Genomic DNA, 115343 nt, shown 5'->3' with positions numbered 1-115343 from the left:
GTCCATTATGCCTTCTATGCCCTGATGCTCGCCGTGCCCCTGTTCGGCTGGCTGGTCGTCTCGGTTTCGAGCGCGGAGATCCCGACCCATCTCTTCATGATCGACGCCCTGCCCTGGCCGAACCTTCCGATTCGCGAGTCCGTGAGCGAGGCGACACGCAAGACCCTGTCGGACATAGCGCAGTTCGGTCACAAATGGCTGGCGCTCGCCTTTCTGGGCCTTTTGGTCCTGCATGTCGGCGGCGCCCTGAAACACACTCTCATCGACCGCGTTCCGTCCTTTTCCCGGATGGGTGTCGGCGACGGGCTGACGCCGCAGAAGAGCCGGTCCGGCGCCGGGCTCTTCGCGCTCGCAGGCTTTGCCGCAGTGCTCGCCATCGGGCTTCTCATCGGCCGGGCCGAGACGATGCAGGCCAGTCAGCCCACCACGAACGAGGCGTCCGGCTCGCCGGAGACCTCCGCACCGGATGAATCAGGCGCAAACGGCTCCGCCGCAGCCGGCGACTGGGCGATCGATCAAGCTGAGAGCACACTCGGCTTTGCGGCGGAATTCTCAGGTTCGCCGCTGACCGGAACGATCGGGGACTGGTCGGCCGACATCACCTTCTCGCCCGACGCCCTCGACAAGGCCCGCGCCGTTATCACCATCCGCACCGCCTCGATCAGTGTCGAGAATTCCTTCGTCTCGCCCCAGCTTCAAAAGTCCGACGGCTTTGCCTCGGACGAATACCCGGAAGCCAGCATCGTCCTTACGGATTTCCAGAAATCTGGCGATGGCGAGAACGCCTATACCGCGACCGGAGACCTCACGCTCAAGGGAACGACCGAGCCCGTGACGGTCCCCTTCACCTTCGAGCCGCAGGGGAACGGGCGCGCGCACGTCACCGGATCGGCCAGCATCGACCGCCTCGCCTACGGGATCGGCGTCAAGAACGATCCGTCTGGCTCTGAGCTGTCGAAAGAGATAACCGTGCGCTTCGACCTCGTCGCCAGCCGCGTTGGAAGCAGCTCTTGAGGCCCAACGCCTAGACCATTCAGAGAAACAGGCTCCCATGACCGATCTGCCCCGCCAGGAAGACTTCCCGCACATGACGAGCGACAAGCTGCGCTTTGCCGACATGGATCGTCAGGGCCACATCAACAATGTCGCGTTCATGGAGTTCTTCGAGCAGGCGCGAACCGAGGTGATCTACGATCCCGAGGACCCTCTGGTGCCGGACGGATGCGCCTTCGTCATCGCCCATATCGCGATCGACTTCATCGGGGAAATGCTCTGGCCCGGCACGGTGCAAACCGGAACGCGGGTTCAGTCGATCGGCACGAGCTCGATCAAGATCGAGCAGGCTCTGTTCCAGAATGGCAAACCCTGTGCCAAGGCGTTTTCGGTCGTCGTTCTCACCGACACCACCACCCGGCGCTCGACACCATTGCCTGAAAACGCGGTGGAACGGATGAAGGCCCTCGTCTGAACAGGGGGAAGCCTTTCAAGCGTTAGCCGGACGGGCTATGTAGCGATTGGATGAAAAACAATCGGACATCATGGCCAAGCGAGACACAACTTCATCGCGCCCGCGCAACCCCGAAGTTCCCAAACCGCCCCGCAAGCCCATCCCGGATAGCGGGCCCAACGCTCCGGTGCGGAACGCGCCGAAGGCACCCCAGCTTCAACCGCGACGGGAGGTTCCGGCCGCACCGGCCGGGTCGTCCCACGATTTCTGGGAATCGAAACGCGGCGTTAAGTCCATGGAGGATGCCCGCGATTGGCTGATGGCGCGGGGCATCGACGATGTCGAGTGCATCACGCCCGATCTTGCCGGCGTTGCCCGCGGCAAGATGATGCCGGCCAAGAAATTCGTCGGCAACACGTCCCTCGCGCTTCCCTCGGCGCTGTTCATGCACACGATCTCGGGAGAGTATCCCGAGGAGACCGGCGACTTCCGCTATTCACCCAATGACGGCGACCTGAAGCTCGTACCGGATCTCTCGACGCTCTGCGCGGTGCCCTGGGAGACGGATCCGACCGCCCAGGTGATCTGCGATCTCGTCGACCAGACCGGCGGCCGTGTGGGCTATACGCCGCGCAACGTCCTCAAGCATGTGATGGGCCTCTACGAAGCGCGCGGCTGGAAACCCGTGATCGCGCCGGAGATCGAGTTCTATCTCGTCTCCAAGAACGCCGACCCCGATTATCCGCTGACGCCGCCGATCGGGCGCTCCGGGCGGCAGATCCAGTCCGGCCAGTCCTATTCCATCGGCGGCGTCAACGAGTTCGACGAGCTGATCGACGACATCTACGACTATTCCGATGCGCAAGGGTTGGAGATCGACACGCTGATCCACGAGGAGGGCGCGGCGCAGCTGGAGATCAACCTGCGCCACGGCGATCCGGTTGAGCTCGCCGATCAGGTATTCCTGTTCAAGCGCACGATCCGGGAAGCGGCGATGGCGCACGACATCTATGCGACCTTCATGGCCAAACCCATCCAGGGTCAGCCGGGATCGGCGATGCACATCCACCAGTCGATCACCGATATCGAAACCGGCCGCAACATCTTCTCGAACCCCGATGGTGGGCCGTCCGATCTCTTCCATCACTTTATCGGCGGCATGCAAAAATACGTGCCGTCCGCGCTGATCATGATGGCGCCCTACGTCAATTCCTATCGTCGTCTCACCTATGGCATGGCGGCACCGACCAATTGCGAATGGGGCTTCGACAACCGCACGACGGCGTTCCGAGTGCCGACCTCAGACCCGGAAGGCCGGCGCGTGGAGAACCGCCTCCCCTCTTCCGACACCAATCCCTATCTCTCGATCGCGGCGTCCTTGGCCTGCGGCTATCTCGGCATGGTCGAGGCGATCGCGCCAAGCGAGCCGACGGAGCGCACCGCCAACGAAGACGGCGAAATCTCGCTGCCGCGCGGCCTTCTGGAAGCGGTCGCGATCTTCGAGAGCGAAAAAGCGCTGCACGATGTTCTGGGGAAGGATTTCGTCGTCACCTATTCCGGCATCAAGCGCGGCGAGCATGAAACCTTCATGCAGGTGATCAGCCCGTGGGAACGCGAATTCCTGCTGCTGCAGGTGTAGATCTTGGATTACGCGGCCACCTCTCCCATCGCGCCCGGCCGTTCCTATTACGAGGACACGGTCGAACGCCCGAGCTATCCGGCCCTTGAAGAAAGCCTTGACGTCGACGTCCTAGTCGTCGGCGGCGGCTTCACGGGGCTTTCGGCCGCCCTCAATCTGGCCAAGGCCGGCGTCTCGGTCGCCCTTCTGGAAGCCCACCGGTTCGGCGACGGGGCATCGGGGCGCAATGGCGGCCAGATCGGAACGGGTCAGCGGCTCTGGCCGGACGAACTGGAGCCGGAGATCGGCGTCGAGAAATCCCGCGCCCTCTTCAAGCTCGCGGAAGAAGCCAAAGCGAGCCTGCTTGAATTTCTGGAGGTCAACGGGCTCGACGTCGACCTTCGATATGGCCAGCTGGCGGTGGCCCACAAGGCCCGCCATGTCGAGGATTTCCGCGCCCAGGTTGAAGCGCTGACCGAGCGCTACGACTACCCCCATGCAAGCTTCATGGACCGCGAGGAAACCGCGGACAGACTGGGCACGAAGCGCTTCTTCGGCGGAATGCGCGATACCGGCACGGGGCATCTCAACCCGCTGAAGCTCGTGGTCGGAACCGCGTCAGCCGCGGCGCGCGCCGGCGCTCGGCTGTTCGAGGCAAGCCCGGTCGAGACGTTGTCCCATCGCGGCGAGCGTCATGTCGCCAGGACCGCGAAGGGCGAGATCACCGCCCCGAACGTGCTGCTCGCCACGAACGCCTATGGGCACGACCTCTCGCCGGCCCTCGACGCCCATGTCATGCCGATCGGCTCCTTCATCGGCGCGACGGAGCCCCTCCACGACGAGACGATCCTGCCCGGCGGCGAGTCCTGTCACGACTCCCGCTTTGTGGTGCGCTATTTTCGCAAGAGCCGCGACAATCGCCTGCTCTTCGGTGGGCGCGAAGCCTACACCTCGGCGACCGGAAACATCGCAAAGCATATCGAAAAGCAGATTGCGGAAGTCTATCCGCAATTGAAGGGCGTCCGGCTCTCCCATGCCTGGGGCGGCCATGTGGCGATCACGATGAAGCGCATGCCCTTCGTGGAGAGCAGCCGGAACGGCCTGACGGCGATCGGCGGCTTTTCAGGCCATGGGGTGATGCTCGCCAATTTCGCAGGGCGCCTCTACGCCGAGCGCTTAGCGGGCAATCGCGACAGGCTGAAGCTTCTGGAAGAGCTTGAGATACCGCCCTTTCCCGGCGGAACCCGCCTGCGCGGCCCGATGACCGCTCTTGCAATGACGTGGTTCGCGTTTCGGGACCGGTTCTAGATCTTCGCCCTCCCAAAATAAAGTGATGCACGCTGTGCGAGCTGTAACATTCGTTATTGCGCAACGATGGAAAAAGATGCCGCATGAAACCTGCGCGGCAGCAGATCGTTGACACCTAAACAATAATCGCGGTGTCGATGTTTTTGGCCTATGTCAATTTCACCGCCTGTATCCAGATAGGGATGCTTGACGACAGAGGCGGGGGCGTTTTTTGGATTTCGACAGGATCATCAGGTCGAAAGACGACCGTGACATCGCATGCGATGTCGCGCCGGACCGTGTGCATGCTGGCGAAAACGCCCATGACATTCCGGATCGAGCCCTGCGGCAAAGACGAGATGTGCAGCGCGACGAAAGCGTCGCTTCTTCCCGTCGCGCTTCAAAGGGCTCAGCTCCGACCGGTCGCAAATCCGCTGGAAGAACGCGGCCGAAAGCGACGGATATTCGCTCGGCGCTGCGCGGTCGGACCGACCTGGATCACCGGGCGCTCGATGCCCAGGTCGGCGAAATCTGGCTTGCGCCAAGTTCCTACGCGTCATACATCCGCATGAATCATCGGGCCCATCATGCCCTGGAACCTTTGGTCGAAGCAGCACTTCAGCGTCATGATGTCGCCATTCGATATCAGGCGATGCGCCATGCGCTCGACCGCGATCTCGAAGCGCTCGCAGTGCAACCGCTTCCGGTCGAGGTGTCTTCAGGCCCTGACCTGGGAGGGATACCGGGGCTTGCCGGCGCGCTCTATGTGCTTGAAGGATCACGGTTAGGTGCGCGCCTGTTGCATCGAAGGGTGGCCGCGTCCACATGGGTTCACGGGTTTCAAACGCCTCCCCTCGCATTTTTCGAGGCCGCCCAGGCGTCGGGGAATTTCTCGGAGCGCATGGGGCTTTTCGACGATCTGTTGAAAGACGGAGATGATCTCGAGACGGCGGCTCATGCTGCAACAAGCGTCTTCGCACTGTTCGCAAGAAGTGCGAAACTGGCGAGAAGAGAACAATAAGAATTGCGCCAGCAGGAAAGGCGATCAATGAGCCGCGAAGTCGACCCGACGAAATTTGCCGTTGATCTGACGAATTGTGACCGGGAGCCCATACACCTTCTCGGTGGCATTCAGGATTTCGGATTTCTTCTGGCCGTCTCCTTCGACTGGCTGATTCAGCGTGTCTCAGCCAATGTCGAAGCATTCGCGGGCAAGAGCTTCGATGATCTGCTTGGCACCAATCTCGATACGCTTCTCAGCGACGATGTCATCCATCTTCTGCGATCCCGGCTCCAGATGCTGTCCTCGGAAGACGGGAGCGAGCGGGTGTTCGGCATCGACTTTCTGTCCGATGGACGCAAGTTCGATATCTCGCTGCACGTCTCTGGCGCATCAATCATTATCGAAGCCGAGCCCTCCGACGAGAGGCAGACGATCAATCCGGGCGCGTTGGTGCGCTCCATGTCGGGCCGCCTGCAGCGCACGCAGTCGACCGCCGAGCTTTTTGAAGAAAGCGTTCGCCAGCTGAGAAGCGTGACCGGCTTCGACCGGGTCATGCTCTACCGCTTCAACACCGACGGCGCGGGCACGGTGGCCGCGGAAGCGCTTCGCGCGGGGCTCGAATCCTTCCGTGGCCTCAACTATCCGGCAACGGACATCCCGGTACAGGCGCGCGCGCTCTATGTGCGCAATCGCGTCCGCACCATCGCCAATGTTCATGCCGAGCCGGTGCCGGTCGAGCCCCAGCTCGATCCCTCGGGAGACCCGCTCGACCTGTCGATGTCGACGCTCAGATCGGTCTCGCCGATTCATATCGAGTACCTGAAAAATATGGAGGTCGACGCCTCGTATTCGATCTCGATCGTCATCGAGGGACGGTTGTGGGGCCTTTTCGCGCTGCATCACTACAAGCCGCGTCGCCTCTCCATGGAGATGCGCAACGCGACCGAACTCTTCGGCCTGATGATCTCGCTGATGATCGAGGGCAAGCTTGCCCGCGAACGGCGGGAAGCGGAGGAGAAGGGCCGCGAATTGCACGACCGCTTCGTCGGCAAGCTGATGAGCCTGACGCCCTCCGTGGCCGAACTGTCCGACTTTGCAGGTGATCTTCGCGAGATCATCTCCTCGGACGGCGTTGCCGTCTGGGCCGACGGCGTGATGAAAAGCTATGGCAAGACGCCGCCGGACAGCGCGATGCCGGCGCTCGCCCGCTTTTTGAACCGCGCCGCCGCGAGCCGGGTCTATGCGAGCGACGAACTTGGCGCCGTCTATCCGCCGGCGAAGGAATTCGAGAAGGAGGCGGCTGGTCTCCTCGCCATTCCGATCTCGCGATCGCCGCGCGATTACATCATGTTCTTCCGCCGGGAACTGGTCCAGACCGTGAGCTGGGCTGGTAATCCGCAGGACAAGAAGATGGCTTACGGGCCGAATGGCCCGCGTCTGACGCCGCGCAAGAGCTTCGAGGCCTGGCAGGAAACCGTCCGCGGCAAATCGAAATCCTGGACCGATGCGGAGAAGAAGGCGTCGGAGGCGTTACGCGTCTCGATTCTGGAGGTTCTGGTCAAGTTTACCGAGGAAACTTCGCGCCAGCAGGCTCAGGCCCAGCAGGCGCAGGAACTCCTGATCGCCGAGCTGAACCATCGCGTCCGCAACATTCTCGCCTTGATCCGCGCGCTCGTCACCCAGAGCAAGGGGACCGCGAGCGACGTCGATGATTTCTCTAACATCGTCAGCGGTCGCATTCAGGCTCTTGCGCGGGCTCACAATCAGATCACCGACGAGAAATACGCTCCCCAAAAGCTCTCGGATATCATTCAGACCGAAGTCGACGCCTATATCGGCGGCAAGGCGGACAGGGTGATGCTCACCGGGCCGGATATTCTCGTCTCGCCGAAAGCGTTCTCGATCCTCGCTCTCGTCTTCCACGAGATGGTGACCAATTCGGCCAAATACGGCAGCTTGTCCGATTCACGCGGCAGGGTGTTCGTCGATTGGCATATCGATGCGGACAATGGCTGCGTCATCAAATGGCGCGAAGAAGGTGGTCCGGCCGTTCAACGGCCAAGCCGTCGGGGCTTTGGCTCGACGATTATCGAACGATCGATCCCGCACGATCTCGGCGGGGACGCCGAACTCACCTTCAAGCTTGCAGGCCTTCAGGCTCGTTTCCTCATCCCGGAACGCTATATCGAATTCGACGACAGTGCCTTCAACGGGGTGCCAGCGGTCGGCGAACATTCGAAAGGCTGGGAGTCGAAACAGACTTACGCGACGGACTCCCAAGGACACGACGATATGAATTCGGGCAACCGCCTGCTACTGGAAGGGATGAACGCTCTCCTCGTCGAGGACAACGTCATCATTTCGCTCGATGCCGAACAGCTGCTCGAAACCCATGGAGCGAGCGCGGTCTTCATCGGCGCGAACGTTTCCGAAGCGCGGCGTATCCTTGACACGGAAAGCGTCGACATCGCCATGCTCGATGTCAATCTCGGCTCGGAGACGAGTTTCCCGCTGGTCGAGCCGCTGGTCGAGCGCGGCATCCCCTTCGTCTTCGTCACCGGCTACGGCGAAAAGATCGAATTTCCGGAAGCTGCCGGAGCAAATGTCGAAGCCGTAAAGAAGCCCTTCTCGGAGGACGAGCTCCTCGCCGCCCTTGACCGCGCCATCAAACGCTCGAAGGCCGGCTAACGAAGCTGGCCAGGAGAGATCCGGGAGCGATGGCAGGTAGACGTCCGACAGACGTGGATCGATGCTATCGATCTTGGCATCCGTGCGGTGGGATAAACGCCGCAGCGTCTCCTTTTTGTGGCGCGCGGTTTCCCAGATCTGACGCTTTTTCGCGGGTTCCGTTTTTCTTCCGCGCTCATTTATCATAAAGCTCGCTGAGACGTTCAGACCCGCCAGCACAGAAGCCATTGATGTCCAGTCAGATCATCCCCGTCGATCCTTTCGATTACGTCGTTTTCGGCGGCAACGGCGATCTCGCCGCCCGCAAGCTTCTGCCTGCCCTCTACCATCGCGATCGCGACGGACAGATCCCCGACGAGGCGCGCATCATCGGCGCCTCACGGACCGACTTTTCCCGCGACGACTATCGCAACTTCGCCCGCGAGGCGCTGACCAGTCACGTGAAATCGGAGGACCTCCAGGAAGACACGATCGCTCGCTTCCTCGATCGCCTCTCCTATTGCCATGTGGACGCCCGCTCCGACGAGGGCTGGTCGGAACTGAAGGCTCTTCTCGACGAGAAAGGGTCTTCGCGCATCCGGGCGTTCTACATGGCCGTTTCGCCGAACCTCTTCGGTGATTTCGCGGCCAAGGTCTCGCAGTATGCCCTTGCGGACGAGAACGCCCGCGTCGTCGTCGAAAAGCCGGTCGGGCGCGATCTCGCCTCCGCCAAGGCTCTGAATGCCGAGATCGCGAAGTATTTTCGCGAGGATCAGGTCTTCCGCATCGACCACTATCTCGGCAAGGAGACGGTGCAGAACCTCATGGCGTTGCGCTTTGCCAACGCGCTCTACGAGCCGATCTGGAACGCCACCCATATCGACCACGTGCAGATCACGGTCGCCGAACAGGTCGGGCTCGAAGGCCGCGCCGGCTATTACAACACGGCTGGCGCCCTGCGCGATATGGTGCAAAATCACATCGTCCAGCTCATGTGCCTCGTCGCGCTCGAGCCGCCATCGGCCTTCAAGGACGATGCGCTGCGGGACGAAAAGCTGAAGATCCTCAGATCGCTCCGCCCGATCGACGAGAGCAATGTCGAGACCCTGACCGTCCGCGGCCAGTACAGGTCCGGCGCTTCGGGCGGCAACGCGGTTAAGAGTTATCTGGACGATCTCGGCGAAGCCGAAAGCATGACCGAGACCTTCGTCGCCATCAAGGCCGAGATCAACAACTGGCGCTGGGCGGGCGTCCCGTTCTATCTGCGCACCGGCAAGCGGCTCGCCGAGCGCATGTCGGAAATCGTCATCACGTTCCGCAAGCCGCCACACAACATCTTCGCGGACGTCACCGGCGAGGTCTCGCAGAACCAGCTCGTGCTGCGCCTTCAGCCCGACGAGGGCATGAAGCAATATATCATGATCAAGGACCCGGGCCCCGGTGGCATGCGCCTGCGTCAGATCCCGCTGGACATGACCTTCGCCCAGTCCTTCAAGGTGCGCAATCCGGACGCCTACGAGCGGCTGCTCCTCGACGTCATACGCGGCAACCAGACCCTGTTCATGCGCCGCGACGAGGTGGAAGCGGCCTGGGACTGGATCGATCCGATCCTGAAGGGCTGGGACGAGAAGCAGCAGAAGCCGCAGGGCTATACGTCGGGGACCTGGGGACCTTCCTCCTCAATCGCCCTCATCGAGCGCGACGGTCGCACCTGGCACGAACCGGATTGATCCGGCCGGGCCCTGTAAGGCAACACTTGAACGAGAGGGCGAACCCGATGGCAGAACCGGTCTTCCACGAATACAAGACCCCGGAAGCACTCGCCGAGGCGCTGGCAGCGGGTGTCGCCGCCGTGCTTGCCGGCGCGATCGCCACCCGTGGATCGGCGACGCTAGCGGTGTCCGGCGGTTCGACCCCCAAACTCTTTTTCGAGCATCTAGGCCAGGCCGAAATCGAGTGGAAAAACGTCGAGATCACTCTCGTCGACGAGCGATGGGTGCCCGAAACCTCCGATCGTTCCAACCACGCCCTCGTCAAGCGCCATCTAATGACGGGACCCGCGAGCGCGGCCAATCTTCTGCCGTTCTACACCGGCCACGAGACGCCGGAAGAGGCGCTCGACGAGCTGAAGCATCGCTATTGCCGCCTCTCCCGGCCGTTCGACGCGGTCATTCTGGGTATGGGCACGGACGGCCATACGGCCTCCTTCTTTCCCGGCGCGGAAAATCTCGATGCCTTGCTTCATCCGAAAGGCCATGACGAGGTCGCGGCCGTGAGGGCCCCCGGCGCGGGCGAGCCGCGCATCACATTGACCCTCCCCATGCTGGTGGACGCCCGCCTTCTCGCTCTCCATATCGAGGGAGAGGAGAAACGCGCCGTGTTCCGCAAGGCGATGGAAGGCGACGATGTGGCCGAGCTGCCTGTCCGCTCCGTTCTTGCGGCGGATCGAGGCGAACCGCTCGCCGTGTTCTGGGCGCCTTGAGGAGGCCACGTCGCCGAAACCGGTAGCGGACCGGCATCACGCGCGGCTGCCTTCGTGATAGACGTCCGCCCGAAACCTTTCGCGCAAGCGCCAAGAGGAAAAGATCATGACCGCCGACCGTCGCATCGAAGAAATCACCGACCGCATCCGCGAACGATCGAAGGCAACGCGCGAGCCCTATGTGGCACGGATCCAGGCCAAGGGCGCGGAAGGCCCGAAACGCTCGACCCTGACCTGCGGCAACCTTGCCCACGGCTTCGCCGCCTGCGGCCCGGTCGACAAGGAACGGCTGATGGGCGATGTGACGGCCAATCTCGGCATCATCACCGCCTATAACGACATGCTCTCGGCCCATCAGCCCTTCGAGCGCTTTCCGGACATCATCCGCGAGGCAGCCCGCGAGGTTGGTGCGACGGCGCAGGTCGCCTCCGGCGTTCCCGCCATGTGCGACGGCGTCACACAAGGGCAGGCGGGCATGGAGCTCTCGCTCTTCTCGCGCGACGTGATTGCCATGGCCGCGGCAGTCGGCCTGTCGCACGACATGTTCGATGCGGCCGTCTATCTCGGGGTCTGCGACAAGATCGTCCCGGGCCTTGCCATCGCCGCCCTCACCTTCGGCCACCTCCCGGCGATCTTCGTGCCGGCCGGGCCGATGACCTCCGGCCTGCCGAACGACGAAAAGAGCCGCATCCGCCAGCTCTATGCCGAAGGCAAGGTCGGCCGCGACGAGCTGCTGAAGGCGGAATCGGCCTCCTATCACGGCCCCGGCACCTGCACCTTCTACGGCACGGCGAACTCCAACCAGATGCTGATGGAGATCATGGGCCTGCACACGCCCGGCTCCTCCTTCATCAATCCGAACACGCCCCTGCGCGATGCCCTGACAAAGGAAGCGACCAAGCGGGCGCTGGCGATCACCGCACTCGGCAACGAGTACACCCCGGCGGGCCTGGTGGTGGACGAACGCGCGGTGGTGAACGGGGTTGTGGGCCTCCATGCCACGGGCGGCTCCACCAACCACACCCTGCATCTCGTCGCGATCGCGCGGGCGGCCGGCATCAAGCTCACCTGGTCGGACATTTCCGACCTCTCCGACATCACGCCGCTGCTTGCCCGCGTCTATCCGAACGGCCTTGCGGACGTGAACCACTTCCATGCCGCCGGCGGCATGGGTTTCCTGATCCGCGAACTCCTCTCGCGCGGCCTGCTTCACGACGACGTGAAGACCGCCTGGGGCACGGGCCTCAATGCCTATGCCGTGGAGGCCAAACTCTCGGAAGACGGCCAAAGCGTCGTGCGCGACCCGGCCCCGAAGGAAAGCGGCAATTCGAAGGTTCTGACCACGGCGGACAATCCGTTCTCCTCCAATGGCGGCCTGAAGATGCTCACCGGCAATCTCGGCAAGGGCGTCATCAAGATTTCCGCCGTCAAACCGGAGCATCGCACCGTCGAGGCCGAGGTTCGCATCTTCAACGACCAGAACGAGGTGAAAGCGGCCTTCGATTCGGGCGAACTCGATCGCGACGTCATCTGTGTCGTGCGCTTCCAGGGACCGAAGTCGAACGGCATGCCGGAACTGCACAAGCTGACGCCGCTCCTCGGCATCCTTCAGGATCGCGGCCACAAGGTCGCCCTCGTCACCGACGGGCGCATGTCGGGCGCATCGGGCAAAGTGCCGGCGGCCATCCACGTAACGCCGGAAGCCAAGGCAGGCGGCCCCATCGCAAAGCTGAAAGAGGGCGATGTGGTGAAGCTCGATGCCGAAGCCGGCACGCTCGAGGTTCAGGTCGATGCGGCGGAGTTCGACGCACGCGAGCCCTTCACCATGGATCTGTCCGCCTACGAACATGGCATCGGCCGCGAGCTTTTTGCGCCGTTCCGTGCCCTTGTCGGATCGGCCGACGAGGGAGCCGGCGTCTTCGCGGCCTAACTTGCTGGTCTGGAGCGGAATGCCGTAAACAGGAATCGATCGTCTGCTCCGAGCCAATGTTGTCCCGCAGGATGTATGCCGAAACGCCATGTGAATTTTCGGCATCATGCTGCAGGTCTGCGGCGGCGACCACGACTGAAACGAGAACATGTTGAATAGAGTGTCTTGATGGCCAGATCGTTTGCCAAAAAGCTTCTTGGCAAACTCAAGATGCCACGGCTGCCGCGCACCTCGTTGCGGCGGCTCGGCTTTGTTCACGATGCACTCGTGAGCTTCATCGCCATCACCGCCGCGATGGCCCTGTCATGGGGGCTGGCACCGCTCCTGGCGCTCTGGCAGATCTGGGCGCTGATCGGGATATTTACCGTTCTGTGCCTGATCATCTTCCCGATCTTCCGTCTGAACAGCGGGGCCTGGCGCTATGCCTCTCTCCTCGACGTCGTTTCGATCGTCAAGGCCGCGACAGCGGCGGTCCTGATCTTCCTCTTCATCAGCTTCTTCGTCTTTCGCGGCGATTACGTTCCGCGCTCGGCGATCGTGAATACCTGGTTCATTCTGATCGTCGGGCTTGGCGGGCCGCGTCTCGCCTACCGATTGATGAAGGAAGGCGGGCGGGGTTTCGACACCCCGAACCCAAGCGTCAACACCGGAAACGCAATCCTCGTCGTCGGCTATACGGACGATGCCGATCTCTATGTCCGCAACGCGCGCCGGAGCGGTGACGGACTGAGGGTCGTCGGCATCCTCGACGAGCGGCCGAAGAACCGTCGGCGACAGCTTCACGGCGTTCCCGTCGTCGGCGGATGGTCCGATCTGTCTGCGGTGATCGCGAAGCGGAGGGCCCAGGGGCTGAGATCGATCAGCGAGATCGTCGTCGCCGATCAGGAGATCCCGGCCCAGGTCCTGTCCGATCTCGTCATCCAGGCCTCGCCGCACAAGATCACCGTCAAGCGCCTGCCGGATATGGCCCGTGCCGGTATCGTCGACGAAAACGCGCCGATCGAGCCGCAGCCGATTCAGCTGGAAGACCTTCTGAGCCGCAAGGTTGTGGATCTCGATCTTCAGGAAACCGGCGACCTTCTGCGCGGATCACGGATCGCGGTCACCGGAGCCGGCGGATCGATCGGGTCCGAACTCGTCAGGCAGATCGGGAGCTTCAAGCCGTCCGTTCTGATCCTCATCGAAAACAGCGAATTCAATCTCTGGTCCATCGAACGCCAGCTCGCCGCGACCTATCCCGATCTCGAGGTCGAGGCGCACATCCTCGATGTCCGCCGCAAGGATCGCATCGACCGCCTGTTCGCCAAACTGAAGCCCGAAGTGGTTTTTCACGCAGCGGCCATGAAACATGTCCCGATCGTCGAGGACAATCCGATCGAGGGCATCGAGACGAACCTCATCGGCACCCGCAATGTCGCGGATGCGGCGCTCGCCTACGGGTCGCGGGCCTTCGTGATGATTTCCACCGACAAGGCGGTGAACCCGACCAATGTCATGGGGGCCTCCAAGCGCTCGGCCGAAGCCTATTGCCAGTCTCTCGATCTCAGCCAGGACCGCACGCGCTTCATGACCGTGCGCTTCGGCAATGTGCTGGGCTCGGCCGGATCGGTTGTTCCGCTCTTCCAGAGCCAGATTGCGCGCGGCGGCCCGCTCACCGTCACCGACCCCAATATCGTTCGCTTCTTCATGACGATTCCCGAGGCGACGAGGCTGATTCTCCACGCGGCCGGACACGGCATGAACAATGCCGGCTCGAAGGGGCTCATCTACGTTCTCGACATGGGCAAGCCGGTGCGCATCGCAGAGCTTGCCGAGCGCCTGATCCAGCTCGCGGGTCTCAGGCCGCATATCGACATCGCCATTGAGTTCACCGGCCTGCGCAAGGGCGAAAAGCTCTACGAGGAGCTGTTTTCCACCGAGGAGCAACGGGAAGAAACCGGCCGCGAGGGCCTTTTCTTCGCCCGCTCGCGGGTTCTCGACGTCCAGCTTCTGTCACGTAATCTAAAAACCGTGGAAGCGGCGATCGAAGCAGGCGAAGCCGGCCGCGTCGTCGAATGCCTTCGGCGGATCGTGCCGGAATTCGAAACGATCAGCTTTCCGATGGCGCCGACGCTGGGCTCCCCTCAGGGCGGTGAGCCAGTGGTGAGCAAGCCGGCAAGGCCTGTCGGCGAATAGCCGTTTCGGCGTCTTTGGAATGATTCTGCCGTTTTGAACCTTCAGCCGGGGAATAATGTTTCCCTCATGGCCGTCTGCTTGCAATCGCTGACGGCGCAAGTGGGCGGCTAACGCCCTACTTTCCGATCATGACAACCCGGCGGCCGCGCTTTGCGCTGGTGGCCTTACGAAGATGGGAGCAGATCCATGGCGAAGGACCACCGCGCCGGATCGAAGGTTAAGGGCGACAAGCTGCCCGCCATTGTGATGGCGAGCGACCTTCTGGAGGGTGACACCGTCTTTCTGGTCAAGGGCGGCTGGACGCGCGACTCGCGAGAGGCGCGCATCGCCTACGATCAGGAAACGGCCGACGCCATGGAAGCCGAGGGCCGGGGCGCGGCTGCGGCCAACGCCGTGGTCGATCCCTATCTGGTTCCGGTCGAAATTACCGAGAACGGGCATCCCGTCGCACGACATTTTCGGGACGTGATGCGCCAGAAGGGTCCATCCATTCACCCCGACATGGGCAAGCAGGCCGATTTCGGCCCGATCGCCTGACCGTTTCGAACGCGAATAGGTTTCGACATGTACCGCTACGACGAATTCGATGAGCGCTTCGTGCGCGAACGGGTGGACCAGTTCCGCACGCAGGTCGCGCGACGGCTCGACGGCTCGCTGACCGAGGACGAGTTCAAGCCGCTGCGCCTCAAGAACGGGCTGTATCTCCAGCTGCACGCCTACATGCTGCGCATCGCCGTGCCCTATGGCACGATGAGCGGACGGCAGCTGCGGCAACTCGCGAAGATCGCGCGCGAATACGACAAGGGCTATGCTCACTTCACGACGCGCCAGAACCTTCAGTTCAACTGGCCGAAGCTGAAGGATATTCCGGCGATCCTCGATCTCCTCGCCGATGTGGAGATGCACGCGATCCAGACCTCCGGCAACTGCATCCGCAACACCACTGCCGACCAGTTCTCCGGCGTTGCCGCAGACGAGGCGGAAGATCCGCGCCCGACAGCGGAGCTTTTACGCCAGTGGTCGAGCCAGCATCCGGAATTCGTCTGGCTGCCGCGCAAGTTCAAGATCGCCGTCACCGGTGCAGAGCATGACCGCGCCGCGATCAGGGTCCACGATATCGGGCTGAAGTTGAAGCGCAACGAAGCGGGCGAGCCTGGCTACGAGATCTCGGTCGGCGGCGGTCTCGGCCGCACACCCATGATCGGCAAGGTGATCCGCGACTTCCTGCCAAAGGAAGAGCTTCTCGCCTATGTCGAGGCGATCATGCGCGTCTACAACGCGGAAGGCCGGCGCGACAACAAGTTCAAGGCGCGGGTTAAGATCCTCGTCCACGAGACCGGCGCGGAAGAATTCACCCGCCGCGTCGAGGCCGAATACGCCAAGCTCGACGGCCCGACCATCAACGCGCCCAAGGAAGAGATCGAGCGGATCGCGGCCTATTTCGCAGCGCCCGACTACGAGGATCTTCCGGCCGAGTCCGTGACGCTGGAAAACGCAAGGCGCGAGGATGCCGGCCTCGATCGCTTCGTCGAGCAGAATGGCTTTGCCCATAAACAGTCGGGCTACATCGCCTTCACGGTTTCGCTGAAGCCGATCGGCGGTGTGCCGGGCGATATGAGCGCCGATCAGATGGATGCCTTCGCGGATATCGCGGAGAGATTCTCGCTCGGCGAACTTCGCGTGACGCACAGCCAGAACCTCGTCCTGCCCTACGTCAAGAAAGACGATGTGCCGGCGCTCTACGCCGAACTGAAAAAGCACGGGCTCGCCACCGCCAATGCCGGCCTCGTGACCGATATCATCGCCTGTCCGGGCCTCGATTATTGCGGCCTCGCGACAGCGAAATCGATCCCGATCGCGCAGGAAATCGCCAAGACCTTCGCGGACGACGACCGCCAGCGGGAGATCGGCGAACTGCCGATCAAGATTTCCGGCTGCATCAATGCCTGCGGTCATCACCATGTGGGTGCGATCGGCATTCTCGGGCTCGAAAAGGGCGGACGCGAGAACTACCAGATCACCGTCGGCGGCGATGCGACCGAACATGCAAGCCTCGGCGAGCGGCTCGGCCCCGGCATCGACGGCGAGGATGTGCCGGGCGCGATCGAGGCGATCGTCGAGACCTATCTCGGCGAAAAGCAAGGTTCGGAAAGCTTCATCGAAACCGTGCGCCGCGTTGGCGCGGACCCGTTCAAGACGCGTTTCGCAAGCTTTATCGAGGAGCGCGCGAAGGCTCTGGAGGCCGCAGAATAATGACGATCATCTCCAGCGAGGGCGAACGCCCGAACGCCTATACCCTTGCCGAAACGGTGGACGAGGTGAAATCCGCGTCGAAGCCGCTCGTCCCGCTTGCGCTCGCCGGTGAGGTCGATGTGCCGGCGACCCCTTATGGTCTCCTGGTGCCGAACGATGCGGACGTGGCGGACATCGCCAGATATTTCGGTTCGGTCGATCTCATTGCCGTCATCTTCCCGGCCTTTGCCGACGGGCGCGGGTTCTCGCTTGCTAAGCGCCTCCGCCGCGAAGGTTTCGAGGGCACGCTGCGCGCCAGCGGTCCGCTGATCGCCGATCAGTTCGCCGATGCGCTGGCCTGCGGCTTCGACGAGGTCGACCTGCCGGACACGATGGCGAACCGCCAGCCGGTGCAGCAATGGCTGGAAATGAAGGACTCCATGACGGTCCATTATCAGACCGGTTTCGGCGAGGGGCAGAGCATCCTCCAGCAGCGGCTGGCCGCTCGAAAGGAAGCCGCGGGATGAGAGACGACGCACAGCCCGACCTGAAAGAGCTTGCCCGCGAGCTCAACGGGGAATTTCCGACGCTGACGCCCCTCGCCCGTCTCGAACGGTTGCGGGAGGTCACACCCGGCCGGATCGTTTTCACGACCAGCCTCGGCATCGAGGATCAGATGATCACCCATCTGATCTTCAAGCATAACATCAAGATCGACGTGGTGACGCTCGACACCGGCCGCCTCTTTCCGGAGACCTACGATCTCTGGCGCAAGACGGAAGAAACCTACGGCAAGCGCATCCACGCGAAATATCCGAAGGGCGAGAAGCTGGAAGAGCTGATCGACGAGCAGGGCATAGACGGCTTCTACTACGCCAAGGAGTTTCGCCTGAACTGCTGCGGCGTGCGCAAGATCGAACCCCTCGGCCGCGCCCTCGAAGGCGCAAATGGCTGGGTGACGGGCTTGCGCGCCGATCAGTCTGCGAACCGGCAGGACATGGATTTCGTCGGCTTTGATGGGTCACGTGGACTGATCAAGGCGAATCCCGTCTTCGATCTGTCGCGCGCCGAAATCGCCGCCTTCACGGCGGACAACGGCGTGCCGGTCAACAGCCTGCACGACAAGGGCTTCCTTTCGATCGGCTGCGCGCCCTGCACACGGGCGCTCCAGCCCGGCGAGCCGGAGCGCGCCGGCCGCTGGTGGTGGGAAGACGACACCAAGCGCGAATGCGGCCTCCACGTTCCGGACGGAAACGAGGTTTCGGAGGGCGCGAGAGCCTAGGCTTCTTTCTGCCCCTCCCTCCACCGTCATTCTCGGGCTCCGTCCCGAGAATCCAGGGCGGTGAGGCGCAAAGATAGAAACGCGTCTGGGGCCAAGACCACTGTATCCTCGGGACGGAGCCCGAGGATGACGATCCGAGAATTTGAGAGCCGCCCCCGCAGTGATCGGGGACGACGGCGGAGCGAAAGCAAAGGCCACCGGCCATGAAACATATGACACACCTCCAGCGCCTGGAGGCCGAATCGATCTTCATCATCCGCGAGGTTGCGGCGAGCGCCGACAATCCGGTGATGCTCTATTCGATCGGCAAGGACTCGGCGGTGATGCTGCATCTCGCCATGAAGGCCTTCGCGCCGGGCAAGCCGCCGTTCCCGCTCATGCATATCGACACGACCTGGAAATTCCGGGAAATGATCGAATTCCGCGACCGTCGGGCGAAGGAGCTGGGCATCGAGTTGATCGTCTACACCAATCAGGACGGGGTGAAGGCGGGCATCAATCCGTTCGATTCCGGCTCGGCGGTCCACACCGACGTGATGAAGACGCAGGCACTCAAACAGGCGCTCGACAAGTACAAGTTCGACGCGGCCTTCGGCGGCGCGCGGCGCGACGAGGAAAAGTCCCGCGCCAAGGAGCGCGTCTTCTCCCTCAGGTCCGCCGAACATCGCTGGGACGCCAAGAACCAGCGGCCGGAGCCCTGGAAGCTGTTCAACACCCGCAAGAAGAACGGCGAGAGCTTTCGCGTCTTCCCCCTGTCGAACTGGACCGAGCAGGACATCTGGGACTACATCGCGCTCGAGCAGATCCCGGTCGTGCCGCTTTATTACGCGGCCAAGCGGCCGGTGGTGCGCCGTGACGGCGCACTCATCATGCGCGACGACGACCGGATGCAGCTGAGACCCGGCGAAAGCGTGGAAGAGATGATGGTCCGCTTCCGGACCCTCGGCTGCTACCCGCTGACGGGCGCTGTGGAATCACAGGCTGAAACACTCGACGACATCATCGCCGAAATGCGCGGCTCGCGCGTATCGGAGCGGCAGGGGCGCGTCATCGATCGCGACTCCGGCGCTTCGATGGAAGAAAAGAAGCAGGAAGGCTATTTCTGACCATGGCCAACGCTCTTGACGAACGTCTCCCCGACGAAGCCGATAAGGCGCAGGGCTCGACGCCGGCTGCCCTTGAAGACGAAACCTTCGCCGGCCCCGCGCCCGATGAAGGCGGCGCTGCGGTCGTGGACCCGCAAGAGGGCATGACGCCGCTCGTTTCGCCGGCCGAATCCCTCCTGCGCTTCATCACCTGCGGCTCCGTCGACGACGGCAAGTCGACCCTGATCGGCCGTCTTCTCTACGAGACGAATGCCGTTTTCGACGACCAGATGGAAGCGCTCGAAAAGGATTCGAAGAAGTTCGGCACGACCGGCGGCGACCTCGATTTCGCGCTTCTGGTCGATGGCCTGTCCGCCGAGCGCGAACAGGGCATCACGATCGACGTCGCCTATCGCTATTTCTCGACGGCGAACCGCGCCTTCATCATCGCCGATACGCCTGGCCACGAGCAGTATACGCGCAACATGGCGACCGGCGCCTCCCAGGCCGAACTCGCGGTGATTCTGGTCGATGCGCGCAAGGGCATCCTGCCCCAGACGCGGCGGCACTCCTTTATTACTTCGCTCGTCGGCATCAAGTCGGTGGTCATCGCCATCAACAAGATGGATCTCGTCGATTTCTCCGAGGATCGCTTCGAGGAAATCAAGCGCGACTACGAAGCGATCCTGCCGCAACTCGGCTTCACGGATGTCTCCTATATCCCGGTTTCGGCCAAGAACGGCGACAACATCGTCGAGCGCTCGCCAAATTCGCCCTGGTACACTGGCGAAACACTGCTTCAGCGCCTTGAGACCGCAAATCCGGAGACCTTCGAGGCCGACGGACTGCCGTTCCGCCTGCCCGTTCAGTGGGTAAACCGCCCGAATCTCGACTTCCGGGGCTTCTGCGGCACGGTAGCCAGCGGAACGGTGAAGGCGGGCGACAGGATCGTCTCCCTGCCTTCGGGCCAGAAGTCCACGGTGAAAGCGGTCTGGAACGCTGATGCCATAGCCGACGAGGCGCGGACGGGCGATGCCATCACGCTGACGCTCAACGACGAGATCGACGCCTCGCGCGGCGACGTCATCGTGCGTGACGGCGACACGATCCAGCCGGTCAAGACCATCGAGGCGGACATCCTGTGGATGGTCGACCGTCCGATGGTGGCAGGCGGCCGCCTGATCGCGAAGCTCGGCTCCCACCAGAGCCCCGCGACCCTGCGCGCGCTGAACGGCTCGGTGGACATCCATTCCTATCAGGTGAAGAACGCAAACGCACTTCTGATGAACGAGATCGGAAAGGTGACGCTCTCGTTCGATCGCCCGCCGGTCGCGACCACCTATGCGGAGAACCGTGAGCTCGGAGCCTTCATCCTGATCGACCAGCTGACCAATGAAACGGTCGCACTGGGCATCGTCACCAAGCTTTCGAAACCTGCGGTCTCCCAGCCTCTTCCGGGCGCGGAAGATGCTGCACCCAGGTCGGGCTTCGAAAAGCTCAAATCGAAGTGGCTCGGTCAAGAGGCCAGCGGCGATCCCGATCTGGCCGCGTCCCTCACCCGCAACCGCTTCGTTGCGAGCGGTTTCCTGATCGTTCTCGCTGTGCTGTTCGGTCTGAACGTCTTCGCCGCGGCGATCCTCGGCGCGCTGGACTTCCTGTTGCGTCCGATCCTCTACGATCTCTTCGGAGACGGGCGCGAGAAGGTGGCCGAAAAGTCGAAGGGCGAGAGCGGCCCCGGCTATTATGGCGACGGCATCTGATCGCCGGCAGCCCGAGCGGCATATGAGCCGAAGTGCCGGGCAATAGGCTCAATCAAACCCGAGGCGCGCGATCAGTCTTCCAGTTCGCGCGCCTCGGAAGCCAGCATGATCGGAATCCCGTCGCGGATCGGATAGGCGAGCTTCGCCTTTTCGCTGATCAATTCCTGCCTCTCGCGATCATAGCGCAGCACCGCCTTGGTCAGCGGGCAGACGAGGAGTTCGAGAAGCTTGGGATCGGGCCGGGCAATCGTCTTTGCGCTGTTCATGTCTTGCCTCCTTCGCAGGCTCCGCTGGCTCGCTTCACGGGATACCGTCCTCTTCTAGCATGAATTCCGCCCGCTCGGTGACGCTCGCTTTCGGAAGAACGATCGGCCGATAGCCGAGGGCCGGATAATCGGCCATAAGCCGCTCATATTCCTCACAGGCAGCGTCGAACCCATGGCGACGCTCGGTATCGCCCTCCCAGATGTCCGCCCAGGGCGGCGCGAAGAAAGCGTATTCCTCGTATCGATAGCGGTCGATCATATCACGGTCGATTGGACGATCGCTCGCGGCGCGAAGCGCCGAAAGCGCATCGACGAGACCGCGATCGAAAAAGACCGGCCCGCTCGCACCTCTCACGGCGTCGTAATCGGTTCTTGCGAGCGCTGCTGCCGCTTTCGCGAAGGCTTCGAGATCGTTCCAGGGAAGTTTGGGATCGCCTGGGTCGGTAATCGAGTGCACGATCCGCCGGCCCGGTTCTTCCACGACTAAATGACCGCGCCGGGCAAGCTCCGCAAGCAGCGTTGATTTTCCCCCGCCGGAACAGCCGGTGACGACGATGAGGCGCGGCATGCTCCCGGCACCATTCGCTGCGAGGCCGACGCTCAATTCAGTGTCCGCGGCCCGTCCTCGTCCTCGCCGTCCTCGGCGAGCGCCATCTCGGTGATCGCGATCAGCGTCTCGGTCCGGGTCTTGAGATCTTCCGCCTCCAGCAGCGCCTGGCGTTCGGCCGCGCCCTGAGGCGCCATCATCATGCAAAGAGCCGAGACGAGAAGGTCGTCGGGGGCGGACTTCACGCTGTCCCAGTCGGCTTCCAGCTGATTGGCTTCGAGATAGCGCCGGAAGATATCGAGAAGACCGTCGCGATTGACCTTGGCCGCGCCGTCGTCTTCGACGAGATCACCCGCGAAAGCCTTGATGCGGCAGATGCGATAATGCCGCCGGCTGTCCACTTCCTCCAGGACGCGGAACCGCGCGACACCGTGAAGGGCAATGAGATAGCGCCCGTCACCGCTCTCGGAGTAGGAGGTGATGCGACCGAGACAGCCAACCCGGCAGAGCTCGGGTTCGCCATCGGCCTTTCGCGCACCGTCGAGCCGGGGCTGGATCATGCCGATCAGGCGCTCGCCGCCGAGCGCGTCGTCGATCATCTCCAGATAGCGCGGCTCGAAGATGTTGAGCGGCAACTGGCCGCCCGGAAGAAGCAGCGCGCCGCTCAGGGGAAAGACAGGCACGCGTTCGGGAAGTTCGGTCTCGTTTCGATAGACCCGGTTTCCAGCCTGTGCCACAGGTGTTCTCCCTCATTGGTTCAGGGATGGAAACTGGGCTTTTCTCCGGCGGGCTCAAGGCCTTGGGGCGCGGCTCCCTGTCTCACGCTCAGCGGAACAGGAGAGAAGACAGCTTGCGACGCGCGTCCTTCGTCGCCGGGTCGGTCGGTCCCCAGGCCTCGAACAGCTCCAGAAGCTTCTTGCGGGCGCCGTCATCGGCAAATTCCCGATCGCGACGCATGACGTCCAGAAGCAGGTCGGCGGCCTTTTGCCGCTCGTTGCGCGCCTGGGCGATGAGAGCGAGGTCGAAACGCGCCTGATGGTCGTCGGGATTGGCATCGAGCCGGGCCTGAAGCTCGGCCGGATCGCCGAGACCGGCGACTTCCTCGTCAAGCTTCAGCTTGGCCTTCACCGCCGCAACCCTCTGATCGCTATCGGCTTGCGGCGGCAGGGAGGCTACCAGCTGGGAGGCGCGCTCGCTGTCGCCGGTCTTCATGTAGCATTCCGCAAGCCCGCCGGTCGCACCCACATGGCCTTCTTCATGCTGCAGGATCGCGCCGTAGATCTGCGCCGCATTGCCAACATCGCCGGCCTCGAGAAGCTCGTCCGCCTGCGCCATGGCATCGGCGATCGGATCATTGCCGCCGCGCGAGGGGCCAGCCTGCTGGATGACCTTGTCGATGAACTTCTTGAGTTCGCTTTCCGGCAGCGCGCCCATGAAACCATCGATCGGCTGACCGTCGAGAAAGGCGAACACGGCCGGGATGGACTGGACGCCGAGCTGGCCCGCGATCGAGGGATGCTCGTCGATATTCATCTTGACGAGCTTCACCTTGCCGCCGGCAGCCTGGACCACGCGTTCCAGAACAGGCGTCAGCTGCTTGCAGGGCCCGCACCACGGCGCCCAGAAATCGACCAGCACCGGCTGATTGCGCGATTCCTTGATGACGTCGTCGGAGAAGGCCTGGGTCGTCGTATCCTTGATGAGATCAGCGGCCGAGGGTCCGCCGGCACCCGCAAGATCGCCGAACCCCTGCAGGGTCGGCTTCGGCTCGGCGGCAGCCGGTCCCGGCGCGCCACCCAGACCTGCCGCGTAGGAGCCCGAGGTGGAGTTGGCGTAAGGATTGTCGCTCATGGGGCGCTCGTCTCGTTCGCATGGTCTTCGTCGTCGTCACCGAGCTTGGTGACGAGAATTGCGTGCCCCGTCAACCGGAAGAACCGCAACAAATCTTCGTAGCGAAGGGATGTGGTGGCCGTGTTCGTCAACGGGTGTCCGTTGACGATATCGTATTCACCGAGCCGCTCATCAAGAACGACATTCACCAGATGGGCCGTGTCGTTGACGACGCCGAAGGCGGTCACCGATCCGGGCTCCACCCCGAGCAGGTCCCGCATCTGGTCGGCGCTCGCAAATGACAGCCGACCCGAGCCGCCGATCTTCTTGTGCAGGCTCTTCAGCGCGACCTCGCTATCCTCCTCGGCGACGACCAGAAAGATCCTGCCCTTCTTGTCCTTCAGAAAGAGGTTCTTGGTGTGGGCGCCCGGAATGTCACCGCGAACGGAACGGGACTCATCCACCGTGAAGAGAGCCGGATGATCGACCGTCGTCACCTCGATGTCATGTTCGGCGAAGAATTCCATGAGATCGTCGCGTGTCATCGCCATCTTCGTTTCCCCTGGCGCCGTGGAATCGCTTGGTTTGCGCGCCCCATACCGCGCTTTTTGCGAATGCAAAAATTTCGCTGCTTTCCTTGTTGCATTCGCCGTCTCTTTGAGCGATATAGCGCCCGTCGCCGACACGCAAAAGCGTCTCGGTCGGAGCGGGCGGGCGTAGCTCAGTGGTAGAGCACAACCTTGCCAAGGTTGGGGTCGTGGGTTCGAATCCCATCGCCCGCTCCAATGCATTCCTTTACAGCGCCGGGATGTGTCTCGAAGACAAACTTCGAGACGTCTTTCTTTGAGGCCATCCGCGCGTTGCGCTGAGCGCCATCCCTCTCCCCGTTCCGTCTTGTCTGCCGGTCATGTCTGCTCCATCCTGACCTGATGCAGAGCAGCCATCCCTCCACCTCACCGAAAAGCATGCGTGTCCTCCTGCTCGGTGGCACGGGCACGATCGGCCGCGCCACCGCCCGTGCACTCGTCGAGGCAGGTCACGAGGTCGTCTGTCTCGTGCGGCGGCAGGCCGGCGTCGGCGGACGCCACGACGCGGAGGAGACCGCGAAACGCCTTCCCGGTACGGAGCTGCGCTTCGGCGATGTGACCGATCCGGCCTCAATCGAACGGGACGCCCTTCGCGGCGAGGCATTCGACGCTATGGTGACCTGCCTTGCATCGCGAACGGGCGCCCCGGCGGATGCCTGGGCGATCGACTACCAGGCAAATTCGAACGCCCTGAAGGCGGCGCGGAAGGCCGGCATCGGGCACGTCGTGCTCCTGTCCGCGATCTGCGTCCAGAAGCCGCTTCTCGCGTTCCAGAAGGCCAAGCTCGCCTTCGAGGCTGAGCTCACCGCCTCCGGCCTTAGATATTCGATCGTTCGCCCGACAGCCTTCTTCAAATCGCTTTCAGGCCAGCTGGAGCGGGTGCGCGCGGGCAAACCCTATCTGATGTTCGGCGATGGACAGCTCACGTCCTGCAAGCCGATCAGCGACGACGATCTGGCGCGTTTCATCGCGCGCTGCCTCGCCGATGAAAGCCTTCAGAACCGCATCCTTCCCATCGGCGGCCCCGGACCTGCTATCACGCCGAAGGAGCAAGGCGACGCTCTCTTCCGTATTCTGGGCCGCAAACCCGCCTTCAAACGGGTCCCGCCCCGTTTTCTGTCGACGATCGCCGCAGGTCTCGGGTTTGTGGGTCGCGTCAGTCCGCGCCTCGCGGCAAAGGCGGAGCTTGCCCGCATCGGCCATTACTACGCCACCCAGTCCATGCTGGTGCGCGATCCGGCGAGCGGCGCTTATGTCGCAGACCTGACGCCGGAGACCGGCACGGACACGCTGTTCGACTTCTACCGGGCACTCGCCGCTGGAAAAGCCAGTATCGAGCGCGGCGACCATGCGATTTTTTAGGAAAGATGCAGCGTTATGGTAGCCAGTTAACAAATTGAAATCACTGCCGTAATCCAACCCGTCCTTGCGTTCTCTCGATAATGTGATAAGTATGTGATATCACCCTCGTCCTCGCGCCGTTTTCGGCGATATGGCCCTTGCCATCGAAGTAAGAGGGATGGAGGCAGTTGATGATCGAGACCGCAAATCGCATTCGCGCCCGCCAGACCGCGCTTGAGACGCCGCTGACAGAAGCGGCGACCGAAGCTGTGGAACACCTCATCCGGGAAGCCGCCAGCATGATAGAGGCGGCAGGGGCCGAAACGCTGCGCGACGATGCGAGCGTCGGCATTCTGGCGGCAAAGCTGGCCGATGCCCGGAACGCTATCGAGAATGCCGCGACCAGACTTCTCGACGAAGCCAGGGAGACATTGCCGATCAAGGATATCAGGGTCTACGGCCTCGCTTCAGCTGCGGAAGACGGCGATGATTATGCCTGCGGCGTCATCGCCATGGGCGAACCCGTGCACCGGCGGGGTGGATACCTGATCTGAGCGAGGTCGCTGCTGGCGCAAAGGCGTTCGCGGGATCGGCTCGCCCATGTCGGGCAAGACAACAACCGGCGGCTTGCAATCGGCCACTCCCCTATCGATCTTCGGCGGGAGTATAATCCATGCCCCGTGAGCCTTATGACCGTGAACACATCTCCATCCGATCTGACACCGGAGGAAGCCGAGCTTTGGGCGCGGGCGCCGAGCCCCTGCATCGATGTGTGCAAATACAAGCGCAAAGGCCGCTGCATCGGCTGCTCGATGACCAAACTTGAAAAACAGATGTTTCCTCAATCCGGGAGCGCCGAGCAGAAAAAGGCCTTCATCGAAAGCCTGATGGCCAATCTGGAAGACATCGGCCGCAATCCCGCCTTCTGGGCCTATACCTATCGGCACAAATGCGAGCGCGAGGGCGTTCCCTGCCCGATCGAGATCGAGGAATAGGCCTCGCTTCGAGGGCACTGCCTCTCATCACCATTGCAGCAAAGCGACATGCCAAAGCCGCCGACGCCTCTGGGGGCACCGGCGGCTTTTTCATGTGCAGTCTTGCGTCCGGCGGGAGGCGAGACGCACCGCGATTGCTCAGGCGCTCGTCTTGAGGTGAGCGCGCAGCATCCAGGCGAACTTGTCGTGAACTTCGATGCGGTTGGTCGCCATATCGTTGGTCGCCCAGTCGCCATGCTGCTCCGCGACTTCCGCAAGCGCGGACAGCGTCGAGGACAGTGTCTCCTGGTCCTTCATCAGAACCTCGATCATGGTCTTGGCATCGGTCTTGCCGTCATGCTCTTCGATCGCGGAGCGCTCGAGGAAGACCGAATAGCGGCCCTCCGCATGGGCGTCGAACGCCTTGATGCGCTCGGCGAGAAAGTCCTGTCCCTCGAAGTGATCTTCATAGATCTTCTGGAAAAGCTCATGCAGCGGGCCGAAGGCCATGCCGGTGACGTTCCAGTGGAAGTTCTGCGCCTTCAGGGTCGTGACGGCGGTTTCGGCGAGCGCCTGGGTCAGCCCCTCGACGATCTCTTCCTTGGCGTTGGGTTCCATCTTGGCTGCGACGAGGCCCATGATATCGTTTCCTTCTAGTTTGGAACGGTTCTAAACTGTTGCATCGGACGTAATACAGAAGCGCCGAGAATTCAACGCTTCATTCGATGAAATTCGTCTCCTCCAAAGTGTTCCTGGCTCATGACGCCAAGGACGCATCACGACCGGAGACGAGTTCGGACAGCGACGCGGCGAGAAAACGCATCCAGCGGCGCCCGCCCTGCCGCACCCGCCAGGTGACGAGCGCAGCGGCCTCCCTCTCCCGGCCCTCCTCGAAGGCGGACAGCAGGCGCAACATCCAAATTTCGTCGCTGGAGGGGTGCCGGGTGCCGGGGCGATAAAGCTCGATGGACGTCGAGCCATGGCTCGCAAGACCGCGAAAGAACGCGTTGGCGACCGGTTCGATCGCGCGAACCCGTTCGGCGGCGAGGAGATAGCAGGCCCGCTCGATGTCCGGCCGCGGCTGGAGCCGGCTCTTGAGGGCAAGCCACCGGAGTCGGTTGAGGCGGTCGAAATCCGCCTCTGTCAGCTCCGAGCGGCGGATCGCCGTCGTCGGGCATCCCCTACGCGAAAAGGGCACGACCACGCTGTCTGCCTCAGGTGCAGGCAAGGGCGTGGGATCGAGGCAAATGGCGTTGGCGGTCATGGACGGCGCGGCCCCCTTGGCATGATCGACCATCGCAGTTTTGAACGGCTCTAAACTTGATGATCCTTATCAAGATATATAACAGACCCAGCGTCGCGACAAATGATCTTTTCCGTCCGGCAGCGCCCGCAGGCGTTTGCCTGGATCAAGAAGGACACGTCCCGAAGCGCTTGTCGTCTTCTCACAGGAAGTCGGTTCGATCGCTTCGCGATAATGGATTTGAAAACGTGTCTGCGCCGCTTGGGGCTTCGCTACCGTCCCCGGCTTGATCAACCCGAATCCGGTATCAGATCGACCGGGATCGGCGGCAGGGCTGGCGTGCCCGCGCGCCGGCACCTGCGCCGGCCGGAACCAGCACGGGCTTCGACACGCGCTTGCGCGCCATTTCGCGCGTCGCCACCGGCACGCCACGATAGAGCTGCTTGACGGCATCCACCACCAGCACCCCGGCAAAAACCGGCCAGGCCCTGCGTCCGAAGCGCTCGAGCGGCAGGCCGGCCGACAACAGGGAGCGCTTGCGGAACGGGGGAAAGAACAGCGCTTCGGACAATGTCGCGGGCGTGAACATCGATGCGCGCAGGAGCCGCTGGAGCTGGCCGCGAGACCACGGCCGGCCCGAGCCGAAGGGCGTGTGCTCGAACCGCGCCCAGACGCCGCGCCGGTTCGGCACGACGATGACGACGCGCCCGCCGGGCGCCAGAACCCGCCAGATCTCTTCCATGAAGGCCTCGGGACTTTCGGCAAATTCCAGGGCATGGGTGACGAGAATACGATCGATCGATGCGTCACCGAGCGGCAGGTCTTCAAGGCCGACGAGCGCCGTGCGGGACGGTCCTCCATGGGGCCAGCATGCAGCGCCCTGCGGTGCGGGCATAAAGGCCAGCGCCCGTTCCGCCTCGCCCGCAAAGCGTTCGAGAAACGGCGTGCCGTAGCCGATCGATACGAGACGCTCCTCCGAGATCGGCTTCCACAGCGGCGTCATGGCAAGGCCGATCGCACGGCTCGCCTGAATCCCTAACGGGCTGTGATAGAAATCGCGCAGGTCGATGATGTCGGCGTTCGTCGTCAGACCTCGATGCCCTCCGCGCGTATCTGCTCGCGTCGAAGGATATAGGCCCGAGGCAGGGCCGGCTGCAACGCGCCATCGCGATTTCGTTTCGCAAAAGACGCCAAGCCTTGGCGCATCAGGTCTTTCTCTTATGTGGCCGTTGACCAGACAATCAGGCCGGGAGACGGACCAGATGGCAGAGATCGAGATCCGCCAATTCGGATGCCGGAGCGATAATTTCGGCGTGCTCGTCCATCGTGGCGAGACCACGATCGCGATCGACGCACCGGAGGAAAAACCGATCCTCGAAGCCCTTCAGGCCGAAGGGTGGCGCCTCACGCATATCCTCACGACGCATCATCATACGGACCATCTCGCCGCGAACGAAGCCCTGAAGGACCGGTTCGGCGTCACCATCACCGGCCCGAAGGACGAGGCCTCGAAAATCCCCGGCATCGATCAAACCGCCGAGGGCGGCGACGTGCTCGATATCGGCGGGATCGAGGTTCGGGTCATCTCGACCCCCGGCCATACGCTGGGGGAGATTTCCTACTATCTACCCGAGGCAAAGGCCGTGTTCGCCGCCGACGCTCTGTTTTCGCTCGGCTGCGGCCGCCTGTTCGAAGGCGATCCGGCGATGATGTGGACATCGCTCCAGCGCCTGCGCGAGCTGCCGGACGACACGATGCTCTATTGCGGACACGAATACACGGCGACCAATGCACGCTGCGCGCGGGCGCTCGATCCGGACAATCTGCTTCTCCAGGAGCGTGTGAACGAAGTCGAACATCTGCGCACAGCCGGCAAGCCGACCATTCCGGTGGAGCTTGGCCGGGAAAAAAAGACGAACCCCTTCCTGCGGGCCGATGATCCCGACTTTCAGAACGCCGTCGGCATGGCGGGCGCCGACCCCGTGGAGGTCTTCGCCCATGCCCGCAAGACGCGCGACGGATACTGACGTCGATGCATGCGGACGTGAAATCCATCATCGAAACGCTCAAGATGGAGCCTCACCCGGAAGGTGGCTGGTACCGCGAGACCTTTCGGGACGAGGAGCTCGACCCAAATGGCCGGTCCCGCTCGACGGCGATCTATTATCTTCTGGAGGCCGGCGACACATCCGAATGGCATCGCGTCACGGACGCCTCCGAGACTTGGCATTTCTATCGCGGGGCACCGCTCGTCCTGACGGTGTCGCCGGACGGCCACGACGCCTTTGCCAACTATCTCGGCCCGGACATCGAACACAATCAGCGCCCGCAATTCGTCGTTCCGGCGAACTGGTGGCAGACGGCGACCAGTCTCGGCGCCTACACCCTCGTCGGATGCACCGTCTCGCCCGCCTTCACCTTCGACAGTTTCGAAATGGCGCCGAAGGACTGGCGGCCGACACCGCGCAAGCCGTCGGGTCGATAGAGGTGAAAAAAAGCGCGGACCGCTCATCTCGGACCGCGCTTTTCGATCGATGGAATTCGGCTGCGCACCCTGTCGCCGGACAGAGGAATTGATCTCAGGATCAATTATCGCCCGGTGTTTGGCTGAGACGCCGCTCGGGCAGCGACGGCCCCAACGAAATCCTTGGTTTCGAAGGCCTGCCGGTATCAGGCCGGCGTGACCGGAAAAGTCTGCTCGAAGACGTTGCCGTCAGTGTCCGTCGCCTTCACCTCGAATGGCTTCTCGGTCTCGGCGGAATAGTTGAAGCGGAAATTCGGATCTTCCGAGATCGAGATCCCCCCAGTCATCTTGAACAGGGTTTCACCGCCGCGCGAGACGTCGATCGTGTCGATGAAATGCGCCGGAATGTAGAGAAGCGTCACCTGATCCTTCTGAAGGCCCGAATTGTTCGGGTGGCGGATCTGAAGCTGGGCTTCGCGCGTGTCGGTCGTGCCCTCGACTTTGCCGAAGGTGCGCAGCTTCATCTTGCCCATCTGCCGCGCAGCGACCTCAGGATCCTTCGCAGCAGGCGCGGCGCAGCCGCCAGCAGCCTTCACGAACGTTTTGGTGACGAAGAGATTGCCGTCACTATCCTCCGCGACGACGTGAACGTCGGTATAGGCATTGACCCGCACACGGGTCGAAAGTTCGGTCAGGCCAGCGCCCTTTGCGATATCGAAGGTCGCGGCGACGGGTGACGGATTCTCGTCGATGATGAGCGTCACCTTGCGGATATCCTTCTGAGGATCGAGGCTGATCGTCATGGGCACGACGGCCGGATCGGCCGCACGGCTCGGCGCATCGAGCTTCACGACGCTCGTATCGGCCTTGAGATCCTTGTCGCCAAACAGATCGCCCTTTAGATAACTCCACGCCGAGTCTGCATTTTCGACCGCCTGTTCGGGGGTCTTCGCGCTTTCGGCAAAGGCCTGGACAGGGCCGAATACGAGCGCACCAGCGACGACCATGGCGGTCGTCAGTTCGAGAATGCTCAGATTTTTCGGAAGCATGCAGGTCTCCTCCCCTTCATGTTCAAGTGAACGGTCTGCGCTGATCAGATCACGTCGCCGCGCAGAATATCATGCGTGATCATTTTCTTGAAAATGTGATGCAGGGCGGCGTTCGCCGCAAGAGTCAGACGATCATACTACCGTGAGCCAGCGGAGCGAATTTGACATTCGAGTCCCGTTCGCGCCGATTTTCATTTGGAATGTCATATTAAAAAGCTACACCAATACAATAGCTGAAGTAGCTGATCTTTGATTCCGGCATGCGCTGTGAACGGGCTGCTAACGGGAGGCGAATGTCGGTCTGGACCCCCAGGGACATGACGGATGCGACCTGGCCAAACCGTGCGAAGCCGCGCACTGAAGCGGTCGCAGAGCCGCCCCCTCCGCCGAACCGCTAGAAAAGCCGGAACTGGCATGCGAACGCTCCCGCCAGGGGTTCAGTCAGATGGACACGACTCAGGTTCAGACCGATCGAACTGTGCCGGCGTGGGCCAATGCGTCGTTTTGACCAAATGCGGACGCTCTTCGCACTTGCACAATGCGCCCGGTCGCGTGCCGTTCTCCGCGATCCCGGTTCGTGATAGGGGATCGATCGGCGCCCGCACCGCACGCAGATCAATGCCCGACTAAAATATAATTCAGCACTTTTGCTGCGGAAATCCGCCGATTCCCTTGAATTAGACTTTAGTCGAAGCTGGCAATCAAAGAACGGAGCGCGGTCAATTTGTGAAACTGGTGACATTTTCGTTATTTATGATCGGCCGACTGGTAAATAACCCATTAAACTCGCGCTCAATCGGCGCTTTGCTGCAGTGCAGCAGGAAAAAGTCCCGAATTCTGCTTGCATCCCGGAATTTTCGCCTCTAGCATCACGCCCATGGTTTCCGGCTTCAAAAGTTGCATCGTGTTGGGAGCACAGCAATTTTTCGAAGGCCACGGTAGGGCGAATGATCAACGGTGCCCACCAAGACCCCTAACGGCGGTCGTGACACGCTGCCGGAAACCGTCCCCATTCAAAGCCGACATCGGCTTGGTTGACATCATCGGTTGATTTTTCCGGTGACCGCGACCGAGCAGTTTCGTCACCTTGTTCCTTGGGAGGACACTTGATGCTCAGAACTTTCACGAAAGCTGCGCTTGCTTCGAGCCTTATTCTGGCCGCCGGCGGCTACGCCAGCGCCAACGACGCTCTGCAGGAAGCGGCGAGCAACCCGGCGCAGTGGGCAATGCCGACCGGCAATTATGCCAACCAGCGCTATTCCGAACTCGACATGATCAACAAGGACAATGTCGGTGACATGGTCCCGGCCTGGTCGTTCTCGACCGGCGTTCTTCGCGGACACGAGGGCAACCCGCTCGTCGTCGGCGACACGATGTTCGTCCACACGCCGTTCCCGAACATGGTCTACGCGCTCGATCTGAACGAAGAGGGTCGGATCAAGTGGAAGTATGAGCCCAAGCAGGACCCGAACGTCATTCCGGTGATGTGCTGCGACACGGTCAACCGTGGTGTCGCCTACGCACCGGCCGAGGGCGACAATCCGGCCATGGTCATCCTGCATCAGGCCGACACCACCGTCGTCGCACTGAACGCCGACAACGGCGAGCAGATCTGGTCGGTCAAGAACGGCGACGCCTCCAAGGGCGAGACCGGTACGGCTGCTCCTATGGTCTTCGGCGACAAGGTGCTGATCGGCATTTCCGGCGGTGAGTTCGGCGTGCGTGGTCACGTGACCGCCTACAATCTCTCCGACGGCAAGCAGGCCTGGCGCGCCTATTCGACCGGTCCCGACGACGAGATGCTGATCAATCCCGAAAAGACCACCTCGCTCGGCAAGCCCGTCGGCAAGGACTCATCACTCAATAGCTGGGAAGGCGACCAGTGGCAGATCGGCGGCGGCACCACCTGGGGCTGGTTCGCTTATGATCCGGAACTGAATCTCATCTATTACGGCTCAGGCAACCCGTCGACCTGGAACCCCTCGCAGCGTCCCGGCGACAACAAGTGGTCGATGACCATCTTCGCACGTGACGCCGACAGCGGCGAGGCGAAGTGGGTCTACCAGATGACCCCGCACGACGAGTGGGACTATGACGGCGTCAACGAGATGATCCTCGCGGACATCCCGGTCGACGGCAAGGACCGCAAGGCTCTCGTCCACTTCGATCGTAACGGCTTCGCCTACACCATGGACCGCGAAACCGGCGAACTTCTGGTCGCGAAGAAGTACGATCCGGCCGTGAACTGGGCGACGGAAGTCGTCATGGACAAGGACTCCGATCAGTATGGTCGTCCGCAGGTCGTCTCCGAGTACTCGACCGAGCAGAACGGCGAAGACGTGAACACCACCGGCATCTGCCCGGCGGCGCTCGGCACGAAGGATCAGCAGCCTGCGGCGTTCTCGCCGAAGACCGGTCTGTTCTACGTTCCGACCAACCACGTCTGCATGGACTACGAGCCGTTCCGCGTCGCTTACACGGCCGGTCAGCCCTATGTCGGCGCAACGCTCTCCATGTATCCGGCTCCGGACAGCCATGGCGGCATGGGTAACTTCATTGCCTGGGATGCCGGCAAGGGTGAGATCGTCTGGTCGGTTCCCGAGCAGTTCTCGGTGTGGTCCGGTGCGCTCGCAACCGCTGGCGACGTCGTGTTCTACGGCACGCTCGAAGGCTATCTCAAGGCCGTCGACGTCGAGAACGGCGAAGAGCTTTACAGCTACAAAACCCCGTCGGGCATCATCGGCAACGTGATGACCTACGAGAATAACGGCAAGCAGTATGTCGGTATCCTGTCGGGTATCGGCGGCTGGGCCGGCATCGGTCTTGCAGCAGGCCTCACCGATCCGAACGCCGGTCTCGGCGCGGTCGGCGGTTACGCAGCGCTGTCGAGCTATACTGCTCTCGGCGGTCAGCTGACGGTCTTCACCGTTCCGGACCAGACGGCCTCGAAGTCTTCTTCGGGCAGCTCGTCCTCAGCTGAAGGCGAGAAGTCGGCCAACTAAGGTCCATCCGATCCGGATGTCCGGCCCCGCTCCGCGAGCAGTGTCGGGCTCATTCGGGTGTCTTTGGAAAGGCCGCGTTCTCAAAAAGGGCGCGGCCTTTCGTCCAGATGGTGGGAGATTGTCCCGACTTCTGGAGCGGGCAGCGAGGCTGGCTGGCCTCGGACAAAAACACAGTCCAAGATTTCACGAACGACAACCAAGATCGACCGCGTCCGAGTATCGCGTAACAATCGAGGAAACGATGACCCATAAAACGCTTGCCGGGCTTGCCGGCGCTCTTCTCTTGTCCACGGCAGGCTTCGCCTTCGCGCAAGGCACGACGGTCGTGCCCGCCGGCCAGTCGGCTCCGACGATCGAGGTCGCGCAGAACGATTCCAGCGGAACCAACGCGGCCGAAGAAACCGGATCGGCGGCCGCTCAGGAGAGTGGATCGTCGGACAGCGAGGCCGGATCGAGTTCGGAACAGCCCGCAGCGTCTGACGCGTCCGACCAGGGCTCCAACGCCGAATCGGTGTCGAACAGTCAGACTAGCGGCGGCGACTCAGGCAGCGAGGCGTCTTCGTCGGGTCCCGTGACGGCGGAAAACGTGAGCAATCCCGAGCCGAGCAAGACACCTTCGGCGGACACCAAGGCCGAAAGCAACGAGGTCGCATCCTTCAAGCCGAACGATGCCGGCGAAGATCCGGGCCTTGCGCTCGATACGGCGGAAAAGCCGGTTTATGCTTTCAATGGCGAAACCCCCGACTGGTACACCTGGCGCGGCTACAAGAAGTACGGCGCGAACTGCCTCCAGTGCCACGGCCCCGACGGCATGGGTTCTTCCTTCGCACCGAACCTCACCGAATCGCTGCAGGACATCGATTATTACGAGTTCGCGGGCATCATCGTCGGCGGTCAGCAGAACCAGTGGAACTCGTCGGGCAACTCGATCATGCCTGCATGGGGCGAAGATCCGAACGTGATGTGCTCGCTGAACGCGATCTATGTCTACCTCCGCGGCCGTGCGGACGGTGTCGTAGGACGCGGCGAGCCGCCCCGTCCGGACAAGTCGGACAAGTCCGAAGCTGCGAAGGACTACGAATACAGCTGCCTGGGCTTCTGATCCATGGGGCTTCGCTCGATCATTCAACGGGGTTGCGCGGGCGTTCTGACGCTCGCGCTCCCGATCGTCATGCTTGGTGGCACTGCCGCAGCACAGGACCGTGAATTCGGCGGCGAGATCGAACTCGTCGATCCGACCGTTCTGCGCGTCTGCGCGGACCCCGCCAACATGCCCTTCTCCAACGAGGCCGAACAAGGCTTCGAGCAGGAGCTCGCGGAGTTCCTGGCCGGCAAGCTCGGGCGTGAGTCCGTCGCCTATACCTATTTTCCTCAGGCGACCGGCTTCGTGCGCATGACGCTCGGCTCCAATCTCTGCGACATCATCATGAGCTATCCGCAGGGTGACGAGCTCGTTCAGAACACCAACGCCTATTACCGGACGGCCTATTCGATCGTCGTTCCCGCCGACGGCGATCTCGCGGACATTGAAAAGCTGGAATATCCAGAACTTCAGGACAAGAAGGTCGGCATCGTCGCCGGAACGCCGCCAGCGACCTATCTTGCGAGGGCCGGACTCATCGGCAAGGCAAAGCCCTACCAGCTGATGGTCGATACCCGCGTCGAAAACTCGGCGAAACTGATGATGGACGATCTCGATGCCGGCGAGATCGACGCTGCGGTGCTCTGGGGTCCGTTGGCCGGGTGGTATGCCCAGCAGTCCGAGAAGGACTACAAGGTCATCCCCCTCGTCAACGAAGGTCCCGGGCCGGCCATGGCCTTTCGGATCACCATGGGCGTGCGCGCCTCCGACCAGCAGTGGAAGCGCACCCTGAATGTCGCCATTCGCGACTATCAGGACGAGATCAACGACATCCTGCTCTCCTATGGCGTGCCGCTGCTGACCGAGGACGACCAGCCGATCACCCCGACCAAAGGGGCGGCTGAGAACGCGGCCGGGACGGCCGGTACGAACTGATTGAACAGCAATTAAGGGGCGATGCTCTTGAGAAGAAACCGTCTTTTCCAGTGGGTCGCCCCTTTCGCAATCGCCGCACTCCTGGGCGGGGCGGCAGTTGCGGATCAAGCCGCGAGCAAGGCTGGAAACAGGGACGAGGGTCCCGAGCTCTCCGTCGACACGGTTCCCGAGCCAGCCGGCTACAAGATGACGGACTATCGCTCACCCGTTCCCTCGACCCTCGAAGGCGGCACCGTCGTCGACACGGCAGCGGCGAAAGCGCTCCATGACCGGGGCGTTGCCTTCATCGACGTCCTTCCACGCCCGCCCAAGCCGAAAGGCCTGCCGGAGGGCACCTATTGGCGACCGAAGCCACGCAACGACATTCCGGGCTCAATCTGGCTGGTCGACACCGGCTATGGCGAACTGGCGCCGGTGATGAAGACTTACCTTCTCGACGGGCTCGACAGGGCGGTCGAGGGCGATCGCTCCAAACCCGTCGTCATCTACTGCGACCGCGACTGCTGGATGAGCTACAACGCCGCCAAACGCGCGATCGAGAACGGGTTTACCAATGTTCACTGGTATCCCGAGGGGATGCAGGGCTGGGCCGAAGCCGGCTACCCGCTGGAGCGGAACGAACCCAGGGACCGACCGGACGAATAATCGGAAATCCGCTTGATCGCGTCGCGATAGCGGATTTCGGACAGGACCGCCGACCGAACGAGATCGAGCGGACGAGTCCATCCGCATCCATCCACCTGTGCACGCAATCACATGATGTAGCGCAGCGCGACGAAGCCGCCGATCAGGAAGACCATGAACAGGATGAAAAGCAGGCCCAGCCGCTTCTCGATGAAGCTCTGGATCGGCGATCCGTATTTGTGCAGCAGCCAGGCAACCAGAAAGAAGCGTGCGCCGCGCCCGATGATCGAGACGACGGTGAAGAGCAGGATGTTATAGCCGGCAAATCCGGAAAAGATCGTCAGGACCTTGTAGGGGAACGGCGTCAGCGCCGCGAAGAAGACCGCCCATCCGCCCCAGACGTCGTACCAGGCCTGAAGTTTGTCGAAGGAATCGCCCTTTCCCAGGCTGTCGAGGATCGGCTGCCCGACCAGCTCGAAGAAGAAATAGCCGATCGCATATCCGAGGAACGCGCCAAGGACGCTCGACACCGTGCAGACGAGCGCGATCCGCGCCCATTTTTCACGATTGGCGATGACCATGGGAATGAGCAGGGCATCGGGCGGGATCGGAAAGATCGAACTCTCGATGAAGGAGACCGCGGCAAGAGCGCGCTCGGCGTGGCGCGTTGCTGCAAGGGACATGACCCAGTCATAGAGGCGTCGAAGCATGCAGGGCGTCTTTCGCGAAAGAACGATTGTCGTTCGGATACGGACCGCGTTTTAGGCCCGAATGCTTTCCCGAGCACTACTGGTTCGAGCGATGCGGCGGAACCCGTGTTCTCGCAATTCCCATTCTTGGTGGATCCGAAGTCGGAAGGCCGACGTGCAGCAGCTCTTGCCCCACCGGTGGATGGCACCCATCCATAGGCGGCCCCCTTTTCACCCGGCGCTCCGACACGCAAGTTCCCTATATTGACCCACGCGGCACCGGCGTTGTATGAGCGGCTGTCGGACAGGCCATGCCGCCCGGCGAGCCCCTGTGGTGGAATTGGTAGACGCGCGCGACTCAAAATCGCGTTCCGAAAGGAGTGCTGGTTCGATCCCGGCCAGGGGCACCATTCCCGCTTCCCAGATAATATTTGAGACGGTGAGAACATCGGCCTCCGGAAGGCCGGGACGCCTTTTCTTGACGCATCCGCTTGAGCGCTCCACGATCGAGTGCGGCCTGCCGATGGTCGACGTTCGCCGTTTCCTGATTTTCTGGACTCTCGGGCTCCGTTCCGAAAATCCAGAAAACCCGTGAATACCGGATATTCGAAATGCGGCGCTGAATTCTCCGGACGGTGACCGAGAACGTCCAAGCGCTGATCGATGCCGCCTTGCAAGCAGCGGCCGCGCCCCGAAGCGAAATGCCATCAAGACGAATTAAGATTTCGCCTGCCGGACACCGACCGCCATGCGGTGCGGCGATATCAGCCGGCCGCCGCTGGCCTCTTTACGGCGTCTGGAGAAGACGCTCCAGATAACGGCGCTCCAGTTCGGGTGACAGCTGGTCTCCGAGACGGTCGCGGATCTCTTCCAGAATTTCACGAGCCCGCTGGGCATCGATTTCGTCGGGCACGCCGACATCCTGGCCAAATTGGGGACCTTGCGTCTGGCGCTGGCGTCCAAGCGGATCACGGCCGGTCTGCTGCTGCTGCTGGCCCTGCATGCCGGGGCCGTTCTGCCCGCCGGGACTGTTGCCGGGCTGCCCCTGCCCCTGAGCCTGCTGCATCTGGTTCATCATATCCTGCGCACCGCGGCGCATGGCCTCCATGGCGCGGCCCTGTTCGCCCACGGCACGGCCATCATTGCCCTCGCCAAGTGCGCCCTCGGCCTCGCCCATCGCCTCGCCGGCCTCGCCGAAATCCTCAGAGGGTTCGAGACCCTGTTCGCCAAGCTGCTTCTGTAGCTCTTCCAGCTGCTCCTGAAGCGCACCCTGGCGCTTCTGCAGGTCTTTCATCATCTCGGCGAGCTGCTCTGAGTTCATCTCATCGCCCGGTTGGGGCTCGCCGCCCTGCTGGGGCTGGCCATTGTCCCGCGGCTCGCCGGGCATGCGCTGCTGGTTCTGTTGCTGCTGCTGGCGATATTGCCGCCGACCGAGATCATAGGTCTCGTCCATCAACCGCTGCTGCTCCTGAAGGAGCTCGCCCATGCGGTTCATCTGCTCCTGCATCTGGCTCTGGCCCTGCTGCTGCTGTTGCTCGCCGGGTCGCATCGCCTGAAGCGAATCCATCATCTGCTGGAGTTCGGACAAAAGCTGCTGGGCGGCGTCCTTGGAGCCGGACTTCGCCAGGTCCTCGATCTGATCGAGCATCCGGTCCAGATCCTGCTGGCGCAGCTCCTGCACATCGCCCATCTGCTGCTGGCTCTGGGGCGGCTGGTTCTGCATCGCGCGGGCATATTCCTGCAGATATTCCTGCATCGCCTCGCGCAGCTCCTGCATCAGCTGCTCGATCTCCTCGTCCGACGCGCCGTTTTCCAGCGCCTCGGAAAGCTGCTCGCGCGCATCGCGCAGGCGCTGTTCGGCCAGCGAGAGATTGCCGTCCTCGATACCGAGGGCGATCTCCCAGAGAAAGTCCACCGCGCTGATCAGCCCCGCGTCGTCATAGGCGGTGGCAATGCGCGAGCGCGCGGCCTTGAGCGCCAGATAATCCGCCTTGCTTTCGATGAAGGTGTCGCCGCGCAGGGTGATGGCGTCGAGCATCTGCAGAACGCGAGGCACGGCATTGGCATCGAGCGCCAGAAGGCGGCGCTGTTCGACAACTGCCCGCGCGAGCGGATTGGAAAACCGGCGCTCGGGCAAGGTCATCGCGGCGGGTTTGGAGCGTCCGGTCTGACCTGCGGCATCGGTCGCGATCAATGTCAGCTCGACATCCGCGCCCGCATAGGGGCTTTCGACAAGATTAGCCGAGGTGCGGGCCTCGGATCCGTTCTGGCTGCGGCGTGGAAGGGCCAGCCGAATTTCGGGCGGCTCGAAAAGCGGCCGGGCGTCACTGGAAATCTGCTTGTCCACGACGGCGATCTCGGCTTTGGCGGACTTCACGCCGTAATCGTCCTCGACCCGGTAAGCGAGTTCGAGACCACCGCGACGATCCGCTTCCGACGGCGGCGCGGTGAATTCGATCACGGGGTCTTCGTCGGGCGTGACGTCGATGTCCCAGTCGCCGTAGCTCAGAAGCGTCGAGGCAAGACTGGCAGTTCCGCTCTCGGTCAGGGCGAGTTCATAGGACGCCGGCCCGGACGGCTCCGTATTGTTCGAGGCGCGGTTGGCTTCGCTGCCGGCGACCTCACCCTCCGCCGGCTGATGGGGAGGCCCCTTCTCGCTCGGCAGAACCCGCATCACCTCGGCCTTGTCCCGCGTCGGCGAGAACGAGAACGAGATGCCACTTGCGTCGGAGACACGCACCGAAAGCGCCGAGCCTTCGGGCACCGTAATCGGCCCATCGACCGGTTCGCCCTCGACACTCGGACCTGCAAGGAAGATCGGCGCACGGCCCGTATAGGCCGGCGGGGTCACCCACGCATCGACGCGGCGTTCGGCGAGCTGGATCGTATTTCGCGGAATGACGAAGGCGTCGCCGACCCGCCCGCCGCCCGGACCGAACGAATAGGCAAAGGCCGTCACGAAAAGGAGAAGAACGATCGCCCTCAGGCCGTAGGGGTCCAGCCGTTCCGTCTGGGTGCGCACCGTTCCGCCGGAAAGATGGCGAAGCTTCTCCGCCATCCGCCTCTTGTGCTCCTGCCACAGCGCGACGGCGAAGGGATCGGACGTCGCGGACAGGGTGTCGCCCTGGGTACGGAGCGGCTGGTGCGACAATCGGCTCGACGCCTCGATCCGGGCATCGGTCTCCGCGCCGGTCGGCCAGCGAATGGAGCGAGCGCGATAGATCGCATAGGCGCCAGCCGTCAGGATCGCGAGAAGCGCGACCGCACGCGCGAGGAACGGCATCCAAACAAAGGCGCCGAACCAGGACAGGATGAAAAACAGTGCGAGGAGACAGGTAAGAGACAGGACTAGCGGCCAGGCGCGCTCGATGAGCAGCGCAGCCTTGGCGAGCCTTCGCGTTGTCGCGATCCTGCCTGCCCAGCCTGCCGGGCCCTCGCGCCTGTTCTCGGTCATGATGCCTCTAACCTGATCAAGCTCTCTTTTTATCAGCTTTTGACCAGGATGCGAGGCGCTTGACGGGACTGTGAAGCCAGATGATCAGGCATTTGGTCCCATCCCCCCGCAGCGGGCAGGGAACCAAAGCTCAAAAAATCGTTTCGAACGGCTGGTTCTCAGCCTTCAAGCCACTCCGGAATGTGGTCGAGCCCGATGAGTTCGTCGATCGTCTGGCGCTCGCGGATGACGGCGTATCTGTCGTCATTCACCAGCGTTTCGGCGATCAGCGGGCGCGAATTGTAGGTGGACGACTGAACCGCGCCATAGGCACCGGCCGAGGACACGAAAATCAGGTCGCCCTCTTCCACTTGCGGGATTTCACGGTCCTTGCCGAGGAAATCGCCGCTCTCGCAGACCGGGCCGACGATGTCCGCCGTGATCATTCCGGTATCGGCCGATTGCTTGACCGGCTGGATCTCGTGCCAGGCTTCGTAGAGCGTCGGGCGGATCAGATCGTTCATCGCGGCATCGACGATGACGAAGGTCTTGCCCTCGTCCTTCTTCACGTAGAGCACGCGGGCGACCAGAATGCCCGCATTGGCAACGATCATCCGGCCCGGCTCGAAGACGAGCTTTGCGCCCAGATCACGAACATGCCGCTTCACGATCTCGGCATAGGCATGAGGCTCGGGCGGCGTTGCGTCGGCATTCCTGTAGGGAACGCCGAGACCGCCGCCGAGATCGATATGGCTGATCTCGTGGCCGGCCGCGCGCAGCCGGTGAACCAGCGCCGCCAACCGGTCGAACGCCTCGTCGAACGGCTTCAGATCGATGATCTGGGAGCCGATATGCATATCGATTCCCGTGATCTTGATCCCTGGAAGCGCGCGCGCTCGGGCATAGACGGCTTCGGCCCGGTCGTAGGCGATGCCGAACTTGTCGGACTTCTTGCCCGTCGAGATCTTCGCATGGGTTCTGGCGTCGACATCCGGGTTGATGCGGAAGGAGACGTGGGCAACCGTTTCAGCGTCCACCGCGCGGGCGGAAATCAGCTCGAGTTCGTTTTCCGACTCGATGTTGAAGCAGAAGATGCCGAGCGCGAGCGCCATGTCGATTTCGGCAATCGTCTTGCCGACGCCGGAAAACATGATCTTCTTCGGATCGATGCCGACCCGCATGGCCCGCAAGAGTTCGCCGGCAGATACGACGTCCGCCCCGGCACCGCGATCAGCCAGCGTCTTCAACACCGCCTGATTGGAATTCGCCTTCATGGCATAGCAGACCATCGCGTCGATATCGGAGAACGCGCTGGAAAAGACGTCGTAATGGCGCAGAAGCGTCGCCGTGGAATAGCAATAGAACGGCGTGCCGATATCCTTGGCGATCTGCGTGACCGGAACATCCTCCGCATGGAGGAACCCGTTCTTGAATTCGAAATGGTTCATGGGTCCTGAGACACGATTGGCCCGGTCGTCGAGGGCTTGGTGGTAATCATTGCGGGCTGAAGCGTAACGCCAGATCGTCGCACGACGTTTCGCATCTCGTCTTGCGGCAAGACGCAGGCCGCGAGCGAGAATTCGATCAGACGCTATCGCACTTCGCTCAAGCCAGCGATGCCGATCAGTTCAGAAGCGGATCGAGGAAGAACCCTTTCGGAGCGCCCGGTGTACGCGATACTTCCGCCGCCTTGATCCGATCTTCCTCGTCGATGCCGACCGAGGCGATGCGCGGGCCAGCCAACAGGTCCACCTCACTGCCTGAGCCGATCAAATCGGCACCGCCGCCCTGCTCCGGTTCGACGAAACCGACCGGCGCCCTGTCTGTGCCGGGTGCCCGCGGCAGATTTTTGACGCCGCAGCCTGCGAGAAGCAAGGCGGTCATCGGCGCCGTGACGATCAGCGTCCGAAGAAATCCGTTGCTCATCCATATCTCCACAATTCGAGCCCGGCGCGAGAGGCATCCAGCCTTTTGGCCTCATCGAGGCCCTTCTTAACCGGACCCGCACTGAAAATCATCGGGATCCGGGCAACACTTATGAAGCGATCATCGTGACGGAGACTTATTTCGAAATCTTGAGCCTGTCCCGGCAGGCCGCGATCGCCGCGCGAACATTGTCCGGCGCCGTGCCGCCATAGCTCGTGCGGCTTGCCACGGACGCCTCGACGGTCAGAACCGAGTAGACCCCGTCGGTGATCTCAGAGTTCAGGCCTTTCAGGTCCTCGAGCGACAGGTCGGCGAGACCGACCCCGCGCTCCTCGGCCATGGCGACCGCCCGTCCCGTGACGTGATGGGCCTCGCGGAACGGGAGACCCGCTTCGCGCACCAGCCAGTCGGCAAGGTCCGTCGCGGTGGAAAAGCCGTGCCCCGCCGCAGCGCGCATCGCCGTACGGTCGACGACGAGATCGCGGATCATGCCGGTCGAGGCCGCGAGCGCCAGATGCAGGGAATCAATTGCGTCGAAGACCTGCTCCTTGTCCTCCTGCATGTCCTTGGAATAGCTCAGCGGCAGCCCCTTCATCACGGTCAGAAGCGAGATCAGGGCACCGTTGATGCGGCCCGGCTTGGCGCGCACCAGTTCTGCGGCGTCCGGGTTCTTCTTCTGGGGCATGATGGAGGAGCCGGTCGAAAAGGCGTCGGACAACTTCACGAAGCCGAACTGCGGTGTCGACCAGATGACGATCTCTTCGGCAAGACGCGACAGGTGCGTGGCGCAGATCGCGGAGAAGGAGAGAAACTCCAGCGCGAAATCGCGATCGGACACCGTATCGAGGGAATTGCGCGTCGGCTCGCGGAAGCCGAGCGCCTTCGCCGTCTGGTGCCGGTCGATCGGAAAGCCCGTTCCCGCAAGCGCCGCGGCACCCAGCGGGCACTCGTCCATGCGGGCGATCGCATCGCGGCAACGCGAAAGATCGCGGGAGGCCATTTCCACATAGGCAAGGCAGTGATGGCCGTAGGTGACCGGCTGGGCGACCTGAAGATGCGTAAATCCGGGCATCACCGTATCGGCATGCTCTTCGGCCTTGGTGAGAAGCGCCCCGATGAACTCCTCAAGTCCGGTCTCGAAGCGCTGGAGCGCCGATTTGACATGCAGCCGGAAATCGACCGCCACCTGATCGTTGCGAGAGCGCGCCGTGTGGAGGCGGCCAGCGGCCGGACCGATCAGCTCGGCAAGCCGCGCCTCGATGTTCATGTGAATGTCTTCGCGCTGGCGCGAGAAGGTGAACTCGCCGGCCGCGATTTCAGCCCCGATCCTGTCCAGCCCCCCGGTGATCGCGTCGCGATCGGCCGCCGTGATCACGCCCTTGTCAGCAAGCATTGCCGCATGGGCTTTCGATCCTGCGATATCTTCCTCATATAGACGCTTGTCGAAATCGATGGAGGCGTTGATCTCCTCCATGATGGCGTCGGGACCGGAGGCGAAACGTCCGCCCCACATTTCGTTGCTGGTCGTCTGGCTCATCTGATGCGCTTGGGAATTCGAGGAAAGACAATGGCGAAAAAGGAAGCGGGCTCGGGAAAGTCGGTCGGTCTTGCGATCGCGGGCGCCCTTGCGGCAGGCCTGATCGTGGGTGTGGGCGTCCTATACGTGACCGGCGGATATGAAAGCAATGCGCAGGTCGCATCCAGCTGTCCGGCAAACGCGAGCCTTGCCGCCGCCATCGACGAAGCCGCCCGGGGAGAGGTCGCGGCCGTTAGGCCCGTGGATACCCCGTTCGACGTCACGTCCATCGCCTTCAAGGACGCCGACGGCGCACAGAAAAGCCTCGCCGATTTTTCCGGCCAGACGCTTCTCGTCAATCTCTGGGCGACCTGGTGCGCGCCCTGCCGGGCCGAGATGCCGGCGCTCGACGAACTGGAGCGTGAGCGCGGCGGCGAGGACTTTTCGGTCATCCCGATCAATGTCGATACGGGCGACCCGTCGAAGCCCAAGACGTTTTACGAAGAAACGGGGCTGACGGACCTGCCGTTTTTCCGCGACGAGACGATGGGCGTCTTCCAGAACCTGAAAAGCCAGGGAACAGCCTTCGGTCTGCCCGTCACGCTTCTCGTCGATGGGGACGGCTGCGCAAGAGCGGCTGTCAATGGGCCGGCCGAATGGGCAAGCCCCGACGCGATCCGCCTGATCGACGCCGTCCGCAACCCCGGCTCGGCCTGATACCTCCCGCGAACGTTCGCCGGACGTTGCGCGGAAAGCCGCTATGGGACGGTGCCCGCGACGGGGTGCCACCCGCAATCTCAGCAAGGGATCGATCAGCGCTTGGTCATTCTCGAGCTAGAGCATGATCCGAAAAGTTGCATGACTTTTCGGATCACATCATGCGGCAAAACAAAAGCTTAGAGCGAAGTGCCGAGCCAGACTTGTCGCATTTCGCTCTGTGTCCTGAGATCGACCATCGAGAGGGACACGAACGCCTGCCATCCGGAGGATGCAGGGGCCGGCATGTTTCATGCGGGCACTCCCGCCCGGCGTCAGACGACGGCGACTGGCGAGACAGCTTGCAGCAGAAGATCAGATTTTTTTGAGGTTCAGAAATGCGAAGAGAGCCGCACGGCCTGGAGGGGGATACGCCGTTGCGACTCTCTTGCATTTTCTAACGAGCGGGGGTCCTGGAGAGGGGGAAGAGGACCGGTCGCTCCCAAACATCGGCGGTAAAGCGGGGGACATGCTTTAGGGCCGACCCGACGTTTCAGCGTCGTTGTGATAAAGATGCTACGGGAGCCGCCCAAAATCAAGCGGGAATACGCGCGCGATCGCGTCACATCCGCGTGAGTGACAGTTAGGCGCTAGAAACCACGGAACACCGCTGCGTTCAAGCCCCTAAATTTCATATGGATTCTTATTGTATACAGCTTACGACCCAATAGGGCGCACAGGCTGCTAGCCTGAAAAGATTCCGAAAATCAATCCATGACCAGCGGCGTCTCGCAGTTATCCCCATCCCCGTAACGCTCGATGATCGCCGAAGACATCAGATAAACCTCCGAGGGCGAGATTTTCGCCATGCCGAAGGTGTCGAACTGGCTCTTGTCCAGATCAACGCGCGTCATGAGGACGACGCCGGAATGACGCTTGTCCCGCATGATCGTCTTGAACAGCGCATCGACGGTCTCGCCCTCTCCCTCGAGGATCTGGGTGATGATCCGGCCATCATAGGCGATCACGCCGCGCACTCCGCGCGTTTCGTTGCGCCGGGTCGATTCGGCCACCAGTTCGCGGAAGGCATCCTTGCTGAGGTCGTTGGCAATGCTGCTATAGGTGATGTGACGCATCGATCGTCGAAGTTCCATTCCTTTGGCTTCCGAGGAAGAGCCGGTTCGAGCGCAAGAGAGTCACGGCTGGCAGTCAGTCTACAGGCGATCGATTCGGATCGTCAAAAGCCCCGCGGTAAAGCCGGATACTCGCCTTGCTTCCCCGCTTGCCTAACTTGCCTAGTCTGAACGTCCGATTGACAGCACCGCTTTGCTGGTCGATTGCCGGGTGAGCACGAGTTGATGACAAGGGCACCACATATGAGTGACATGACGACGGTGAACGACCTTGAGGTCGCAACGAACCTGAAAACATTCATCGACGAGGAGGCACTTTCCGATACGGGCATCACGCCCGATCAGTTCTGGTCGTCCTTCTCCTCGCTTCTGAACGATCTCGCTCCGAAGAACCGTGAGCTGCTGCAGATCCGCGAGGACATGCAAGCCAAGATCGACGAATGGCACCGCGCCCAGCACGGCAAGCAGATCGATGCCGACGAATACCAGGCCTTCCTGCGCGAGATCGGCTACATCGTCAGCGAGGGAGCCGACTTCGAGATCCAGACGTCGAAGGTCGATCCCGAGATCGCCACGGTGCCGGGCCCGCAGCTCGTCGTTCCGATCATGAACGCCCGCTACCTCCTCAACGCGGCCAATGCGCGCTGGGGCTCGCTCTACGACGCGCTCTACGGCACGGATGCCATGGGGGACGAGCCGGAGGGCAAGGGCTACGACCGTGCACGCGGGGCCCGCGTCGTCACCTGGGCCAAGAGCTTCCTCGACAATGTCGCGCCGCTTGACCGCATCTCGCACATCGACGTCGAGCAATACACCGTTTCCGACGGCACGCTGATCGCCAAGTTCGGCGACGGCAAGACGGCGCGGTTGAAGAACCCGCTCGCCTTCGTCGGCTATTCCGGCGATGCGGAAAAGCCGTCCGCCATCCTCCTCAAGCACAACGGCCTGCACGTCGAGATCAAGATCGATGCCACGCACATGGTCGGTAAGAACGACCGGGGCAATGTCGCCGACGTTCTGCTCGAATCGGCCGTGACGGCGATCTGCGATTGCGAGGATTCGGTTGCGGCCGTCGACGCCGAGGACAAGACGCTGGTCTACCGCAACTGGCTTGGCCTCATGAAGGGCGATCTCACGGAGAGCTTCGACAAGGGCGGCAAGACGGTGACCCGCGCGCTCAATCCAGATCGCCAGTACACCACGCCGGATGGCTCCACGATCGCCGTTCCCGGGCGGGCGCTGCTGCTCGTGCGCAATGTCGGCCACCTGATGACCAATCCGGCGATCCGCCTCAAGGATGGCTCCGAGGCGCCCGAAGGCCTGATGGACGCGATGATCACGACGATGATCGCGATTCACGACCTGAAGAAAATGGGCGGCATGCGCAATTCGCGCGCCCGCTCGGTCTATATCGTCAAGCCGAAGATGCACGGACCCGACGAGGTCGCCTTCACCGACGAGATCTTCACACGGGTCGAGCAGGCTCTCGGCCTCGATCCGAACACGGTGAAGATCGGCATCATGGACGAGGAGCGGCGCACGACCGTCAATCTCAAGGAATGCATCCGCGCCGCCCGTCACCGGGTGTTCTTCATCAATACCGGCTTCCTCGATCGCACGGGCGACGAGATCCATACCTCCATGGAAGCCGGCCCCATGGTCCGCAAGACCGTGATGAAGGACCGCACCTGGATCAAGGCCTACGAGGACTGGAACGTGGATGTGGGTCTTGCCTGCGGGTTCCGCGGCAAGGCGCAGATCGGCAAGGGCATGTGGGCCGCGCCCGCCAAGATGAACGACATGCTGAACCAGAAGGTCGGCCATCCCCAGGCCGGCGCGAACTGCGCCTGGGTGCCCTCGCCGACCGCGGCAACGCTCCACGCGACCCACTATCACCGGGTCGACGTTCTCGCATGGCAGGAGGCGATCGCCGCAAAGGGCCGCCGCGCCATCCTCTACGACCTGTTGACGATTCCGCTCGCCAACCGCGCCAACTGGCCGGAGCAGCAGATCAAGGACGAGCTGCGCAACAATGCGCAGGGCATTCTCGGCTATGTCGTGCGCTGGGTCGATCAGGGCGTCGGCTGCTCCACCGTGCCGGACATCAACGATGTCGGCCTGATGGAGGACCGCGCGACCTGCCGCATTTCCTCCCAGCACATCGCCAACTGGCTCCATAACGGCGTCGTCTCGGAAGACGAGGTGATGGCTGCGATGAAGGAGATGGCCAAGAAGGTCGACGAGCAGAACGCCGGCGATTCGAACTACGAAAAAATGGACGGCCGCTTCGATGAGTCGATCGCCTTCAAGGCGGCCTGCGACCTCGTCTTCAAGGGCCGCGTCCAGCCTTCGGGCTATACCGAGCCGGTTCTGCACGCCCGCCGTTTGGAGAAGAAGGCCGAAAAGGCCGCCTGAGTCCAAAGGCATTTGACAGTCTTTGCGGCGCCGGACTGGTAAAGTCCGGCGCCGTTTTCAGATCACCGTACCGTGACGGTTTTCGTTCGCGTTTCCACCACCGCGCCGTCTCGTTTCAGCGTGATCTGAAGCGTCCAGTCGCCCTTGGCGGGCGACCTGCCGCGACCGGCGAACTGCATATAGGCGGCCTTGTGGCGGCCGAGCGGCTTCGTCTCGGTCTCGGTATAGGTCGAACCGTCCGGCGCCGTGATCTTGAAATGGAGGCGGTCGCCCTTTTCAAGGTTGAGGAACCAGCCCCAGCCGACGGTCGCACGATCGCCCGCCTTGAGGTCGGGCGGCGGCCCTTCGGGCATCAGCTTGTCGTAGTCGGGCGGGCGCCCGGCCATTCCGAGCGCCATCACATGGGTGCTCGCCTTGTCGAAGAAATCGAGCGCGGCCTTCGACCACAGCGGATCGCCACCGCTTTTCAGGCAACCGGAACCCACCGGCTTCCCCGTAAAGGGCTCGATCGTCTCGCCATCCTTTCGGATCGAGATGTGGAGATGGGGAAAGGCGGCCATGCCCGACGAGCCGACCTGCCCGATCGCCTCGCCCTTTTCGACGTGGTCGCCACGTCTGACCCGCATCGACCCCTTGCGCAGGTGGCAGTATTGCGACTGGAGCCCGCCATTGTGGTCGATGATTGCGCCATTGCCACAATGCTTGTCCTTGAAGCGCGGCCATTCGGACTTCTTGCGAACGGGATGATCCTCTTCCCCGTCCCTGATCGCGCGCACGATCCCATCGGCGACCGCAAGCACCGGCACGGATTTTTCGATATCAGGCATCGAGGGCACGCGGATATCCGACCCGCGGTGTCCCTCATAGGCGGCCTTGCCGCAAAACGGATCGACCACGCCCTTGCCATTCTGCATATCGGCATATTGCTGGAAAAAGCAGGTCACGCCCGGCTCGCAATCGAGCGGGACACCCAATCCCTCATCCTCGGCCAACGCTATTTTGCACGCCGAGACGAGCGTTGCCGCCGCGAGGGCCATTGCCTTCAGGCGATGCAAATTCTAATCCTCCCGGCTGAACGACCCCTTGGGGGTCGCGCTTCATTCGACAGGCACCGCCGCGGGATGCCTTCCCGCGACGGATGGGCTTCACACCGCGTCCATGTGAAGCATTTCACAGAACGAGTTTCCAGCCCGCCAGATCCATCGGGCCGGACAAAATACGGGACAAATCAATGGCCTCTCGCAAGCTTCTCCTCCTGCCGGGCGACGGCATCGGTCACGAGATCGCAAAAGAAGCGGAAAAGCTGATCGCAGTTCTGAACGAGGCAACCTCGGCCGGTTTCGAGACCGAACGCGCCCTCGTCGGCGGCGCGGCCTATGACGATTGCGGCGAGGCCGTCAGTCCAGCGACGATGGAACTCGCGCTTGTGGCGGATGCGGTGCTCTTCGGCGCGGTCGGCGGCCCGAAATGGGACAGCGTTCCCTACGACAAGCGTCCTGAAGCGGGGCTCCTGCGACTGCGCAAGGATCTGGAGCTCTTCGCCAATCTCAGACCCGCGATCTGCTATCCGGCGCTTGCCGACGCGTCCTCCCTGAAGCGCCACGTCATCGAGGGTCTCGACATTCTGATCGTGCGCGAATTGACCGGCGGCGTCTATTTCGGTGAGCCGAAGGAGATCGTCGATCTCGGCAATGGTCAGAAGCGAGCGGTCGATACCCAGGTCTACGAAACCTATGAGATCGAGCGCATCGCACGGGCCGCCTTCGAACTGGCACGCACCCGCCGGGGCAAGGTCACCTCGATGGAAAAGCGCAATGTCATGAAGACCGGCCTCTTCTGGAACGAGGTCGTGACGCGCATCCACAAAGAGGAATTCGCGGACCTCACCCTCGAGCACGAACTCGCCGATGCCGGTGGCATGAAGCTGGTGCGCGAGCCCAAGCAGTTCGACGTCATCGTCACGGACAACCTCTTCGGCGACATGCTCTCCGACATCGCGGCGATGCTGACGGGCTCGCTCGGCATGCTGCCGTCTGCCTCGCTCGGAACGGCTGACGAGGCGACAGGACGGCGCAAAGCACTCTATGAGCCGGTGCACGGCTCCGCACCCGATATCGCGGGCAAGGGTTTGGCCAACCCCATCGCGATGATCGCCTCGCTCGCCATGTGCCTGCGCTATTCCTTCCAGATGAACGGGGAAGCGGACGCGCTGGAACAGGCGATCGCCGACACGCTCAACGACGGCATCCGCACCGGCGACATCATGGCGGAGGGTTGCCAGCAAGTCGGCACAAGCGGCATGGGCGATGCGATCGCCGAACGCTTCCGCGCAAAGCTTTCGGGCTGAGCGAGTTTCCCTCAATAAAAAGAAGGCCCGGCGCCATCTGGCGGCCGGGCCTTTTCTATTTCTGCGTCGATAACAGGCTTTTTCAGCCCTTGGCTGAAGCCACGGCGCGCTTGGTGACGACCTTCACCAGATTGGCGCGGTAGCTCGCCGAGCCGTGCATGTCGCCCATCATGGCATCGGCCGAGATCGACACGCCCTCGAGGGCCGAGCCATCGAAATTGCCGTTGAGCGCGCTTTCGGCATCGCTCCAGCGGAATACGCCGTTATTGCCTGCGCCCGTCACGCCGACACCGACGGAGCCATCCGCGCGCTTGGCGACGAAGACACCGGCCATGGCATAGCGTGACGCCGGATTACGGAATTTCTCCCAGCCGGCCGCCTGGGGCGGTTCGAAGGAGACCGCCGTCACGATCTCGTCTTCCTCAAGCGCCGTTTCGAACATGCCGGTGAAGAAATCATCGGCCGACACATCACGCTTATTGGTGTGGATCGTTCCGCCCATGGCGAGAAGCGCCGCCGGATAATCCGCCGCCGGGTCGTGATTGGCGACGGAGCCGCCGATCGTGCCCATATGGCGCACGGCCGGATCGCCGATCAGGCCCGCGAGATAGGAGAAGGTCGGCGCGTGCTGCTTGATCGTCTCGTTCGCCTTGATCTCGGCATGGGTCGTGCCGCCACCGATCTTCACGCGTCCGTTCTCGAAGCTGATGCCCTTGAGTTCGGCGATATGGCGCAGATCGATCAGCGTGCTCGGCATTGCGAGCCGCGCCTTCATGGTCGGGATCAGCGTCATGCCGCCCGACATCAGCTTGCCGTCGCCTTCGCTTTCACCGATGAGCTTGACCGCCTCGTCGATGCTCGTCGGGCGTTGATAGGTTGTTTCGTACATTGAAAAGGCCTCCCTTGGTGTCCCGGCCGGCTCCGCCGCTCCTTGAGGCGGCATTCGAGCAGGCGGCGCGGAACGCTCACTTGAACCGAAGCATCTCGGCGGCGGACGTATCTGCCCGCCGCCTCGTCCATCATCAGTTGACGGCGTTGAGCGCGTTCCAGACCTTTTCCGGGGTCGCCGGCATGGTCAGGTCGTTGTTGCCGATCGCATCGGTGATCGCGTTGATGACCGCCGGCGGCGCGCCGATCGCACCGGCCTCGCCGCAGCCCTTGAGGCCGAGCGGGTTGGTGGTGCAGGGCGTGACCAGCGTCTCGACCTTGAACATCGGCAGATCCCAGGCGCGCGGCATGGCGTAGTCCATGTAGGACGCCGTCACCAGCTGGCCGGTCTCATCGTAGTTGACGCCTTCGAGAAGCGCCTGGCCGATGCCCTGGGCGAGACCGCCATGCACCTGACCCTCGACGATCATCGGATTGATGACATTGCCGAAATCGTCGGCCGCGACGAACTGCACGACCTCGGTGACGCCCGTTTCCGGATCCACCTCGACCTCGCAGATGTAGCAACCGGCCGGGAAGGTAAAGTTCTGCGGATCGTAGAACGCGCCCTCTTTCAGGCCCGGCTCCATGCCGTCCGGCAGGTTGTGGCCGGTATAGGCGCCGAGGCAGACTTCGTGCCAGGCGAGCTTCTTGTCCGTACCAGCAACCTTCACCTCGCCGTTCTCGATGACGATATCGCCTTCGTCGGCCTCCAAAAGGTGGGCGCCGATCTTCTTGGCCTTCGCCTCGACCTTGTCGAGAGCCTTGGAGATTGCCGAACAGCCGACCGCGCCGGACCGTGAGCCGTAGGTGCCCATGCCGAACTGGACCTTGTCCGTGTCGCCATGGACGATCTGTACGTTGTCGACGGGCACGCCAAAGCGCTGGGACACGACCTGGGCGAAGGTCGTCTCGTGGCCCTGCCCGTGGCTGTGCGAGCCGGTGAGGATCTCGATCGTGCCGACCGGATTGACCCGGACCTCAGCCGATTCCCACAAGCCGACGCCAGCGCCGAGCGAACCGACCGCCTTGGACGGCGCGATGCCGCAGGCCTCGATATAGCAGCTCATGCCGAGGCCGCGCAGCTTGCCTCTGGACTTGGCTTCCTGACGCCGCGCCTCGAAACCGGCGACATCGGCCAACTTCATGCCGGCTTCCAGGCAGGCTTCGAAGTCGCCGGTGTCATAGTTCATGATGACCGGCGTCTGGTGCGGGAATTCGCGGATGAAGTTGATCCGGCGGAATTCGGCCGGCGACATGCCGAGCTCGCGGGCCGCCGTCTCCATCGTGCGCTCGATGAGATAGGTCGCCTCCGGGCGGCCTGCCCCGCGATAGGCGTCGACCGGTGCGGTGTTGGTGTAGACGCCCTTCACGTTCGCGTAGATCGCCGGGATATTGTACTGGCCCGACAGGAGCGTCGCATAGAGATAGGTGGGCGTCGCGGAGGAGAACAGCGACATGTAGGCGCCGAGATTGGCGACCGTGTTGACCCTGAGGCCCAGGATCTTGTGGTTCTCGTCGAGCGCCATCTCCACGTCCGAGACATGGTCACGACCGTGCGCGTCGGTGAGGAAGGCTTCCGTGCGATCGGAGGTCCATTTCACCGGCACTTCGGTGCGCTTGGACGCCCAGAGGCAGACGATCTCTTCCGGGTAGATGTAGATCTTCGCGCCGAAGCCACCGCCGACATCGGGCGCGATGACGCGGAGCTTGTGCTCGGGCGCGACATTGTAGAACGCGCTCATGACGAGACGTGCCACATGCGGGTTCTGGGAGGTCGTGTAGCAGGTGTAGTGGTCTTCCGCCGGATTGTAGTGGCCGAGCGCGGCACGCGGCTCGATCGGGTTCGGCGACAGGCGGTTGTTGATGATGTCGAGCTTGATCACCTTGGCCGGGTTTTCGAAGGCCTTGGCCGTCGCATCGGCATCGCCGATTTCCCAGTCGAAGCAGAGATTGTTCTCGGCCTCGGGATGAAGCTGCGGCGCGCCTTCCTTCAGCGCGTCCGGGCCTTTGACGACGACCGGCAGCTCCTCGTACTCGATCATCACCGCTTCGGCGGCATCGCGGGCCTGTGCCTGGGTGTCGCCGACGACGATACCGATCGGCTGCCCGACATAGCGCACGATGCCGTCCGCCAGCGCCGGATAGGCACCCATCTTCATCGGCGAGCCGTCCTTGGACGTCACCTGCCAGCCGCAGATGATGTTGCCGATCCCGTCGGCCTTCAGCTGCTGTCCGTCGAGGAACTCGATGAAGCCCGGCATATCCCTTGCCGCCGAAGCGTCGATCGATGTGATCTTCGCGTGGGCGTGCGGCGAGCGCACGAACGCGGCATATTTCATGCCGGGAACCGACATGTCGTCGGTGTAGCGGCCCTTGCCGGTGATGAACCGGCGATCTTCCTTGCGCAATACCTTTGCGCCGATACCTTCGACACCCATGGGTGTACCTCCCTAGATTCTGAAGCAGGAAAGCCGCAACGCAAAAGGGGCGCGGCATTCGACCGATCTGTTCATGAAACGGCAGCGCCAGCCAAGGCGATGCCGGCCGATCACTCGGCCGCGACCTGCTGGCTGGCGCCCATTTTGGACGCGGCGTCGAGCGCGGCCTTCACGATGTTGTGGTAGCCGGTGCAGCGGCAGATATTGCCGTCGAGCTCCTCGCGCACGGTCTCCTCGTCGAGGTTCGAGCCGTGACGATTGATCATGTCCGTGATCGTCATGATCATGCCCGGCGTGCAGAACCCGCACTGGAGACCGTGATGTTCCTTGAACGCGGTCTGGACCGGGCTGAGATCCTGGCCCTTGGCGATCCCCTCGATCGTCGTGACGTCGGAGCCCGAGGCCTGAACGGCGAGCATGGTGCAGGATTTGACCGCCTTGCCGTCGACATGGACCACGCAGGCACCGCATTGCGACGTATCACAGCCGACATGGGTGCCGGTCAGGTGAAGATTGTCGCGAAGGAAATGCACCAGCAGCGTGCGATCCTCGCACTGGCCGGTCACCTTGCGCCCGTTCACCGTCATTGAAACTTGGCTCACTTGTTCCTCCCATCGAAACTTGCCGGCAGGCCTGCGCCCGCCTTTCGCAACCCTTACCCGCCGCGATACCGGCGGGCCTCCTCAAGCGCGAACGTGCCGTCTTTCTTGGAATCATGCAAGACAAGGGGAGCGGCTCGCGCGATCGGCCTGATCGCCCGGCATCCTGCGCGCGGAATGGGGCTTTGGGTATTGGACCTTCGTGCAGCATGGAACCATTCCAACCTCGCCGGCAGACAGCCTCGGCTTTGCCGCCGGGGGACCCGCCGTCGAAACGACTGTCAAGCGGCAAGCTGTTCCTGTGACAGGTTCGGCACAAGTCTCGGGCGAAGCAGAGGCGATCGGGTCGAATCGCCGCAAGTTGATCTGAACACCGGTTGTTATCTTTAACCAAATCGTTCTTTTTGCAGACGAGTATTGGGGTCTGCCGGGACGGCGGCGACGAAGATCGCTCCGTTTGCATGACACACTATCGCCGTGGGGATGCGGCTGACAGCCGGCGACACGCGTTATGAGAACGCTGAGGGGGAATTCGCGTTTTGGGGATTTGGCCGCGCCAGGTCGGTGTTTTGCTTGTCGCGACGATGGTCGCCGCTGCAGCGGCGCCGTACGAGGCGTCGGCGTTCGAACTCTTCGGATACAAGTTCTTCGAGAGCGAGGACGACAGCGAGTTCGACGTCATCAATCCACTGCAATACTCAGTCCGCATCGAGGTGACCCAGACGCCGGACGGCGATCAGGAGCTTGCGAGCGTCATCGAGGACTCCTCGGTGCTGGCCGCCGACGAGGGCGAGCCGGTGGCCGGCTCCCTCGGCCTCATCGCCAAGGCCCGGACAGATCGCAAGCGGCTGGTCGCGGCGCTCTTCGAACAGGCCCGCTATGACGGTCTCGTCTACATCTTCATCGACGGGAAGAACCTTACCGAAATCGAGCCGGACACCAAGTTCACCGGCCCCGTGCCCGTCCTGATCCGCGTTCTGCCGGGGCCGAAATACGAGCTCGGCCGCGTTTCGGTGAACACGGGCGGCGTGCCGGTCGATCCAGCCGAATACGGGCTGGAACCGGGCGGTTCGGCCTCGTCGGTCGCCGTCCTCGATGCCGAATCCAAGATCTACAGCGAATTGCGCGAGGACGGCCGGCCCTTCGTCGCCGTGACCCGGCGCGATATCCTGGCGGATGCCGCGACCGACAGGCTGGACTATCTGACCGACATCTCGCCCGGCCCGCGCGTGCCTTTCGGCGAGACCTGGGTCTCGGGCGCCGATAAGGTCGATCCCGGCTTCGTCGCCTATATGGCCGGCATCTATGCCGACCAGGTCTTTTCACCGAAGGAGCTGGAAAAGGCCCGCAAGCGCCTCGTCGATCTCGGCGTCTTCTCGTCCGTGGTCGTCAAGGAAGCCAAGAGCCAGGCCCCCGACGGCAGCCTGCCGGTGCAGGTGACCGTCGCCGAACGTCAGAAGTTCGGCTTCTACGGCGTCGGCGCCACCTATTCCAACACTCAGGGCGCCGGATTCTCCGGCTATGTCGGGCACCGCAACCTGTTCGGCCGGGCCGAGAACATCCGCCTCGACGCCTCGATCTCCCGCATCGGTGCGACCGCCGTCTCGGGCACGGCGCGCGAAATCGAGGGCATCGATTTCAACACCTCTCTCGTCTTCAAGAAGCCGGGCGTTCTCGGTCCCGACTCGGTCTATATCGGATCGATCGCCGCCGGCCGCGAGCAGCCGCTGGCCTATGACCGGCTTTTCATCAACGCGACCAGCGGCGTCGAATACGAGATCGACGACGTCCAGAAACTGCAGGTCAGCGTAAAGGCCGAATACGAGGAGATCACCGATTTCCTCGGCACGCGGGAATATCTGATCGGTTCGGTTCCGGCGATCTATACCTTCGACAGCCGGAACAACGAGCTCAATCCGACAGAAGGATTCTTCGCCCAGGCGCGGCTCGAACCTTCCTACGGGATCAATACCTCGAACTTCTTCCTGAACTCGCGTCTCGACGGCCGGACCTACTATTCCCCGCTCGAAAGCGACCGGCTCATTCTCGCAGCCCGGCTCGGCTACGGCACGATCTTCGGCGCCTCCCTGGCGGACGTGCCGAACGACCGCCGCTTCTATGCCGGCGGCGGCGGATCGGTGCGCGGCTACGAATACCAGTCGATCAGTCCCTATTATCCGTCCGTTGCCGGGCCGGGGCAGAACGCGATCTTCGAGGATACGCCCAAGGGCGGCCTCTCCCTCGTCGATGGATCGGCCGAGGCGCGCATCGGCGTCACCGAGAATATCCAGATCGTGCCCTTCGTCGATTTCGGTATCGCCTCGGAAGACCTCGTACCCGATTTCGGCGACGTGAAGATCGGCACCGGTATCGGCGCCCGCTATCTCACGTCCTTCGGTCCGATCCGCGTCGATGTCGCCTTCCCCCTCGAACCGGGGCCCCGCGATGCGGACTTCCAGATCTACGCAGGCATCGGACAGGCTTTCTAGGACATGACCGTTTTCGCCCGCCTTCTCTCGATCGTCGCCGGCCTCATGATCGCGGCCGCACTCCTTGCGCCCCGCCCTGCCGAGGCGCAGGAATTCATCGCCAGCCAGATCGAGAATCTGATCAATTCCGATACGATGACCGTGAAGATCGACGGCCTGTCAGGCGCGCTCACGGGCGATATCCGGATCGAGACCGTCACCGTCTCCGATCCTGAGGGCGTCTTCCTGACCGCAAGCGATCTTGCGATGGACTGGTCGCCACTGTCGCTGGTGCGCTCCAACGTCAATATCGAGAACCTGACAGCCGGTCAGATCGTACTGGAACGGCTTCCGGTCGGCCAGCCGGCCGCAGCGGACAGCGCGGACTCCGGTGGGTTTTCCCTCCCCTCGATCACCGCCAATATCGACAATCTGTCGATCAAGGAGTTCGTCATCGGCGAGGCGATCGCGGGAACACGCGCGCGCCTCTCGGCGAATGCCTCCCTCGCGCTCGCCGACGATCCCGTCAATCTGTCGGTGAAGGCCGATATTCAACGGCTCGACCAGCCGGGCCAGATCGTCCTCGATCTCGGATTTGCACCCGACGAGAACCAGCTGACGGTCGACATCCAGGCGAGCGAACCCCAGGGCGGTCTTGTCGCGAGCCTCCTCGATATTCCCGATCGTCCGGCGGTCAACCTCAGCGTCAACGGTTCCGGCCCGCTGTCGGACTTCATGGCCAATGGCGCGCTCGATGTCGGCGGTGAACAAGCCGCCTCCCTGACGGCACGCGTCAACCAGGTGGACGCGGGACGCCGCGTGAGCCTGTCGCTCTCGGTCGCCGCGGCCCGGTTCGTGCCGGAAGCCTATGCGCGATACGTGGAAGGCGGCGCGAATATCGACGCGCAGGTCGTTATCAACGACGACGGCACCTACCGCATCGATCAGGCGCAGATCGCCTCGGACGTCATCCAGCTGAACGCACAGGGCGCAATCGATCCGAGCGGCGACGGCAACGATCTGAAGGTCAGCCTCCAGTCGGCAGGCCGGGGCGCGCTGGAGTTGAATTTCGGCAGTGTGAACCTCACGATCGCCGAACTCGACGCCGCGATCAAGGGTGCGCTGTCCAATGCCACGCTGGACGTTTCAGCCTCGCTTCCAGCAGGCGGCTACGCCGACTATCAAGCCAAGGGCGTCAACGCGACGCTTAAGAGCCAGGGCTTCAATCTCACCGGATTTCAGGGACCTGTGACGATCGTCGCGACCGCCGAACAGATGGCCGCGCCAGACGGCATCCAGCAGCGCGTCCTCACCGCCCCGCTCAGGATCGAGGCGAACGGCGCGCTGACCGAGAACGGCCTGCGTTTCGATCCCTCGACGGCGACCACGGAAACGGCGAAGGTCAACGTCTCGGGTACCGCCGCCCTCACTTTCTCGACGTTCAACCTGACGGTTGATTCAACATTCAAGACCTCGGCGATTTCCGCCGCTCTCGTTCCGATCGCGGGCGACGAACTTGGCCTCGACGGCAATGTCATCAGAACCGCTGAGGGTTTCCGGGTCTCGAACCTTGCCATCGATTCCACCGGCCTTTCGGTGAACGGCAGCGCGGCGCTCCTGAACGATACGGTTTCGGCCGACATCACCGGCCGGTTGAGCGAAGCCTCCAGCGTGAATGCCTCGCTTTCAGGCACCGCCGAGTTCGCGCTTCAGGCGAGCGGACCGCTCGATGCGCCCGACATCGATCTCACCGTCGACGGAAACCAGCTTTCGATCAACGGCCAGACCCTCGCCGATCTTCAGGTCAAGGCGCGCGGCACGCTTGCCTCCGACCAGCCGAGCGGCAATCTCGAAATCACCGGCACGCTCGACGGGGCACCGCTCGAAGGCCGCGCCGAGCTGCTCACCCGTCCCGATGGCGACCGTCAGATCGCCAATCTTCTCATCCGCCAGGGCGAGAACCGGGTCACCGGCGATCTCCTCCTCACAGACAATTTCACGCCGACTGGCACGATCGACGTGGCGATCCAGGATATCGGTCCGCTCGCCGCACTCGGCGGCCTTCAGGCCTCCGGTGACGTCAAGGGCACGATCGGTCTCGATCGCGACGGTGACAACACCCCGATCGCACGGCCGGATATCACGGCGAACACGCTGTCCATCGCGGGCACCACGCTTCAGAACGCCGTCGTCGATCTTCAGGTCTCCGACTATCTCGGCACGCCCTTCGCGACCGGCACTGTCACCGCGAGCACCATCGATACAGGGGTCGTGGCGGTCTCGAATCTCGACGTGACGCTCGGCCGCGAGGGCGAGTTCAACACGCTGGAAGCCAATGCGCAGGCGAATGGCGTGCCGATCGAACTCGATGCGCGCGCCCGCTTCGCCCCCGATGAGACCGTGCTTGCGATCACCCAGCTGGTGGCCGACATTCCCCAGGCGACGGTTCGCCTCGAAGACAATGCCCGCGTGACCATCGCCGACGGCGTCACCAGCATCGACGGCTTCACCCTTTCGATCGGCGACGGCTCCTTGAGCGTTTCCGGCAATGCCGGCGACACGCTTTCCCTCGACATCGCCATGAGCGCGGTTCCCGTTTCCGTCGCCGGCCCCTTCGTCGAGGGCGTCGATCCGTCGGGTCTCGTCACCGGCACGGCTCAGGTCACCGGCGCAAGCGATAATCCGACGGCGGTCTTCGACGTTTCCGGCAGCGACCTCACGACCACGCAGCTTCGCGACACCGAGGTTCCGCCGGTCGATGTCCGCGTGACCGGGCGCTACGAAGATTCGGTCCTCACCCTGTCGCAGGCGCGGGCGACCTTCGGCGAAGGATCGCTGACGGCCTCCGGCTCTGTCGGCGAGACCTACGATCTCACCGTCAACCTCGACGAATTGCCGGTCGGTCTTGCCAACGGCTTCGTCACGGGGCTCAACGCAAGCGGCGACATCTCCGGCAATGCCCGCGTCACGGGCCCCCGCGACGATCCGAACGCGGTCTTCGATCTTTCAGGCTCCGGCATCACCACGCCCGAGATCGCCCGCGCGAACATTCAGCCGCTTACCCTCGACGTGGCGGGTTCCTACGAGAGCGGCACCGCGACCATCGATCGGGCGAATGTCGAAGCAGGCCAGGCATCCCTGCGCGCTTCCGGCACGGTCGGCGAGACCCTCGACGTTCAGGCCCAGCTCCAGCAGTTCCCGGTCGGAATCGCGAACGCCTTCGTCGACAATCTCAACGCGACCGGCACCCTGTCCGGCACGGCTGAAGCCAGCGGACCGCTGGGCGATCCGAACGCCACCTTCGACATCGAGGGTTCGGGCATCACCACGCGCGAAATCTCTCAGTCCGGCATCCAGCCGCTCAGCCTGCGTCTCGCCGGCGCCTATGGCAACGGCACGGCCCGCATCCAGACGGGGGTCGTCAATGTGGGCGACGGTTCGCTCAACGTGTCGGGCGCGATCGGCCAGAACCTCGACGTGGATCTCGACATCAACCGCCTGCCTGTGGGCCTTGCCAACGGTTTCGTCGAGGATCTCGATGCGTCCGGTACGATCTCGGGCCGGGCCAGCGCATCGGGCTCGATCTCCGATCCGACGGCGGAATTCTCGCTCGAAGGCCGCCAGATCACGACCACGGCCCTCAGGCAGGGTGGCATCGACCCGCTGACCCTCGACATCGCGGGGTCCTATGCCAACAAGATCCTTCGCCTGAGCGAGGCCGAGCTCGACGTCGGGACCGGCTCGCTGACGGCCTCGGGGACGGTCGGCGAAACCCTCGATCTCGATCTTCGGATCAACCAACTTCCCGTCGGCCTCGCCAACGGCTTCGTCGAAGGGCTCGGCGCCGAAGGTACGATCTCCGGCACCGCTTCTGCGACCGGCTCGCTCGCAGATCCCCACGCCGAATTCCAGCTTGAGGGCCGTGGGATCACCACACGGCAGATCGCCCAGTCCGGCGTCGCCCCGCTGACGCTCGACGCGGCCGGTTCCTTCGGGAACAAGACGCTGACGCTCCAGACCGCTGATCTCAAGGTCGGCGCGGGTTCGCTGACAGCCACAGGCACCGTGGGTGAAAACCTCGACATCAATGTCGACATCAGTCAGCTGCCGGTCGGTCTCGCCAATGGCTTCGTCGACGGTCTCGGTGCCGAAGGCACTATTTCGGGCACCGCGTCCGCCACCGGATCCCTTTCCGATCCAAACGCCCGCTTTGATCTTTCCGGCTCCGGCATCACCACGCGCCAGCTGCGCGACGGCAATGTGGCCCCGCTCACCCTCGATGCATCCGGCACCTATGCCGGCGGCACGCTCACCCTTGCGAATGCACAGCTCGACATCGGCTCAGGCTCCCTGACGGCGTCGGGGACGGTGGGCGAAACGCTCGACATCTCAGCGAATCTCAACGCCCTCCCGGTCGGCCTTGCCAACGGTTTCGTCGATGGCCTCGGCGCACGCGGCACGATCTCGGGCACCGCCCAGGCGAGCGGCCCCGTCTCCGACCCGAACGTGACCTTCGATCTAGCGGGCTCCGGCATCACGACGACACAGATCGCGCGCTCCGGCACGGCCCCGCTGTCCTTCGATGCAGCCGGCACCTATTCCGGCGGCAGTGTGAGGATCGAAACGGCTGACGTGAATGTCGGCTCGGGATCGCTCAACGCGTCCGGCACCGTGGGCGAGACGCTCGACGTCGCGGTGAGGCTTAATCAGCTCCCGGTGGGCCTTGCCAACGGTTTCGTCGACGGACTTGGTGCACAGGGCACGATCTCCGGCTCGGCGCAGGCGACGGGGTCCCTGTCCAATCCAAACGCGGATTTCGACCTTTCCCTCGCCAATGTTTCGGTCGCCCAGAGCCGTTCGGCCGGGGCGCCGTCGATCAATGCCGAGATCGCGGGCAGCTATGCCAACCAGGCGGTCGATCTCAGCCAGGCCGTCTTCAACATCGGCTCGGGGCGGGTCACGGTCGCCGGTTCGGCGAGTGCGAGCAACCTCGATCTGACGGCGAATATCTCCAATCTGCCCCTGTCGATCGCCAGCGCCGCCGCGCCGGGTGTCGATCCGCAGGGCACGCTCAACGGTCAGGTGGTCGCCACCGGTTCGCCGACGAACCCGAATGTGAGGTACGATCTTTCGGCAACGGGCGTTTCGGTGGCCCAGATCCGCAGCGTGGGTGTCGGAGCACTCGCCATCGATACGAGCGGCACCTATACCGGCAACCAGGTCACGACGGATACGCGCGTCACCGGCTCCGGCATCGATCTCACGGCGGCCGGATCAGTGAACCTCGCCGGCGGCACGCCGACGCTGAACATCTCGGTCAACGGGTCCGCACCGCTGGAACTTGCCAACCGCACCCTCGCCGAAGGCGGCCGCTCGATCACCGGAACGGCCACCATCGACGCCAATGTGACCGGGCCGGTCACCCAGCCAAACGTGACAGGCACGATCTCCACCTCGGGCGCCCGCTTCGTCGATGCGACCGCCAATCTCATCGTCCAGAACATCAATACGACGATCAATCTCAACGGACAGACGGCGACGATCAGCGCCTTTTCGGCAAGTCTTGGCCGCGGCGGGACGATCGATGTGGGCGGCACGGTGGGCCTCACCCCGCCCTTCAATGCCGATATCTCGGTCTCCCTCGATCAGGGCCGCTATACCGATGGCGAGATCGTCACCGCCACCCTTTCGGCCGATATCACGATCACCGGCCCGCTCACGGCCGGTCCGACCATTGCCGGCGATGTGACCGCTCAGGAAATCAACATCCTCGTTCCGGAAAACCTGCCGAGCTCGCTTGCCCGGATCGACGTGACCCACGTCAACGCGGCACCTGCTGTCTACAAGCAGCAGCGGGAGCTCAATCCGGAAACGGCAGGCGGCTCTTCCGGCAATGGCGGTGTCAATCTGAACATCACCTTCAGCGCACCGAACCAGGTCTTCGTGCGTGGTCGTGGCCTCGACCTCGAACTCGGCGGTACGATCCAGATCACGGGCAACTCCGCAGATCCGCAGATCACAGGCGGTTTCGACCTGATCCGTGGCCGCTTCGGCATCCTCGGCCGCCGTCTCGACTTCGAGGAAGGAAGGCTCACCTTCACCGGCAATCTGGTGCCGACACTCGATCTTCTGGCGCGGTCCGACGCCGGCAACGTGACCGTCTTCATCGCGGTGACGGGGCCGGCCGACGATCCGAGCTTCACCTTCTCCTCCAACCCGACGCTTCCGCAGGACGAAGTGCTGGCACGGCTGATCTTCCAGCAGGGCACCAGCGACCTGTCGCCCCTGCAGATCGCCCAGCTCGCGGAAGCCGCAGCTTCGCTGGCGGGCGTCGGCGGATCGACCGGGCTCCTGGAAAACCTGCGTTCGCAGCTTGGAGTCGACGACCTCGACATCACGACGACGGCGGACGGCAAGACGGCAGTGGGCGTTGGCAAATACATCAACGACAACATCTATCTCGGCGTCGATTCGACCGGCCGTGTCTCGGTCAATCTCGATCTCGGCGCAGGCCTCAAGGCACGCGGTTCGGTCGATGCGGAAGGAGAAGGGGAAGTCGGCGTCTTCTACGAGGGCGAGTTCTGACGGGGATGTGACATCGGCTTTTCGCCTTCCTTTCGGGAGCCGGCATCCGGCCGGGCGTTGTCCTCGTAGTTTCAGCATTGCGTGAAGTTACCGGTTCGTCTCATTCGAATCGTCAGACCGACCGATCGCTTGCAACGAGGAGACGATCCACGATGGCCCCGAACGACATCAACCGCCGTTTCTTCACCACCGGCCTCGTCACCGCCGTCGCCCTTCCGGCCTTTCTCCGGGAGGCAAAGGCGGATCAGATTCTTCTGGCGCAGACTCCTGCCTGCGGCGCCGATCGTCTGACAACGGCCCAGATTGCCGGCCCCTTCTTTACATCGGGTTCCCCGCGCAAAACGAACTTCCAGCGCGATACGCGCGGCGGCCAGCCGATCCTTCTTTTCGGACAGGTTCTCGACCGGAACTGCCGGCCGATCGCGGGCGCGAAGCTCGACTTCTGGCAAGCAGACGGGAACGGCGCCTATGACAATTCGGGCTACCGCCTGCGCGGCCACCAGTTCTCCGATCAGAACGGGCGCTGGCGGCTGGAGACGATCCTGCCCGGTCTTTACCCCGGCCGCACCCGGCATATTCATGCGCGTGTTCAGCCGCGCGGCGGCCGCATTCTCACGACGCAGCTCTACTTCCCCCGCGTTGCGCAAAATCGAACAGACGGGATCTTCCGCAGCGACCTCGTCGTCGCCTTCGACCCTGGCGCCGGACGCGGCAGCTTCGACTTCATCCTCTGATCCCCAAGTTAGGCGAACATCTCAGAAACGAACCCTTTTTCGCTCCGCCGCGTTGAGCCACAAGACAACAATGCTCCGCGCGGCTCTGTCACGCGGCGAGAAAAAAAGGAGCGCTCCCATGAGCGAGACCATCCGTTTCGAACATCCCGACCACGGCAGCTATGACACCCCGGCGGCAGTCGCGGCCGATGCGAACCTTTCCGTTTCCGAGAAAAAGACCATTCTCACCGAATGGAAGCAGTCGCTCGATCAGGTTCTGAAGGACGATCCCCATGCCGAGGGCGCGAAGGATACCCGCGCCCAGATCGAGGCAGCGGAAGGCACGTTCTCCTAAAGCTGGACGGAGGTTCGAGATCGGGCCGCTTTCAGGTACATCGACCTGGATCGGCCCGGCCGGTCCTTCAACACCATGACTAGTTCGAACGAGGCGTACCATGCCGACCAGCATCAATCCCGCAACCGGCGAGATCATCGAAGAATATGCCGAGCATTCCGATGCCGACATCGATCGGGCCATCGCCAATGCCGACCTTTGCTATCGTGACTGGCGATCCTCCAGCATCGACGATCGCTCATCTCTTCTGAACCGGATTGCAGACCAGCTTGAGTCCCGCAAGGAAGAGCTCGCCAAAATCGCGACCGAGGAGATGGGCAAGCGCTACAAGGAAGCGGTCGCCGAGGTCGAAAAATGCGCTCTTGGCTGCCGTTATTACGCCGAGCACGGCCCGGCAATGATCGCCAACGAGGATCGTCCGGGGGGGCCGGCCTCCCAGAACTTCGTCGCCTATCTGCCGATCGGTCCGATCCTGGCTGTCATGCCGTGGAACTTCCCTTACTGGCAGTGCATGCGTTTTGCGGCACCCGCCATCATGGCCGGAAATGTCGGCCTCTTGAAGCATGCTTCCAACGTCTCGCGCTGCGCGCTGGAGATCGAGCGCGTGATCCTCGATGCCGGAGGGCCGCAGGGCCTCTTCCAGACGCTTCTGATCTCGTCGAAAAAGGTAGACGGCATCCTGAAGGACAGCCGCATCCGTGCTGCCACGCTCACCGGTTCGGAAGGCGCGGGCTCGGCCGTCGCGGCCACCTGCGGCAGCGAAATCAAGACCACGGTTCTCGAACTCGGCGGCTCCGACGCGTTCATCGTCATGCCATCCGCCGATATCGACAAGGCGATCGATGTGGGCGTCACCGCGCGCATGCAGAACAATGGTCAGAGCTGTATCGCGGCCAAGCGCTTCATCATCCATGAAGACGTCTACGATCGCTATCTCGAAGGCTACAAGGCCAAGGTCGAGGCGATGAAGCTCGGCGATCCGATGGATGCGGGCACGGATATGGGGCCTCTCGCCCAGAAGCAGGGCGTCGAGGACCTGAAGTCCCAGGTCGACCAGTCGGTTGCGGCGGGTGCGAAGCTCATTGCCGGCGGCAAGGCACCGGAGGGACCCGGATATTTCTATCAGCCGTCGATCATCGCCGATGTGCCGGAGAATGCGCCGGCTTATCGCCAGGAGCTGTTCGGGCCCTGCGCTATCATGTTCAAGGTGGGATCGGTCGATGCCGCGATCGATCTGGCCAATGATTCGGATTTCGGACTCGGCGGCTCCGTGTTCACTCAGGACAAGGGCGAACAGGACCGGTTCATCCGCGATCTCGATTCCGGCGGCACCCACATCAATCGCATGACGGCATCCCACCCCGCCCTTCCCTTCGGCGGCGTGAAACGGTCCGGCTATGGCCGTGAACTGTCCCATGAGGGCATCCGGGCCTTCATGAACGTTAAGGCCGTGACGCGGGACTGATTCCAACGGCACAATCTCTCTCGCGCCTTCGAACGCAAGGCGCGAGAGGACCGGAAAACCTGCCGGATTGCCCACAAATGAGGCATCCCTCGCCGATATTGACCTCTACGCCAGACATGGTGCCGTTCTAGGTAAGCCCGCATCGACCGGTTTCGCAATTCTCTCTGGTCGCGAACCGCGTCAGGATCGGGTAGGAACGGATCATCGCGCGTGGTAGGTCTGAAAAGAACAACGCGCAGCCAGACGGGGGAGTGAACCTTGTATCCCGACGCCATCGCGACCGCCGCAGCCCGCGCCGAAAAGGCCGGTATCAAGAGCCTGTTCAAGGCCGATCCCGATCGGTTCGAGACGATGTCCTTTCGCCAGGACGATCTTCTTCTCGACATCTCGAAGACCGCGCTCGACGCCGACGCGCTCGCAGCGCTGATCGACCTCGCGCGCGAGAAACAGGTCGAAGCCAAGCGCGACGCCATGTTCGCCGGCGCAAGGATCAACGAAACGGAAGGCCGAAGCGTCCTCCATACGGCCCTTCGCGCAAAGCCTGAAGATGGCTTTGTGGCGGACGGCGAGCCGGTGGGCGGCGCTGTTCAGGCGGTCCGCTGGGAGATGACGCTCTTTGCCGATGCCGTGCGCAGCGGCGAGGCCCACGGTGCGACCGGCAAGGCGATCACCGACGTGGTCAATATCGGCATCGGCGGCTCCGATCTCGGCCCCGCGATGGCGACTTTGGCCCTCGCTCCCTATCACGACGGACCGAACCTTCATTACGTCTCGAATGTCGACGGCGCCCATATCGCCGACACCATCGCGGGCCTCGATCCCGAAACGACCCTCTTCATCATCGCCTCGAAGACCTTCACGACGATCGAAACGATGACCAACGCCCAGACGGCGCGCGACTGGATCGTGGCGAAACTCGGCGAGGATGGGGTCGAATCCCATTTCGCGGCGGTTTCGACGGCCCTCGACAAGGTCGAGGCGTTCGGCATTGCGGACGATCGCACCTTCGGCTTCTGGGATTGGGTCGGCGGTCGCTACTCGATCTGGTCGGCCATCGGCCTGCCGCTGATGATCGCCATCGGCCCCGAGAAATTCCGCGAATTCCTCGCCGGCGCCCACGAGATGGACGAACACTTCCGCACCGCCCCCCTCGGCGAAAACCTGCCCGTCCTACTCGGCCTTGCCGGGTGGTGGCACCGGGTGGCGATGGACTGCCCGACCCGCGCGATCATCCCCTACGATCAGCGCCTGTCGCGCTTTCCGGCCTATCTCCAGCAGCTCGACATGGAATCGAACGGCAAGCGGGTGGGCATGGATGGCGAGCCCGTCGCGATCTCGGGGCCCGTGGTCTGGGGCGAGCCCGGCACCAATGGCCAGCACGCCTTCTTCCAGCTCATCCATCAGGGCACGGATGTGATCCCCGTCGAATTCCTCGTCGCGGCGAAGGCACACGAGAGCGAGGCGATGACGGTTCATCAGGACCTGCTCCTTGCCAATTGCATCGCCCAGTCGGAAGCCCTGATGATCGGCCGTTCGCTGGACGAGGCACGTCGCCAGCTTCTCGACGGCGGCGTCTCGCCCGACGAGGCCCAGCGGATTGCGCCGCACCGGGTGTTTCCGGGAGAGCGGCCCTCGATTACCCTGCTTTACACACAGCTCGATCCCCGCACACTCGGGCGGCTGATCGCGCTCTACGAACATCGCGTTTTCGTCGAAGCCCAGCTCTTCGGCATCAACGCATTCGACCAATGGGGCGTCGAACTCGGCAAGGAGCTTGCCAAGAACCTCGTTCCGGTCGTGACGGGTGAACAGGACGCCGGAAGCCGCGATGGCTCGACGCGCGGCCTCGTCGCGGCGATCCAGACCATGAGAAGGACGTAAAGACCCCCATGTCAGCGACACGAGACATCGAAACCCCGGTCCACCAGCCACGCTCCAACGACACCGACGAGCTTGCCCGGCAGATCATCGAGAAGATGACCTATTCCATCGGCAAGCATCCAGATCAGGCGCGCAAATACGACTGGCTGCGCGCGACGACGCTCGTCGTTCGCGACCGGATCATCGATCGGTGGTTCGCGTCCGGCAACCGCATCGAGGAAACCGGCGGCAAGGAAGTCTGCTACCTCTCGATGGAATTTCTCATCGGCCGGCTCCTGCGCGATGCGATCAACAATCTCCAGCTGACCCAGCCGATCACCGATGCACTCGCCAAATACGGTGTCGAGCTCGACATGGTCGAGCTTCTCGAGCCGGACGCAGCTCTCGGGAATGGCGGTCTTGGCCGACTCGCGGCCTGCTTCATGGAATCGATGGCCTCCACCGGCGTGCCCGGCTACGGCTACGGCATTCGCTATGTGCATGGGTTCTTCCGGCAGGAGATTTCGGAGGGTGCCCAGGTCGAACTTCCCGAAACCTGGCTGGTCCATGGCAATCCTTGGGAGTTCGAGCGGCGCGACGCCTCCTACGAGATCGGCTTCGGGGGTACGGTCAACACGATCCACGAGACGGGCAAGCCGCCGCGTCAGGTCTGGCGGCCCGGCGAACGCGTCCTCGCCGTCGCGTTCGACACCCCCATGGTCGGCTGGAAGGGTGAGCAGATCAACACGCTGCGCCTGTGGAGCGCGCAGGCGGTCGACCCGATCCTGCTCGACGCCTTCAACCAGGGCGACCATATCGGCGCACTTGTGGAATCCAACAAGGCCGAGGCGATCACCCGCGTCCTTTATCCGGCCGACTCCCATCAGGCCGGTCAGGAACTGCGGCTTCGCCAGGAATATTTCTTCTCCTCGGCCTCCCTGCAGGACGTCATCAAGCGTCACCTCAAGCGTCACGGCACCATCGAGACGCTCGCCGACAAGGTGGCCGTCCAGCTGAACGACACCCATCCGGCGGTTTCGATCGCCGAACTGATGCGCCTTCTCGTCGACGTCCACGGCGTTCCCTGGGCGAAGGCCTGGGAGATTACCCGCGCGACCTGTGGCTACACCAACCACACGCTGCTGCCGGAAGCGCTGGAACACTGGCCGATCCACCTCTTCGAGCGCCTTCTGCCGCGCCAGATGCAGATCATCTACACGATCAATGCCGAGGTGATCCGCCATGCCGCCCAGGAAAAGGGCTTCGAGGGCGCGGACATCTCCGCGATCTCACTGATCGACGAGGGCAACGGGCGCCGCGTGCGCATGGGCCAGCTCGCATTCGTCGGCTCCCACGCGGTCAACGGCGTCTCCGCGCTCCACACCGACCTGATGAAGGACACGGTTTTCCAGACGCTCCACAAGCTCTATCCCGACCGCATCCAGAACAAGACCAACGGCGTTGCGCCCCGGCGCTGGCTGATGGAGTGCAATCCGGAACTCACCGAACTCGTCACCGAGGCGATCGGCCCAGGCTTTCTCGACGACATCGACAAGATCCGCGACATCGACAAGCTGGCCGGCGATGCTGCCTTCGTGGAAAAGTTCGGTGCCGTGAAGCGCCAGAAGAAGGCGCAGCTTGCCCATCTCATCTCCGAGCGCATGGCGCTTCAGGTGGACCCGGACGCGATTTTCGACATTCAGGTCAAGCGCATCCACGAATACAAGCGCCAACTCCTCAACATCATCGAGGCCGTCGCGCTCTACGACCAGATCCGGTCTCACCCGGAACGCAACTGGACGCCGCGGGTGAAGATCTTCGCCGGCAAGGCCGCGCCCTCTTACGCCCAGGCCAAAGAGATCATCCGGCTCGCCAACGACGTCGCCCGGCTGATCAATTCAGATCCGGTGGTGCGCGATCTTCTGAAGGTCGTCTTCATTCCGAACTACAACGTCTCACTCGCAGAGATCATCATGCCGGCGGCGGACCTCTCCGAGCAGATTTCGACGGCCGGTCTCGAAGCCTCCGGCACCGGCAATATGAAGTTCGCCCTCAACGGCGCGCTGACGATCGGCACGCTCGATGGCGCGAACGTGGAGATGAAGGATCATATCGGCGACGACAACATCTTCATCTTCGGCCTGACCGCGCCGGAAGTCGCCGCGCGCCGGGCTCAGGCCCATTCGGGCCGCTCGATCATCGAGGAGACGCCGATCCTGCGCGAGTCGCTGCACGCGATCTCGTCCGGTCTCTTCAGCCCTGAAGAGCCCGCGCGCTATCACGGCCTCGTCTCGAATCTCTACAACAATGACTGGTGGATGATCTGCGCGGACTTCCAGGCCTATTGGGACATGCAACGCCAGCTCGACGATCTTTATCGCAAGCCGAAGGAATGGCAGGCGAAGGCCGTCCACAACACGGCGCGCATGAGCTGGTTCTCCTCTGACCGCTCGATCCGCGAATATGCCAGGGACATCTGGCAGGCAGGCCCCGGAGCCGTCTGAACCATCGTAACCTTGTAACCAGCGGTTTCCTTGGACCGCTGGCAGCCCGAACGGCATGCGAGCGATTCGCCGGACGAGAATTGATTCTTCAGGTCAATTCTCGTCCGGTGATATCGAGCGGCCTTGAGACCGCCTTGAGACCGCGCCGATTTTTGGCGATCGCTATGAGCGCGTCATTCATCACGAAAGCGTTTCAATCCGCTATTCTCAAGCCCAGGCAGGCGGATTTCCGCTTTAGGCTCTCTCGGCGTCCTATCGCTTGCGCGCAAATTCGCGCTACCATTCCTTCCAAATAAAGGCGGACGGCACGCAAAGGCAGCGCATCGCGAGCCGGGAAGACCAAGCAGAACGCGAGGTTTCATTCCGGTGCCGTCCGGCAAAACAGGGAGGAAACAGTCAATGACGGATCAGAGGCGAGCCGCTCCGCTCTCGCGTGACACGATGGCCTATGTGCTGGCCGGCGGGCGAGGCTCGAGGCTCAAGGAACTCACCGATACCCGCGCAAAGCCTGCCGTCTATTTCGGCGGCAAGACCCGGATCATCGACTTTGCCCTGTCGAACGCCATCAATTCCGGTATTCGCCGTATCGGCGTCGCGACCCAGTACAAGGCGCACAGCCTGATCCGTCACCTTCAGAACGGCTGGAACTTTCTCAGGCCCGGCCGCAACGAGAGCTTCGACATCCTGCCCGCCTCCCAGCGCGTCTCCGAGACCCAGTGGTATGCCGGCACCGCTGACGCGGTCTATCAGAACATCGAGATCATTGAGGACCATGCGCCGAAATACATGGTGATTCTGGCTGGCGATCACATCTACAAGATGGATTACGAGATCATGCTCCAGAGCCATGTGGACTCTGGCGCGGACGTGACGGTGGGCTGCCTGGAAGTCCCGCGCGAGGAAGCCAGCGGCTTCGGCGTGATGCATGTCGACGACAGCTTCAAGATTACCGATTTCGTGGAAAAGCCGAAGGACCCGCCGGCCATGCCCGGCCGGCCGGACACCGCGCTCGCCTCCATGGGCATCTACGTCTTCGAAACGAAGTTCCTGATGGACGCCCTGCGCGAGGATGCGAACGATCCGAATTCCTCGCGCGATTTCGGCAAGGACATCGTACCGAAGATCGTCGCAAAGGGCGGCGCCTACGCCCATCGCTACAACCGCTCCGTCGTGCGCTCGGACAACGAGCCGACCCACGAAGCCTATTGGCGCGATGTCGGTACGATCGACGCTTATTGGCAGGCCAATATCGATCTGACCGACGTGGTCCCGCCCCTCGACATCTATGATCGCGACTGGCCGATCTGGACCTATGCGGAGATCGTGCCGCCGGCAAAGTTCGTCCACGATATCGATGGCCGTCGCGGCATCGCGACCTCGTCTCTGGTCTCGGGCGACTGCATCATCTCCGGCGGTTCGCTCAATCGGTCGCTGCTCTTCACGGGCGTGCGCCAGCGCTCCTATTCGCAGCTCGACCACGCGGTCGTTCTGCCGAAATGCCGGATCGGCCGTCATGCGCGCATCAGGAACGCGATCATCGACAGAGGGGTCGAGATTCCGGACGGTCTCGTCATCGGCGAGGATCCGGAGTTCGACGCCAAGCACTTCCGGCGCACGGACAACGGCATCTGCCTCGTGACCAGGCCGATGATCGAAAAACTTGGACTTGAATAAGAGCCGTTTGATTGAAAATGTCGCGCGCCGGTTCATCGTTCGGACGAGCCGGCGACATGGTCCTGCCGCAAGCGGGCCGGACGAACCGGAAAGTCAGTGGCAATGAGCCTAGAAGTCCTGTCGGTAGCCTCCGAGGTCTATCCGATCGTCAAGACCGGCGGTCTCGCGGATGTGGCGGGGGCTCTCCCCGCCGCGCTAAAAGCCGCCGATGTCTCGATGAAGACCCTCCTGCCGGGCTATCCGTCCGTCCTCAAGCAGGTGGGCGAAGGCGAAACCGTCGCCAAATTCGACGATCTTCTCGGCATCGAAGCGGAAGTCCGGGCGGTCAGGATCGACGGCCTCGATCTTCTGGTGCTCTTCGCCCCGCCCCTCTACGATCGCGAAGGGGGACCCTATCTCACCGCCTTCGGCTATGATCACGAGGACAACTGGCATCGCTTCGCGGCCTTCTCCCTTGCCGCCGCGAAGATCGCCGAAGGCGCGATCGAAGGCTACAAGCCGGATATCCTGCACGCCCACGACTGGCAGGCCGCCCTTGCCCCGGTTTATCTGGCGTTTTCGAAGAACCGGTCGGTCAGGACCGTGCTGACGATCCACAACCTCGCCTTCCAGGGCAATTTCCCGGCCTCGATCTTCGACAAGCTCGGCCTTCCCCCGGAGGCGTTTTCGATCGACGGCGTCGAATTCTACGGCAATGTGAGCTTCATGAAAGGCGGCATCTTCGCTGCCGACCGGGTGACGACCGTGAGCCCGACCTATGCGCGGGAAATCGTCACCGAAGAGGGCGGAATGGGCCTCGGCGGCCTTCTGCGCGAGCGCGGAGACGCCGTTTCCGGCATCGTCAACGGCATCGATACCGAGGCATGGAACCCCGAGCACGACGAACGGCTCGCCCGCAATTACGGTCCGAGCGCGCTAGAAGGACGTTCGGCCAATCGCGATGCGCTGATCGCGGAGATGGGGCTCGAGCCCTCCGACGATCCTATCATCGCCATCGTCAGCCGCCTTACCTGGCAAAAGGGGCTCGACATCGTCGCCGACACCGCCGAGGCGATCATCGAGAAAGGCGCGCGTCTCGTCGTCATTGGCACAGGCGATGCCCAGATCGAAGGCGCCCTCCAGAAGCTTTCGGTGCGCCATCGCGGGAAAATCGGCGCGCGTATCCGTTACGATGAGGGACTGTCACACCGTATCCAGGCCGGCGCGGACGCGATCCTCATACCCTCGCGCTTCGAGCCCTGCGGCCTGACCCAGCTCTATGGCCTCAGATATGGCTGCATTCCGATGGTTTCGCGCGTCGGCGGTCTCGCCGACACGGTGATCGACGCCAATTATGCCGCACGTCAGGCCGGCTGTGCCACCGGCATCATTTTCGATGAAGCGGCGCCGGCTTCCATTCTGACGGCGGTCGACCGGTTGATCGAGATCTACCGAAACCCCGACGAATGGCGCAAGATGCAGGAGGCGGCGATGGCGAACGACGTATCGTGGACGACGAGTGCCAGGCTCTATTCCGATCTCTACCTGGATGTGATGAAGGATGATGCCCGATGATCGAGCGGATCGCCACCAAGCCGTATGACGACCAGAAGCCGGGCACCTCGGGCCTCAGGAAGAAGGTCCCGCATTTCAAGCAGGAGAACTACGTCCAGAACTTCCTGCAGGCGATCTTCGACACCGTCGGCAAGGGCGATCTCGAAACCCTCGTCATCGGCGGGGACGGACGGTTCTTCAACCGTGACGTGGTCGCGATCGCGATCCGCATGGCGGCCGCCAATGGTTATGGCCGGGTGATCGTCGGCAAGGGCGGGATCCTGTCGACACCGGCAGCCTCGAACCTCATCCGCAAGCGCGGCGCGGCCGGCGGCATCATCCTGTCGGCCAGCCACAATCCCGGCGGGCCGAAGGGCGATTTCGGCATCAAGTACAATATCGACAATGGCGGACCGGCGCCCGAACGCATCACCTCCGCGATCTTCGAGAAGACCAGATCCCTCTCGCATTACCGCATCTATTCCGCGCCAGCCCCGGAATTCGATGCGATCGGCGAGCATTCCCTCGGCGACATGGTGGTCGAGATCGTAGATCCCGTCGCCGACTATGCCGATCTGATGGAAGAGCTCTTTGACTTCGGCAAGATCCGCGACCTGATCGCCTCGGGCTTCAAGATCCGCTTCGATGCGATGCACGCCGTGACCGGCCCCTATGCGACCGAGATCCTCGAAAATCGCCTCGGTGCCGAAAAGGGCACCGTCATCAACGGCGAGCCGAAGGAAGATTTCGGAGGGGGCCATCCGGACCCGAATGCGGTCTATGCGGCAGATCTCATCGAAGAGCTGATGAACGACGACGGGCCGGATTTCGGCGCGGCCTCCGACGGCGACGGCGATCGCAACCTCATCATCGGCCGGGGCATCGTCGTGACACCCTCCGATTCCCTCTCGGTGCTCGCGGCCAATGCCCATCTCGCGCCGGCCTACAAGGGCGGTATCGCGGGCGTTGCCCGCTCGATGCCGACCAGCCAGGCGGTGGACCGTGTCGCCAAGAAGCTCGGCATCGGCGCCTACGAGACGCCCACGGGCTGGAAATATTTCGGCAATCTGCTCGATGCCGGCAAGGTGACCATCTGCGGCGAGGAATCGGCCGGCACCGGCTCGGACCATGTGCGCGAGAAGGACGGGGTCTGGGCGGTTCTCCTCTGGCTCAACATCCTTGCCGAGCGCCGCGAAAGCGTGAAGGCGATCGTCGAAAGCCATTGGTCGGAATTCGGCCGCACCTTCTACCAGCGCCACGACTTCGAGGAGATCGACAAGGACAAGGCCGAGGGGCTGATGGAGAGCCTGCGGGATCGCCTTGCCTCCATGGCGGGCCAGCGCTTCGGCTCGTTCGTCGTCTCGGAAGCTGACGATTTCTCCTACAAGGACCCCGTCGATGGGTCGGTGGCGACGGGTCAGGGCGTGCGCATCGTCTTTTCCGGCGGCGCGCGCATCGTCTTCCGCCTCTCCGGCACGGGCACGGCGGGCGCGACCCTTCGCGTCTATATCGAGCGCTATGAGAGCAATCCGGCCAAGCACGGCGAGGACCCGGCCGACGCGCTGGCCGAGTTGATCTCGATCGCGGACTCGGTCGGCGAGATCAGGAAGCGCACGGGCCGCACCGAGCCGGATGTGGTGACATAAACGCCGCCGAGGTGTTGCAGGACGTGCTTTCAAATTGAGGCAACGCAGCGCCACCGGTCCGAGCGCGTTGCCGAAACTCTGAAGCCTGCTCGCCGTCGCCAGTTGGTGAACGAGGTCCGGGAGAGCTGGACGGTCTCCTATGGTTCAGGCCGGCGGTATGAGACCAACGGCCCCATAAAGCCAACGGTTTAAGGGACCGCCGGCTATCAGCCATCAGCCGGCGCGCTCGACCCGCTCCACCACATCGTCTGCGAGCGCCAGCGAGGACGTCAGCCCCGGGGATTCGATCCCGAAGAGGTTGATGAGGCCGGGGACGCCGTGTTCGGCTTCGTCCTGGATGAGAAAGTCGGCCGCCGGCTCGCCGGGACCGCTGAGCTTGGGGCGGATGCCGCTATAGGCCGGAACGAGGCTTTCGTCCGGCAGCGCCGGCCAATAGCGCCGGATACTGGCGTAAAAACCGTCCGAGCGTCGGGGATCGACCCGATAGTCGAACGCTGCGGGTCCGGCTTCCGGCTTGCGCATGGGGGTCTCCGGAAGCCATTCAACATCCGGGCCGAACCGGGCATCGCCCATCAGATCGAGCGTCAGGTGGACGCCGAGACCGCCATCCTCCGGGACTGGATAGATCAGACGTGAAAACGGCGCGCGCAGACCGGACAGCGCATAATAGTTTCCCTTGGCGAAACGGCATTTCGGCAGGGAGCCGGGCCGCGCGCCCTCGACTGCCCCGGCAACCGCCCAGGCACCGAGCCCGGCTGCGTTGACAAGCGCGCCGCAGGCGATCCGCATCGGCTCGGCCCCGCCGACATCGAGGACGATCTGCCCGTCCTCGGCGAAGGCCGCGCGCACCGGGCTACGGAAGGCGATCATCGCACCGTGATCCTCGGCCTCGCCGCGCAGGGACAGCATCAGCGCATGGCTGTCGATAATGCCGGTGGAAGGAGACAGGAGCGCGCCCCGGCAGGCGAGCGCCGGTTCCATGGTCTGTGCCTCGGCCTGGCTGACGAAGGCGAGTTCGGTAACGCCGTTCGCCTCGGCGCGGCTGCGAATGGTTTCCAGCGCGGAAAGCTGCGCCTCGTCGCTTGCCACGATCAGCTTGCCGAGCCGGCGGTGCGGCACGCCCCGTTCCGCGCAATAGGCATAGAGCCGCTCGCGGCCCGACACGCAGAACCGCGCTTTCAGGGACCCGGCCGGATAATAGATGCCGGCATGGATGACCTCGGAATTGCGCGAGCTCGTCCCCGTGCCGATCGCCGCCTCCGCCTCGATCACCACCACCTCGCGCCCTCTCCTGGCGAGCGCCCTTGCTATGGCAAGACCGACCACACCTGCTCCGACGACCACGCAATCGACACGGTCCATCACCCACTCCTTCGACTGACGAGAGTTCCTCTACACCATCGCCCCGGCGGTAGGATATGCCGTCCGCCCCAAGCCCCGCCTTTAAATCGAGGCCGAACTTATCCCCGGTGCACCGGCGTTGATCGACACTGGCGCGTGAGAGAATTCACATGCGAGGACGATAATGACCGACGGCACCCCTTCGATCGGCCTGCCCTACATCATGGCAAGCCAGGCCCAGAAGCACGTGACCCATAACATGGCGCTGACCAAGCTCGATGCGCTGGTGCAGCTTTCGGCGAGGAGCCGGAGAAACACGCTTCCGCCGGACAATCCTTCAGAGGGCGAGCGCCATCTCGCCGCGGAGGGGGCGTCCGGCGCCTGGGCCGGGCTCGACGGACAGGTTCTCCTCTTTTCCGCCGGCGCCTGGATGGCGCTTTTGCCGCGTGCGGGATGGATCGCCTATGTGGAGGACGAGGATATCGCGGTCCTCCACGACGGCGCAGCTTGGCGGCCGCTTGCCGAAACGCGTATCGACCGCCTCGGCGTCAACACGGATGCCGATGGGAACAACCGCCTCGCCGTGAAGGCGAACAGCATCGCGTTTTCCCATGACGATGTCTCGGGATCGGGCAGCGGCGATATTCGTGGTGCCTTCAACAAAAGCGATGCCGCCAAGGATGCGGGCTTTTCCTTCCAGACCGGCTGGTCGGCTCGAGCGCTTGTCGGTCTCTACGGCGACGACGATTTTCGCATCAAGGTCTCGCCCGACGGCACAAGCTTTCTAGACGCGGTCGTCGTTGACAGGACAAGCGGCCATGTGGGCATCGGCAGGACGCCGACCCATCCCCTTGACGTGAACGGGACGATCGATGCCGGCGCGCTGATTGCCCGTGGCCAGATCGGCGGCGTCTCCTGGTTCGGCGATATCGACGGGGCGAAATGGTCGACCAAGCTCGGCGGCTATTATCTGAGCTTCATGGGCGACGGCGATGATACGGCCAATCTGGAGGGCGGCGACATCCCCTTCGAGGGGCGGACCTTTCGGGTAAAGGCGCGGCTTCATCCGAGCGGCACGCTGGACCTTGCCGGTACAGCGCGGCTCACCGCCATGCCGACGACCGCCTCGGGCACGAATGTGTTTGCCGATGGCGAGGGCCAGCTCCTTCGCTCGACCTCGAGCGCGCGCTACAAGCGCGAGATCGAGCCTCTCGACATGGCCTATGCCGAGGCGCTGCTCGCTGTCCGGCCGGTCTGGTATCGCTCGACGGCACCGGCCGACGATCCCGCCTTCAGCTGGTACGGCTTCCTCGCCGAGGATGTGGCGGCGGTGGACCCGCGCCTCGCCACCTTCACCTATCCAGACGAGGCCTACGAGGTGGTGGAGATCGAGGACGAGACGGGCAGCCGCACCGAACGCCGCCTGCGCCCCGGCGCGGTGCCGGAGCCCAGAGGCGTCGACTATGCCCGCTTCACCGTGATCCACCACGCGCTGATTGCGGAGATGCGCGAGACGATCGCGGAATTGGAGGCACGCATTACAGCTCTGGAACGCCTCGAGTGAGCTGATCCGCGAAGCTACGTAGGAAATTCGCAGTGTGGATCACGCAGGTGCAGGCAAAGAGATCACCGCAAGGGGTTAAGCGACCGCTACACTTCCATTCGAGGACGGGGTCTTCCGAGAACAGCACAGAATTCGTTGCTTCCGTACGGCGTCTGATAAACGCGATGCGGCTTAAGCGGTGATAGCCCTGTTGCGAAGAGCAATTCGAAATTGCGCCGGAATGACTCCGGCGTAAACTGCCAAGCATGCGTATCGATATACACATCTGCGCACCGCTCGGCTTCCGCGGTTGCGCTCAAAAGCAAACCAGCATCCTCGTCTATACGGCGGATACCATGATCGCCTTTCCAGTGACGTAAAGAATCGTTGTGGGTCCTCAAAAGTTGATGTTCAATGACACTCCTCGGCTCGTGTAGGACGCGCCCCCGGATATGCGCATCGATGATATCGGCGATCGAACTTTCCTCGATGAAATAGTCAAAACAATACCTTTTGTCCGGTATTATCAGAAAATAATATGCGCTATCGGCCAAGATCCGATCAACATCGCGGATATGCTTAACGAGGTTTGGCTGATGTTCTATACAATGACTACTGAACACTACATCGAATTTATCCCCGACGACAGAAAGGTCGCCAGTCGGCGATACATAGTGAATTTTCTCCGGACACCGGGTTAGATCGAGCTTATGACCCTGCGCCTTTCTTTTTAATTCTTTTGAATTGAGAACATCGAAATATTTCACCCTCGATCCTGTGACTGCCGGATTGCAGAACGGTCCTATTTCCAAGACGGCGGTGTCTTTGGGGATGAGCCCAATGAAGGAGCTTCGAACACTTCCTGCCGATGTAGCCCGACCCTCCTTCTGTCCGAATAACGAGTGATGCATAAACAGCTCGTTGTCCGTAAAATCACGAAGGTCTTCATGGTAACGCCTATAGAATTCGAGATCGAACTCATCTGGGAGATTTAATACGTCAAGCTTCGAAGGCGCCAACACAATCATCCTTGTCTCGGTTTATTTAGAACATCACCCAGCAACTGCGGCTTTTGAGCAGAGCCCGCTACCCTCCGCGCCAAGTAGAGCCACTCTCAGCGACCATCTTCCTTAAATGCGCAATGGCGCGAAACACCTCACGGGTATTTGGTTCATAGAGGCCAACAGCATCAACATTATCTACCCAGTCTGCGAACGCAGGAACAATAAGCGCCTCTTCATTGCGAGGAAGATGCTGGAAAATTTCCTCCCGAGTGAAGTTATATGCCTTAGTTCTGACTTCTGGAAACATGGAGAAGAAGGTCGATGGGCAACGTTCGAGTATAAACGGAAGAATGGGCACCGGATCTGGGTAGTCCGGATCTCTCTCAAAAAAGAGACGGCGCGTACCGGATGGTAATCGTTCAAGCGCATCAATGATATTCATAATAAATACCATATACCCTTCCCAGAAGGGCTCATTTCCGACCCAAAAGTTCGAATATAAAGCCGTCTTTGCGTCGTTTCTTTTGTCGCATACAGAGCGAAAATCATATCCCGCTTCGTCAAAAAGAATATCAGCAAGCGCCGTTATGCCTGGATGGCAAATTTCAGCGTGATCCCAAACATTAAATGTGTAATATATGTTGTGTGGAAATGGGTTCACAAAGTAGACGTCATATCCCGGATTCGACTCAACGAATTCGAGGAATGCTTCTCCGCTGATCATCGCCTTTTCGTTGAATTTAGGTGAGACAATGCCAGTGTACTCCGCACTCTGATAAAGACCGGATATAAACATACGGATAAAGAGCCCATTTTCACGAAACTCAGTATTGGCATTGCTCCTCCCATCAACCGGCACGAAAGCCGGATCAAGCGCCTTTATAACGGAATCTGCGTACACATTCTGGTATACTGTAACCAAGGGCTTGGAACGGTTGCTCGCGCGCTCCATTCTTCTTGCGAGATCATCAATTGTGAGCCTTTCTTCCAGCATAGTCTCGCTCATCCATCAGCCCTCATAACCATTTTTATCAGATCGCAGCGGTCCCGCTTCGATCAAAGCGTTCGTAATACGTAGATATGTTGGAAATGGGGGGTTCGGCTTAATATCGAGGCTTTCGAGATATTCTGAGGCTGCCTCTACGTACTGTTGCGGCAATTTTTTCCACAACAAGGGAAGGCAAGGGTTATTGAGAGGATTCTGGATCAGCAATTCCTTTTTAAGAAAGGGATAGCCGAATTTGCATATCAGCGAGTCGAAAAACATATGTTGCGGATTGATCGTCCGACCTATGCGGATGTCGTGAGACTTCGCCAAAAGCCAAGACTGCGCAAATCGCGCATAAGGCACCGCAATTTCTTCGGGGATGTGATCACCGCTGAAGCGTTTCGGGTCGTTTGCGAAATCAGTAAATAACGCCACTGACCTGGCGAACTCAGCAACGCCACTGTCGACCATGCTTCGATACGGGATCATGGTCGACCGGGACAACCCGGATCGAAACATTGCGTCATTAAATCCAAGCTCACCGTGAGTGACAACGTCGAGTCGGTTTTCCGGCGCTTCGAACCGCAACAGGAAATGTAGAAAAGCCCCGCTTCTCAATGCGCGGGAATTCAAAATGAAGAATGAACTTTGGAAATGAGGGATCCGTTGCCTACTCTCAGTAAGCGCCCAGAAGTCGGTCCTAGATTCGTCGTAGGCATCCCATATAGGAGATAGCGAAGAGACCGGGCCGACAAGACTGTCGTTTAGAAAGAGGCAATGATCAAACCTAATCAGGTCAAAATACGTGAGCGCTATAGCAGCGAACCAAGAGCCAAAATCACGGGCGCCTGCCGTTCTCGCCACAACCATATCAGCCAAATTTTCTGCTTCTTTAATGAGCAGATCCCGACCGGACAACGTACTGTTGACAATGATCGTTCGATAGCCCGCGCGCTTTAGCTCTTTTAGCATAGCGATTTGATACGATGCCAAAGTTCCGTCAGAGCTATAGATCGCATATATTGCAACGCCGCGTGCAAGCGCCGGATTATCTAGCAGACCACCTACATAGATCTTTTGAGTCTGAAGAAAGCGATCGAGCGCGCCAAAGCCTGCACTCTTACTGGACAACGCTCTGTTCGATAGTAAACCCTCTGAAGCCAGACCGCGTACGAGTTCTGCATAGTCGAATTGACGAACTTTTAAGGAATCAGCGTTTGTTTCGACAGCCGAAGAAGCCTTCGCAGCCATTGCAGCTGATTGATTGCTCTGCGTCGGTGGAATTGGTACACCGCTCGTACGGACCGAATGCGAAAGTGGATTCTCGCGCGTCTCGCGTATCTCCGGATTAGCCAGCAGGTAAGATACCGTCTCAAAGAGGGCGTTAGGCTCCCTTGTCGCCGCAGCGACCACGTGGGGCTCAAAATTTGAATGATGGAATGATTGGTAAGCCTCGAGATAATGAAGCAGCGGCGCCTTCAAATCTATCGAATATCCATCGACGTAGTATTGATGATCAAATAACGGATGAGGCGTTATGCCCTCCCGCGCGCCGGTTTGCATGTAATGAATTATTAGCGGCTCTTTTATTGATCTCCTTTCTTTAATTTGTGAGATATAGTATTCATTATCAAACAACGGATGCGGATTGGATGCTCCTAGAGGATCCGACTTCAAGTAATGCAACAGGGGATGTATATTGTCGGGAATATCTTCGGATAGGTTCTCGACATAGAATTGTACGTCGAACAGGAGAGTGGGACTCACCCACTTCTTGGGCACACCGGATATGATTCGAAGCAGAGACAAATCCTCGGCTTTACGTTCGTCGATGCTCCGATCAAGCTGCAACCAAATATGATCCTCGTTTGCGAGAGGATGATACACGCGACCTTCGTTGTGGCCATACCTGACATAATGCACGAGGGGATCGCTGCCCGTGCTGGCAACATCGGGATTTCGCTGGAGATAGAACGCTGGATCGAAAAGGGGATGAGGAGAATAGCCCCGCTTCGCGCCGATCTCAAGATAATGTCTGAGTGGTTCCGTTTCCTGTACTTGACCGTCTGCACTCGTCTGACCACGGTACCAAGATATGTCAAAGAGCGGATGGGGATTTCGACCTTCACGCCAACCGTATGTGAGATAATGCAGAAGAAGCCCACCGGGAAAATCGCTGAGTTCAGGATTCTCCGCTAGGTAATGAGCTGCGTCGAAGAGCGGATGCGGTGAGATGACACTGCCCGGTTTTACCGTTAGATAGTAGGCTAACGCGTTGCGCCGCGCCTCCAGCGGAAGAGCTCCGGTTTCCAATATGTAACTTGTGTCAAAGAGCGGGTGCGGCGAACGTCCCTCCCTAGCGCCGTATTCAACGAAGTGCCGCAGCGGATCTTTTTCTTCAGTGTCGACATCCGAATTGCGGCTCGCGTAGTACCGACCGTCGAAAAGCGGATGAGGATTTCGCCCCTCTCGTCCTCCGTGGACAACGTAGTGGGCTAGCGTATTCGTTTGTCCTTCCGAAATGTCGCTATACTCGGCTCGGTAAAAACCCGGATCGAAAAATAGGCTCGGCGCTCTGTTCTCAGCGTCGCCATAATTTATGTAGTGTGCCAGTGGGTTGATACCCACACTGACAACGTCCGGATTTCGCTCGCAATAGAAGGTCGTGTCAAACAAGGGATGCGGATCGAGACCGCGATGGACACCATCGCTGAGATAGTGCTCCACGGGGCTCATATTCCAATCAAACGGCCCGGTTTGCTGCTCATAGTAATCTGGATCGAACAGAGCATGCGGCGCCAGACCGATGTGTCGACCGATAAACAAGTAGTGCGGCAATGGCTGTGCGGTTGTGAGGCCTCTCGCTGCAAGTTGATGGCGATAGAAATCGGGCGAGAATAGCGGATGTGGAATGTGATCTATATCTTGCCCGACACCGAGGTAATGAACTAGCAGCCCCATACCTTCCGGGATCTCATCGCCATAGCGTCTGACATAATCGGAAGGATCGAAGAGCGGGTTGGGCCTGAAACCGCGAGCTTCGCCTTCCTCCATGTAATGGCGCAACGGTGCTCGTTCACTGGATTGCAACTCTTCAGAATAATTTCTGCGATAATAGACTTCGTCGAAGAGACCCGACGCGAGAATTAACGCACTGTCGCGATCCCAGGCGCCACCATCAGCTGCGCGGCGCATCAATTCCATCTGCATATGATCCTGAAGCTGAACCATGCGCCGAAGACGCGCCTTTTCGTCCTCATCTTTGGAGAGGTTACGTCGGCCGCGTGTCCCTTTTAACGTTAGCTCCTTAACGGCCTTCTCTAGACTGCGAATCTGCTCGAAAGCATTGTCCCGTTGTGCGCGTAGACCGTTTAGGTCCCAGTTCTGCGCTGAAATCTTGCTGGCGAGAGCTGTCATCCGACGCTCGGCAAGCACCGATTGTCCTGAAGATCGGGTGCGCGCTTCTTTTTCGAGACGATCGAGCGCTACCTTGAGCGTCTTGTTCTCGGACTCGCTTTTGGCAAGCGCGTTCTCCAGCGCTTGCAGCCCTTGCAATTGTTGGAAATTACGAGCTTCCAAAGAGGCTTGGTCCTGTTGCTCTGGGGCGGGCGAAGCAACAAGATCAGGGGAGTTTGTCCTCGCCCTGTTAGCATCCCGGGGTCCGGCTCCTCTCCCAAGCTTAGGCTCGCGCGTCTTCGCCATGCAATCTCAAACCGCCTGTCTGTAAAAGTCCGCCGCCTCGTCCCAAGCGGCCCGCTCGTCCCAGCCGAGGGAAGCCGTGTCGAGGGGTTGGGTGTTGACGCGCATCAGCGGCTCATCGAACACCGTCTGGTCCTTCAATTCAACACGCGCGTCGAGGCCAAGGCGGGGGCCGATCTCGCGGGCGAACCGCTCCGCGAACGCCCCTTGCGTCTCCACATAGCCGCTGGGATTGAGCCGGGTGTCGGAGCGCGCTTCCGCGGTCTCAGCGCAGAAGGCGGCATAGGCTTTCGCCATAAGCCCTACATGGATGTTGTCGCGCACGTAACGCGGCGTCTGCACCGAGGCCGCCTCGCCTTTCTTCCAGCAGCGGATGAGATAGCTGCAGAAACGCGGCTCCTCCAGCGGGCCGAACGGATTGGGGATGACGAACTTGCCCATCCGCAGGCCGAGAAGCGTCGTCCAGTAGTCGAAGACATCGGCCGTCAGCCCCTTGGAGAGGCCATAGGGCGAGAACGCCCGCATCGGTTCGTTGCCGGCGCCCTCCCCTTGCTCGAAGACGCTGCCCGTCAGCACGACCGTCTGACCGCCACGCTCCTGAAACAGCTTGAGAACGGCAGGTAGATTGCGCGTATTGTCTGCAAGGGCGGCGGATACGTCGAAGTCGAGGCTCTTGTAGTTCGTAACATTGGCGGCGTGATGGGCAAGGAGATCGAAATCTTCGCCGCTGAGAAGATCGAGAAAGCCGTCATCGCCGAAGGAAAGCCCTGTGCGGATCTCCGCGACGTCCGACAGCCGTCTCACCCGCTCGCCGCGAACGCCCTCGTAAGCGGCGGTGTCACCGCGCAAGGGGGCCACCACATGGTGCCCCGCCTCGGAGAGCGCGTGTGCGAACCAGTAGCCGGTGAACGAGCTGGCGCCCGTCAGGCAGATCTTCATACCAGACCCCGCATCGCTTCCACCCCGTGGAATTCGGGGTCGAAATCGGGCCATTTGCCGTCCTTCTCCGACACTTCGACAGGCTCGACCGCCCATTCGATGGCGAATTTCGGATCGTTGAAGCGTACGCCTCTCTCGGCATCAGGCGCGTAGAAGTCGCTGACGAGATAGAGCGCCTCCGTGTCGTCCGTCATGGTGACGAAGCCGTGGGCGCAGCCCTTCGGCACATACATCATCATGCGGTTTTCGGCTGACAGCTCGGCCCCGAAGGACTGGCCGAAACTCGGCGAATCCGGCCTCAGATCGAGGATCACGTCGTAGAGCGCGCCACGGATGCAGCGCACGACCTTCACCTCGCCATGTGGCGGCAGCTGGTAGTGCATGCCCCGCAGGGTGCCGGCCTTGCCGGTGAGCGAATTGTTGATCTGGACGAAGCGCGTCTCAAGCCCGGCTTCGCCGAACTCCTTCTCGCAGAAGAAGCGCGCGAAGAAACCACGATCGTCGCCGCGCTTTTCGAGCTCGATCAGCCGTGCGCCGTGAACAGGCGTTTCGTGAAAGATCATCGTCGTTTCTCTTTCTCTTCGGTCAGGCCGCGACGGAAGTCCAGCGCAGGTCCTCGCTGAGGCGGCCGGTGCTCATGTGACCTTCGAGCACCTTGAGGCGCATGAACTCGGAATTGCGGAAGTTTTCGTTGGTGAAGCCGAGTTCGCTCAGACCTTCGATCAGGCCGGCAATCGACTGCTCCAGCGTGACCTGTGGCAGATGGTTGGGCGCTAGCGACTTGAACATCGAGAAATCGACACTGTAGGAGCGCTTGTCGGGTGGAGCGTCGGTGTTGATGCTGACGCTGGTGCCGGGCACAGCCTCGGCGACGGCGTTCGCAAGATCCTTGACCTGATAGTTCCAGACATCGCTGCCTGTGTTGACGCGCAGGAGCTGTCCGCCCTGGTCGCGGTTGCGCGTCGAGGCCCATTCAATCGCCCGGGCCATATCCCTGACATCGATCAGCGGCCGCCAGGGCGAGCCGTCACTCAGGACGGTGATGACCTTCGAGGTCAGCGCGCAGGCGACGAAGTCGTTGAGGACGAGATCGAGCCGAAGCCGGTCCGACATGCCGCAGGCGGTGGCGAAACGCAGCGCCGTCGCCGTCATGTCGCCGAGGTCCATGGCGGCGAGCCCCTCCTCGGTCGCATTCTTCGAGCGCGCATAGGCCGTCAGCGGGTTGACCGGATCGCTCTCCTTACGCGGGCCGCCTTCGGCCGCCCCGTACATGCTGCAGCTGGAGGCGAAGACGAAGGATTTCACGCCCCGATCGCGCGCCATTTCGGCAAGGCGAAGGCTGGCGGCATGATTGATGTCGTCGGTCACCGCCTCGAAGCGGTTGCCCATGGGATCGTTGGAGACGGCCGACAGATGGACGACCGCGTCCACGCCGTCCAGAAGCTCGGCCGGAAAGGAGCGCATGTCACCGAAATACTGGGCGTCGAGCCTGCGTTCGGGAAAGACGTCAGGGCGCGTCAGGCAATGGCCGAAATAGCCGTTGTCATAGCCGATGAGTGTCGCCTCCGGCATGACCTGGCGAAGATGGCGTGTCAGAACCGGGCCGACATAGCCCATATTTCCGGTAATCAGAATTTTCATAGGGCGAATTCTTTCCGTAACGGGGGCTTACCAGGTCTTCCAGGGCGCGCGGCCGGAGGCCCAGAGATCTTCCAGATGACGCTTGTCGCGAAGCGTGTCCATCGGCTGCCAGAAGCCACGATGGAAGTGAACGCTGAGCTGGTCCTCGCGGGCGAGCTGTTCCATCGGCTCGCGTTCCCAGACGGTGCTGTCATCCTCGATGTAGCGGCCGACCTCAGGTGACAGAACGAAATAGCCGCCATTGATCCAGCTGCCATCGCCCTCGGGCTTTTCCTGAAAGCTCGTCACCCGGTTGCCTTCGAAACGCAAAGCGCCGAACCGGCCGGGCGGCTGCGTCGCCGTCACGGTGGCAAGCCGCTTCTCACGGCGGTGGAAGGCGATCGTCTCGGTGATGTCGACATCGGCGACACCGTCACCATAGGTCAGGCAGAAGGCGTCATCATCCGCCACATGGGGCAGGATGCGCTTGATGCGCCCGCCGATCATGGTCTCCTCGCCGGTATCGACCAGCGTGACACGCCAGTTCTCGGCGTTGTTCTGATGCACTTCCATCTTGTTGTTTTTCATATCGAACGTAACGTCCGACATATGCAGGAAGTAGTTCGAGAAATATTCCTTGATGAAATATCCCTTGTAACCCAGGCAGATGACGAAGTCGTTGATCCCGTGGGAGGAATAGATCTTCATGATGTGCCAGAGAATGGGCCGGCCACCGATCTCGACCATCGGTTTCGGGCGCGTCTGGGTTTCCTCCGCGAGGCGTGTTCCAAGCCCGCCTGCAAGCAAAACAGCCTTCATGTCAGATATAGATCCCTTATCCTCGTTTCGTCAGCCACAGATTGTCTCTTCGTCTGCGATGCTGAGACGGCAACATGCGCTATCGGCTCCCTCTAACGTCATTCGATCGCGAGTAAAAGAGCTTTACTCTGATCTTGAGAAAGTCGAGGATTTTCAGAGAACGTCGCGGCGGCTCACGCCGACCATCATCGCCTTTGCCGCAACCCTCATTCTGCGCGGCGCACAGTCGCCGTCAAGGCCGGCGTCCTCACCATGACAGTATGCTTTCACACGGACACCGTGCTTGTGACCTTGAAGCCACAAACCGTCCACCATCAATTCCGTTCACCCGCTTGAAGCTGTCGACAGCTCTGGCGAAAAAGAGGCCCTGTCGCAAACTTTCGCGGCTTAACGGTTCGGGGACCGTGTTCGTCAATTTTCGGGCTCTCACTGATGGAGAGCCTTGCCGTGATCCTGAACACGATCGCCGAGAAGCTGAAGCGGCAGTCGAGGGACGACTTCACAGGCCGGCAGTTCGAGGTCTGGCTGATCGGTCAGGCGGTGACGTGGTATCTGCGCTATCCGCTGAGCGACCGGGATCTGGTGGAGATGTTTGCCGAGCGCGGCAACGCTGTCGACTTCCTGCTCACCGCAAAGCGCGATGCCGATGCAGCTGGCCTGCCCCTACTGGGTGGTCCGGGGTAAATCTTAGTGCATTGTCGGCCTCTGCACCATGGTCGGCGTAGCCGGCGAAGCCGGTCCATTGAGCGGCGCCGGCCATTGTACGGCCTTCGGGGCGGGCGGCCGGTAACCGAGCGATGAGTGCGGACGCGCCGTGTTGTAGTGGCGTCGCCAGCTTTCGATCACGATCTTGGCTTCCTTGAGCGAGTAGAAAATCTCAACGTTCAGCAGCTCGTCACGGAGCTTGGAATTGAAGCTCTCGCAGTAGCCGTTTTCCCACGGACTACCGGGCTCGATGAACGCCGTCTTCGAACCGACCGCGACGATCCATTCCCTCACCGCCTTCGCGATGAACTCGGGACCATTGTCCGACCGTACGTGTCCGGGCGGACCACGCAGGATAATCAGGTCCGTCAGGACATCGATGACGTTGATCGAGTTCAGCTTCCGGTCGATCCTGATCGCCAGGCACTCCCGCGTGAACTCGTCGACGACATTCAGCATGCGGAACTTCCTTCCGTCATGGGTTCGGCTCTCGACGAAGTCGTAGGACCAGACGTGATTTGGATACTGTGGCCGCAGACGGACGCAAGACCCGTCGTTCAGCCAGAGCCGGCCTCTCTTCGGTTGCTTCTGTGGCACTTTCAGCCCTTCCCGCCGCCAGATCCGCTCGACGCGTTTGACGTTCACCGTCCAGCCTTCGCTCTTCAGCATCGCGGCGATCCGGCGGTAACCGTACCGGCCGTACTCGCTGGCGAGCCGAATGATGTCAGCGGTCAGCGCCTCTTCATCAGCCCTGCCAGTCGGCTTCTTGCGCTGCGTCGACCGATGCTGACCAAGAACCCGGCAGGCCATGCGTTCCGACACGCCGAACTTCGAGACGACACCGTCGACGCACTGCCGACGGCGGGAAGGGCTTAGAAGTTTCCCGAAGCAGCCTCGCTGAGGATCAGCTTCTCGAGTATCAGATCGGAGACCGCCTTGCGCAGACGCTCGTTCTCTTTCTCCAGATCCTTCAGGCGCTTCACCTGGCTGCCCTTCAGGCCGCCATACTCCTTGCGCCAACGATAGTAGGTAAACTGCGTGACGCCGATCGCGCGGACCGCTTCAGCCACACTTCGTCCCTGCGATACCAGGACATCAACCTGGCGAAGCTTCGTGACGATCTCTTCCGGTTTGTGCTTCTTGTTCGGCATGCTCTCGTCCTCCGATGGTCTCGAAACCATACTTCATGAAGGACCATTTCAATGGGGGCAGGCCAAGCTTCTGAACGGTGAGATCTTCTACTCGCTCGCCGAGGCAAAGGTCGTGATCAAAAACTGGCGCCGCCACTACTACACGGCGCGTCCGCATTCGTCGCTCGGCTACCGCCCGCCTGCGCCAAAAGCCGTTCAATGGCTGGCGCCACTAAACGGACCGACATCGCTGGCTACGCCGACCATGGTGCAGAGGCCGACAATGCACTAAGATTTACCCCGGACCACCCAGTAGGGGCAGGCCAGTACCGATGGAGCCAGAACATTCCCAGGTGCGATCCGGTCTGCCATCGAAGATCGCTTGATGCCGCCCGGTCCCGTGCATCTTGTTATCAAGCGTCTCCGACAAGGCATCGAGAACGATCAATTTCGGATCAAAAGGCGATGCCGAGGATCGGCTAGCCCCATCATTCAACAGTGCTCGGCGAACGATCAAGGGTTTGAAGCCATGCTCTGGCTGAAGAAGGGTTCTGGCTTCGACGGCGCGTGGACCGATCACAGCCAGAACGATCTCGTGGCGTAATTTTTTGAGTTTCAAAAAGTTAACAAAGTCTAAAAATTCCCGGATAAAATAGGCTTTCGCGCCTCAGCAGAAATGTTGCGACAAGCTCGGACTTCCTTGGCGATCGTCACTTTTCCAGACCAATCAACCGCTTGTTAAGTTTGAGTGCATACGATCACGAATACTTGAACATGGTTGCGTTTTGGAGGTTGCGCAATGAGCGAGAGACGGCGAGAGCCACGTCACAGGGTCCGATTTCGCCAAGCGATCGTCGCGACGACGGGCCGGAAATATCTCGAGGGTGCGATGATCCGCGATCTGTCGCGGTCCGGTGCGCGCCTCAGCCGTCTGGGCCCCGCGACCCGCCCGCCGCAGGACATCGCGCTCTTCGATCTTTCCGAGCGGACCTATTGCTTCGCGAAGATCGCATGGTTCACCCCCGCCGAACTGGGTCTCCGCTTCAAGGGACAGCACAACGCCGTCGCCGACGCCGAGATGGCGGCCCTGATCGCCGCAGACCAGGCACCGAAACCGGAAACCCCCAATCCCGCCGACAAACGGCGGTCGAAGCGTCGCAGGACGCGGATGCGGCCCGTCGTCCTCTCTTCCTTCGACACACGAAATGTCGAAGACGGGATCATGCTCGATGTCTCCGAGGGAGGGGCTCGCTTGAAGCTCTTCAGGAACCGGGACCTGCCGACCTTTCTCGTTCTCTTCGACGCAGTCGAGAAGAAGACCCGCCGGGTCAAGGTGGTCTGGAAGAACAAGACAGAGCTCGGCGTCAGTTACACTTAGATGCAATGAACGACATCCGCGCCCAATTGGGGCGCTGGATCTCACGCCGGGTCGGGGATGGCTTCAGTCTGGCAGGCTTGCACCAGGGGGCGAATAAGCGGCCAGGCTTTCTTGAAGGGGCTCCTTCGACGCAGGCCGGATCGAACTGGCTTCCGCTGCAGGCGAGAAACTCGTCATAGGCCTTTTCCACCTGTTAGCCCGCCTTGTAGGGGCGTTCCGAACACAGCGCGTCGAAGCGTCGAAGCCGTCGGCCAGGAAGACGAGGCGCCCCTCGATCGGGATATCTTCGTCGAGAAGCCCTGCGGGATAGCAGTTGCCGTCCCATCGCTCGTAATGGGTCTCGGCGACGAGGCCCGCGACAGGACGATGTCCGTCGAGGCGTTGGCGAGGATCGCCGCTCCGATTTCCACATGCTTGCGCATGACGGTGATTTCGTTCGCGCTGAACCGGCCAGGCTTCGGGAGGACGGCGTTGGGCGTGCCGATCTTGCCGATATCGTGAAGCGGGGCGGCGAGATAATGAATGCGTGCCCACTCCTCCCCGATGCCGGTTGTTTTGGCGAGGATGCGGCGAATCTCGGCGGCGCGGGAGACAGGGGCGCCGGTGGTGCCGTCGCGATATTTGACGGCGCGCGCCAGACGCCAGATTATCTCTTCCTCGAGAGCAACGAAATTGGTGTTCGCCTCCGCAACCTCCGCGGAGGCCGGTCGGCCCGATCGAGGAGGTCGAGCTGGGCGGATCGCAGGGTAAGCAGTGTGCGCACGCGCGCCTGCAGTTCGATCCAGACGAACGGCTTGTTGAGGACGTCGGTGGCGCCTGTCTCGAAAGCTCGGTGCTTGAGTGTCGGATCGATGGTCGAGGCTACCATGATGATCGGCACATGACGATCGACTTCGCGCCATCGCGCGCACTTTGGAGCATCCGCCCTGAACAATATGAGCCGGGGACCATCGTGCACGGAAAAACGTCTCAAACTTGAATAAACAGCATTTCCAACTCTGGGTGCTAATCTCTGAAGGTCTGAGGCAGCGTTTTCGGATCGCCGCTCCGGCAGCGGCCCGAAAAGCGGAGTCGCAGTTCGAAAAGCATAATGCGTCATCCAATGCGTGAGAGCGTCCTTCGACCGGGCAATGTCAGCCGTCCGGGGTCGGTGCCTCCGAGCGACGAAATCACGCGACCTTCGGCAGTTTCCCGGCCAGCGCCGTGATCGCATCGATGATCGCCCGGTCGCTGGAGCGCGACTTGACGAGCTCGAAATCCGCCCGAGCCTCGCGCGCCAGATTGTCCTCGGAGGACAGCATGAGGGTTGGAAGCGTCTTCCCGGACGTCCTCAGATCGGCAAGGAAGTCGCCCGCGGTCCCGTCGGCAAAGGCCCCGTCGAGGATAAGGAAGTCGAAATGTTCGCTCCGCAGCTTCTGCCGCGCCTCGGCAAGTCGCTTCACCCGCGTCAGTTCGGCCTTGCCCCGGACCATGGCAGAGAGGATCTCGGCAAAATCGTCGTCCGCTTCCACGTGAAGGCCATGGGCGAGCCGCTCCGATGAGCGGTCTGCCTCGTCCGCCGCATCCGGCTCGTCCGGGCGTATTTCGGCCGAGACGGCCGCACGCGGGAGTTCGAACCAGAAGACGGCGCCGGAGCCGGGTTCGTTGTAATAGCCGACCCTCCCGTCCATGCGCTCGACTATCGCCTTGCAGATGCTGAGACCGAGACCAGTTCCGCCCTTGGCGCGCGTCGACGAGGAATCCGCCTGGCTGAAGCGCGTGAATATCTTCGCCTTGAATTCGGCGGGCACGCCGGGACCCTCGTCGGCGACGGAGAAGCGAACCATGTCGCGCCGGCCTTCGACCTTGAGACGGATGGTGCCGCCCGCAGGCGAGAACTTCGCGGCGTTGGAAAGAAGGTTCACCAGAACCTGCTGGGTCCGATGCGCGTCGACCTCGACTTCGAAGTCCGCGCCTGCCGTTTCGACGACGACCTTCGCCTCCGCCTTTTCGAAGATCGTCTCGAGCGTGTCTACGCTCTCGTGCACGAGGGTCTCGAAATCATGGACTTCCCGCTTCAGGGAGATCTCACCCGATGAAATCTTCTCGATGTCGAGAATATCGTTGATGAGATCGACCAGCCGTTCGCAGTTGGAATGGGCGATACGCAGGAGTTTTTCGATATTTGGTGCGAGGGTCCCGGCCTGCGTGCCGAGAACGAGACCCAGCGATCCGCGGATCGAGGTGAGCGGCGTTCGCAGTTCGTGGCTGACGGTCGCGACGAACTCGCTCTTCACCCGTTCCATTTCCTTGCGATCGTTGATGTCCTGGAACTGTAGGATGAGATAGTCCGCTTCCCCGGAGCCCTCGTCCTGCCTGACGAGCGAGGCGCTGAGAAGGCACCAGATCTGGCGCCCGTCGGTGTGCTCGACGCGCACTTCGGTCGATTGATGGGTCTTGCCGCCGGCAAAGAGGCTGCCCACGAGGGATGCGATCGTCTCGCAATCGTCCGCTTGAACGATCTCGCACACCCGCCGGGACTTGAGACCGTTCATATCGAAACCGGTGAGATCGCGGAACGAGGCGTTGATCTGGAGCCAGCCGCCGGTCTCATCGATAAGGGCCATGCCGACCGGGGCGTTCTCGATGGTCGCGCGGAAGCGCTCCTTGCTCGTCCTGAGCGCCGCCTCGGCCTCCTTCAGCGCGGAGATATCCATCTGGATGCCGACCATGCGCAGAGCTTCGCCCTCTTTCGAGCGCTCGTTGATCGTCGCGTCGGATCGCAGCCAGATCCAGTGCCCGTCCACATGGCGGAAACGGTAGTCGGTCTCGGACCGCGCCGTCAGTCCGTCCCGGCAAGCCTTGTCGGCCGCCATGATCATGTCCACGTCATCGGGATGGATGCGTGAGAGCCATTCCGCCTGGGCATCGATCTCGTCATCGGCGGCAAAGCCGATCATCGTCTTCCAGGTGTGCGAGACGTAGGACCGTCCCGTCACGAGATCGATGTCGAACACGCCGAGCTCGGCGCCCTCCATGGCATGGCTCAGCCGCTCCTCGCTGAGTTCCAGCGCTTCGGCGTTCCGGATCGCCCGCGTGATGTCGCGGATGATGAGGGTCGTGCGAAGCCTGCCGCCTTCGGTCTCCCACTCGTTGCGCTGGAGATCGAGAACGAGGTCGGCGCCCATCCTCGTCCTTGCCTTCAGCGCCGTGATTGTCCCGAACAGGAGATGGGCCGGCGATGTCGTCGTTCCCGCTCCAGATCCGGTCGTGCGACCTGTCGTCGCCTCGATATCGACGAGGCTGCCGATCTCGCGGCCAAGAAGCTCTTCGGCCGAGTATTCGAACATGATCTGAGCGGTGTCGTTGGCCGACAGGATACGCTGGTCTTCGTCGAGAACGAGAACGCCGACCACCGCGGTGTCGATCATCGCGCGGTTCTCGCGCTCGCGGGCGGCGATTTCCGCCGTCTTCTTCTCGACCTCGAGCTTGATGTCCTCGCTGCCTCGAGCGGTCCTGTAGAGCAATCTGCCGAGAAGTAGCGTGATGAAGAGACCGCCGGCGAGAACGATCGAAGACGAATAGTTCGTCATGGAGGTTTCGAAGACGGGCGTGCTCTCCCACACGAGCGTCCACGTCCGCCCCATGACGTCGATGGTCTGCGTTTCGGTAAACTTAGCCGCGCCGCCCTCTCCACCGCGATCGTCGCGGCTGGAATATATGATCTGCTCGGGGTCGGCAGTGGGTCCGTCGAAGACCGAAAGATCGACCGTATAGCCTTTGCTGGAGGTCAGACCGGACAAGAACTTCCTACCGACGAAGGGAGCATAGACCCAGCCCTTGAAGGCCTGCCGCCGCTCGTCCACGGTCCCGATCGGCGCGCCATGATCGTACCACGGCGTCAGGAGCAGAAAACCGGGGCTCTTGGTCTGGTCCTGAACCAGGAGGATGCGGCCCGTGATCGTCGGGTTTCCGGTGTCGCGGGCCGTGGTCGCGGCCTTGTATCGCTCCGCCTCGAAGGCGATGTCGAGACCGACGGCCTGTCTGTTCGGCTCCACCGGTTCGATATACTTGATGACGAAGAGGTCGTTGTTTGCCGTCTCGGGATGGATCGTGAGGTCCGCAACGCCGGCCTCGTCCATGCGGGCGAGGAACTCCGGTATTCCGCCGCGTTCGATCGGCTCGATGACCCCGATGCCGTTGATGCCCGGAAGGTTCTTCTCGATCGCAAGGGTTTCGACGAAGCGCTTCCATTCCGGAAGGGATACGTGATCGCTCGCATGGAGCAGTGCCGTGCCCGCATCCAGACTGTTCGCGTAGGTGTCGATCCGGTGCATCAGGGCATAATGGTTGTCGTCGACGAGATGGGAAAAGGCCGTCGTCTCGTTCTCGTAGGCGATATCGCTCGTCAGCTTCCAGACGAAGAGCGTTGCCAGCGCGGGCAGGACGAGAACGATTAGCGCGACAGCCTGAAGCCGGGCGACGGGCCTGCCTTTCCATTCGAGGTTCAAGAAACCGCCTGGCGCAATCATCGCGATCGGCAGAACGCCGAGAACCCCGAAGATGTCGCCGGACCACCAGGTGAGCCAGTTCGCAAGGGCCTGATCTGGCGTCACGATGCCGGCACCGGCGAGGATCAGGACGCCGACCGAAGCGCTGACGAGGCAGGAGAGCGGACCGGCGACGAGCGCGAACCGTGCCGCATCGTGAAATCCGGTGAGACGCAAGGGTAGGCCGAACACGCGGCGGACGAGGCCATAACCGACGATCGCCTGCAGGCACGATCCGGCGGCGATCCCGGCGGCGATCAGAAGACCGGCGGTGTCGACTGTGCCGAATGCGAGCGCGCCGCTGTTGATGGCGTTGACAAAGAACGAGCCGAGAAAGACCCCCGGCCAGAGGCGCGGCCCACCATAAAGAAGGCCTGCGAGCGCGATCCCGGATGCCGGCGAGATCAGTGTCGCATAGCCCGGCGGCACGGCAAGCTGGAGACCGATATAACCGAAGACGCCGTAAAGGAGCGCAAGAACGACGATCCCGGTTACACGGTTTGACAATTGCCATGGAAGCGTTGATCGGGAATGCATGCGGAACCCTGGAACTGGCGAGATACAGTTGCTTTAAGACTTACGACCCGGTCGCAATCGAACCGTAAACGCACCTCTTTCGACTTGGACGACTTCGATTGATCATGAACATTTTGTTTCGAGACGTCTGAATAAATCGTGAGCAGGCTTCATCGATCTGAATTTTCGAGTTGGTAACGGTTTCTTCCGACTTCTCTTTTTCAATCGGATCGCTCACGACAAAGCACGGCTTTCATTGATGACGATCTGGCACCTCCTCCTGACGAACCTCGCGCTGGCGGCGCTCGTCGTGGTCGTGCTCGATCATGCGGCCCGTCTCCTCACGGCGCTGCCTGCCCCGGCCGACGCCGTGCTGAAAGGCGCTCTGATGGGATGCGCGGCGATCGGCGCGATGCTGCTCGTGCCCGCCTTCACGGGCGGCGCGATGGTCGATCTTCGCACGGTCTTCATCGCGGCAGCGGGCTTCTTCTTCGGTCCGCTCGCAGGCATCGTCTGCACCGTGATCGCGATCGCGGTCCGGTTCGGCATCGGCGGCGAAACGGCCTATATCGGCGCGATCAATATCCTGCTCGCATCCGGCGCGGGCCTTTCGGCGCGCCTTCTTCTGTCCAGGCGAGAGCGCCCGCGATGGGAGCTCCTCGCCTTCGCGCTTCCGGTCACCCTCACCAATTTCCTGACCTATTTCGTTCTTCCGCTCCCCACCGCGCTCGCGCTCTTCGCCAAGACGGGCGCGCCCTACCTGACCCTCACCTTTCTCGGCGCCCTCTTCATCGGCTATTCCATCCGCTCGATCGAAAGACGCCGGGCGCTCGAGACATCCAATCTCATCTACCGTGCGATGGTCGAGCAGCTTCCCGATGCGCTGAATTTCAAGGACAGGGACGGACATTTCGTCGTCGCCAATGCGGCAACGGCACGGCTCGTCGGCGCGCCGGACGTCGAGACCCTCATCGGCCGGACCGATTTCGACTTCCAGCCGCGCGAGATGGCCAAACTCTACCGCGCGGACGACGATCGCCTGCTTGAAACCCGTGAGGTCTCGCGCTTCGACCAGCCAGCGATCTTTTCAGACGGAAGGTCCGGCTGGATCGCGACCCTCAAGGCCCCGCTCTACGACGAGCACGGCACCATTCTCGGCCTCATCACCCACAATCGCGACGTGACGGAGGACCGGGCGAACGCTGCGGTGAAGAGCGACTTCATCTCGGTCGTCAGCCACGAATTGCGCACACCGCTCACCTCGATCCGGGGCGCACTCGGCCTCCTGCGCTCGGGCAGGCTTGGCACGTTCGACGCGAAAGCGGAAAACCTTCTGAAGATCGCGCATCTGAATTCGGATCGCCTCATCGTCCTCGTCAACGACATCCTCGACATGGAGAAGATTCAGTCCGGCAAACTGCAATATGTGATCCGGCCGGAACCGTTGGGGGTTATCGTCGAACAGGCGGTCGCCGCCAACAGGGGCTACTGCCCGGAGAAGAAGATCGAGGTCGAATTCGTCAACGACCTCGAAGACGACATTGCCGAGATCGACCCGGATCGCCTGCATCAGGTGCTGGGCAATCTTCTCTCGAACGCGCTGAAATTCTCGCCGAACGCAACGACGGTCACGGTCCGGCTCGCGGCTCTCGACGGTGCCGCCAGGATTTCGGTCGAGGATCGCGGCCCCGGAATTCCGAAGGACTTCCAGCCCCGGATCTTCAACAAGTTCGAGCAGGCGACCTCCGGTCCGACCCGCAGATCGGGTGGAACGGGCCTCGGCCTCTGCATCGCCAAGTCGATCGTCGAGGCCATGGGCGGACAGATCGGCTACGAGACGGCCGAAGACGTCGGCACCACCTTTCATATCGACCTGCCGCTGAGCGAGGCCGGCGGTCTCGTTCGCGATAAAGAGACGGCGGCGGTGTCTGCCGCCTGAACGACAAGCCGTCGGGGAACCCGGAACGCGATCGAAAATGCACTGTCCGGCGACAAGCAATTCCTTACCCTCAAAACCGGTTCTATCGCCGATCGGCGCTTCATTTACCTTTGGACAAGAGGTCGCCCCTTATCCTTCGGATGTCCGGTCCGAGCCGGAAAAGATCACCATCTTTATGCTTGACGAGACAACGCCATGAAGATCCTGTGCATCGACGACGAAGACGACATCCGGGAAATCGCCAAGATGTCCCTGGAACTCGACCCCGATCTGGAGGTCGAGACCGCATCCTCCGGCGCCCTGGCGCTCCAGCAGACCGCCGAATGGCATCCGGACCTCATCGTTCTCGATTACATGATGCCCGAAATGGACGGCCCCGCGACCTTCGCCGAGCTTCGCTCCCGGCCGCAGACCTCCGCAACCCCGATCATATTCATGACGGCCCGGGCCCAGGCCTCGGAGATCGCCTCGCTGATGGAGCTGGGCGCGGCGGCGGTGATCGCGAAACCCTTCGATCCCATGACCCTCGCCTCGACCATCCGCGAACATCTCTAATACGGCTGGCCGAATGAATTGACCCTTCGGGCCAATTCGCGCCCAGCACTTGGCTCAGGCGCCGTTCGGGCTTCCGACGAACATTCGAAAGCGATGCTTTCTTATGTCCGTCGGTCTAACTCGTCGAAACGTCGGTGTGCCCCCTTTAGGGCATCGAACCTTTGCCAAACCCTCGTGCACCTTTTCCGGAAGGTTTACGGGGGTTCTTGCGTTTTGGGCAGATGCCACGGCGCACCGGTCGCGCCGCTCGCAGATACTTTGTCTTATTGACGATCATCGGTGTGAAAATATCGGCCTGAAAATATGTTTGACCATTGATTAACGCTGTGAAGAGAAGCTTTCCAAAGAAGATCAACTTGTCTCCGATATTGCGGTCGCGTTAACCAGAAACGGCGCAAGTATTCCCTCCATCAAGGTCCTCGCTTCGGCGGGACCCTCGGGACGGAGGGGAGAGCATGTTCATTCGCGCGGCAACGATATCGGTCTGGCTTCTGTCGGCCGCCGTCTTCGCTCTTGCAGTCCTTCAGCCGGTCGGAACCGACGACCAGACGATCCTCGCCGTCACCCTCGTCGCCGCGATGGTCGTCCTGTGGCAGCTCGGCAAAGGCAGCCAGACCCACCGCATCCTCTTCATGGCTCTCGCCGTCGGCGTCATCGGCCGCTATGCCTACTGGCGCACGACGGAAACCCTCCCCGCCTCGGACGAGCTCGCCAACTTCATCCCGGCGATCCTCCTCTACGGCGTCGAGATGTTCGCGATCCTCGTCCTCCTGACGAGCCTCTTCGTCGTCCTGAAGCCGCTTCCCTCGCGCCAGCTTGCGCCGACCTCCGTTAAAGAGGGCGCGGCAAAGCCGAGCGTCGACGTCTTCATCCCGACCTATGACGAAACGAGCGAACTCCTGACGGTCACCATCGCGGCGGCGCTGGCGATGGATTATCCGCGCGAGAAGCTCAACGTCTATCTCCTCGACGACGGCGGCACGGACCAGAAGCTCGCCGCCGCCGATCCGCTCGACGCACGCCTTGCCCGCCAGCGCCGCGAAGCACTGAAGGCGCTCTGCGCGGAGATGGGCGCGACCTACATGACGCGCGAGCGGAACGTCTCGGCCAAGGCCGGCAACCTCAACGCCGCCCTGCCGCGCACCAACGGCGATCTCGTCGCGGTCTTCGACGCCGATCACGCGCCGGCGCGCAACTTCCTGACCGAGACGGTCGGCCACTTCGCCGAGGACGACAACCTCTTCCTCGTCCAGACCCCGCATTTCTTCCTGAACCCCGATCCGATCGAGAAGAACCTCTCGCTCTTCAAGCGGATGCCGTCGGAAAACGAGATGTTCTACGGCGTCGTCCAGCGCGGCCTGGATTCCTGGGGCGCGGCCTATTTCTGCGGGTCCGCCGCGATTCTGCGCCGCCGGGCGCTGGAATCGGTCGACGGCTTTTCGGGCGTCACTATCACCGAGGACTGCGAGACCGCGCTGTCGCTCCACGCCAAGGGCTGGACGAGCCGCTATGTGGACAAGCCGCTGATCGCCGGCCTCCAGCCGGAAACTTTCGAGGGCTTCATCGGCCAGCGCTCGCGCTGGTGCCAGGGCATGCTGCAGATCATGATGCTGCGCAATCCGCTGTTCTCGCGCGGGCTGAGCCTTGCCCAGCGGGTCTGCTATCTCTCCTCCGGTATCTTCTGGCTGTTCCCGGTCGCGCGGCTCACCTTCATGCTCGCCCCGCTCCTCTACATCTTCTTCAATCTCGAAATCTATCAGGCGAGCCTCCACGAGTTCTTCGCCTACACCGCCCTCTACATGCTCGCGAACGCGATGCTTCAGAACTATCTCTATGGCGACGTGCGCTGGCCGTGGATTTCCGAGCTCTACGAATATGTGCAGTCGGTCTATCTCGTTCGGGCGATCGCGGCCGTGGTGCGTGCGCCCAAATCGCCGGTCTTTAAGGTGACCGCGAAGGGCGTCACGACCGAGAACGACCGCATCTCCGCGCTCGCCAAGCCCTATTTCGTCATCTTCGGCTGCCTGCTTGCCGGCGCGGTCTGGTGCGGATGGCGCTGGTATGTGGAGCCGAGCTCGCGCGATCTCCTCGCCGTCGTCGGCACCTGGAACCTCCTCAATCTCGTCGTCGCGGGCCTTGCCCTCGGCGTCGTCTCCGAGCGTGCAGAGCGGCGGCGCAACCAGCGGCTGAACGTCTCGCGCAACGGCGAACTCAGTTTCGGCGAGCAGGCGATGACCATCGTCATCGAGGACGTCTCGTCGAGCGGCGTGCGCGTACGCCCGATCGGTTTCGATCTCTCAACCCTGCCGACCGGCCCCGTTCACGGCACGCTCACCTTCGAGGGCAGCGCTGAGGCCGGTCTCGCCGTCATCCTGCGCCGGCGGATCCCGGACGCGCGGGGCATCTCGCTCGGGCTCGAATTCAGCGCCCTCGTCCCCTCGCAGATGCGGCTCGTGGCCAACCTCATGTATGCCGACGCCGCTGCCCTCTCCTCGGCGCGCGAGCATCGGCGCAAGACGATTGGCATCCTCGGCGGCAGCGTAAACGTCATCGGCTGGAGCATTTCTAACAGCATGCGCGCGATCGGCTCCCTGAGCGGCAGGCCGGGCCGCGCGGGCGATCTTGCCCCGGCGAACGACGGTGCCGGCCTTGCCTGCCAGATCAACCAGACGGCGAAGGCAGGCTGAGCGATGAACAGCAAGCATCTTCTCGGCGGCTGTCTTCTCTCCGTCCTTTCGGCGGGAGCCTGCCTCCCCGTCGCGGACGCCAGCGCCCAGACCGCCCAGTCCATGCCGCAGATACCACAGATGCCAGCTCGCGCCGTCCCGGAAGGCGAAATCGAGAGCCGAACGCTCGGTCCCTTGCGCCCTCTGCCCGCCATCGAGGACGACTTCTTCCTGCAAGGCGAGAGCGCGAAGATCGGCTTCGACATCTTCGTCAGCGCGAATGAGGCCCGCGCGGGCGGCATCTTCCAGCTCGCCTACGAGACCGATATCTCGGTCATGCCCGAAGCCTCAGAGATGGCCGTCTTCTTCAACGGCATTCCGGCCGATCGCTTTTGGATCGGCGGCGGGCGCACGGCGCCGCGCCGGATCGCGCTTCCGGCACGGGCCTTGAAGAGCGGCTGGAACCGCGTCGAACTCGATGTCGAGCATCGCCACCGGGTCGATTGCTCGATCGCCAGCACCTACGAATTGTGGACGCGGATCGACAATCACGCCTCGGGCTTCCAGTTCGCCGCCAAAGACCGTCCGAGCCTCGACCATCTGCCGCTTCTGCCGCTCGACGAGCGGGGAACGCTCGTCTTGAGGGTTCACAGCACGAGCACACAGCCGGATGCCGTGGAAACCATCTACGCCACCGCCGCCCGTCTCGCGCGCGCTGCCGGCGCGCCCGCCGCGCGCGTCGAATTCAAGGCGATGCCGTGGGCCCTCAACCTCGCCCTGCCGCAGGAAACGCCGAGGGATTCGCCTCAAGCCAACCAGGCAAGCGGCATCGACGTCTATTTCGGAAACCGCGAGCAGGTGTCCGCGATGAGCGGCGAGGGCTCGCGCATCGATGCGGCGCTGGAAGACCTTCAGATTTCAGGCGATGGCACGACCGCGCTCGTCGTCGATCCTCGCGATCGCAAGCGCCTCGCCCGGCTTTTCGACAGGCTCGCCGCCGCCGAGCGAACCGCGCGCCCCGCCGCCCTCGAGCGTCCCGTCGTCGACGATCGGACGCTTACATTCCGCGATCTCGGCCTCGAAAGCCGGGAATTCTCCGGCCGTCTCTATCGCACCGGCTTCCGGATCGGCCTTCCGGCCGATGCGGTGATTTCGGACTATGCCTCCGCCGAGCTGAAACTCGATCTCGGCTATGCGGCGGCGCTTTCGGGCGAGAGCGATTTCCGCGTTCTCGTTAACGGCAAGACCGCCGCCATCCTGCCGCTCGGGCGCAGCGACGGCGATACCATGTCCGCCCGGTCCCTCGATATTCCGCTGACGGCCTTCCGGCCCGGCGAGAACCACGTGGAGTTCGAGGCAGCCGTCGCCCGCCCGGCGGACAGGAGCTGCGCACCGAACCTCCAGATGCGCGGCGATCCGCGCTTTTTGCTTCTCGAAACCTCCACCATCACCATTCCGCGCCTTGCCCGCATGGCGACCCTCCCCAATCTCGCCGCCTCCTTCTCCGATGCGGGGCTCGCGGGACGGGCAGGCGAACCGACACGCCTCGCGATCACCTCCTTCGACGAGAATTCTCTGTCGGCCGCAGCCACCTTCTACGCGCGCATCGTTTTGTCCAACGCTCGCCTTTCGGACCCGAAGATCGCGAGCATCGCCGAGGTCGTCGCTCAAGGCGGGACCGTCTTTGCCGCTGCCGGCGATGTTCCGGAAGAGGTCCGCGCCCATCTTGAGATCGATGAGGCGTCCTTGTCGAAGCTCGCCGCCAACACGTCCCTGATGTCCGACGCCTTGTCGCTTCTCGGCGGCCAGACCCTCGACACGATGACGACCGGCGGCATCGGCTTCATCTCGACGGCGGAAGCACGCGAGCGCGACGAGACCCTCGAGAACTGGCGGGCGAGCTTCACGGTCGAGGAAAAGCCGAACTATTTCTGGGATATGATGGTGAGCGGGACGGAGGCGATCGCCTCGATCGGCCTCGGCGGCGTTGCCGAGCCGCTTGCGGTCGACGACAGGACGAGCCTCCTGATGAGCCAGGCCCCGGCCGCCCACGGCAACGGGGCCGTCACCCTCGTTACCGCCGCGAGCGCCGCCGCCCTGCCGCAGGAAGTCGCCCATCTCACCGAGCCTGCCCAATGGTCGCGGCTCGATGGGAGCGCGGCGCTTCTTGCCGGCGATCATATCCAGACGGTCCCCGGTTTCGTAAGCTCCATGTATGCGACGCAGCCTCTGTCGGTGGGCAATATCCGTCTCGTCATCGCCGCCTGGCTGTCCATGAACCCTGCGATCCATGCCGGCCTTCTCCTGATGGCGGCGCTCGGCTTCGGTGGCGCGACGGCCTTCGCCGTCAAGGGAAGCACCGGTGGCAGACGGACCGCGAGCGACGTCGACAAGGGGAGCGCCCATCATGCTTGACCGGCGCACGCTTCTGGGGCTTGCCGCGTTTTCGCTTACGATCGGCGCCGCGCCGCGCCCGGTCTTCGCCACCGAACTCGGCGAGGGTGCGAGCGCGGACAAAGCCTATACCGAATGGCGTCGCCGCTTCCTGAAGGAAGACGGGCGCATCGTCGACGATGCCAATGGCGGCGTCAGCCACAGCGAGGGCCAGGGCTACGGCATGCTTCTCGCCGTCTTTCACGACGATCGCGCGAGCTTCGACACGCTCTGGGCCTTCACCCGGGAGACGCTCGGCGTGAGGGGCGACGCGCTTCTCGCCTGGCGCTACGATCCTTCGAAGACCCCCGCCATCGCCGATCCGAACAATGCGACCGACGGCGATCTTCTCGTCGCCTGGGCGCTTGCGGAAGCCTATGGCCGATGGAACGAGACCGCTTACGGTGAAGCGGCCCGGACGATCGCGGCTGACATTCTCGACAAGACGGTCGTCGAGCATGGCGACCAGACGATCCTCCTTCCGGCGGCGAGCGGCTTTGCGGCTGAGGACCGCACGGACGGCCCGGTGGTCAATCTCTCTTATTGGGTCTTTCCGGCCTTCGCCGCGCTCAACGAAATCCTGCCAGATCCGAGATGGCGCAAGCTCGCCGAGAGCGGCTTCGCCCTCATCGAGGCCGCCCGCTTCGGGCCCAAGGACGTGCCGAGCGACTGGATATCGCTTGCCGGCGAAACACCGCGGCCCGCCGACGGTTTCGATCCGCTCTTCGGATGGAACGCCCTGCGCATCCCCTTCCATATCGCCTTCGCGCCACCCGAATGGCGGGGCCCGCGCGGGCTGCTTGCGCCCTTCGTCTCCCTCTGGCCCCATGGCGCAGCCCCCGGTCCTGTCGCGGTCGGTCCCCGCCCCGCCCCACCGCCTCGCTATTTCGGCTCGTCCGGCTACGACGCCGTGCCGGCGCTGACGGCCTGTTCGGCCCTTGGAACGGCCTATCCCGCACGCCTGACCGGACCCAAAGAAGAACCGTATTTTCCAACCGCCCTTCGCCTCCTGTCGCTTTGCGCAATCGAGAGATGGTACCCGGAATGTCTCGCCTGACCCTTCGCGCCTCGACCTCGCTCCTTCTTCTCGCCGCCCTCGTCCTCGCCCCGTCCGCGACCGCCGAGGAGCGCGCACCGAACGTCGATGAAAGCGCGCTTCGCTATTACGCCAATCACGATGCCCCCGAGCGCTTCCAGGCGGAACTGAAGCGGCTCCGGACGCTCTATCCCAACTGGCAGGTTCCGACCGATCTCTCCGAACCAGTCGGCGACCCGGAAACCGATCTCTGGGCACTTTTCGCCGCAGGCGATCTCGACGCCCTCGACCGGGAGATCGCGGCGCGCAAAGCCGCGACGGGCTACACGCCGTCACAGGATCTTGCAGCCAAGCTTCACCTGAAGCGCCAGCGCCAGGAGCTCATCGGCGCGTCCGACCGCAAGGCCTATGCGCGCGTGATCGAGGTCGCGACAGCCGAACCCCGCCTCGGCGGATGCGAGGATCTCGACGCCGCCTGGCGGATCGCGGAAGCGAAAGGCCGGACCGGGGCGATCGGGACCGCGATCGACGACTACAGGGCGCTGTTGACACGCTGCGAAACCGTCGAGGCGCGGCGCTCGACCCTTCAGATCGCGCTCGCGGCCTTCGGCGGACAGGCAGCCCCGCTTCTGTCCGAACCCGCGATCCAGTCGGACAGGACCGGCGCCTTCGACGACATCGCCCACGACGTCACCCGTTCCGAAATCGCGGCGCGGCTCGAAGGCGACGACGCCCTCGAACCGGACCCAGCCCGTCTCAAACGCTTCGCCGCGACCACGCTCGATACGGGCACAGCGAGCGACCTGCTTCTTCTCGGCTGGCTCGACCGCCAGCGGCTCGATCACGAAGGCGCGCTTCAAGCCTTCGAGCGTGCCGCAAGCCGGATCGCGACCGATACCGACGACGAAGAACAGGAGCGCCGGACGGCGGAGATCGAACTCGGCGCGATTCTCTCCCTCGTCTCTCTGGAACGGCCGGAAGAGGCGGTCGCCCGCGCCCGCAAGGCACGGGACCTGACGAACGAACTCGAAACCCTCTTCGTCGAGATCGAGGCGACACGGTTCGAAGGCGATCCCCCGCCGCGCCGCTCGGATGCGGACATCGCCGACTTCGCCGCCGCGACCGCGCGGCAGCGTTCGGCGCGCGGCGCGGAGGTTCTCGGCTGGTACGCCCACGGCTTCAAGCAGATGACGACGGCGCGCCAGTGGTTCGAGCAGTCGTTGCAAAACGGCGAAAGCGAGGGCGCGGCACGCGGTCTCATCCTCGCCACAGCCGCCTCCGGCGACATCACGGAAGCAAAACGGCTGCGCAGCGACTGGTCGGAGCGCTACGAGGCGCTGTCCGATATCGCCCTTGCCGAGGGCAAGGCGGCCGCGCCGAAACGCAAGGCCCCCGCCCGCGATCCGATCCTCGCCGCCTTCGAGGCCAAGCGCTTCAGCGAGTGCGCCAAAACCGCCAGCGCCCGTCGCTCGCTTTCGCCCGACCAGTCGCTCCTTCATGGCTGGTGCCTTCTGGAACTGAAGCGGCCGAGCGAGGCGCTACAAGCCTTCGGCAAGGCGCTTTCAGGCCCGACAAAGGTGCGCCGCGATGCCGAATACGGCCGTTCGCTCGCGCTTTTGGCCGCTGGCGATCCGAGAGGCGCGGGCGCTGCCGCCGATACCGGGCTGATGACCGAGGGACGTCGACAGGAAATCGGCCTCAACATCCTTGCCGATCAGGCGATCTCCGCCTTCGATCAGAAGCGTTATCGCGACGTCTTGCGCATTCTGGAAGAGCGCAGGCGCTTTGCCCCCGACAACCGGCGTCTCGCACTCCTGCGCGGCTGGTCCTACTGGCATCTCGGCCGCCGGGACGATGCCGAAGCCGTCTTCGAGCGCTCCGACCGGATGCTTTCAACCCGTGAAACCCGCGAGGCGCTGGCCGTCGTGCGCCAGGGGAGGTTCTGACCCATGCAGTGCTCATCAAAGCTCTCGACCCTGCGTCGCCTGTCGCTTATCGGCCTCTCCCTCTCCGCGATCGCGCTCGGTGGCTGTACCCGTTCAACCAGTGCCTACGACGTCCTCGCCTATGACGAGCCCGCACGGCGGGGCGTCACCAGCCAGAGCGTTTCCTGGCATCGACGCTGGGCCGAACTCCCGGCCGATGCGGGCCAGGTTCTCGACGTCATCGAGATGCAGCGCCCGAAAACCCTCACCCAGAGGATCGTCTTGAGAGGCGAGGGCGGCTTCAGACACGAGAACATGATCCGCCTCGAACGGGGCGGTAAGGACGGCACGGCCCCCGATCTCCTGCGCTCGCCGAGGCTCGACGAGATCGTCGCCGAGCTGTCCGCCTACGATCTGTCGCGAAGCTTCGTCATCGCCGACGAACCGGCGTCCAATGCCTATGGTCCGTTCGGCTATGCCTATGTCCGGGACGGTTCGGGAACCTGCGTCTATGCCTGGCAATGGCTCGATCTGCGCAATGTGGACGGCGCGTCCACGGGGATCGGCTTTCGCAAGCAGCCGATCAGCATCCGCGTCCATCTCTGCCAGAGCCGTCCGCTCGGTGCGATCGTCGCCGCGATCCGCAATCTCCGCCTCTTCCCGGCCTCAGGCGGCGAAGCCTTCGTGATGTCGCAAAGCGGCGGTTCGGGCGGCGATGCGCTTTCCATCGCGAACCGGACGATGGGCGTTTTGGGTAGAACGTCCGCCGCGTCAGCGCAGCCGGCAGCCTCGCGCCGGACCGTGGCTTCAGTGGCGTCGGAGCCACCGACGGCGCCTGCTAGAAAGCCGAAGGCAGCGCGGCCATCGCCCTCGACGACGAAGTCTAGCGGCGACGCCGAGACGGTGCGCTACCCTCGCATTCCGGCACCGGGCGAGACCAAACCTGCGAGCGCGGCTTCAAGCGCCAAGATCGCGTCGGGTTCATCAGATAAAGCGCCTGCGAGCGTTGCCAGAAAGACAGCACCCTCCGCAGTTGAGGCATTGAAGGACGCACCGCTCATCCCCTCCCCTGCCGGAATCTCGAAGGTCTCGAAGGGGGTCGGTTCGGCGCGATCGTGAGGGGATGCGAATTTGGGGAAAGCGGTTACGCGGCTTTCTCCAAAAGCCGCGTGCCGTCACTGCTGAAGCCTCAAGCCCAATTGCACGCGTTAACAGGCTGAAAGTCACTCCGCCGAGGATATGACGACCTGGTTCCGGCCGTTGCGCTTGGCTTCGTAAAGCGCGGCGTCCGCCAGCTTGAACAGCGTAGCCGCGTCCCGATCCTTCGTCCAGCGGGCGACGCCGCCGCTGAACGTGACGCTCATCTCGCCGGCCTCGTGCTTGATGTGGCTTTCGGAAAATCGCTCGCGAATACGCTCGATCACCACGTGCGCGTGGTCGACTTGCGTATCGAGCAGTAGAACGGCGAATTCTTCACCGCCATAGCGCGCGATCACGTCCGTGCGGCGAAGGCTGTTACGCAGGGTGCTGGCGAGCACCTGGATCACGTGATCGCCGAGCTGGTGGCCATAGGTGTCGTTCACCGACTTGAAATGATCGATGTCGACAAGGCAGAGCGAAAGCGGTGCGCCCGTGCGGCGCGAGCGCTCGATCTCCTTCTCTACCCGGTCTTTGAAGCGGGCATGGTTGAGAAGGCCAGTGAGCCCGTCGGACTCCATGAGCTGCCTGAGCGCCAGCGCCCTGATCGCGCGCATGCGGATGCGCTCGGCGAGAAGCACGGGCGAGATGGGCTTGGCGATAAAATCGTCGCCGCCGATCGCCCGCGCGTGGAACTGAACCTCCTGGTCGCGTTCCCCCGAAAGGAATACGATGGGCGTTGCGAGCATCGAGCGCGACTGGCGGATCATCGAGGCGACCTCGATGCCGTTCGCCGTCGGCATCTGCATGTCCATGAGTATGATGTCGGGCGGCGCGGCGTCGATCGCCTCGATCACGGTCTCCACCTCCGAGACGATGCGGCAGACCATGCCCCGGGCACGGATCGCCTCGGCATAGACCTCCGAAGCAATCTCGTCGTCATCGACGATCATCACGGAAAAATGCGCTTCGCTGCCGGTCGTGCGCTCGCAATCGACCAGCCAGGCGCTGAGCTCGACCGGGTTGATCGCGGAGGCGACCGCCATCTGGACGCCGGCGCGCGCGGCCGCGAGACGCGGCTCGAAGCGGTGCGGCAGGTTGTACATCATCACATTGGACCCGGCCGAATGGGCCTTGGCGCGCGCGAAGTCCGCGTCATGACCGGCGTTGATCAGGACCGCAAGCACCTGCTCGTTCGAGGGCACGAAGTCTTCCTCGCATGCCGTATAGCCGACCGCCTCCACGAGGCCCGCGGTGCGGGTGAAATCCTCCGCGTCGCCGGTCACAACCTTCACGATCGGACGGGACCCGGTCATCGCTTCGTCCAATTCGGGACTTGCGGCAGGATCGCCATGGTCGGTCTCCGTCTTCGATACTGGGTGCGGCATGCTCACTCCGGCTTGGGAACTCCTGATCAGGCTCCGGCTCTTACGACATCCGCTTTAAGAAGCGAACAGAGTTCGCAGAGCTCCCGCGCCACGACATCCGGCGGCGAGCGCTGCAGGATCGCGTCTTCCACATTCGCCGCCTGCCGCGCGATGTCGTGATAACCGAAGAGACCTGCCGAGCCAGCAAGGCTATGGGCGATCCGCCGGATGGCCTCGCATTCGGATGGGCTTGGCTCATGCTTCTCGCAAAGGCTGGCGAGATCGCCATACTGTTCGCTCGTCCGGGCACGGAATTTGTCGCCGAGAACGGCCATTCGCGCTGCGAGCGCGGCCTGTGCTTGCGGGTCGCTCATCCCAGCGTCTCCGTGAATTCGATGCCGATCTCGAGACCCTTCTGCCAGCGGAGAACCGCAGGTTTGCGGAAATCGGACCCGAGGAGCCGCAATTCGAGCGTCGAGGGCACGGCCACCCAGCTGTCGAGACGCAGCCGAGCGCCCGACCCCGACTGGTCGCGCACATTGCACATGATGGTCAGATGGTGGGTTCCGTGGACGATCTGGCCGCGCTTCATGATGCGCCTGCGACGTTCCCGGCGGCGCTCCTCCGTGCTCCTGACGATCGGGGCGGGCCGGCGACCGGCCGCACCGACGCGCCAGGACGCCCCATCCGCAGGCGTTTCGTCCCGCCCATCATCCTCCAAGGATCGATCGTCCTCTTTGATCCGCTTTTCGGGGAAGATGCCTTCCAAAAGCGCCTCGCGCGTGGCCGCCTCGGCCGGATAGGTGAGAACGCGAATCTCGGGTCGCGCTTCGACGAGAATGCCGTCGAAACGCGAACTGAGGCAGAGAGCGTTTTCCAGCCGCTGGACGGCAAGCGCGATGCTGTCCGGCGTCGGCATCGCGTCGAGCAGCACCATGAAGTCCTGCCCGTCCCAGTGACCGACGAGATCCGTCGACCGGGCGACGCGCTTCAAGGTGCAGGCGAATTCGTGGGCGACACGTTCAGCGCGCACATGGCCGATCTCGGCCCTGATCTCCTCGAATTGGGCGATGCGGATGCCCATCACAGCGAACTGGCGGCGGCGGCGATCGGCGAGGAGCTCGCGCAGGCGATTGTCCATGAAGGCGCGATGGAAAAGACCCGTCAGCTCGTCGACATCCTGGGCAGGGGCAGCCGACGCGCTTTGCTTTACAGCCAAGGCGTTCGCCCGCGCCTTGGTCACTACGCGGCGGATGCTGCCGCACAATTCGTCGATGCTGAACTGACGCTTGGAGACGTAATCGGCGAAGCCGCTGCGGAAGGCCTTGACCACCGTCTTTTCGCAACCGGCACCCGAAATCAGGATGACCGGCGGAACGTTGGCGTGCTCCTTGGTCAGGGCGAGATGAAGATTGAGACCGTTGTCGCCGCCGAGATTGTAGTCGATCACGACGCAATCGAGAGAGCCGGCCCTGATCGCGCGTTCGAGTTCGGCCGCGTTCTGGAGGCGCGTTCCTACCATATCCGGTCGCAGGTCGATGAGATTGGTCGCCTGTTCCAGGAAAAGCGGATCGTCGTCCACCAGCCCGACGCGGATCGGAACATCGGAAATCATGTCCATGCTGGGCCTCTTCGCTATCACGTTTGTGTGACATCAAAACGCTCACAAGTAAAACCACAGTTAAATTCCTGAAATTTCTTTCTATTCTTCCATCTCGCCGGAGCGAGGGGTACGAAGCCTGGATTGATCGGGCCTGTCGCAACTTTGGGCTTCGGCCGCAAAAGCCCCGTTCGGTCCGAAATCTTCAAACTTCATAAACTTTTTGTAGCCCGAAGATCTGCGCGACGAGATCGTTCTGGCTGTGATCGGTCCACTCGCCGGTGAAGCCAAAGCCTTTTCGCAGCCAAAGCATCGCCTCGAACCCCTTGATGGTTCGCCGGGCCGTGTTGTACGAGCGAAAGCCGCCGATCCTCGGCATGGCCTTCTTCACCCGGAAATGGTCGCTCTCGATGCCTTGCTGGAGATGTTTCGTGATGTGGTGAACCGGATCCGGCGTCAGGAGCCGATCCTCGACGGCAGACCGGATCGCGCCGGGGAATGTGCCGGCGCCATCGGTACCGATTGTCTTCGGCTACAGAAGTGGTTCGTCCTTCACAATCTTGCGAAAGAAACGCTTGGCGGCGTCGGCATCACGTTTCGCGGTCAACAGGAAATCAACCGCGTTCCCGTGCTTGTCGATGGCCCGATACAGATAGCGCCACTGGCCGCGGATCTTCACACAGGTTTCGTCGATCCGGATCGAGCTGCAATGGGGCTTACGGAACCGGCGCAGCCGCTTTCCGATCAACGGCGCGTAGGTCAGGATCCAGCGATTGATCGTGGAGTGGTCGACCGCGAAGCCCCGCTCGGCGAACATTTCCTCCAGATCCCGGTCGCTCAGCGGATAGCGCAGGTACCAGGTCACCGCCTGAACGATCAGCCAAGCCTCGAACTGCCGCCCCTTGAAGTCGTCCTTCGACGCCCGCTTCAGCTTCTCGGCGATCGTGTTCAGGATCATGGCGAGGCTCTCCATCGATTAGAGCGCGAAAATCAATGAACACCATCAGAAGACGGTTAAGCGGAAAGGTTTGCGACAGGGCCATTTTTTCACTGTTTTCTCCAGCAAGAGCCCGGTAGATGCATTCGACAGCAATGGTCGATGTGCTAGCCTGTGACGAAGTCCGCCGAGCGGTCGCCATTCCGATTGAAGGCTCGGATTGCATCCATGAAACTTGACCGTATCGACATCAAGATTCTGCACGAATTGCAGAAGAACGGTCGCGTCACCAATGTCGAACTTGCCAAACTGGTCAATCTCTCGGCCAGTCCCTGCCTCATGCGCGTGAAGAAGCTGCAGGCGGAGGGCTATATTTCCGGCTACTCGGCGCAGATCAATGTCGCCAAACTGGGCGCGACCCTCACCGTCTTCACCGAGGTCACGCTGAAGAACCATCAGCAGATCGATTTCGCCCGATTTCTGGCCGCCGTCGACAAGGTGGAAGAAGTGGTCGAGTGCCATCTCGTCTCGGGTGGCTACGACTATCTTCTCAAAGTTGTCGCCGCGGGGATCAGCGAATATCAGGAGATCATGGAACGCCTGTCGAGCCTGGATATCGGCATCGACAAATATTTCAGCTTCGTCGTTCTGAAGTCGCCGATCGTGCGCGCCCATCTGCCCCTCAGGACGCTGTTCCCGCTCTGACGGAGCTGAGGTCGTGCCAGGTCCTGTGGCCCTCCCTGGGCAAGGGCCGGATGCGCTCCGTTAAAAAGAAATCCGTCTGATCGCGTCGCGATACGGATTTTCAAAGCCGCTCAAGCGCCGCGCGGGCTTTGATACGGAGCCCAACTGAATCAGTCCGAGACCGTATAAGTCCCGTCCAATCGAGCGTTCGGGCCATTCTGCCGAAATTTCCTCGTTAAACGGCATTTCCTGCTCGAAGATCGCCGAAATCGGTCATCCGTCCGGTCCGTTCGGTCCTACGGTCGTCGCATCGCTTCAACAGGCTTCAAGGCCGACGAAAAGGGTCCTCCCGCATGACCGGTTTCCGCCCGAAATACATCACCTTCGACTGCCACGGCACTCTGATCCATTTCCAGATGGCGGAAGCGGCGCGCGATCTATATGGCAGCGAGCTCACCGAGCCGCAGATGCAGGCCTTCATCGCCGATTTCTCCGCCTATCGGCTCGATGAGGTGATGAAGGACTGGCAGCCCTATGCGGACGTGGTTCACAACGCGCTCGAGCGGACCTGCAAGCGCAATGGCGTCGCCTTCAAACCCGAGAACGCGCAAAACATCTATGAGCGCGTCCCGAGCTGGGGGCCCCATCCCGACGTACCGGAGGGTCTTGCCAAGGTCGCCAAGGAAATCCCGCTCGTCACGCTTACCAATTCGATGGACGCGCAGATCCACGACAATGTGGCCAAGCTCGGCGCGCCGTTCCACGCCGTCTACACGGCCGAGCAGGCGGGCGCCTACAAGCCGCACTTCAAGGCCTTCGAATATATGTTCGATATGCTGAACTGCGGCCCGGAGGATATCCTTCACGTCTCCTCCTCCTTCCGCTACGATCTGATGTCCGCCCATGATCTCGGCATCAAGAACAAGGTGTGGGTCAATCGCGGCCACGAGCCGGCCAATCCCTATTACGGCTATACCGAGATCCCCGACATCCGGCATCTGCCGGGCGTCGTCGGTCTCTGAGACCGGCGGCACAAGATCGTTCGGCCGCCGCGTTCCACGCGCCGATAGGGAGCCGCTTCTTGCGTGTCGAAAACCAGGCCGGCTGCTATGGAAAGTCCGGGAGGCCGATCGGCCTCTCGTCTTTCGGCGAATCTCATGTCGAAGCCGCCATGAGCGCCCTTGCCACATCGCCCGGCATCCTCGAGATCGATGCGCTGGGGGCGCTCCTCGGGCGCCATTACGGCCTGTCGGGAGAGATCGAAATCCTCTCCTCGGAGGTCGAGCAGACGGCCAAAATTCGGCTGTCCACCGGCGAGCGGCTGATCCTCAAGACCGCCAGTGAGAAACCGGCGGTCGAGAGCTTCCGCTTCCAGTCCGCCGCGCTCATCGCTCTCGAAGGTTCAAAGGGCTTCGTTGCGCCGACGATCCTGCGGACCCTCGATGGCGCCGCGATGTTCGAGGACGCCGGCGTTTCTGGCTATCTGCAGACCCTTGTTGAGGGCGTGCCTCTTCACCGTGAAGCCTGGTCGTCCGACCTTCTTGATCGCTGCGGCCGGGCGCTCGCCCATCTGGATCGCGCGCTGGCGGTTCATGATGATCTGCCGGGCGCCCGCCGTCCGGTCCTGTGGCATATCGGCTGCTGGCCCCGCCTGATCGAACTGGAGCGCCATCTGCCGGAGGGAGGCGTGAGGCAGGCCGTCGCTCGGGCGATGAGGGACTATCGCCGCCGCGTCGAACCGGCTCTCGGCGACGTTCCGTGGCAGGTCACCCACAATGATCCAAGCCCCTTCAACACGCTCACGGCAGGGGAGAGAGTCGCCTTCATCGATTTCGGCGATGGCGGCTTCGGACCGAGAATCCAGGACCTTGCCATCGCGGCGAGCCATCAGGTCGCCAACCCCGCCAGTCCGCTCGGCGGCGCGGAGCATCTGATCGCGGGTTATGGCTCCATCCTGCCGCTTTCCAAGCTGGAAACCACGCTCCTGGTCGGGCTGATGAAGGCCCGCCAGAGCGCGCTGATCCTGATCAATCACTGGCGAGCGAGCCTCTTTCCCGGCGAGACCGCCTACATCATGAAGAATGTCGCCCGCGCCGAGACCGGTCTCGCCATTCTCGACAGGCTGAGCCCGGGCGAAGGGGAGTCGGCCGTTCACGCAGCTCTTGCCGCAAGCTCGCGATGATGCCCGGAGCGCGACTTCGCCCGCCCGCTGGATGGCGCGTCACAAGGCGCCCGCGCAGGCTCTTTTCCTCCCCATCGAACAGGGTAAATCCGCCATGGCCGAAGACCTCATGCCCAATCGCTACAGGCCCGGCGAGGCCAGCCTGCCAAAGCGAGAGGCGGATCTGATCGCTCGCCGCGATCACGTGCTCGGTTCCTCCTACCGCTTGCAATATCGACGCCCCGTCCATTTCGTGCGCGGCGAAGGCATGTGGCTCTACGACCCCGATGGCAAAGCCACTCTCGACTTCTACAACAACGTTCCCTCCCTTGGTCACTGCCACCCGGAGGTCACCGCTGCCATGGCCGAGCAGGCCGGGCGGCTCAGCGCCAATACGCGCTATCTCGAACCGCGCCTCGTCGATTATGCCGAGCGCCTCATCGCCACCTTCCCGAGCGCGCTCGACCGGGTTGTCTTCACCTGCACGGGCAGCGAGTCGAACGATCTCGCGCTGCGCATTGCCCGGCTGGTGAGCGGCGCGGACGGGGTGATCGTCTCCTCCTATGCCTATCACGGCACGAGCGCGGCCGCCGCGGCGGTGTCGCCCAATCTCGGCGATGCGGTGAAGCTCAGTCCCTCGGTGCGCATGGTCGAGCTGCCGGGCCCGGCGGGGATCCCGGAGCGGGACGCCGCCGCCTTCTTCGAGGCCGAGGTCCGGGCCGCCATTCGCGACCTCGACCGGCGGGGCATCGGCGTCGCGGCGCTTCTGATCGACAGCATCTTTTCCAGCGATGGCGTCTGGCTGGACCCGCCCGGCTTCATCGCCGGCGCGGTCGAGGCCGTGCGCGAGGCGGG

At 62.4% G+C, this 115343-nt stretch carries 81 protein-coding genes, 2 tRNA genes and 8 pseudogenes (2 of these 91 cut by a window edge); 56 read left to right on the top strand and 35 right to left on the bottom strand.

What is annotated here, in order from left to right; all coding sequences use genetic code 11:
* The 16 genes and pseudogenes from ABDX79_RS10530 to cysN form a co-directional block, all read left to right on the top strand.
* Positions 1 to 1014 carry the 3' portion of a cytochrome b/b6 domain-containing protein gene (locus ABDX79_RS10530; protein ID WP_346220244.1) on the top strand. It extends 297 nt beyond the left edge of the window, so the window shows 1014 of its 1311 coding nt (coding positions 298–1311); the start codon falls outside the window, past its left edge; the stop codon is at positions 1012 to 1014.
* Positions 1015 to 1051: 37 nt separating this feature from the next.
* Entirely contained in the window at positions 1052 to 1468 is a 417-nt protein-coding gene (locus tag ABDX79_RS10525; protein ID WP_346220243.1) for an acyl-CoA thioesterase, read from the top strand.
* Positions 1469 to 1538: 70 nt separating this feature from the next.
* Entirely contained in the window at positions 1539 to 3086 is a 1548-nt protein-coding gene (locus ABDX79_RS10520) for a glutamine synthetase family protein (RefSeq protein ID WP_346220242.1), read from the top strand.
* Positions 3087 to 3089: 3 nt separating this feature from the next.
* On the top strand, positions 3090 to 4373 hold the full coding sequence (locus ABDX79_RS10515) for an NAD(P)/FAD-dependent oxidoreductase (RefSeq protein WP_346220241.1): 1284 nt from the start codon (positions 3090 to 3092) through the stop codon (positions 4371 to 4373).
* Positions 4374 to 4713: 340 nt separating this feature from the next.
* Positions 4714 to 5373, top strand: a complete 660-nt coding sequence (locus ABDX79_RS10510) for a biliverdin-producing heme oxygenase (protein WP_346220240.1) — start codon at positions 4714 to 4716, stop codon at positions 5371 to 5373.
* Between the two features lie 27 nt (positions 5374 to 5400).
* The gene (locus ABDX79_RS10505) at positions 5401 to 8043 is read left to right on the top strand and encodes an HWE histidine kinase domain-containing protein (protein ID WP_346220239.1); all 2643 of its coding nucleotides are present in this window, start codon (positions 5401 to 5403) and stop codon (positions 8041 to 8043) included.
* Between the two features lie 230 nt (positions 8044 to 8273).
* Positions 8274 to 9752 (top strand): glucose-6-phosphate dehydrogenase, encoded by a 1479-nt coding sequence (zwf, locus tag ABDX79_RS10500; protein WP_346220238.1) that lies wholly within the window; start codon positions 8274 to 8276, stop codon positions 9750 to 9752.
* Positions 9753 to 9799: 47 nt separating this feature from the next.
* Positions 9800 to 10504 (top strand): 6-phosphogluconolactonase, encoded by a 705-nt coding sequence (gene pgl / locus ABDX79_RS10495; RefSeq protein ID WP_346220237.1) that lies wholly within the window; start codon positions 9800 to 9802, stop codon positions 10502 to 10504.
* Positions 10505 to 10610: 106 nt separating this feature from the next.
* Positions 10611 to 12434: a phosphogluconate dehydratase gene (gene edd, locus ABDX79_RS10490; protein ID WP_346220236.1), complete on the top strand. Its 1824-nt coding sequence runs from the start codon at positions 10611 to 10613 to the stop codon at positions 12432 to 12434.
* Positions 12435 to 12602: 168 nt separating this feature from the next.
* Positions 12603 to 14609, top strand: coding sequence for a polysaccharide biosynthesis protein (locus tag ABDX79_RS10485; protein ID WP_346220235.1), 2007 nt, complete (start codon positions 12603 to 12605; stop codon positions 14607 to 14609).
* 186 nt (positions 14610 to 14795) lie between these two features.
* Positions 14796 to 15146: a DUF2849 domain-containing protein gene (locus tag ABDX79_RS10480; protein ID WP_346220234.1), complete on the top strand. Its 351-nt coding sequence runs from the start codon at positions 14796 to 14798 to the stop codon at positions 15144 to 15146.
* Between the two features lie 27 nt (positions 15147 to 15173).
* Positions 15174 to 16862 (top strand): nitrite/sulfite reductase, encoded by a 1689-nt coding sequence (locus ABDX79_RS10475; protein ID WP_346220233.1) that lies wholly within the window; start codon positions 15174 to 15176, stop codon positions 16860 to 16862.
* Complete coding sequence (locus ABDX79_RS10470; protein ID WP_346220232.1) at positions 16862 to 17368, top strand: DUF934 domain-containing protein; 507 nt, start codon at positions 16862 to 16864, stop codon at positions 17366 to 17368. The genes ABDX79_RS10475 and ABDX79_RS10470 overlap by 1 nt, the downstream gene beginning before the upstream one ends.
* The gene (locus ABDX79_RS10465; RefSeq protein ID WP_346220231.1) at positions 17365 to 18123 is read left to right on the top strand and encodes a phosphoadenylyl-sulfate reductase; all 759 of its coding nucleotides are present in this window, start codon (positions 17365 to 17367) and stop codon (positions 18121 to 18123) included. Before ABDX79_RS10470 ends, ABDX79_RS10465 begins: the two co-directional genes overlap by 4 nt.
* A gap of 197 nt (positions 18124 to 18320) precedes the next feature.
* Positions 18321 to 19229 (top strand): annotated as a pseudogene (gene cysD, locus ABDX79_RS10460) (sulfate adenylyltransferase subunit CysD); the annotation flags it as partial.
* Positions 19230 to 19231: 2 nt separating this feature from the next.
* On the top strand, positions 19232 to 20968 hold the full coding sequence (cysN, locus tag ABDX79_RS10455) for a sulfate adenylyltransferase subunit CysN (RefSeq protein WP_346220230.1): 1737 nt from the start codon (positions 19232 to 19234) through the stop codon (positions 20966 to 20968).
* A gap of 71 nt (positions 20969 to 21039) precedes the next feature.
* Here cysN and ABDX79_RS10450 read toward each other — a convergent pair whose 3' ends face one another.
* The 5 genes from ABDX79_RS10450 to ABDX79_RS10430 form a co-directional block, all read right to left on the bottom strand.
* Complete coding sequence (locus tag ABDX79_RS10450) at positions 21040 to 21234, bottom strand: Trm112 family protein (RefSeq protein WP_346220229.1); 195 nt, start codon at positions 21232 to 21234, stop codon at positions 21040 to 21042.
* A 34-nt stretch (positions 21235 to 21268) separates the two neighbouring features.
* Positions 21269 to 21802, bottom strand: a complete 534-nt coding sequence (locus ABDX79_RS10445) for an AAA family ATPase (protein WP_346220316.1) — start codon at positions 21800 to 21802, stop codon at positions 21269 to 21271.
* A gap of 32 nt (positions 21803 to 21834) precedes the next feature.
* Positions 21835 to 22518, bottom strand: a complete 684-nt coding sequence (locus ABDX79_RS10440) for an LON peptidase substrate-binding domain-containing protein (RefSeq protein ID WP_346220228.1) — start codon at positions 22516 to 22518, stop codon at positions 21835 to 21837.
* An 88-nt stretch (positions 22519 to 22606) separates the two neighbouring features.
* Positions 22607 to 23632: a thioredoxin gene (trxA, locus tag ABDX79_RS10435; protein WP_346220227.1), complete on the bottom strand. Its 1026-nt coding sequence runs from the start codon at positions 23630 to 23632 to the stop codon at positions 22607 to 22609.
* Entirely contained in the window at positions 23629 to 24162 is a 534-nt protein-coding gene (locus ABDX79_RS10430) for a prolyl-tRNA synthetase associated domain-containing protein (protein ID WP_346220226.1), read from the bottom strand. The genes trxA and ABDX79_RS10430 overlap by 4 nt, the downstream gene beginning before the upstream one ends.
* Positions 24163 to 24321: 159 nt before the next feature.
* Here ABDX79_RS10430 and ABDX79_RS10425 point away from each other — a divergent pair.
* The 4 genes from ABDX79_RS10425 (at position 24322) to ABDX79_RS10410 (ending at position 26534) form a co-directional block, all read left to right on the top strand.
* A tRNA-Gly gene (locus ABDX79_RS10425) sits at positions 24322 to 24396 on the top strand.
* A gap of 192 nt (positions 24397 to 24588) precedes the next feature.
* Positions 24589 to 25560 carry an NAD(P)H-binding protein gene (locus tag ABDX79_RS10420; protein ID WP_346220315.1) on the top strand — a complete coding sequence of 324 codons (972 nt, stop codon included), beginning with the start codon at positions 24589 to 24591 and terminating at the stop codon, positions 25558 to 25560.
* A 170-nt stretch (positions 25561 to 25730) separates the two neighbouring features.
* Positions 25731 to 26093: a hypothetical protein gene (locus ABDX79_RS10415; RefSeq protein ID WP_346220225.1), complete on the top strand. Its 363-nt coding sequence runs from the start codon at positions 25731 to 25733 to the stop codon at positions 26091 to 26093.
* A 135-nt stretch (positions 26094 to 26228) separates the two neighbouring features.
* On the top strand, positions 26229 to 26534 hold the full coding sequence (locus ABDX79_RS10410) for a DUF1289 domain-containing protein (RefSeq protein ID WP_346220314.1): 306 nt from the start codon (positions 26229 to 26231) through the stop codon (positions 26532 to 26534).
* 138 nt (positions 26535 to 26672) lie between these two features.
* Here the strand turns inward: ABDX79_RS10410 and ABDX79_RS10405 are convergent, their stop codons facing one another.
* From ABDX79_RS10405 to ABDX79_RS10395, 3 genes are all read right to left on the bottom strand, one after another.
* A complete protein-coding gene (locus ABDX79_RS10405; RefSeq protein WP_346220224.1) occupies positions 26673 to 27152 on the bottom strand; it encodes a Dps family protein in 480 nt (159 codons plus the stop codon).
* Positions 27153 to 27270: 118 nt separating this feature from the next.
* Positions 27271 to 27810 carry a hypothetical protein gene (locus ABDX79_RS10400; protein ID WP_346220223.1) on the bottom strand — a complete coding sequence of 180 codons (540 nt, stop codon included), beginning with the start codon at positions 27808 to 27810 and terminating at the stop codon, positions 27271 to 27273.
* A gap of 253 nt (positions 27811 to 28063) precedes the next feature.
* Positions 28064 to 28759, bottom strand: a complete 696-nt coding sequence (locus ABDX79_RS10395) for a class I SAM-dependent methyltransferase (protein ID WP_346220222.1) — start codon at positions 28757 to 28759, stop codon at positions 28064 to 28066.
* Between the two features lie 259 nt (positions 28760 to 29018).
* Between ABDX79_RS10395 and gloB the strand changes: the two genes are divergently transcribed.
* On the top strand, positions 29019 to 29783 hold the full coding sequence (gene gloB, locus ABDX79_RS10390; protein ID WP_346220221.1) for a hydroxyacylglutathione hydrolase: 765 nt from the start codon (positions 29019 to 29021) through the stop codon (positions 29781 to 29783).
* Positions 29784 to 29800: 17 nt separating this feature from the next.
* A complete protein-coding gene (locus ABDX79_RS10385) occupies positions 29801 to 30241 on the top strand; it encodes a cupin domain-containing protein (protein ID WP_463671149.1) in 441 nt (146 codons plus the stop codon).
* A gap of 185 nt (positions 30242 to 30426) precedes the next feature.
* On the opposite strand, the gene ABDX79_RS10380 is transcribed toward ABDX79_RS10385, so the two are convergent.
* The gene (locus tag ABDX79_RS10380) at positions 30427 to 31269 is read right to left on the bottom strand and encodes a quinoprotein dehydrogenase-associated SoxYZ-like carrier (protein WP_346220219.1); all 843 of its coding nucleotides are present in this window, start codon (positions 31267 to 31269) and stop codon (positions 30427 to 30429) included.
* Positions 31270 to 32378: 1109 nt separating this feature from the next.
* Here ABDX79_RS10380 and ABDX79_RS10375 point away from each other — a divergent pair.
* The 4 genes from ABDX79_RS10375 (at position 32379) to ABDX79_RS10360 (ending at position 36933) form a co-directional block, all read left to right on the top strand.
* Positions 32379 to 34271: a methanol/ethanol family PQQ-dependent dehydrogenase gene (locus ABDX79_RS10375; RefSeq protein WP_346220218.1), complete on the top strand. Its 1893-nt coding sequence runs from the start codon at positions 32379 to 32381 to the stop codon at positions 34269 to 34271.
* Between the two features lie 241 nt (positions 34272 to 34512).
* On the top strand, positions 34513 to 35373 hold the full coding sequence (locus ABDX79_RS10370) for a cytochrome c family protein (RefSeq protein ID WP_346220217.1): 861 nt from the start codon (positions 34513 to 34515) through the stop codon (positions 35371 to 35373).
* A 3-nt stretch (positions 35374 to 35376) separates the two neighbouring features.
* On the top strand, positions 35377 to 36288 hold the full coding sequence (locus ABDX79_RS10365) for a quinoprotein dehydrogenase-associated putative ABC transporter substrate-binding protein (RefSeq protein ID WP_346220216.1): 912 nt from the start codon (positions 35377 to 35379) through the stop codon (positions 36286 to 36288).
* 21 nt (positions 36289 to 36309) lie between these two features.
* A complete protein-coding gene (locus ABDX79_RS10360) occupies positions 36310 to 36933 on the top strand; it encodes a PQQ-dependent catabolism-associated CXXCW motif protein (protein WP_346220215.1) in 624 nt (207 codons plus the stop codon).
* A 107-nt stretch (positions 36934 to 37040) separates the two neighbouring features.
* On the opposite strand, the gene ABDX79_RS10355 is transcribed toward ABDX79_RS10360, so the two are convergent.
* Entirely contained in the window at positions 37041 to 37622 is a 582-nt protein-coding gene (locus ABDX79_RS10355) for a YqaA family protein (RefSeq protein ID WP_346220214.1), read from the bottom strand.
* A gap of 304 nt (positions 37623 to 37926) precedes the next feature.
* Between ABDX79_RS10355 and ABDX79_RS10350 the strand changes: the two genes are divergently transcribed.
* Positions 37927 to 38011: transfer RNA gene (locus ABDX79_RS10350), tRNA-Leu, on the top strand.
* Positions 38012 to 38388: 377 nt separating this feature from the next.
* Here ABDX79_RS10350 and ABDX79_RS10345 read toward each other — a convergent pair.
* From ABDX79_RS10345 to argH, 4 genes are all read right to left on the bottom strand, one after another.
* Positions 38389 to 41055: a TIGR02302 family protein gene (locus ABDX79_RS10345; protein WP_346220213.1), complete on the bottom strand. Its 2667-nt coding sequence runs from the start codon at positions 41053 to 41055 to the stop codon at positions 38389 to 38391.
* 158 nt (positions 41056 to 41213) lie between these two features.
* Positions 41214 to 42482, bottom strand: a complete 1269-nt coding sequence (lysA, locus tag ABDX79_RS10340; protein ID WP_346220212.1) for a diaminopimelate decarboxylase — start codon at positions 42480 to 42482, stop codon at positions 41214 to 41216.
* Positions 42483 to 42657: 175 nt separating this feature from the next.
* Positions 42658 to 42960 (bottom strand): hypothetical protein, encoded by a 303-nt coding sequence (locus tag ABDX79_RS10335; protein ID WP_346220211.1) that lies wholly within the window; start codon positions 42958 to 42960, stop codon positions 42658 to 42660.
* A gap of 136 nt (positions 42961 to 43096) precedes the next feature.
* The gene (gene argH, locus ABDX79_RS10330; protein WP_346220210.1) at positions 43097 to 44497 is read right to left on the bottom strand and encodes an argininosuccinate lyase; all 1401 of its coding nucleotides are present in this window, start codon (positions 44495 to 44497) and stop codon (positions 43097 to 43099) included.
* Between the two features lie 30 nt (positions 44498 to 44527).
* Between argH and tlpA the strand changes: the two genes are divergently transcribed.
* A complete protein-coding gene (gene tlpA / locus ABDX79_RS10325; RefSeq protein ID WP_346220209.1) occupies positions 44528 to 45193 on the top strand; it encodes a thiol:disulfide interchange protein TlpA in 666 nt (221 codons plus the stop codon).
* Positions 45194 to 45939: 746 nt separating this feature from the next.
* On the opposite strand, the gene ABDX79_RS10320 is transcribed toward tlpA, so the two are convergent.
* Entirely contained in the window at positions 45940 to 46326 is a 387-nt protein-coding gene (locus ABDX79_RS10320; protein ID WP_346220208.1) for a BLUF domain-containing protein, read from the bottom strand.
* Between the two features lie 222 nt (positions 46327 to 46548).
* Here ABDX79_RS10320 and ABDX79_RS10315 point away from each other — a divergent pair, with 222 nt between their 5' ends.
* Positions 46549 to 48720: a malate synthase G gene (locus tag ABDX79_RS10315; protein ID WP_346220207.1), complete on the top strand. Its 2172-nt coding sequence runs from the start codon at positions 46549 to 46551 to the stop codon at positions 48718 to 48720.
* Positions 48721 to 48782: 62 nt separating this feature from the next.
* Here ABDX79_RS10315 and ABDX79_RS10310 read toward each other — a convergent pair whose 3' ends face one another.
* Complete coding sequence (locus ABDX79_RS10310; RefSeq protein WP_346220206.1) at positions 48783 to 49775, bottom strand: M23 family metallopeptidase; 993 nt, start codon at positions 49773 to 49775, stop codon at positions 48783 to 48785.
* A gap of 176 nt (positions 49776 to 49951) precedes the next feature.
* On the opposite strand from ABDX79_RS10310, the gene leuB reads away from it, so the two are divergent.
* Positions 49952 to 51067 (top strand): 3-isopropylmalate dehydrogenase, encoded by a 1116-nt coding sequence (gene leuB, locus ABDX79_RS10305; RefSeq protein ID WP_346220205.1) that lies wholly within the window; start codon positions 49952 to 49954, stop codon positions 51065 to 51067.
* Positions 51068 to 51149: 82 nt separating this feature from the next.
* Here leuB and ABDX79_RS10300 read toward each other — a convergent pair whose 3' ends face one another.
* The 3 genes from ABDX79_RS10300 to ABDX79_RS10290 all read right to left on the bottom strand — a co-directional run bounded on the left by ABDX79_RS10300 (position 51150) and on the right by ABDX79_RS10290 (position 55037).
* On the bottom strand, positions 51150 to 51956 hold the full coding sequence (locus tag ABDX79_RS10300) for an FAD binding domain-containing protein (RefSeq protein WP_346220204.1): 807 nt from the start codon (positions 51954 to 51956) through the stop codon (positions 51150 to 51152).
* 133 nt (positions 51957 to 52089) lie between these two features.
* Positions 52090 to 54435 (bottom strand): xanthine dehydrogenase family protein molybdopterin-binding subunit, encoded by a 2346-nt coding sequence (locus tag ABDX79_RS10295; protein ID WP_346220203.1) that lies wholly within the window; start codon positions 54433 to 54435, stop codon positions 52090 to 52092.
* A gap of 110 nt (positions 54436 to 54545) precedes the next feature.
* Positions 54546 to 55037 (bottom strand): (2Fe-2S)-binding protein, encoded by a 492-nt coding sequence (locus tag ABDX79_RS10290; RefSeq protein WP_346220202.1) that lies wholly within the window; start codon positions 55035 to 55037, stop codon positions 54546 to 54548.
* Positions 55038 to 55573: 536 nt separating this feature from the next.
* Here ABDX79_RS10290 and ABDX79_RS10285 point away from each other — a divergent pair.
* From ABDX79_RS10285 to ABDX79_RS10240, 10 genes are all read left to right on the top strand, one after another.
* Positions 55574 to 57523, top strand: a complete 1950-nt coding sequence (locus ABDX79_RS10285) for an autotransporter assembly complex protein TamA (RefSeq protein WP_346220201.1) — start codon at positions 55574 to 55576, stop codon at positions 57521 to 57523.
* 3 nt (positions 57524 to 57526) lie between these two features.
* Positions 57527 to 64087, top strand: a complete 6561-nt coding sequence (locus tag ABDX79_RS10280) for a translocation/assembly module TamB domain-containing protein (RefSeq protein ID WP_346220200.1) — start codon at positions 57527 to 57529, stop codon at positions 64085 to 64087.
* Between the two features lie 152 nt (positions 64088 to 64239).
* Positions 64240 to 64821 carry a dioxygenase family protein gene (locus tag ABDX79_RS10275; RefSeq protein WP_346220199.1) on the top strand — a complete coding sequence of 194 codons (582 nt, stop codon included), beginning with the start codon at positions 64240 to 64242 and terminating at the stop codon, positions 64819 to 64821.
* Between the two features lie 118 nt (positions 64822 to 64939).
* Positions 64940 to 65155, top strand: a complete 216-nt coding sequence (locus tag ABDX79_RS10270) for a hypothetical protein (protein WP_346220198.1) — start codon at positions 64940 to 64942, stop codon at positions 65153 to 65155.
* A gap of 100 nt (positions 65156 to 65255) precedes the next feature.
* Positions 65256 to 66620: an NAD-dependent succinate-semialdehyde dehydrogenase gene (locus ABDX79_RS10265; protein ID WP_346220197.1), complete on the top strand. Its 1365-nt coding sequence runs from the start codon at positions 65256 to 65258 to the stop codon at positions 66618 to 66620.
* 258 nt (positions 66621 to 66878) lie between these two features.
* Positions 66879 to 68501: a glucose-6-phosphate isomerase gene (pgi, locus tag ABDX79_RS10260; RefSeq protein WP_346220196.1), complete on the top strand. Its 1623-nt coding sequence runs from the start codon at positions 66879 to 66881 to the stop codon at positions 68499 to 68501.
* 8 nt (positions 68502 to 68509) lie between these two features.
* Positions 68510 to 70984 carry a glycogen/starch/alpha-glucan phosphorylase gene (locus ABDX79_RS10255; protein WP_346220195.1) on the top strand — a complete coding sequence of 825 codons (2475 nt, stop codon included), beginning with the start codon at positions 68510 to 68512 and terminating at the stop codon, positions 70982 to 70984.
* A 399-nt stretch (positions 70985 to 71383) separates the two neighbouring features.
* On the top strand, positions 71384 to 72658 hold the full coding sequence (gene glgC, locus ABDX79_RS10250; protein ID WP_346220194.1) for a glucose-1-phosphate adenylyltransferase: 1275 nt from the start codon (positions 71384 to 71386) through the stop codon (positions 72656 to 72658).
* A 102-nt stretch (positions 72659 to 72760) separates the two neighbouring features.
* Positions 72761 to 74212: a glycogen synthase GlgA gene (glgA, locus tag ABDX79_RS10245; protein WP_346220193.1), complete on the top strand. Its 1452-nt coding sequence runs from the start codon at positions 72761 to 72763 to the stop codon at positions 74210 to 74212.
* Positions 74209 to 75837: an alpha-D-glucose phosphate-specific phosphoglucomutase gene (locus ABDX79_RS10240; RefSeq protein ID WP_346220192.1), complete on the top strand. Its 1629-nt coding sequence runs from the start codon at positions 74209 to 74211 to the stop codon at positions 75835 to 75837. Before glgA ends, ABDX79_RS10240 begins: the two co-directional genes overlap by 4 nt.
* A 213-nt stretch (positions 75838 to 76050) precedes the next feature.
* Here ABDX79_RS10240 and ABDX79_RS10235 read toward each other — a convergent pair whose 3' ends face one another.
* Positions 76051 to 77199: an NAD(P)/FAD-dependent oxidoreductase gene (locus tag ABDX79_RS10235; protein WP_346220191.1), complete on the bottom strand. Its 1149-nt coding sequence runs from the start codon at positions 77197 to 77199 to the stop codon at positions 76051 to 76053.
* Positions 77200 to 77362: 163 nt separating this feature from the next.
* Between ABDX79_RS10235 and ABDX79_RS10230 the strand changes: the two genes are divergently transcribed.
* A complete protein-coding gene (locus tag ABDX79_RS10230; protein ID WP_346220190.1) occupies positions 77363 to 78742 on the top strand; it encodes a DUF2793 domain-containing protein in 1380 nt (459 codons plus the stop codon).
* An 86-nt stretch (positions 78743 to 78828) separates the two neighbouring features.
* Here ABDX79_RS10230 and ABDX79_RS10225 read toward each other — a convergent pair whose 3' ends face one another.
* From ABDX79_RS10225 to rfbF, 7 genes are all read right to left on the bottom strand, one after another.
* A complete protein-coding gene (locus ABDX79_RS10225; RefSeq protein ID WP_346220189.1) occupies positions 78829 to 79740 on the bottom strand; it encodes a methyltransferase domain-containing protein in 912 nt (303 codons plus the stop codon).
* Positions 79741 to 79807: 67 nt separating this feature from the next.
* Positions 79808 to 80731 carry a hypothetical protein gene (locus tag ABDX79_RS10220; RefSeq protein WP_346220188.1) on the bottom strand — a complete coding sequence of 308 codons (924 nt, stop codon included), beginning with the start codon at positions 80729 to 80731 and terminating at the stop codon, positions 79808 to 79810.
* Between the two features lie 3 nt (positions 80732 to 80734).
* Complete coding sequence (locus ABDX79_RS10215) at positions 80735 to 84415, bottom strand: rhamnan synthesis F family protein (protein WP_346220187.1); 3681 nt, start codon at positions 84413 to 84415, stop codon at positions 80735 to 80737.
* Positions 84416 to 84421: 6 nt separating this feature from the next.
* Complete coding sequence (locus ABDX79_RS10210) at positions 84422 to 85351, bottom strand: NAD-dependent epimerase/dehydratase family protein (protein WP_346220186.1); 930 nt, start codon at positions 85349 to 85351, stop codon at positions 84422 to 84424.
* Positions 85348 to 85914, bottom strand: a complete 567-nt coding sequence (rfbC, locus tag ABDX79_RS10205) for a dTDP-4-dehydrorhamnose 3,5-epimerase (RefSeq protein WP_346220185.1) — start codon at positions 85912 to 85914, stop codon at positions 85348 to 85350. The genes ABDX79_RS10210 and rfbC overlap by 4 nt, the downstream gene beginning before the upstream one ends.
* Before the next feature lie 22 nt (positions 85915 to 85936).
* A complete protein-coding gene (locus ABDX79_RS10200) occupies positions 85937 to 86992 on the bottom strand; it encodes an NAD-dependent epimerase/dehydratase family protein (protein ID WP_346220184.1) in 1056 nt (351 codons plus the stop codon).
* A gap of 27 nt (positions 86993 to 87019) precedes the next feature.
* Positions 87020 to 87790 (bottom strand): glucose-1-phosphate cytidylyltransferase, encoded by a 771-nt coding sequence (gene rfbF / locus ABDX79_RS10195; RefSeq protein WP_346220183.1) that lies wholly within the window; start codon positions 87788 to 87790, stop codon positions 87020 to 87022.
* Positions 87791 to 88237: 447 nt separating this feature from the next.
* On the opposite strand from rfbF, the pseudogene ABDX79_RS10190 reads away from it, so the two are divergent.
* Positions 88238 to 88408: pseudogene (locus tag ABDX79_RS10190) on the top strand (IS6 family transposase); the annotation flags it as partial.
* Positions 88409 to 88477: 69 nt separating this feature from the next.
* Here ABDX79_RS10190 and ABDX79_RS10185 read toward each other — a convergent pair.
* Positions 88478 to 89646 (bottom strand): annotated as a pseudogene (locus ABDX79_RS10185) (IS3 family transposase).
* 64 nt (positions 89647 to 89710) lie between these two features.
* On the opposite strand from ABDX79_RS10185, the pseudogene ABDX79_RS10180 reads away from it, so the two are divergent.
* From ABDX79_RS10180 to ABDX79_RS10175, 3 genes and pseudogenes are all read left to right on the top strand, one after another.
* A pseudogene (locus ABDX79_RS10180) lies at positions 89711 to 89917 on the top strand (integrase core domain-containing protein); the annotation flags it as partial.
* A gap of 45 nt (positions 89918 to 89962) precedes the next feature.
* Positions 89963 to 90229, top strand: a pseudogene (locus tag ABDX79_RS19710) (IS6 family transposase); the annotation flags it as partial.
* 195 nt (positions 90230 to 90424) lie between these two features.
* Positions 90425 to 91003 carry a PilZ domain-containing protein gene (locus ABDX79_RS10175; RefSeq protein ID WP_346220182.1) on the top strand — a complete coding sequence of 193 codons (579 nt, stop codon included), beginning with the start codon at positions 90425 to 90427 and terminating at the stop codon, positions 91001 to 91003.
* A 63-nt stretch (positions 91004 to 91066) separates the two neighbouring features.
* On the opposite strand, the pseudogene ABDX79_RS19705 reads toward ABDX79_RS10175, so the two are convergent.
* The 3 genes and pseudogenes from ABDX79_RS19705 to ABDX79_RS10170 form a co-directional block, all read right to left on the bottom strand.
* A pseudogene (locus ABDX79_RS19705) lies at positions 91067 to 91336 on the bottom strand (HD domain-containing phosphohydrolase); the annotation flags it as partial.
* Positions 91337 to 91392: 56 nt separating this feature from the next.
* Positions 91393 to 91905 (bottom strand): annotated as a pseudogene (locus tag ABDX79_RS19700) (HD-GYP domain-containing protein); the annotation flags it as partial.
* A gap of 267 nt (positions 91906 to 92172) precedes the next feature.
* Positions 92173 to 96039, bottom strand: coding sequence for a CHASE domain-containing protein (locus tag ABDX79_RS10170; protein ID WP_346220181.1), 3867 nt, complete (start codon positions 96037 to 96039; stop codon positions 92173 to 92175).
* 268 nt (positions 96040 to 96307) lie between these two features.
* On the opposite strand from ABDX79_RS10170, the gene ABDX79_RS10165 reads away from it, so the two are divergent.
* The 7 genes from ABDX79_RS10165 (at position 96308) to bcsN (ending at position 107721) form a co-directional block, all read left to right on the top strand.
* Complete coding sequence (locus ABDX79_RS10165) at positions 96308 to 97987, top strand: ATP-binding protein (protein ID WP_346220180.1); 1680 nt, start codon at positions 96308 to 96310, stop codon at positions 97985 to 97987.
* A 195-nt stretch (positions 97988 to 98182) separates the two neighbouring features.
* A complete protein-coding gene (locus tag ABDX79_RS10160; protein WP_346220179.1) occupies positions 98183 to 98542 on the top strand; it encodes a response regulator in 360 nt (119 codons plus the stop codon).
* A gap of 455 nt (positions 98543 to 98997) precedes the next feature.
* Positions 98998 to 101229, top strand: coding sequence for a UDP-forming cellulose synthase catalytic subunit (gene bcsA, locus ABDX79_RS10155; RefSeq protein ID WP_346220178.1), 2232 nt, complete (start codon positions 98998 to 99000; stop codon positions 101227 to 101229).
* Between the two features lie 3 nt (positions 101230 to 101232).
* Positions 101233 to 103623 carry a cellulose biosynthesis cyclic di-GMP-binding regulatory protein BcsB gene (locus ABDX79_RS10150; protein ID WP_346220177.1) on the top strand — a complete coding sequence of 797 codons (2391 nt, stop codon included), beginning with the start codon at positions 101233 to 101235 and terminating at the stop codon, positions 103621 to 103623.
* Positions 103616 to 104698, top strand: a complete 1083-nt coding sequence (locus ABDX79_RS10145; protein WP_346220176.1) for a glycosyl hydrolase family 8 — start codon at positions 103616 to 103618, stop codon at positions 104696 to 104698. The genes ABDX79_RS10150 and ABDX79_RS10145 overlap by 8 nt, the downstream gene beginning before the upstream one ends.
* Entirely contained in the window at positions 104686 to 106623 is a 1938-nt protein-coding gene (locus ABDX79_RS10140; protein WP_346220175.1) for a hypothetical protein, read from the top strand. The genes ABDX79_RS10145 and ABDX79_RS10140 overlap by 13 nt, the downstream gene beginning before the upstream one ends.
* A gap of 3 nt (positions 106624 to 106626) precedes the next feature.
* On the top strand, positions 106627 to 107721 hold the full coding sequence (bcsN, locus tag ABDX79_RS10135; RefSeq protein WP_346220174.1) for a cellulose biosynthesis protein BcsN: 1095 nt from the start codon (positions 106627 to 106629) through the stop codon (positions 107719 to 107721).
* Positions 107722 to 107825: 104 nt separating this feature from the next.
* Here the strand turns inward: bcsN and ABDX79_RS10130 are convergent, their stop codons facing one another.
* The 4 genes and pseudogenes from ABDX79_RS10130 to ABDX79_RS10115 all read right to left on the bottom strand — a co-directional run bounded on the left by ABDX79_RS10130 (position 107826) and on the right by ABDX79_RS10115 (position 111664).
* Positions 107826 to 109127 (bottom strand): GGDEF domain-containing protein, encoded by a 1302-nt coding sequence (locus tag ABDX79_RS10130; RefSeq protein ID WP_346220173.1) that lies wholly within the window; start codon positions 109125 to 109127, stop codon positions 107826 to 107828.
* A 26-nt stretch (positions 109128 to 109153) separates the two neighbouring features.
* Positions 109154 to 109480: an Hpt domain-containing protein gene (locus tag ABDX79_RS10125; protein ID WP_346220172.1), complete on the bottom strand. Its 327-nt coding sequence runs from the start codon at positions 109478 to 109480 to the stop codon at positions 109154 to 109156.
* Entirely contained in the window at positions 109477 to 110727 is a 1251-nt protein-coding gene (locus ABDX79_RS10120; protein ID WP_346220171.1) for a diguanylate cyclase domain-containing protein, read from the bottom strand. Before ABDX79_RS10120 ends, ABDX79_RS10125 begins: the two co-directional genes overlap by 4 nt.
* Before the next feature lie 184 nt (positions 110728 to 110911).
* Positions 110912 to 111664: pseudogene (locus ABDX79_RS10115) on the bottom strand (IS6 family transposase).
* A gap of 207 nt (positions 111665 to 111871) precedes the next feature.
* Between ABDX79_RS10115 and ABDX79_RS10110 the strand changes: the two are divergent.
* The 4 genes from ABDX79_RS10110 to ABDX79_RS10095 form a co-directional block, all read left to right on the top strand.
* Positions 111872 to 112348: an Lrp/AsnC family transcriptional regulator gene (locus tag ABDX79_RS10110; RefSeq protein ID WP_346220170.1), complete on the top strand. Its 477-nt coding sequence runs from the start codon at positions 111872 to 111874 to the stop codon at positions 112346 to 112348.
* Positions 112349 to 112680: 332 nt separating this feature from the next.
* Positions 112681 to 113349 carry a haloacid dehalogenase type II gene (locus ABDX79_RS10105; protein ID WP_346220169.1) on the top strand — a complete coding sequence of 223 codons (669 nt, stop codon included), beginning with the start codon at positions 112681 to 112683 and terminating at the stop codon, positions 113347 to 113349.
* A gap of 59 nt (positions 113350 to 113408) precedes the next feature.
* Entirely contained in the window at positions 113409 to 114509 is a 1101-nt protein-coding gene (locus ABDX79_RS10100) for a phosphotransferase enzyme family protein (protein ID WP_346220168.1), read from the top strand.
* A 94-nt stretch (positions 114510 to 114603) separates the two neighbouring features.
* On the top strand, positions 114604 to 115343 hold the 5' portion of the coding sequence (locus ABDX79_RS10095; protein WP_346220167.1) for an aspartate aminotransferase family protein. It continues 589 nt past the right edge of the window; only the first 740 of its 1329 coding nucleotides appear in the window; the start codon lies at positions 114604 to 114606; its stop codon lies off the right edge, out of view.

Source organism: Fulvimarina fulva (genome assembly GCF_039652615.1).
In the GTDB taxonomy this organism is placed as follows: Bacteria; Pseudomonadota; Alphaproteobacteria; order Rhizobiales; family Rhizobiaceae; genus Fulvimarina.
Note: the sequence above shows the minus strand (reverse complement) of the source record. Positions and strands in the feature narration are given on the sequence as shown.

Excerpts from the sequence above, each read along its gene's own strand:
- ABDX79_RS10370 (WP_346220217.1), top strand. The coding sequence starts at position 34,513 with ATGACCCATAAAACGCTTGCCGGGCTTGCCGGCGCTCTTCTCTTGTCC.
- ABDX79_RS10520 (WP_346220242.1), top strand. The coding sequence starts at position 1,539 with ATGGCCAAGCGAGACACAACTTCATCGCGCCCGCGCAACCCCGAAGTT.
- ABDX79_RS10505 (WP_346220239.1), top strand. The coding sequence starts at position 5,401 with ATGAGCCGCGAAGTCGACCCGACGAAATTTGCCGTTGATCTGACGAAT.
- ABDX79_RS10280 (WP_346220200.1), top strand. The coding sequence starts at position 57,527 with ATGACCGTTTTCGCCCGCCTTCTCTCGATCGTCGCCGGCCTCATGATC.
- bcsN (WP_346220174.1), top strand. The coding sequence starts at position 106,627 with ATGCAGTGCTCATCAAAGCTCTCGACCCTGCGTCGCCTGTCGCTTATC.
- ABDX79_RS10105 (WP_346220169.1), top strand. The coding sequence starts at position 112,681 with ATGACCGGTTTCCGCCCGAAATACATCACCTTCGACTGCCACGGCACT.
- ABDX79_RS10215 (WP_346220187.1), bottom strand. The coding sequence starts at position 84,415 with ATGGCGAAGACGCGCGAGCCTAAGCTTGGGAGAGGAGCCGGACCCCGG.
- ABDX79_RS10275 (WP_346220199.1), top strand. The coding sequence starts at position 64,240 with ATGGCCCCGAACGACATCAACCGCCGTTTCTTCACCACCGGCCTCGTC.
- ABDX79_RS10265 (WP_346220197.1), top strand. The coding sequence starts at position 65,256 with ATGCCGACCAGCATCAATCCCGCAACCGGCGAGATCATCGAAGAATAT.
- cysN (WP_346220230.1), top strand. The coding sequence starts at position 19,232 with ATGGCCAACGCTCTTGACGAACGTCTCCCCGACGAAGCCGATAAGGCG.
- ABDX79_RS10145 (WP_346220176.1), top strand. The coding sequence starts at position 103,616 with ATGCTTGACCGGCGCACGCTTCTGGGGCTTGCCGCGTTTTCGCTTACG.
- ABDX79_RS10210 (WP_346220186.1), bottom strand. The coding sequence starts at position 85,351 with ATGAAGATCTGCCTGACGGGCGCCAGCTCGTTCACCGGCTACTGGTTC.
- ABDX79_RS10125 (WP_346220172.1), bottom strand. The coding sequence starts at position 109,480 with ATGAGCGACCCGCAAGCACAGGCCGCGCTCGCAGCGCGAATGGCCGTT.
- ABDX79_RS10235 (WP_346220191.1), bottom strand. The coding sequence starts at position 77,199 with ATGGACCGTGTCGATTGCGTGGTCGTCGGAGCAGGTGTGGTCGGTCTT.
- ABDX79_RS10405 (WP_346220224.1), bottom strand. The coding sequence starts at position 27,152 with ATGGGCCTCGTCGCAGCCAAGATGGAACCCAACGCCAAGGAAGAGATC.
- ABDX79_RS10160 (WP_346220179.1), top strand. The coding sequence starts at position 98,183 with ATGAAGATCCTGTGCATCGACGACGAAGACGACATCCGGGAAATCGCC.
- ABDX79_RS10400 (WP_346220223.1), bottom strand. The coding sequence starts at position 27,810 with ATGGTCGATCATGCCAAGGGGGCCGCGCCGTCCATGACCGCCAACGCC.
- ABDX79_RS10150 (WP_346220177.1), top strand. The coding sequence starts at position 101,233 with ATGAACAGCAAGCATCTTCTCGGCGGCTGTCTTCTCTCCGTCCTTTCG.
- ABDX79_RS10130 (WP_346220173.1), bottom strand. The coding sequence starts at position 109,127 with ATGCCGCACCCAGTATCGAAGACGGAGACCGACCATGGCGATCCTGCC.
- glgC (WP_346220194.1), top strand. The coding sequence starts at position 71,384 with ATGACGGATCAGAGGCGAGCCGCTCCGCTCTCGCGTGACACGATGGCC.
- ABDX79_RS10465 (WP_346220231.1), top strand. The coding sequence starts at position 17,365 with ATGAGAGACGACGCACAGCCCGACCTGAAAGAGCTTGCCCGCGAGCTC.
- ABDX79_RS10270 (WP_346220198.1), top strand. The coding sequence starts at position 64,940 with ATGAGCGAGACCATCCGTTTCGAACATCCCGACCACGGCAGCTATGAC.
- bcsA (WP_346220178.1), top strand. The coding sequence starts at position 98,998 with ATGTTCATTCGCGCGGCAACGATATCGGTCTGGCTTCTGTCGGCCGCC.
- glgA (WP_346220193.1), top strand. The coding sequence starts at position 72,761 with ATGAGCCTAGAAGTCCTGTCGGTAGCCTCCGAGGTCTATCCGATCGTC.
- ABDX79_RS10315 (WP_346220207.1), top strand. The coding sequence starts at position 46,549 with ATGAGTGACATGACGACGGTGAACGACCTTGAGGTCGCAACGAACCTG.
- ABDX79_RS10345 (WP_346220213.1), bottom strand. The coding sequence starts at position 41,055 with ATGACCGAGAACAGGCGCGAGGGCCCGGCAGGCTGGGCAGGCAGGATC.
- zwf (WP_346220238.1), top strand. The coding sequence starts at position 8,274 with ATGTCCAGTCAGATCATCCCCGTCGATCCTTTCGATTACGTCGTTTTC.
- ABDX79_RS10140 (WP_346220175.1), top strand. The coding sequence starts at position 104,686 with ATGTCTCGCCTGACCCTTCGCGCCTCGACCTCGCTCCTTCTTCTCGCC.
- ABDX79_RS10480 (WP_346220234.1), top strand. The coding sequence starts at position 14,796 with ATGGCGAAGGACCACCGCGCCGGATCGAAGGTTAAGGGCGACAAGCTG.
- lysA (WP_346220212.1), bottom strand. The coding sequence starts at position 42,482 with ATGAACCATTTCGAATTCAAGAACGGGTTCCTCCATGCGGAGGATGTT.
- ABDX79_RS10320 (WP_346220208.1), bottom strand. The coding sequence starts at position 46,326 with ATGGAACTTCGACGATCGATGCGTCACATCACCTATAGCAGCATTGCC.
- ABDX79_RS10415 (WP_346220225.1), top strand. The coding sequence starts at position 25,731 with ATGATCGAGACCGCAAATCGCATTCGCGCCCGCCAGACCGCGCTTGAG.
- tlpA (WP_346220209.1), top strand. The coding sequence starts at position 44,528 with ATGGCGAAAAAGGAAGCGGGCTCGGGAAAGTCGGTCGGTCTTGCGATC.
- ABDX79_RS10375 (WP_346220218.1), top strand. The coding sequence starts at position 32,379 with ATGCTCAGAACTTTCACGAAAGCTGCGCTTGCTTCGAGCCTTATTCTG.
- ABDX79_RS10220 (WP_346220188.1), bottom strand. The coding sequence starts at position 80,731 with ATGAGCGAGACTATGCTGGAAGAAAGGCTCACAATTGATGATCTCGCA.
- ABDX79_RS10445 (WP_346220316.1), bottom strand. The coding sequence starts at position 21,802 with ATGCCGCGCCTCATCGTCGTCACCGGCTGTTCCGGCGGGGGAAAATCA.
- ABDX79_RS10230 (WP_346220190.1), top strand. The coding sequence starts at position 77,363 with ATGACCGACGGCACCCCTTCGATCGGCCTGCCCTACATCATGGCAAGC.
- ABDX79_RS10470 (WP_346220232.1), top strand. The coding sequence starts at position 16,862 with ATGACGATCATCTCCAGCGAGGGCGAACGCCCGAACGCCTATACCCTT.
- gloB (WP_346220221.1), top strand. The coding sequence starts at position 29,019 with ATGGCAGAGATCGAGATCCGCCAATTCGGATGCCGGAGCGATAATTTC.
- ABDX79_RS10365 (WP_346220216.1), top strand. The coding sequence starts at position 35,377 with ATGGGGCTTCGCTCGATCATTCAACGGGGTTGCGCGGGCGTTCTGACG.
- ABDX79_RS10430 (WP_346220226.1), bottom strand. The coding sequence starts at position 24,162 with ATGGCGATGACACGCGACGATCTCATGGAATTCTTCGCCGAACATGAC.
- ABDX79_RS10395 (WP_346220222.1), bottom strand. The coding sequence starts at position 28,759 with ATGACGCCGCTGTGGAAGCCGATCTCGGAGGAGCGTCTCGTATCGATC.
- ABDX79_RS10110 (WP_346220170.1), top strand. The coding sequence starts at position 111,872 with ATGAAACTTGACCGTATCGACATCAAGATTCTGCACGAATTGCAGAAG.
- ABDX79_RS10380 (WP_346220219.1), bottom strand. The coding sequence starts at position 31,269 with ATGCTTCCGAAAAATCTGAGCATTCTCGAACTGACGACCGCCATGGTC.
- leuB (WP_346220205.1), top strand. The coding sequence starts at position 49,952 with ATGGCCTCTCGCAAGCTTCTCCTCCTGCCGGGCGACGGCATCGGTCAC.
- trxA (WP_346220227.1), bottom strand. The coding sequence starts at position 23,632 with ATGAGCGACAATCCTTACGCCAACTCCACCTCGGGCTCCTACGCGGCA.
- pgl (WP_346220237.1), top strand. The coding sequence starts at position 9,800 with ATGGCAGAACCGGTCTTCCACGAATACAAGACCCCGGAAGCACTCGCC.
- ABDX79_RS10475 (WP_346220233.1), top strand. The coding sequence starts at position 15,174 with ATGTACCGCTACGACGAATTCGATGAGCGCTTCGTGCGCGAACGGGTG.
- ABDX79_RS10485 (WP_346220235.1), top strand. The coding sequence starts at position 12,603 with ATGGCCAGATCGTTTGCCAAAAAGCTTCTTGGCAAACTCAAGATGCCA.
- ABDX79_RS10165 (WP_346220180.1), top strand. The coding sequence starts at position 96,308 with ATGACGATCTGGCACCTCCTCCTGACGAACCTCGCGCTGGCGGCGCTC.
- ABDX79_RS10255 (WP_346220195.1), top strand. The coding sequence starts at position 68,510 with ATGTCAGCGACACGAGACATCGAAACCCCGGTCCACCAGCCACGCTCC.
- ABDX79_RS10300 (WP_346220204.1), bottom strand. The coding sequence starts at position 51,956 with ATGTACGAAACAACCTATCAACGCCCGACGAGCATCGACGAGGCGGTC.
- ABDX79_RS10410 (WP_346220314.1), top strand. The coding sequence starts at position 26,229 with ATGACCGTGAACACATCTCCATCCGATCTGACACCGGAGGAAGCCGAG.
- ABDX79_RS10175 (WP_346220182.1), top strand. The coding sequence starts at position 90,425 with ATGAGCGAGAGACGGCGAGAGCCACGTCACAGGGTCCGATTTCGCCAA.
- ABDX79_RS10355 (WP_346220214.1), bottom strand. The coding sequence starts at position 37,622 with ATGCTTCGACGCCTCTATGACTGGGTCATGTCCCTTGCAGCAACGCGC.
- ABDX79_RS10295 (WP_346220203.1), bottom strand. The coding sequence starts at position 54,435 with ATGGGTGTCGAAGGTATCGGCGCAAAGGTATTGCGCAAGGAAGATCGC.
- ABDX79_RS10360 (WP_346220215.1), top strand. The coding sequence starts at position 36,310 with ATGCTCTTGAGAAGAAACCGTCTTTTCCAGTGGGTCGCCCCTTTCGCA.
- ABDX79_RS10200 (WP_346220184.1), bottom strand. The coding sequence starts at position 86,992 with ATGAAAATTCTGATTACCGGAAATATGGGCTATGTCGGCCCGGTTCTG.
- rfbC (WP_346220185.1), bottom strand. The coding sequence starts at position 85,914 with ATGATCTTTCACGAAACGCCTGTTCACGGCGCACGGCTGATCGAGCTC.
- argH (WP_346220210.1), bottom strand. The coding sequence starts at position 44,497 with ATGAGCCAGACGACCAGCAACGAAATGTGGGGCGGACGTTTCGCCTCC.
- ABDX79_RS10335 (WP_346220211.1), bottom strand. The coding sequence starts at position 42,960 with ATGAGCAACGGATTTCTTCGGACGCTGATCGTCACGGCGCCGATGACC.
- ABDX79_RS10240 (WP_346220192.1), top strand. The coding sequence starts at position 74,209 with ATGATCGAGCGGATCGCCACCAAGCCGTATGACGACCAGAAGCCGGGC.
- ABDX79_RS10525 (WP_346220243.1), top strand. The coding sequence starts at position 1,052 with ATGACCGATCTGCCCCGCCAGGAAGACTTCCCGCACATGACGAGCGAC.
- edd (WP_346220236.1), top strand. The coding sequence starts at position 10,611 with ATGACCGCCGACCGTCGCATCGAAGAAATCACCGACCGCATCCGCGAA.
- ABDX79_RS10120 (WP_346220171.1), bottom strand. The coding sequence starts at position 110,727 with ATGGACATGATTTCCGATGTTCCGATCCGCGTCGGGCTGGTGGACGAC.
- ABDX79_RS10450 (WP_346220229.1), bottom strand. The coding sequence starts at position 21,234 with ATGAACAGCGCAAAGACGATTGCCCGGCCCGATCCCAAGCTTCTCGAA.
- rfbF (WP_346220183.1), bottom strand. The coding sequence starts at position 87,790 with ATGAAGGCTGTTTTGCTTGCAGGCGGGCTTGGAACACGCCTCGCGGAG.